General features: G+C 58.4%; 110 protein-coding genes and 6 tRNA genes (2 of these 116 only partly in view). 55 read left to right on the forward strand and 61 right to left on the reverse strand.

From position 1 onward, the window contains the following. Nucleotides 1-1,627: the 5' portion of a GGDEF domain-containing protein gene (locus J0F90_RS08570; protein ID WP_033640805.1), read on the reverse strand. Its footprint begins 74 nt before the window's first position; only the first 1,627 of its 1,701 coding nucleotides appear in the window; it begins with the start codon at nt 1,625-1,627; its stop codon lies beyond the left edge, outside the window. Between the two features lie 337 nt (nt 1,628-1,964). Here J0F90_RS08570 and pepN point away from each other — a divergent pair, with 337 nt between their 5' ends. Beyond that, entirely contained in the window at nt 1,965-4,583 is a 2,619-nt protein-coding gene (gene pepN, locus J0F90_RS08575; protein WP_033640804.1) for an aminopeptidase N, read from the forward strand. Between the two features lie 57 nt (nt 4,584-4,640). Here the strand turns inward: pepN and ssuB are convergent, their stop codons facing one another. Genes ssuB through ssuE form a run of 5 tightly spaced genes read right to left on the reverse strand, consistent with a single transcriptional unit; the run spans nt 4,641 to nt 8,953 of the window. Further along, nucleotides 4,641-5,414, reverse strand: coding sequence for an aliphatic sulfonates ABC transporter ATP-binding protein (ssuB, locus tag J0F90_RS08580; RefSeq protein WP_016928303.1), 774 nt, complete (start codon nt 5,412-5,414; stop codon nt 4,641-4,643). Continuing rightward, on the reverse strand, nt 5,411-6,205 hold the full coding sequence (gene ssuC / locus J0F90_RS08585) for an aliphatic sulfonate ABC transporter permease SsuC (RefSeq protein WP_033640803.1): 795 nt from the start codon (nt 6,203-6,205) through the stop codon (nt 5,411-5,413). Before ssuC ends, ssuB begins: the two co-directional genes overlap by 4 nt. A gap of 11 nt (nt 6,206-6,216) precedes the next feature. Then, nucleotides 6,217-7,365, reverse strand: a complete 1,149-nt coding sequence (gene ssuD, locus J0F90_RS08590; RefSeq protein ID WP_016928301.1) for an FMNH2-dependent alkanesulfonate monooxygenase — start codon at nt 7,363-7,365, stop codon at nt 6,217-6,219. A 19-nt stretch (nt 7,366-7,384) separates the two neighbouring features. Beyond that, nucleotides 7,385-8,350, reverse strand: coding sequence for a sulfonate ABC transporter substrate-binding protein (locus J0F90_RS08595; RefSeq protein ID WP_015377347.1), 966 nt, complete (start codon nt 8,348-8,350; stop codon nt 7,385-7,387). 24 nt (nt 8,351-8,374) lie between these two features. After that, the gene (gene ssuE, locus J0F90_RS08600) at nt 8,375-8,953 is read right to left on the reverse strand and encodes an NADPH-dependent FMN reductase (protein ID WP_033640802.1); all 579 of its coding nucleotides are present in this window, start codon (nt 8,951-8,953) and stop codon (nt 8,375-8,377) included. 258 nt (nt 8,954-9,211) lie between these two features. On the opposite strand from ssuE, the gene pyrD reads away from it, so the two are divergent. Next, nucleotides 9,212-10,222, forward strand: a complete 1,011-nt coding sequence (pyrD, locus tag J0F90_RS08605) for a quinone-dependent dihydroorotate dehydrogenase (RefSeq protein ID WP_019454516.1) — start codon at nt 9,212-9,214, stop codon at nt 10,220-10,222. Between the two features lie 176 nt (nt 10,223-10,398). Next, nucleotides 10,399-10,947 (forward strand): cell division protein ZapC, encoded by a 549-nt coding sequence (locus J0F90_RS08610; protein ID WP_033640801.1) that lies wholly within the window; start codon nt 10,399-10,401, stop codon nt 10,945-10,947. Nucleotides 10,948-10,953: 6 nt separating this feature from the next. Here the strand turns inward: J0F90_RS08610 and J0F90_RS08615 are convergent, their stop codons facing one another. Next, nucleotides 10,954-12,057, reverse strand: a complete 1,104-nt coding sequence (locus tag J0F90_RS08615; RefSeq protein WP_016928298.1) for a YcbX family protein — start codon at nt 12,055-12,057, stop codon at nt 10,954-10,956. A 103-nt stretch (nt 12,058-12,160) separates the two neighbouring features. Here J0F90_RS08615 and rlmKL point away from each other — a divergent pair, with 103 nt between their 5' ends. From rlmKL to rmf, 6 genes are all read left to right on the forward strand, one after another. Continuing rightward, nucleotides 12,161-14,287 (forward strand): bifunctional 23S rRNA (guanine(2069)-N(7))-methyltransferase RlmK/23S rRNA (guanine(2445)-N(2))-methyltransferase RlmL, encoded by a 2,127-nt coding sequence (gene rlmKL / locus J0F90_RS08620; protein WP_089185319.1) that lies wholly within the window; start codon nt 12,161-12,163, stop codon nt 14,285-14,287. 5 nt (nt 14,288-14,292) lie between these two features. Further along, nucleotides 14,293-16,197: an ABC transporter ATP-binding protein gene (locus J0F90_RS08625; protein WP_033640799.1), complete on the forward strand. Its 1,905-nt coding sequence runs from the start codon at nt 14,293-14,295 to the stop codon at nt 16,195-16,197. A 76-nt stretch (nt 16,198-16,273) separates the two neighbouring features. Next, nucleotides 16,274-17,587: a membrane integrity-associated transporter subunit PqiA gene (gene pqiA / locus J0F90_RS08630; protein ID WP_373978911.1), complete on the forward strand. Its 1,314-nt coding sequence runs from the start codon at nt 16,274-16,276 to the stop codon at nt 17,585-17,587. Then, the gene (gene pqiB, locus J0F90_RS08635) at nt 17,574-19,220 is read left to right on the forward strand and encodes an intermembrane transport protein PqiB (protein ID WP_033640798.1); all 1,647 of its coding nucleotides are present in this window, start codon (nt 17,574-17,576) and stop codon (nt 19,218-19,220) included. Before pqiA ends, pqiB begins: the two co-directional genes overlap by 14 nt. Continuing rightward, on the forward strand, nt 19,217-19,777 hold the full coding sequence (gene pqiC, locus J0F90_RS08640) for a membrane integrity-associated transporter subunit PqiC (RefSeq protein WP_016928294.1): 561 nt from the start codon (nt 19,217-19,219) through the stop codon (nt 19,775-19,777). Before pqiB ends, pqiC begins: the two co-directional genes overlap by 4 nt. Nucleotides 19,778-20,047: 270 nt before the next feature. Then, a complete protein-coding gene (rmf, locus tag J0F90_RS08645; RefSeq protein ID WP_004928150.1) occupies nt 20,048-20,218 on the forward strand; it encodes a ribosome modulation factor in 171 nt (56 codons plus the stop codon). Between the two features lie 63 nt (nt 20,219-20,281). Here rmf and fabF read toward each other — a convergent pair whose 3' ends face one another. The 4 genes from fabF to J0F90_RS08665 form a co-directional block, all read right to left on the reverse strand. Then, nucleotides 20,282-21,559 (reverse strand): beta-ketoacyl-ACP synthase II, encoded by a 1,278-nt coding sequence (gene fabF / locus J0F90_RS08650; RefSeq protein ID WP_016928293.1) that lies wholly within the window; start codon nt 21,557-21,559, stop codon nt 20,282-20,284. After that, on the reverse strand, nt 21,556-22,083 hold the full coding sequence (locus tag J0F90_RS08655; protein ID WP_028127999.1) for a winged helix-turn-helix transcriptional regulator: 528 nt from the start codon (nt 22,081-22,083) through the stop codon (nt 21,556-21,558). Before J0F90_RS08655 ends, fabF begins: the two co-directional genes overlap by 4 nt. Before the next feature lie 316 nt (nt 22,084-22,399). Continuing rightward, entirely contained in the window at nt 22,400-22,918 is a 519-nt protein-coding gene (gene fabA, locus J0F90_RS08660) for a bifunctional 3-hydroxydecanoyl-ACP dehydratase/trans-2-decenoyl-ACP isomerase (RefSeq protein WP_004928144.1), read from the reverse strand. A gap of 68 nt (nt 22,919-22,986) precedes the next feature. Beyond that, nucleotides 22,987-24,735, reverse strand: a complete 1,749-nt coding sequence (locus J0F90_RS08665; protein WP_033640797.1) for an AAA family ATPase — start codon at nt 24,733-24,735, stop codon at nt 22,987-22,989. Nucleotides 24,736-24,945: 210 nt separating this feature from the next. On the opposite strand from J0F90_RS08665, the gene matP reads away from it, so the two are divergent. Continuing rightward, a complete protein-coding gene (gene matP, locus J0F90_RS08670; protein WP_033640796.1) occupies nt 24,946-25,404 on the forward strand; it encodes a macrodomain Ter protein MatP in 459 nt (152 codons plus the stop codon). 102 nt (nt 25,405-25,506) lie between these two features. On the opposite strand, the gene ompA is transcribed toward matP, so the two are convergent. Both ompA and sulA read right to left on the reverse strand, forming a co-directional pair. Next, entirely contained in the window at nt 25,507-26,586 is a 1,080-nt protein-coding gene (gene ompA / locus J0F90_RS08675; protein WP_015377358.1) for a porin OmpA, read from the reverse strand. A 356-nt stretch (nt 26,587-26,942) separates the two neighbouring features. Next, nucleotides 26,943-27,449, reverse strand: a complete 507-nt coding sequence (sulA, locus tag J0F90_RS08680) for an SOS-induced cell division inhibitor SulA (protein ID WP_015377359.1) — start codon at nt 27,447-27,449, stop codon at nt 26,943-26,945. 229 nt (nt 27,450-27,678) lie between these two features. On the opposite strand from sulA, the gene J0F90_RS08685 reads away from it, so the two are divergent. After that, entirely contained in the window at nt 27,679-28,335 is a 657-nt protein-coding gene (locus J0F90_RS08685) for a TfoX/Sxy family DNA transformation protein (protein ID WP_028128001.1), read from the forward strand. Between the two features lie 4 nt (nt 28,336-28,339). Here the strand turns inward: J0F90_RS08685 and yccS are convergent, their stop codons facing one another. After that, a complete protein-coding gene (yccS, locus tag J0F90_RS08690) occupies nt 28,340-30,475 on the reverse strand; it encodes a YccS family putative transporter (protein WP_033640795.1) in 2,136 nt (711 codons plus the stop codon). A 26-nt stretch (nt 30,476-30,501) separates the two neighbouring features. Next, nucleotides 30,502-30,954, reverse strand: coding sequence for a YccF domain-containing protein (locus J0F90_RS08695; RefSeq protein ID WP_004928120.1), 453 nt, complete (start codon nt 30,952-30,954; stop codon nt 30,502-30,504). 166 nt (nt 30,955-31,120) lie between these two features. Here J0F90_RS08695 and helD point away from each other — a divergent pair, with 166 nt between their 5' ends. Next, nucleotides 31,121-33,175 carry a DNA helicase IV gene (helD, locus tag J0F90_RS08700; RefSeq protein WP_033640794.1) on the forward strand — a complete coding sequence of 685 codons (2,055 nt, stop codon included), beginning with the start codon at nt 31,121-31,123 and terminating at the stop codon, nt 33,173-33,175. A 32-nt stretch (nt 33,176-33,207) separates the two neighbouring features. On the opposite strand, the gene J0F90_RS08705 is transcribed toward helD, so the two are convergent. Then, nucleotides 33,208-33,666 carry a methylglyoxal synthase gene (locus tag J0F90_RS08705; RefSeq protein WP_016928284.1) on the reverse strand — a complete coding sequence of 153 codons (459 nt, stop codon included), beginning with the start codon at nt 33,664-33,666 and terminating at the stop codon, nt 33,208-33,210. 124 nt (nt 33,667-33,790) lie between these two features. After that, nucleotides 33,791-34,456, reverse strand: a complete 666-nt coding sequence (locus tag J0F90_RS08710) for a DUF2057 family protein (RefSeq protein ID WP_016928283.1) — start codon at nt 34,454-34,456, stop codon at nt 33,791-33,793. 255 nt (nt 34,457-34,711) lie between these two features. Here J0F90_RS08710 and J0F90_RS08715 point away from each other — a divergent pair, with 255 nt between their 5' ends. Next, nucleotides 34,712-35,125 (forward strand): CoA-binding protein, encoded by a 414-nt coding sequence (locus J0F90_RS08715; protein ID WP_033640793.1) that lies wholly within the window; start codon nt 34,712-34,714, stop codon nt 35,123-35,125. A 59-nt stretch (nt 35,126-35,184) separates the two neighbouring features. On the opposite strand, the gene hspQ is transcribed toward J0F90_RS08715, so the two are convergent. Both hspQ and rlmI read right to left on the reverse strand, forming a co-directional pair. Then, nucleotides 35,185-35,502, reverse strand: coding sequence for a heat shock protein HspQ (gene hspQ / locus J0F90_RS08720; RefSeq protein ID WP_004928104.1), 318 nt, complete (start codon nt 35,500-35,502; stop codon nt 35,185-35,187). Between the two features lie 60 nt (nt 35,503-35,562). Continuing rightward, nucleotides 35,563-36,753: a 23S rRNA (cytosine(1962)-C(5))-methyltransferase RlmI gene (rlmI, locus tag J0F90_RS08725; RefSeq protein WP_033640792.1), complete on the reverse strand. Its 1,191-nt coding sequence runs from the start codon at nt 36,751-36,753 to the stop codon at nt 35,563-35,565. 93 nt (nt 36,754-36,846) lie between these two features. Here rlmI and yccX point away from each other — a divergent pair, with 93 nt between their 5' ends. Then, the gene (gene yccX, locus J0F90_RS08730) at nt 36,847-37,125 is read left to right on the forward strand and encodes an acylphosphatase (protein ID WP_033640791.1); all 279 of its coding nucleotides are present in this window, start codon (nt 36,847-36,849) and stop codon (nt 37,123-37,125) included. A 34-nt stretch (nt 37,126-37,159) separates the two neighbouring features. Here the strand turns inward: yccX and tusE are convergent, their stop codons facing one another. After that, entirely contained in the window at nt 37,160-37,489 is a 330-nt protein-coding gene (gene tusE / locus J0F90_RS08735; protein WP_033640790.1) for a sulfurtransferase TusE, read from the reverse strand. 111 nt (nt 37,490-37,600) lie between these two features. Continuing rightward, on the reverse strand, nt 37,601-38,260 hold the full coding sequence (yccA, locus tag J0F90_RS08740) for an FtsH protease modulator YccA (protein ID WP_004928091.1): 660 nt from the start codon (nt 38,258-38,260) through the stop codon (nt 37,601-37,603). Between the two features lie 229 nt (nt 38,261-38,489). On the opposite strand from yccA, the gene J0F90_RS08745 reads away from it, so the two are divergent. Further along, a tRNA-Ser gene (locus J0F90_RS08745) sits at nt 38,490-38,577 on the forward strand. A 228-nt stretch (nt 38,578-38,805) separates the two neighbouring features. Then, nucleotides 38,806-39,021 (forward strand): hypothetical protein, encoded by a 216-nt coding sequence (locus tag J0F90_RS08750; RefSeq protein ID WP_016928277.1) that lies wholly within the window; start codon nt 38,806-38,808, stop codon nt 39,019-39,021. 96 nt (nt 39,022-39,117) lie between these two features. Here the strand turns inward: J0F90_RS08750 and J0F90_RS08755 are convergent, their stop codons facing one another. After that, nucleotides 39,118-39,600, reverse strand: a complete 483-nt coding sequence (locus J0F90_RS08755; protein WP_033640789.1) for a hypothetical protein — start codon at nt 39,598-39,600, stop codon at nt 39,118-39,120. Next, entirely contained in the window at nt 39,601-40,398 is a 798-nt protein-coding gene (locus J0F90_RS08760) for a winged helix-turn-helix domain-containing protein (RefSeq protein WP_050072188.1), read from the reverse strand. It lies immediately after the preceding gene. Between the two features lie 403 nt (nt 40,399-40,801). On the opposite strand from J0F90_RS08760, the gene J0F90_RS08765 reads away from it, so the two are divergent. The 5 genes from J0F90_RS08765 (at nt 40,802) to J0F90_RS08785 (ending at nt 46,521) form a co-directional block, all read left to right on the forward strand. Next, nucleotides 40,802-41,413: a response regulator transcription factor gene (locus J0F90_RS08765; protein ID WP_033640788.1), complete on the forward strand. Its 612-nt coding sequence runs from the start codon at nt 40,802-40,804 to the stop codon at nt 41,411-41,413. A gap of 182 nt (nt 41,414-41,595) precedes the next feature. Next, nucleotides 41,596-42,180 (forward strand): fimbrial protein, encoded by a 585-nt coding sequence (locus tag J0F90_RS08770; RefSeq protein ID WP_080286924.1) that lies wholly within the window; start codon nt 41,596-41,598, stop codon nt 42,178-42,180. Nucleotides 42,181-42,228: 48 nt separating this feature from the next. Further along, entirely contained in the window at nt 42,229-42,924 is a 696-nt protein-coding gene (locus J0F90_RS08775) for a fimbrial biogenesis chaperone (protein ID WP_033640787.1), read from the forward strand. Between the two features lie 15 nt (nt 42,925-42,939). Next, nucleotides 42,940-45,432: a fimbria/pilus outer membrane usher protein gene (locus tag J0F90_RS08780; protein ID WP_033640786.1), complete on the forward strand. Its 2,493-nt coding sequence runs from the start codon at nt 42,940-42,942 to the stop codon at nt 45,430-45,432. Nucleotides 45,433-45,450: 18 nt separating this feature from the next. Further along, nucleotides 45,451-46,521 carry a fimbrial protein gene (locus J0F90_RS08785; RefSeq protein WP_033640785.1) on the forward strand — a complete coding sequence of 357 codons (1,071 nt, stop codon included), beginning with the start codon at nt 45,451-45,453 and terminating at the stop codon, nt 46,519-46,521. Between the two features lie 35 nt (nt 46,522-46,556). On the opposite strand, the gene soxR is transcribed toward J0F90_RS08785, so the two are convergent. After that, a complete protein-coding gene (gene soxR, locus J0F90_RS08790; RefSeq protein WP_016928275.1) occupies nt 46,557-47,030 on the reverse strand; it encodes a redox-sensitive transcriptional activator SoxR in 474 nt (157 codons plus the stop codon). A gap of 145 nt (nt 47,031-47,175) precedes the next feature. Between soxR and J0F90_RS08795 the strand changes: the two genes are divergently transcribed. Both J0F90_RS08795 and J0F90_RS08800 read left to right on the forward strand, forming a co-directional pair. Then, entirely contained in the window at nt 47,176-48,261 is a 1,086-nt protein-coding gene (locus tag J0F90_RS08795) for an efflux RND transporter periplasmic adaptor subunit (RefSeq protein WP_033640784.1), read from the forward strand. Nucleotides 48,262-48,271: 10 nt separating this feature from the next. Beyond that, the gene (locus J0F90_RS08800) at nt 48,272-51,352 is read left to right on the forward strand and encodes a MexW/MexI family multidrug efflux RND transporter permease subunit (protein ID WP_033640783.1); all 3,081 of its coding nucleotides are present in this window, start codon (nt 48,272-48,274) and stop codon (nt 51,350-51,352) included. A gap of 49 nt (nt 51,353-51,401) precedes the next feature. Here J0F90_RS08800 and J0F90_RS08805 read toward each other — a convergent pair whose 3' ends face one another. The 4 genes from J0F90_RS08805 to J0F90_RS08820 all read right to left on the reverse strand — a co-directional run bounded on the left by J0F90_RS08805 (nt 51,402) and on the right by J0F90_RS08820 (nt 54,231). Continuing rightward, the gene (locus J0F90_RS08805; protein WP_015377376.1) at nt 51,402-52,202 is read right to left on the reverse strand and encodes a DNA/RNA non-specific endonuclease; all 801 of its coding nucleotides are present in this window, start codon (nt 52,200-52,202) and stop codon (nt 51,402-51,404) included. A gap of 190 nt (nt 52,203-52,392) precedes the next feature. Continuing rightward, the gene (locus J0F90_RS08810; RefSeq protein ID WP_016928271.1) at nt 52,393-52,707 is read right to left on the reverse strand and encodes a hypothetical protein; all 315 of its coding nucleotides are present in this window, start codon (nt 52,705-52,707) and stop codon (nt 52,393-52,395) included. A 236-nt stretch (nt 52,708-52,943) separates the two neighbouring features. Then, nucleotides 52,944-53,543, reverse strand: a complete 600-nt coding sequence (wrbA, locus tag J0F90_RS08815) for an NAD(P)H:quinone oxidoreductase (RefSeq protein ID WP_004928045.1) — start codon at nt 53,541-53,543, stop codon at nt 52,944-52,946. 70 nt (nt 53,544-53,613) lie between these two features. Beyond that, nucleotides 53,614-54,231, reverse strand: coding sequence for a LysE family translocator (locus J0F90_RS08820; protein ID WP_033640782.1), 618 nt, complete (start codon nt 54,229-54,231; stop codon nt 53,614-53,616). A 68-nt stretch (nt 54,232-54,299) separates the two neighbouring features. On the opposite strand from J0F90_RS08820, the gene J0F90_RS08825 reads away from it, so the two are divergent. Then, nucleotides 54,300-55,223, forward strand: a complete 924-nt coding sequence (locus J0F90_RS08825) for a LysR family transcriptional regulator (protein ID WP_033640781.1) — start codon at nt 54,300-54,302, stop codon at nt 55,221-55,223. On the opposite strand, the gene J0F90_RS08830 is transcribed toward J0F90_RS08825, so the two are convergent. Both J0F90_RS08830 and J0F90_RS08835 read right to left on the reverse strand, forming a co-directional pair. After that, nucleotides 55,207-55,674: a helix-turn-helix domain-containing protein gene (locus J0F90_RS08830; RefSeq protein WP_033640780.1), complete on the reverse strand. Its 468-nt coding sequence runs from the start codon at nt 55,672-55,674 to the stop codon at nt 55,207-55,209. The two genes, J0F90_RS08825 and J0F90_RS08830, sit on opposite strands and share 17 nt — an antisense overlap. Nucleotides 55,675-55,791: 117 nt before the next feature. Beyond that, nucleotides 55,792-56,367 (reverse strand): helix-turn-helix domain-containing protein, encoded by a 576-nt coding sequence (locus J0F90_RS08835; RefSeq protein ID WP_015377381.1) that lies wholly within the window; start codon nt 56,365-56,367, stop codon nt 55,792-55,794. Nucleotides 56,368-56,434: 67 nt separating this feature from the next. On the opposite strand from J0F90_RS08835, the gene J0F90_RS08840 reads away from it, so the two are divergent. Beyond that, nucleotides 56,435-57,358, forward strand: a complete 924-nt coding sequence (locus J0F90_RS08840; protein ID WP_033640779.1) for a DMT family transporter — start codon at nt 56,435-56,437, stop codon at nt 57,356-57,358. Between the two features lie 48 nt (nt 57,359-57,406). On the opposite strand, the gene cycA is transcribed toward J0F90_RS08840, so the two are convergent. After that, nucleotides 57,407-58,807, reverse strand: coding sequence for a D-serine/D-alanine/glycine transporter (gene cycA / locus J0F90_RS08845; RefSeq protein ID WP_028128006.1), 1,401 nt, complete (start codon nt 58,805-58,807; stop codon nt 57,407-57,409). A gap of 349 nt (nt 58,808-59,156) precedes the next feature. Here cycA and J0F90_RS08850 point away from each other — a divergent pair. Next, nucleotides 59,157-59,232, forward strand: a tRNA-Lys gene (locus J0F90_RS08850). 215 nt (nt 59,233-59,447) lie between these two features. Here J0F90_RS08850 and J0F90_RS08855 read toward each other — a convergent pair. Together J0F90_RS08855 and J0F90_RS08860 are read right to left on the reverse strand one after the other, a co-directional pair. Beyond that, nucleotides 59,448-59,957, reverse strand: a complete 510-nt coding sequence (locus tag J0F90_RS08855; RefSeq protein WP_033640778.1) for a DedA family protein — start codon at nt 59,955-59,957, stop codon at nt 59,448-59,450. Nucleotides 59,958-60,031: 74 nt separating this feature from the next. Continuing rightward, nucleotides 60,032-61,270, reverse strand: a complete 1,239-nt coding sequence (locus J0F90_RS08860) for an MFS transporter (RefSeq protein WP_261313350.1) — start codon at nt 61,268-61,270, stop codon at nt 60,032-60,034. Nucleotides 61,271-61,721: 451 nt separating this feature from the next. On the opposite strand from J0F90_RS08860, the gene J0F90_RS08865 reads away from it, so the two are divergent. Further along, nucleotides 61,722-62,024: a putative quinol monooxygenase gene (locus J0F90_RS08865; RefSeq protein ID WP_033641447.1), complete on the forward strand. Its 303-nt coding sequence runs from the start codon at nt 61,722-61,724 to the stop codon at nt 62,022-62,024. Between the two features lie 110 nt (nt 62,025-62,134). Here the strand turns inward: J0F90_RS08865 and J0F90_RS08870 are convergent, their stop codons facing one another. From J0F90_RS08870 to J0F90_RS08900, 7 genes are all read right to left on the reverse strand, one after another. Beyond that, on the reverse strand, nt 62,135-62,695 hold the full coding sequence (locus tag J0F90_RS08870; RefSeq protein ID WP_033641446.1) for a hypothetical protein: 561 nt from the start codon (nt 62,693-62,695) through the stop codon (nt 62,135-62,137). After that, nucleotides 62,679-63,245: a GNAT family N-acetyltransferase gene (locus J0F90_RS08875; RefSeq protein WP_033640776.1), complete on the reverse strand. Its 567-nt coding sequence runs from the start codon at nt 63,243-63,245 to the stop codon at nt 62,679-62,681. The genes J0F90_RS08870 and J0F90_RS08875 overlap by 17 nt, the downstream gene beginning before the upstream one ends. Nucleotides 63,246-63,368: 123 nt before the next feature. Beyond that, a complete protein-coding gene (locus J0F90_RS08880; RefSeq protein WP_033640775.1) occupies nt 63,369-64,088 on the reverse strand; it encodes an enoyl-CoA hydratase-related protein in 720 nt (239 codons plus the stop codon). After that, complete coding sequence (locus tag J0F90_RS08885) at nt 64,081-65,253, reverse strand: MFS transporter (RefSeq protein ID WP_033640774.1); 1,173 nt, start codon at nt 65,251-65,253, stop codon at nt 64,081-64,083. Before J0F90_RS08885 ends, J0F90_RS08880 begins: the two co-directional genes overlap by 8 nt. After that, a complete protein-coding gene (hemA, locus tag J0F90_RS08890; protein ID WP_015377390.1) occupies nt 65,250-66,461 on the reverse strand; it encodes a 5-aminolevulinate synthase in 1,212 nt (403 codons plus the stop codon). The genes J0F90_RS08885 and hemA overlap by 4 nt, the downstream gene beginning before the upstream one ends. A gap of 15 nt (nt 66,462-66,476) precedes the next feature. After that, complete coding sequence (locus J0F90_RS08895; protein ID WP_033640773.1) at nt 66,477-67,688, reverse strand: acetyl-CoA C-acyltransferase; 1,212 nt, start codon at nt 67,686-67,688, stop codon at nt 66,477-66,479. A gap of 9 nt (nt 67,689-67,697) precedes the next feature. Next, nucleotides 67,698-69,227, reverse strand: coding sequence for a 3-hydroxyacyl-CoA dehydrogenase NAD-binding domain-containing protein (locus J0F90_RS08900; RefSeq protein WP_028128009.1), 1,530 nt, complete (start codon nt 69,225-69,227; stop codon nt 67,698-67,700). 335 nt (nt 69,228-69,562) lie between these two features. Between J0F90_RS08900 and J0F90_RS08905 the strand changes: the two genes are divergently transcribed. The 3 genes from J0F90_RS08905 (at nt 69,563) to J0F90_RS08915 (ending at nt 71,747) form a co-directional block, all read left to right on the forward strand. Then, nucleotides 69,563-70,279 carry a LuxR family transcriptional regulator gene (locus J0F90_RS08905; protein ID WP_033640772.1) on the forward strand — a complete coding sequence of 239 codons (717 nt, stop codon included), beginning with the start codon at nt 69,563-69,565 and terminating at the stop codon, nt 70,277-70,279. A 181-nt stretch (nt 70,280-70,460) separates the two neighbouring features. Beyond that, nucleotides 70,461-70,889 carry a universal stress protein gene (locus J0F90_RS08910; protein WP_004927993.1) on the forward strand — a complete coding sequence of 143 codons (429 nt, stop codon included), beginning with the start codon at nt 70,461-70,463 and terminating at the stop codon, nt 70,887-70,889. A 177-nt stretch (nt 70,890-71,066) separates the two neighbouring features. After that, nucleotides 71,067-71,747, forward strand: coding sequence for a hypothetical protein (locus tag J0F90_RS08915; protein ID WP_033640771.1), 681 nt, complete (start codon nt 71,067-71,069; stop codon nt 71,745-71,747). Nucleotides 71,748-71,792: 45 nt separating this feature from the next. On the opposite strand, the gene J0F90_RS08920 is transcribed toward J0F90_RS08915, so the two are convergent. From J0F90_RS08920 to J0F90_RS08935, 4 genes are read right to left on the reverse strand one after another with little or no spacing between them, the layout of a single operon-like run. After that, entirely contained in the window at nt 71,793-72,806 is a 1,014-nt protein-coding gene (locus J0F90_RS08920; protein ID WP_033640770.1) for an Ldh family oxidoreductase, read from the reverse strand. A gap of 19 nt (nt 72,807-72,825) precedes the next feature. After that, on the reverse strand, nt 72,826-74,391 hold the full coding sequence (locus J0F90_RS08925) for an APC family permease (protein WP_015377394.1): 1,566 nt from the start codon (nt 74,389-74,391) through the stop codon (nt 72,826-72,828). 44 nt (nt 74,392-74,435) lie between these two features. Continuing rightward, a complete protein-coding gene (locus J0F90_RS08930) occupies nt 74,436-76,052 on the reverse strand; it encodes an aldehyde dehydrogenase (NADP(+)) (RefSeq protein WP_033640769.1) in 1,617 nt (538 codons plus the stop codon). Nucleotides 76,053-76,106: 54 nt separating this feature from the next. Then, nucleotides 76,107-77,027, reverse strand: coding sequence for a dihydrodipicolinate synthase family protein (locus tag J0F90_RS08935; RefSeq protein WP_016928251.1), 921 nt, complete (start codon nt 77,025-77,027; stop codon nt 76,107-76,109). 28 nt (nt 77,028-77,055) lie between these two features. On the opposite strand from J0F90_RS08935, the gene J0F90_RS08940 reads away from it, so the two are divergent. Then, nucleotides 77,056-77,202: a hypothetical protein gene (locus tag J0F90_RS08940; protein ID WP_154213935.1), complete on the forward strand. Its 147-nt coding sequence runs from the start codon at nt 77,056-77,058 to the stop codon at nt 77,200-77,202. Between the two features lie 31 nt (nt 77,203-77,233). Here the strand turns inward: J0F90_RS08940 and J0F90_RS08945 are convergent, their stop codons facing one another. Beyond that, the gene (locus tag J0F90_RS08945; protein WP_031300114.1) at nt 77,234-78,088 is read right to left on the reverse strand and encodes an AraC family transcriptional regulator; all 855 of its coding nucleotides are present in this window, start codon (nt 78,086-78,088) and stop codon (nt 77,234-77,236) included. 389 nt (nt 78,089-78,477) lie between these two features. Here J0F90_RS08945 and J0F90_RS08950 point away from each other — a divergent pair, with 389 nt between their 5' ends. Genes J0F90_RS08950 through J0F90_RS08965 form a run of 4 tightly spaced genes read left to right on the forward strand, consistent with a single transcriptional unit; the run spans nt 78,478 to nt 82,067 of the window. Then, entirely contained in the window at nt 78,478-79,425 is a 948-nt protein-coding gene (locus J0F90_RS08950) for a 4-hydroxyproline epimerase (protein WP_033640768.1), read from the forward strand. Further along, the gene (locus J0F90_RS08955; protein ID WP_033640767.1) at nt 79,425-80,549 is read left to right on the forward strand and encodes an NAD(P)/FAD-dependent oxidoreductase; all 1,125 of its coding nucleotides are present in this window, start codon (nt 79,425-79,427) and stop codon (nt 80,547-80,549) included. The genes J0F90_RS08950 and J0F90_RS08955 overlap by 1 nt, the downstream gene beginning before the upstream one ends. Then, a complete protein-coding gene (locus tag J0F90_RS08960; protein ID WP_071525942.1) occupies nt 80,546-80,806 on the forward strand; it encodes a (2Fe-2S)-binding protein in 261 nt (86 codons plus the stop codon). Before J0F90_RS08955 ends, J0F90_RS08960 begins: the two co-directional genes overlap by 4 nt. Next, the gene (locus J0F90_RS08965; protein ID WP_033640766.1) at nt 80,799-82,067 is read left to right on the forward strand and encodes an FAD-dependent oxidoreductase; all 1,269 of its coding nucleotides are present in this window, start codon (nt 80,799-80,801) and stop codon (nt 82,065-82,067) included. Before J0F90_RS08960 ends, J0F90_RS08965 begins: the two co-directional genes overlap by 8 nt. A gap of 41 nt (nt 82,068-82,108) precedes the next feature. On the opposite strand, the gene J0F90_RS08970 is transcribed toward J0F90_RS08965, so the two are convergent. After that, on the reverse strand, nt 82,109-82,468 hold the full coding sequence (locus J0F90_RS08970) for a hypothetical protein (RefSeq protein WP_004927961.1): 360 nt from the start codon (nt 82,466-82,468) through the stop codon (nt 82,109-82,111). 545 nt (nt 82,469-83,013) lie between these two features. Here J0F90_RS08970 and J0F90_RS08975 point away from each other — a divergent pair. After that, on the forward strand, nt 83,014-83,328 hold the full coding sequence (locus tag J0F90_RS08975; RefSeq protein WP_033633390.1) for a hypothetical protein: 315 nt from the start codon (nt 83,014-83,016) through the stop codon (nt 83,326-83,328). Nucleotides 83,329-83,499: 171 nt separating this feature from the next. Then, complete coding sequence (locus J0F90_RS08980) at nt 83,500-83,931, forward strand: hypothetical protein (protein ID WP_028128013.1); 432 nt, start codon at nt 83,500-83,502, stop codon at nt 83,929-83,931. Nucleotides 83,932-83,948: 17 nt separating this feature from the next. On the opposite strand, the gene J0F90_RS08985 is transcribed toward J0F90_RS08980, so the two are convergent. Both J0F90_RS08985 and J0F90_RS08990 read right to left on the reverse strand, forming a co-directional pair. Beyond that, nucleotides 83,949-84,290, reverse strand: a complete 342-nt coding sequence (locus J0F90_RS08985) for a GlpM family protein (protein ID WP_016928244.1) — start codon at nt 84,288-84,290, stop codon at nt 83,949-83,951. A gap of 123 nt (nt 84,291-84,413) precedes the next feature. Beyond that, nucleotides 84,414-84,638: a DUF2594 family protein gene (locus J0F90_RS08990; protein ID WP_004927950.1), complete on the reverse strand. Its 225-nt coding sequence runs from the start codon at nt 84,636-84,638 to the stop codon at nt 84,414-84,416. Between the two features lie 704 nt (nt 84,639-85,342). On the opposite strand from J0F90_RS08990, the gene uvrY reads away from it, so the two are divergent. The 6 genes from uvrY (at nt 85,343) to J0F90_RS09020 (ending at nt 89,536) form a co-directional block, all read left to right on the forward strand. Then, entirely contained in the window at nt 85,343-85,999 is a 657-nt protein-coding gene (uvrY, locus tag J0F90_RS08995) for a UvrY/SirA/GacA family response regulator transcription factor (RefSeq protein ID WP_004927947.1), read from the forward strand. Continuing rightward, nucleotides 85,992-87,824, forward strand: a complete 1,833-nt coding sequence (gene uvrC / locus J0F90_RS09000; RefSeq protein ID WP_004927940.1) for an excinuclease ABC subunit UvrC — start codon at nt 85,992-85,994, stop codon at nt 87,822-87,824. Before uvrY ends, uvrC begins: the two co-directional genes overlap by 8 nt. 58 nt (nt 87,825-87,882) lie before the next feature. Next, nucleotides 87,883-88,431, forward strand: coding sequence for a CDP-diacylglycerol--glycerol-3-phosphate 3-phosphatidyltransferase (gene pgsA, locus J0F90_RS09005; protein ID WP_004927937.1), 549 nt, complete (start codon nt 87,883-87,885; stop codon nt 88,429-88,431). Between the two features lie 144 nt (nt 88,432-88,575). Then, nucleotides 88,576-88,651 (forward strand) — tRNA-Gly (locus J0F90_RS09010). A gap of 715 nt (nt 88,652-89,366) precedes the next feature. Beyond that, nucleotides 89,367-89,440: transfer RNA gene (locus J0F90_RS09015), tRNA-Cys, on the forward strand. A 10-nt stretch (nt 89,441-89,450) separates the two neighbouring features. After that, nucleotides 89,451-89,536: transfer RNA gene (locus tag J0F90_RS09020), tRNA-Leu, on the forward strand. A gap of 178 nt (nt 89,537-89,714) precedes the next feature. Here J0F90_RS09020 and J0F90_RS09025 read toward each other — a convergent pair. Further along, nucleotides 89,715-91,055 carry an anaerobic C4-dicarboxylate transporter gene (locus J0F90_RS09025; RefSeq protein WP_033640765.1) on the reverse strand — a complete coding sequence of 447 codons (1,341 nt, stop codon included), beginning with the start codon at nt 91,053-91,055 and terminating at the stop codon, nt 89,715-89,717. Nucleotides 91,056-91,292: 237 nt separating this feature from the next. On the opposite strand from J0F90_RS09025, the gene J0F90_RS09030 reads away from it, so the two are divergent. The 3 genes from J0F90_RS09030 (at nt 91,293) to J0F90_RS09040 (ending at nt 92,685) form a co-directional block, all read left to right on the forward strand. After that, a complete protein-coding gene (locus tag J0F90_RS09030) occupies nt 91,293-91,745 on the forward strand; it encodes a PaaI family thioesterase (protein WP_016928240.1) in 453 nt (150 codons plus the stop codon). A 141-nt stretch (nt 91,746-91,886) separates the two neighbouring features. Continuing rightward, nucleotides 91,887-92,168 carry a hypothetical protein gene (locus J0F90_RS09035; RefSeq protein WP_016928239.1) on the forward strand — a complete coding sequence of 94 codons (282 nt, stop codon included), beginning with the start codon at nt 91,887-91,889 and terminating at the stop codon, nt 92,166-92,168. Beyond that, nucleotides 92,134-92,685, forward strand: coding sequence for a hypothetical protein (locus J0F90_RS09040; protein WP_033640764.1), 552 nt, complete (start codon nt 92,134-92,136; stop codon nt 92,683-92,685). Before J0F90_RS09035 ends, J0F90_RS09040 begins: the two co-directional genes overlap by 35 nt. A 57-nt stretch (nt 92,686-92,742) precedes the next feature. Here the strand turns inward: J0F90_RS09040 and J0F90_RS09045 are convergent, their stop codons facing one another. From J0F90_RS09045 to etsA, 6 genes are all read right to left on the reverse strand, one after another. After that, the gene (locus J0F90_RS09045) at nt 92,743-93,012 is read right to left on the reverse strand and encodes a hypothetical protein (RefSeq protein ID WP_016928237.1); all 270 of its coding nucleotides are present in this window, start codon (nt 93,010-93,012) and stop codon (nt 92,743-92,745) included. A gap of 96 nt (nt 93,013-93,108) precedes the next feature. Continuing rightward, the gene (locus J0F90_RS09050) at nt 93,109-93,246 is read right to left on the reverse strand and encodes a hypothetical protein (RefSeq protein ID WP_162531493.1); all 138 of its coding nucleotides are present in this window, start codon (nt 93,244-93,246) and stop codon (nt 93,109-93,111) included. A gap of 142 nt (nt 93,247-93,388) precedes the next feature. Then, nucleotides 93,389-94,891, reverse strand: a complete 1,503-nt coding sequence (proP, locus tag J0F90_RS09055) for a glycine betaine/L-proline transporter ProP (protein WP_004927916.1) — start codon at nt 94,889-94,891, stop codon at nt 93,389-93,391. A gap of 414 nt (nt 94,892-95,305) precedes the next feature. Beyond that, on the reverse strand, nt 95,306-96,673 hold the full coding sequence (gene etsC, locus J0F90_RS09060; protein ID WP_033640762.1) for a macrolide efflux RND transporter outer membrane subunit EtsC: 1,368 nt from the start codon (nt 96,671-96,673) through the stop codon (nt 95,306-95,308). Between the two features lie 3 nt (nt 96,674-96,676). Beyond that, the gene (locus J0F90_RS09065; RefSeq protein ID WP_033640761.1) at nt 96,677-98,614 is read right to left on the reverse strand and encodes a MacB family efflux pump subunit; all 1,938 of its coding nucleotides are present in this window, start codon (nt 98,612-98,614) and stop codon (nt 96,677-96,679) included. Then, nucleotides 98,611-99,801 carry a macrolide efflux RND transporter periplasmic adaptor subunit EtsA gene (gene etsA / locus J0F90_RS09070; protein WP_455908683.1) on the reverse strand — a complete coding sequence of 397 codons (1,191 nt, stop codon included), beginning with the start codon at nt 99,799-99,801 and terminating at the stop codon, nt 98,611-98,613. The genes J0F90_RS09065 and etsA overlap by 4 nt, the downstream gene beginning before the upstream one ends. A gap of 231 nt (nt 99,802-100,032) precedes the next feature. Here etsA and cho point away from each other — a divergent pair, with 231 nt between their 5' ends. The 5 genes from cho (at nt 100,033) to J0F90_RS24800 (ending at nt 102,403) form a co-directional block, all read left to right on the forward strand. Further along, nucleotides 100,033-100,881 carry an excinuclease Cho gene (gene cho / locus J0F90_RS09075; protein WP_033641444.1) on the forward strand — a complete coding sequence of 283 codons (849 nt, stop codon included), beginning with the start codon at nt 100,033-100,035 and terminating at the stop codon, nt 100,879-100,881. 112 nt (nt 100,882-100,993) lie between these two features. Then, nucleotides 100,994-101,090: transfer RNA gene (locus J0F90_RS09080), tRNA-OTHER, on the forward strand. 185 nt (nt 101,091-101,275) lie between these two features. Beyond that, entirely contained in the window at nt 101,276-101,575 is a 300-nt protein-coding gene (locus J0F90_RS09085; RefSeq protein WP_016928230.1) for a sigma-S stabilization anti-adapter protein IraP, read from the forward strand. 123 nt (nt 101,576-101,698) lie between these two features. Next, complete coding sequence (locus tag J0F90_RS09090; RefSeq protein WP_016928229.1) at nt 101,699-102,202, forward strand: YlaC family protein; 504 nt, start codon at nt 101,699-101,701, stop codon at nt 102,200-102,202. Between the two features lie 69 nt (nt 102,203-102,271). After that, nucleotides 102,272-102,403: a hypothetical protein gene (locus tag J0F90_RS24800; RefSeq protein WP_015377413.1), complete on the forward strand. Its 132-nt coding sequence runs from the start codon at nt 102,272-102,274 to the stop codon at nt 102,401-102,403. Between the two features lie 65 nt (nt 102,404-102,468). Here the strand turns inward: J0F90_RS24800 and J0F90_RS24805 are convergent, their stop codons facing one another. The 4 genes from J0F90_RS24805 to mdoC form a co-directional block, all read right to left on the reverse strand. After that, nucleotides 102,469-102,597, reverse strand: a complete 129-nt coding sequence (locus tag J0F90_RS24805; protein ID WP_016928228.1) for a hypothetical protein — start codon at nt 102,595-102,597, stop codon at nt 102,469-102,471. A gap of 246 nt (nt 102,598-102,843) precedes the next feature. Further along, complete coding sequence (locus J0F90_RS09095; protein ID WP_015377414.1) at nt 102,844-104,565, reverse strand: potassium/proton antiporter; 1,722 nt, start codon at nt 104,563-104,565, stop codon at nt 102,844-102,846. A gap of 280 nt (nt 104,566-104,845) precedes the next feature. Beyond that, on the reverse strand, nt 104,846-105,070 hold the full coding sequence (locus J0F90_RS09100) for a hypothetical protein (protein WP_016928227.1): 225 nt from the start codon (nt 105,068-105,070) through the stop codon (nt 104,846-104,848). A gap of 303 nt (nt 105,071-105,373) precedes the next feature. Next, a complete protein-coding gene (gene mdoC / locus J0F90_RS09105) occupies nt 105,374-106,504 on the reverse strand; it encodes a glucans biosynthesis protein MdoC (protein ID WP_016928225.1) in 1,131 nt (376 codons plus the stop codon). 259 nt (nt 106,505-106,763) lie between these two features. Between mdoC and mdoG the strand changes: the two genes are divergently transcribed. From mdoG to J0F90_RS09120, 3 genes are all read left to right on the forward strand, one after another. Then, complete coding sequence (gene mdoG, locus J0F90_RS09110; RefSeq protein ID WP_025302384.1) at nt 106,764-108,332, forward strand: glucans biosynthesis protein MdoG; 1,569 nt, start codon at nt 106,764-106,766, stop codon at nt 108,330-108,332. Then, on the forward strand, nt 108,325-110,883 hold the full coding sequence (gene mdoH / locus J0F90_RS09115; RefSeq protein ID WP_033640760.1) for a glucans biosynthesis glucosyltransferase MdoH: 2,559 nt from the start codon (nt 108,325-108,327) through the stop codon (nt 110,881-110,883). The genes mdoG and mdoH overlap by 8 nt, the downstream gene beginning before the upstream one ends. Nucleotides 110,884-111,094: 211 nt before the next feature. Further along, nucleotides 111,095-111,292: a YceK/YidQ family lipoprotein gene (locus J0F90_RS09120; protein ID WP_016928222.1), complete on the forward strand. Its 198-nt coding sequence runs from the start codon at nt 111,095-111,097 to the stop codon at nt 111,290-111,292. Between the two features lie 6 nt (nt 111,293-111,298). On the opposite strand, the gene J0F90_RS09125 is transcribed toward J0F90_RS09120, so the two are convergent. Next, nucleotides 111,299-111,844: a GNAT family N-acetyltransferase gene (locus tag J0F90_RS09125; RefSeq protein WP_033640759.1), complete on the reverse strand. Its 546-nt coding sequence runs from the start codon at nt 111,842-111,844 to the stop codon at nt 111,299-111,301. 33 nt (nt 111,845-111,877) lie between these two features. After that, nucleotides 111,878-112,255, reverse strand: coding sequence for a MysB family protein (locus J0F90_RS09130; RefSeq protein ID WP_004927872.1), 378 nt, complete (start codon nt 112,253-112,255; stop codon nt 111,878-111,880). 208 nt (nt 112,256-112,463) lie between these two features. Between J0F90_RS09130 and leuA the strand changes: the two genes are divergently transcribed. After that, on the forward strand, nt 112,464-112,767 hold the 5' end (the start) of the coding sequence (leuA, locus tag J0F90_RS09135) for a 2-isopropylmalate synthase (protein WP_033640758.1). It continues 1,385 nt past the right edge of the window; the window shows 304 of its 1,689 coding nt (coding positions 1-304); it begins with the start codon at nt 112,464-112,466; its stop codon lies off the right edge, out of view.

The following is a 112,767-nucleotide window of genomic DNA, read 5'->3' on the forward strand; positions in this document are numbered from 1 at the left end:
CCGCCTGTTTGATTGCCGCCTGCAGCGCGGCGAACGCGCTGACCGGCGCGATGCCGCAGCTGGTGGTGAAACGCACTTGCCGTCCGTCGGCCAGATTTAGCGTCAGGCGATGAGTACGTGCGCGCAATTGCTCCATGATGTCCCGCGCGTTGTCCAACGAACAGTTGCCCAGCAGCACCGCGAACTCTTCGCCGCCATAGCGGCAGAAGATGTCGCTGGCGCGGAACGCGCGTTGCAGCAAGTGGCCGAATGCCACCAGCGCCCGGTCACCCACGTCGTGGCCGTAGCTGTCGTTGAGTTGTTTGAAATTGTCGATGTCGATCAGGCAAAAGGCCTGCGGGTAGCTGGCGTTGCCCAGCAGTTGACATTCAAGGAAGAATTTACGGCGGTTGTAGATATTGGTGAGCGGATCGAGGAAGGAAGAGGCCTCGAGCTCTTTAATCAGCAGTTGTTTCTCGCTCTCCAGCGAGACCTTGTCCAGCTGGTATTGCCTGAGCTGCTGAATGGCGTCGCTGATGGCGATCAATTCCTGGCTGTAGAAGGCGTCGTTGCGATCGATATTCATCTCGCCGCGCGACAGCCGCACGATATTGTTGTGGGTCTTGGTCAACCAGCGGTTGATGCTGGTGCAGAACACCAACGCCGGCAAAATGAACAGCAAAACCACCAGGCCGGCGAGTGCGATCATGCCGTAAATGGTCGTCTGGCTGTCGTAAATCTTGTGGCGCGAGGCGAGGGTTTCCAATTCGAAACTGCGTTGATACAGCGCCTGCGAAAGCCCGCTCACATCGTCGACATAGCGAGAAATAAGCGCTGTGGGGTAGGGCTTATGGGTATCGATAGCGGTATACAGCCCATTGGTAATCTGCTGGAGGCGCTCAGCGGACACCTGGGCGAGCAACGCATTGACGATGTTGGTGATTTGTCCATCGTCGTAGTTGATCTTCATGAAGATCAATCGGGTGCTCAGCGCGTTCAGCACGCCGGTCAGCTGAATGGACTTCAGATAGGCGTCTTTGCGAACGAGCTGGCTGACGTTGACGTCGATAATCTGATCGCTCAATTCCGTCAATGACATATTTAACCGGTTATTGAGACGGATGGCCTCGAGAAACATAAAGGAGTCGGTATCCACCATCCGGGTATCGTAGGTGTAACGGTAATAACTCTTGCTGGTTTGCGAGATGTAATAGGCGCTGTTGATGTTGAACAGATTGGCGTTGGTGTTATTGACCTGCGAAAGCTGCAGGTTGTCATTATCCAGCAGCTGCTCCATCAACGCGATCATCGACAGCGCGGCGATTTTTTGCCGCACCCCGAGCTGTCTGGCGACCTCATCGTCCAGATGTTCGCGGATCCGGGTGATTCTCTCGCGTGCCACCCGATCGGCGGCTAAACATTGCGCACGGGTGATTTGCGGATCGATCAGGCTCAATCGTTTGAGGCGATGAGCCAGCAACGCAGCCTGAAAGGCTTCGGAAATTTCTTTGGCGCGATCGATTTTGTACAGGTTCAACTGGTTGTCGCGGTAGTCGGTATGGGCTTCGAGCAGCTCATCGACGATGAACAGAGAGAAGGAAGTCATCAGGCACAGGGTAAAAAAATAGATTGCGTATTTAATTTTCATAGTGCGAGTCATCCCTGAGCCTGATGCCGCAATTATACCACCATGCCGCCTGTGTCGCCTCAACTATGCCGGCGCGCCGCGATGGCGGCTTTTTAGCATTAAATGCTGATTTTTATTTAGCCATTGGTCACCCGCACTGCCGCCTGCCGGCCGATTTATGATTTGCCTCTGATTTCTCTCTCTTGGTCGCCCTGCGGCTCTGGGCTTTTCGGTCAGCTGTGATACAGTTTATTCACAATTCAGGCTCACCGCGCGCCGCAGGGGAACATACCGGCTGCGGTACGAAGGAGAAGCGCAGCCTGGCACCTATAACTCACTGAGACGTTTAAGGGTTTTTATGACACAACAGCCACAGGCAAAATACCGCCACGATTATCGCGCGCCCGATTACACCACGACCGATATCGATTTGGACTTCAGTCTGGATGCGGAAACCACGCGCGTGACCGCCGTCAGTAAAATCAAACGTCAGGGGGCGGCCGGTGCACCGCTGGTGCTGGATGGCGAAGATTTGACGCTGGTGAGCATTCAGGTGGACGGCCAACCGTGGAGCGCCTACCGTCAGCAGGATAACCAGCTGATCATCGAAGAGTTGCCGGCACAATTCACTCTTACCATTGTCAACGATATTCACCCGGCGAAGAACACCGCGCTGGAAGGGCTGTACCTGTCCGGCGATGCGCTGTGCACGCAATGCGAAGCCGAAGGCTTCCACCACATTACCTATTACCAGGATCGCCCGGACGTGCTGGCGCGCTTTACCACCCGCATCGTGGCCGACAAGGCGCGCTATCCGTTCCTGCTGTCAAACGGCAACCGCATTGGCCAGGGCGAATTGGCCGATGGCCGCCACTGGGTGCAATGGCAGGATCCGTTCCCGAAACCTTGCTACCTGTTCGCGCTGGTGGCGGGGGACTTCGACGTGCTGCGCGACAGCTTCACCACCCGTTCCGGCCGTAAGGTCGCACTGGAGCTGTTCGTCGATCGCGGCAACCTGGATCGCGCCGACTGGGCGATGACTTCGCTGAAGAACTCGATGAAGTGGGACGAGACCCGCTTCGGCCTGGAATACGATCTCGACATTTATATGATTGTGGCGGTCGATTTCTTCAATATGGGCGCGATGGAGAACAAAGGGTTAAATATCTTTAACTCCAAATATGTGCTGGCGAAGGCGGAAACCGCCACCGACAAGGATTACCTGAACATCGAAGCGGTGATTGGCCACGAATACTTCCACAACTGGACCGGTAACCGCGTGACCTGCCGAGACTGGTTCCAGCTCAGCCTGAAAGAGGGGCTGACGGTGTTCCGCGATCAGGAATTCAGTTCCGATCTGGGATCGCGTTCAGTCAACCGCATCGACAATGTGCGCGTGATGCGCGGCGCGCAATTTGCCGAAGACGCCAGCCCGATGGCGCACGCTATCCGCCCGGACAAAGTCATCGAGATGAACAACTTCTACACCCTCACGGTGTATGAAAAGGGTTCCGAAGTGATCCGCATGATGCATACCCTGTTGGGGGAGGAGAACTTCCAGAAAGGGATGCAGCTCTATTTCGAACGCCACGACGGCAGCGCCGCTACCTGCGACGATTTCGTTCAGGCGATGGAAGACGCGTCCAACGTGGATCTGTCGCGCTTCCGCCGTTGGTATAGCCAGTCCGGCACGCCGCTGTTGACGGTGCGCGACGAGTACGACGCGGAAACCCAACAGTATCGCCTGCATGTCAGCCAGAAGACCGCGCCGACCGCCGATCAGCCGGAGAAGTTGCCGCTGCATATTCCGCTGGATATCGAACTGTACGACAGCGAAGGCAATGTCATTCCATTGCAAAAAGGCGGCCTGCCGGTCAACAACGTGCTGAACGTCACCGAAGCGGAGCAAACTTTCGTGTTCGACGGCGTGGCGCACAAGCCGGTGCCGTCGCTGCTGCGCGAATTCTCCGCGCCGGTGAAGCTGGACTATCCGTACAGCGATCAGCAACTGACCTTCCTGATGCAGCACGCACGCAATGAATTTGCGCGTTGGGATGCGGCACAGAGCCTGCTGGCGACCTATATCAAGCTGAACGTGGCGCGGCACCAGCAGAAGCAGCCGCTGTCGCTGCCGCTGCACGTGGCCGATGCGTTCCGCGCGGTGCTGCTGGACGAAAAACTGGATCCGGCGCTGGCGGCGCAGATCCTGACGCTGCCGTCGGAGAACGAAATCGCCGAGCTGTTCGCCACTATCGATCCGGAAGCGATCGCCGCGGTGCACGAAGCGATCGTACGCTGTCTGGCGCGGGAGTTGGCCGATGAGTGGCTGGCGGTGTATCACGCCAACAAGACCGACGGCTACCGCGTGGAGCATGCCGAGATCGCCAAGCGCGCCTTGCGTAATGTGTGCCTGGGCTATCTGGCGTTCGGCGAAGATGTGGCGCTGGCGGACCAACTGGTGAGCGAACAGTATCGCCAGGCGGACAACATGACCGACTCGCTGGCGGCGCTGTCTGCTGCGGTCGCGGCCCAGCTGCCGTGCCGCGATGCGCTGCTGGCGGCGTTCGACGAGCGCTGGCATCAGGATGGCCTGGTGATGGACAAGTGGTTCGTGCTGCAGGGCAGCAGCCCGGCGGCAGATGTGTTGAGCAAGGTGCGCGCACTGTTGCATCACCGTTCGTTCAGCCTGAGCAACCCGAACCGCACCCGTTCGCTGATCGGCTGCTTCGCTTCCGGCAACCCGGCGGCGTTCCATGCCGCGGACGGCAGCGGCTATCAGTTCCTGGCGGAGATCCTCAGCGATCTCAACCAGCGCAACCCGCAGATCGCCGCGCGCCTGATTGAACCGCTGATTCGCCTGAAGCGTTACGACGCGGGCCGTCAGGCGCTGATGCGCAAGGCGTTGGAACAGCTGAAAGGGTTGGAAAACCTGTCCGGCGATCTGTATGAGAAGATCAGCAAGGCGCTCGACGCCTGATCTTTTCGCGCTGAATAGATAAGGGGGACGGCCTGCGCCGTCCCTTTTTTTATCCGTTCAGTTCACCGCCCGGCGGGTACTGTCCGCTGCAGCCGGCGGCGATAACACCCGTTCCAGCACTTCGGCCTCCAGTTCCGCCAGCCTGGCCGAGCCTTTGCGGCGCGGCCGCGGCAGATCGATGGCCAGATCCAGCCCGATATGCCCCTCTTCGATCAGGATCACCCGATCCGCCAGCGCGATGGCTTCGCTGACGTCATGTGTGACCAGCAGTACGGTAAAACCGTGTTGTTGCCACAGCGTTTCTATCAGCCCTTGCATCTCGATGCGCGTCAGGGCATCCAGCGCTCCGAGCGGTTCGTCCAGCAGCAGCAGGCGGGGACGGTGGATCAGCGCGCGCGCCAGGGCGACCCGCTGTTTTTGTCCACCGGACAGCGCCGCCGGCCAATCGTGGGCGCGATCCGCCAAACCGACCGCGTCCAGCGCCTGCAGCGCCGCGTCGCGCCACTGGCCGCGCAGCCCCAGACCTACGTTGTCGATCACCGTTTTCCACGGCAACAGGCGCGCATCCTGAAACATCAACCGGGTATCCTCTTTAGCGGCGGCAAGCGGCGCGTTGCCGCTGAGCAGCGCGCCGCTGCTGGCCTGTTCCAGGCCGGCCAACAGGCGCAGCAGGGTGCTCTTGCCGCAGCCGCTGCGGCCGACCACCGCCACGAACTGTCCGGCGGAAATGCGCAGCTGAATATTGTCCAGCACCGTGCGGTTGCCGTAACGTTTGCCGATGGACTCCAGCGTCACCGGCGTGCCTTGCGCAAGGCGAGCGGGAAGGGTCATAGCGCTTCTCCCTGTTTCAGTTGATAGGCCGGATGCCAGCGCAACCAGACGCGCTCCAACAGCTGCGCGCCCACGTCCGCCAGCTTGCCGAGCAGGGCGTACAGCACGATCGCCACCACCACCACGTCGGTTTGCAGAAATTCACGCGCGTTCATCGCCAGGTAGCCGATGCCCGAATTGGCCGAGATGGTTTCGGCGACGATCAGCGTCAGCCACATGAAGCCGAGAGCGAAACGCACGCCGACCATAATCGACGGCAGCGCGCCCGGCAGCACCACCTGTGTAAACAGGCGGAAACCGCTCAGGCCGTAGCTGCGGGCCATCTCCAACAGGCCGCGATCGATGTTTTTGATGCCGTGATAGGTGTTGAGATAAATCGGAAACAGCGTACCGAGCGCCACCAGAAAGATCTTGGCGGATTCATCGATGCCGAACCACAGGATCACCAACGGGATCAGCGCCAGATGCGGCACGTTGCGGATCATTTGCACCGAGCTGTCCAGCAGGCGTTCACCCCAGCGCGACAGCCCGGTAATAAAGCCGAGTATCAGTCCGATGCTGCCGCCGATGCCAAAGCCGATCAACGCGCGCTGGCTGCTGATGCTCAGGTGCTGCCACAGTTCGCCGCTTTGGCTCAGGCGCCAGAAGGCGGCCAGCACCGCACTCGGCGCCGGCAAAATGCGGTTGGACAGCCAGCCGGTTTCGACGGCGATCTGCCAGATGATCACCAGCGCCAACGGCAGCGCCCAGGGAGCCAGCCGATACAGGATGCGTTGTACGTTATTTGCCATCGGGGTGCTCCTCAGCTCTGCGATACTTTTTGCGGAACATAGATGTTGGCCACCACTTCGCCCTGCGGGCGCACCGGTTGAAGGCGAGCGGGCGTTTCCTCCTGCGCCAGATCGAGGTGCGGGAACAGCAGTTCGCCGACGCGGTAGGCCTCTTCCAGATGCGGATAGCCGGAGAGAATAAAGGTGTCGATGCCCAGATCGGCATATTCCTGCATGCGCGCCGCGACCGTCGGGCCATCGCCCACCAGCGCGGTGCCGGCGCCGCCGCGCACCAGGCCGATGCCGGCCCACAGGTTCGGGCTGATCTCCAGGTTATCCTTTTTGCCGCCGTGCAGCGCCGCCATGCGCCGTTGGCCGACGGAGTCGAAGCGCGCAAAGGCCTGCTGCGCGTTGGCGATGGTTTCCTCATCGAGGTGCGCGATCAGCCGATCGGCGGCGCGCCAGGCCTCTTCGGTGGTTTCCCGCACGATGACGTGCAGACGGATGCCGAAACGCACCTGGCGGCCCTTCGCCGCCGCTTTGGCGCGTACTTCCTCGATCTTCTCTTTGACCTGCGCCGGCGGCTCTCCCCAGGTGAGGTACATTTCTACCTGTTCAGCGGCCAGATCCTGCGCGGCGGCGGAGGATCCGCCGAAATAGAGCGGCGGGCGCGGCTGCTGCACCGGCGGGAACAGCAGCTTGGCACCTTTCACCTGAATATGCTTGCCGTGGAAATCGACGGTTTCCCCTTCCAGCACCCGGCGCCAGATATGAGTGAACTCGGTCGAGGCCTCGTAACGCTCTTCATGACTGAGATGTAACCCCTCCGCCGCCAGCTCTTCCGGATCGCCGCCGGTGACCAGATTGAACAGCGCGCGCCCGTTGGACAGGCGATCCAGCGTCGCCGCCTGACGCGCCGCCAGCGTAGGAGAGATGATGCCCGGCCGCAACGCGACCAAAAATTTCAGCCGCTGGGTGACCGGGATCAGCGAGGCGGCCACCAGCCAGGAGTCTTCGCAAGAGCGACCGGTGGGGATCAGCACGCCGCCGAATCCCAGCCGATCCGCCGCCTGGGCGATCTGCTGCAAGTAACCGTGATCGACGCTGCGAGCGCCCTGCGCGCTGCCAAGATAGTGGCCGTCGCCATGGGTGGGTAAAAACCAGAAAACGTTCAGGCTCATCGTCAATGTTCCCCCGTATTTATTGTGCGCTTGGGCGCCAGATGCGTTGCGAGATGTCGACCTTCACCGGCACCAACCGGTTGGCGTAAAACAGGTCGGCGGTTTGCTGCTGTGCGGCGATCGTATGCGCATCGAGCGGTGTGATGGCGGTCGGAGGGCGGTGATCCAGATAGCTGGCGATCACCGGTTCCGGCAGCCCCATGGCGTTGGCCAGCAGGGTCACGCTTTGCGCCCTGTCGCTGCGGGTGAGCGCATCGGCCTGGGTCAGCACCGTCAAGACCTGGCTGATAAAGGCGCCATTAGCTTCGACATAGGGGCGCGCCGCCAGATAGAAGGAACCGGTCTGATTCAGATCGGTGCCGTCGCCGAGCACCCGCACGCCGCCCTGCAGCAGCGCGGCGGAATAATAAGGATCCCAGATCGCCCAGGCATCGACGTTGCCCTGCTGGAATGCAGCGCGCGCATCGGCGGGCGTTAAATAGGCGGGCTGGATATCCGTAAATTTCAGTCCGGCTTTTTGCAGCGATCGCAGCAGCAGGTTATGTGAGCTGGATCCTTTCTGGAACGCGACCTTATGGCCTTTCAGATCGGCGACGGTTTTGATCGGGCTGTTTTCCGGCACCAGGATCACTTCCGCCTTCGGTTTGGGCGGCTCAACGCCGACATACAGCAGATCCGCCCCGGCGGCCTGCGCGAAGATCGGCGGAATATCGCCGGTGCTGCCCAGATCGATGCTGCCGACGTTCAAGGCCTCCAGCATCTGCGGGCCGGCGGGAAACTCGATCCAACTGATGCGGGTAGCGGGGAAACGTTCCTCCAGCAGCCGGTGGCTCTTCGCCAGCACCAGACTGACCGATCCTTTTTGGTAGCCGATGCGGAATTGCGCCGGATCCTGAGCGACGGCGGCGTTGGCCCAAACCAGCGACAGCAGGCCGGTGAAGGCGGCGGCGCTCAGCCAACGCCGCAAAGCGATGCGTTGTTTCATTCAGGCTCTCCTTTTCCAGGCGTTTCAGGCGGTTTGACGCGCCGCCAGTGGCGAGGCGACGCGCAGCGCAGGCGGTTTGCGGCGGCCAAGCGCCAGATAGAAACTGGCCAGTGCCTCTTCCAGCCGGGCGGCCACGGCGTCGGTGAGCGTGGCGCCTTCGTCGGTCAACTGGATCTGGCTGTCGTCGGCGAACACGCCGTGCAGCACCTCTTGCGCTTTCAGCGCCGCCAGCACCGGTTTCAACGCATAGTCCACCGCCAGCATGTGGCCGACAGACCCCCCGGTCGCCAGCGGCAACACCACCTTATGATCCAGAGCGCGTTCCGGCAGCAGATCCAGCAGGGTTTTCAGCGCGCCGGAGAACGACGCTTTATAAACCGGCGTGGAAATCAGCAGGCCGTCGGCCTGCGCCAGCTGCTCGGCAAACGCCTTGATCGCCGGACTGTTGAAGTTGGCGTACAGCAGATCTTCGGCGTCAAAGTCGTGCAGGGTATAGGCCGTCACTTCCACCCCTTGCTGCCGCAGCCAGTTCTGACTCAGCGAGAGCAGCGCGGCGGAACGTGATGGGATGCGTGGGCTACCGGCCAGTGATATAACGCGCATTGCCACTCCTTATAACTAAAAGTTAGGTTTAATTAGAAAATCAATGGGAAGTGTTTTAAACCTACCAGCAACCGGGCGCGTTTTTTAAATCTCATTTTTTGATTTGGATATGCGCAAAAGCGGATTGGCAGCGATTTGGCGGCGAAGAGGGAAAACGATTGCGTAAAAACGGCTTTTTTTGCCTTTAATCAATTCCAATTAGGCGGGGGATACCGGATAATACGCCCCCGGTTTGCAACCGGGAAATCAGGAGAGTCCATGTACTACCCCCTCATCAGGAAAGCGTTGTTCCAGCTCGATCCGGAGCGCGCGCACGAAGTGACCTTTCGTCAGCTCAGCCGTATTACCGGCACCCCATTAGCGTTTCTTGTCCGTCAGTCCGTGCCGACCAAACCGGTCAGCTGCATGGGGCTGTCGTTTAAAAACCCGCTGGGATTGGCCGCCGGTCTGGATAAAAACGGCGAATGCATCGATGCGTTCGGCGCGATGGGCTTCGGCCATGTGGAGGTCGGCACCGTGACGCCGCGTCCGCAACCGGGCAACGACAAGCCGCGCTTGTTCCGCGTGGTTGAGGCGGAAGGCCTGATTAACCGCATGGGGTTCAATAACCATGGCGTGGACAATCTGGTTGAAAACGTTAAGAAATCCCATTTCGGCGGCATTCTTGGGATCAATATCGGCAAGAATAAAGACACGCCGGTCGAGCAGGGCAAAGACGATTATTTGATCTGCATGGATAAAGTTTATCCGTATGCCGGATATATCGCGATTAACATCTCTTCACCGAATACGCCGGGGTTACGATCCTTACAGTATGGCGAAGCGCTGGACGATCTTTTGGCTGCGATTAAAAATAAGCAGCAGGAATTACATGCGCGTCATCACAAATATGTGCCGGTGGCGGTAAAGATCGCGCCGGATCTTTCAGAAGAAGAATTGATCCAAATTGCCGATAGCCTGGTGCGGCATAATATCGATGGCGTGATCGCCACCAATACCACGTTGGATCGAAAATTGATCCAGGGGTTGAATTATTGCGAACAAGCGGGCGGGTTAAGCGGGCGTCCGTTGCAATCACGCAGCACCGAAGTGATCCGTCGTCTCTCCACCGAACTGCAGGGGCGCCTGCCGATTATCGGCGTAGGCGGCATCGATTCGCTGACGGCGGCGCGCGAAAAAATGGAGGCCGGCGCGAGCCTGCTGCAAATTTATTCCGGATTTATCTATCACGGCCCGCGTTTGATTAAAGATATCGTTACCCATATCTAATATTTTTCCTCTCATTTTATTCCGGGGGTTTATTTCTGCCCCCGGCTCGTCTATATTTTGTTCGTTAGCATAAATATCGTTCGCGGAATTATCCGATGTTTAAGCTATTTTATCGGTGATAAAATCGCCTTTTAGGGTGAGTGCGGCGTTGGCATAGGCAGCGAGAAGGATACGAAATGAAGATAAAACCTGACGATAATTGGCGTTGGTATTTTGATGCCGAACACGATCGGCTAATGCTGGATTTAGCTAATGGTATGATCTTTCGTTCACGTTTCCCGGCCAAAATGTTAACGCCGGACGCCTTTGATGAATGCGCTTTTTGCGTGGATGACGCTGCCCTTTATTTCACCTATGAAGAACAGTGCAAGCAGGTCAAGCTGAGCCATGAACAGCGCGCCGAGCTGGTGTTGAATGCGCTGGTCGCCTATCGCTTCCTGAAACCGCTGATGCCAAAGAGCTGGCATTTCTCGCAGCAGCATTACCCGCTGCAGCCGAAAAACGGCGAGCTGGCGGCGGTGAAAGTGATGGAGAGCGGCGCGGAAGCGCGCTTGCTGGTGGTGGAGGCCGGGGATAACGCCAGCCTGTGCCTGCTGGCGCAAAATCAGCTGACGGTCGCCGGCCGTACCATGGTATTGGGCGACGCCATCAAGGTGATGCACGATCGGCTGAAACCCTGCGTGCAGGATGAAAGCGCCGCCCCGGCTTACGACAGGGCGGTATAAGGCGGATTACGCCAGGGTCAAATCACTTTTCGGGATGCAGCTGCAGCACAGGATGGTGCCGTTGTCGCCCAGCGCGCTTTTCTTCAGGGGCGCGACTTCACCGCTCAGCAACGTAATGCGGCAACTGCCGCAAATCCCGGCGCGGCACGAGTAAGGCACGCGGATGCCTTGCTGCTCCAGCTGTTCGAGCAAAATCTGCTGGTTGTTGCCGGTAAACACCTTTCCTTCATATTCGATCGTGACGCTGTGCGCGCTGTCTTGCGGCGCTTGCACGCTCTCCACCACTTTGCCTGCGCCATAAGGGCGCGGCGGCTTGGTCGACAGCACTTCCACCGTATCGCCCACGCGGATGATGCCGCTGTTGCGCGCGATCATATTCTGGCCGAAATCGATATCGCCGTTGTCGGCGGAGCGGAATTTTTGCAGCGTGCTGAGCGGTTCGCCGCTCGGGTGCTTGCGGCCACGCTCGGTGCTGACGGTGGTGAGCACGCAGCGGCTGCAGGGTTTCACCAGATCGAACATGACGTCGCCGACGCGGATCACCTGCCAGCCGTCTTCAGCCCAGGCGGTAGCGCCGCTCACCACCAGATTGGGGCGGAACTGTTCCAGCTTGATGCTGCCGGGGCAACGCTGCTGCAGATCGTTGAACGAAGCCTGGTTAATCAGCAGATAAGGGTAGCCGTCGGCAAACGTCAGCGGGATTTCAGGGTGCTTCTTGACCCGGCGGGTCAGCTCCGGCCCCAGCCAGCGCAGCTGCACGTCGCGCTGGAAATAGCCGCTCAGCCAACGGTTGATCTCATCTGGCGCAGTCAGCGCGGTGAAATGGTTGCCCCATACCTCGGTCGGCTGCGGCGCGGCGGCGAAGTCGCTGAAGCGAATGGCGGCGCTTTCGCCGTCCGGCGCGGTCAGGAACAGCCCGTCCGGCAGCAGCGCCGGCGTGAACAGCACCATCTGCGGATATTGGCGCGCGGTAATAAAGGTGCCGTCCGGCTCGGTGATCATAAAGTTGCGGTCGAAGGCCAGACCGCTGCTGCCGACCTGGGCGTAAGAAAGCTGCAGGCCGCGCAGTGATTTAACCGGATGGACGTAGAGTTTGGAAAGCGTGATCACCCTTATCTCCGTGCGATGATTAAATAGAAGGGAGCAACTTTATGACAAGCGGTGCGGATTAGCTATAATGCGCAACAATTTTCTTTTTGGTGATAAGTACGATATGAACTCTCTGTTTGCCAGCACGGCGCGTGGATTGGAAGAACTGTTAAAAAGCGAGCTGGAAGCGCTTGGCGCTCACGACTGCAAAGTGGTGCAGGGCGGGGTACATTTTCAGGGTGACGATCGTCTTCTGTACCAAAGCTTGCTGTGGAGCCGCCTGGCTTCGCGCATTCTGTTGCCGCTGAACGAATTCCGCGTGCACAGCGATCTGGATCTGTACCTCGGGGTGCAGGCGATCGACTGGCCGAGCATTTTTGGCGTGGATAAAACCTTTGCCGTGCATTTCAGCGGCGTGAACGAAGAGATCCGCAACAGCCAATATGGCGCGCTGAAGGTGAAAGACGCCATCGTCGACAGCTTCACCCGCAAACTCGACCAACGCCCGACGGTCGCCAAACAGCAGCCGGACATTCGCGTTAACGTCTTCCTGCAGCGCGATATGGCCAGCGTGGCGCTCGATCTGAGCGGCGAAGGTCTGCATCAGCGCGGCTACCGCGATCTCACCGGCCAGGCGCCGCTGAAGGAAAACCTGGCGGCCGCCATCGTGCTGCGTTCCGGCTGGCAGCCGGGCACGCCGATGCTTGATCCGATGTGCGGCTCCGGCACGCTGTTGATCGAAGCGGCGATGATCGCTGCCGATCGCGCGCCAGGCCTGCACCGTCAACACTGGGGCTTCAGCGCCTGGAATGGCCACAACGCCGAACTGTGGCGTGAAGTCACCACCGAAGCGCAGGTGCGTGCGCGCCGTGGCCTGCAGGAAACCGCCTCTCGCTTCTTCGGTTCCGATATCGATCGCCGGGTGATTGAAATGGCGCGCGGCAACGCCCGCCGCGCCGGCGTCGCCGAGCTGATCACCTTCAACGTCGGCGACGTCGCGCGCTTGACCAACCCGCTGCCGGAAGGCCCGCACGGCACGGTGATCAGCAACCCGCCGTACGGCGAACGCCTGGAAAGCGAACCGGCGCTGATCGCGCTGCACAACATGCTGGGCCGCGTGATGAAAAGCGCCTTCGGCGGTTGGCAACTGTCGCTGTTCAGCGCCTCGCCGGAGCTGTTGAGCTGCCTGCAGCTGCGCGCCGAGCGCCAGTTCAAGGCGAAGAACGGCCCGCTGGAGTGCGTGCAGAAAAATTATCAACTGGCGGCAAGCCCGGCCGGTAGCGCCACCGGCGGCGTGCAGGTGGCGGAAGATTTCGCCAACCGTCTGCGCAAGAATTTGAAGAAGCTCGACAAGTGGGCGAAACAGCAGGGCATTGAATGCTACCGCCTGTACGATGCCGATCTGCCAGAATACAACGTTGCGGTGGATCGCTATGGCAGCAAGGTGGTGGTGCAGGAATATGCGCCGCCGAAAACCGTCGATGCGCAGAAAGCACGTCAGCGTCTGTTCGATGTGATCAACGCGACGCTGGCGGTGCTGGAGCTGCCGTCGAATCAGCTGATCCTGAAAACCCGCGAGCGGCAGAAGGGCAAAAACCAGTACGAGAAGCTGGCGCAGAAGGGCGAGTTCCTGCTGGTGGAAGAGTATAACGCCAAACTGTGGGTCAACCTGACCGACTATCTCGATACCGGTCTGTTCCTCGATCACCGCATCGCGCGCCGTATGCTGGGCGAGATGAGCGGCGGCAAGGATTTCCTCAACCTGTTCGCCTACACCGGCACCGCCAGCGTGCACGCCGGGCTGGGCGGCGCGCGCAGCACCACCACGGTGGACATGTCGCGTACTTACCTGGAATGGGCGGAGAAGAACCTGCGCGCCAACGGCCTGACCGGCCGTCAGCATCGGCTGATCCAGGCCGATTGCCTGTCTTGGCTGAGCAATGCCAATGAACAGTTCGACGTGATCTTCATCGATCCGCCGACGTTCTCTAACTCCAAGCGGATGGAGAACACCTTTGACGTGCAGCGCGATCACCTGGCGCTGATGAAAGATTTGAAACGGTTGCTGCGCCGCAACGGGACCATTATGTTCTCGAACAACAAGCGCGGTTTCCAAATGGATATGGCAGGGCTGAGCGCGTTGGGTCTGGAGGCGAAAGAGATCACCGCCAAGACGCTGTCGCAGGATTTTGCCCGTAACCGTCAGATCCACAACTGCTGGCTGGTGACTCACGCCGGCGAAGGAAAATAATTACTATGTCGTTAATCAGCATGTCCGGCGCCTGGCTCTCTTTCAGCGATGCGCCATTGTTAGACAACACCGAAATTCATATCGAAGACAACGAGCGCGTGTGTCTGGTCGGGCGCAACGGCGCCGGCAAATCCACGCTGCTGAAGATCCTCGGCAAAGAGATCCCGCTGGACGACGGCCGGGTGATCTACGAACAGGATCTGATCGTGGCGCGTCTGCAACAGGATCCGCCGCGCAATATCGGCGGCAGCGTGTTCGACTTTGTAGCGGAAGGCGTCGCGGAGCAGGCGGAACACCTGAAGGCGTATCATGCGATTTCCCACCTGGTGGAGAGCGATCCGAGCGAGAAAAATCTGGCGCGCATGGCGCAAATCATGGAGATCCTCGATCACCAGGGGCTGTGGCAGCTCGACAGCCGCATCAGCGAAGTGCTGATGCAGCTGGGGCTGAACGGCGACGCAGAACTTTCCTCGCTGTCCGGCGGCTGGCTGCGTAAAGCGGCGCTGGGCCGCGCGCTGGTGAGCTCGCCGCGCGTGCTGCTGCTCGACGAACCGACCAACCACCTGGATATCGAAACTATCGACTGGCTGGAAGGTTTCCTGAAAGAGTTCGACGGCAGCATCGTCTTCATCTCGCACGACCGTTCGTTTATCCGCAACATGGCGACGCGCATCGTCGATCTGGATCGCGGCAAGCTGGTTTCCTGGCCGGGCAACTACGATCTGTATCTGCAGAGCAAAGAAGAAGCGCTGCGGGTGGAAGAGCTGCAAAACGCCGAGTTCGACCGCAAGCTGGCGCAGGAAGAGGTCTGGATCCGTCAGGGCATAAAGGCGCGCCGCACCCGCAATGAGGGCCGCGTGCGCGCGCTGAAGGCGCTGCGCGTCGAGCGCTCGCAGCGCCGCGAAGTGATGGGCACCGCCAAGATGCAAGTGGAAGAGGCGACCCGCTCCGGCAAAATCGTATTCGAGCTGGAAGACGTCAATTATCAGGTTGGCGAAAAAGTGCTGGTGCGCGGTTTCTCCGCCCAGGTGCAGCGCGGCGACAAGATTGCGCTGGTGGGGCCGAACGGCTGCGGCAAAACCACGCTGCTGAAACTGATGCTCGGTCAGCTGAAAGCCGACAGCGGCCGTGTGCACTGCGGCACCAAGCTGGAAGTGGCCTATTTCGACCAGCATCGCGCCGATCTCGATCCGGAACGCACGGTGATGGACAATCTGGCGGAAGGCAAGCAGGAAGTGATGGTCAACGGCCGTCCTCGCCACGTATTGGGCTATCTGCAGGACTTCCTGTTCCACCCGAAACGCGCGATGACGCCGGTGAAGGCGCTGTCGGGCGGTGAGCGTAACCGCCTGCTGTTGGCTAAGCTGTTTCTTAAACCGAGCAATCTGCTGATCCTCGATGAACCAACCAACGATCTCGACGTCGAAACGCTGGAGTTGCTGGAAGAGCTGATCGACGGCTATCAGGGCACCGTACTGCTGGTCAGCCACGATCGTCAGTTCGTCGACAACTCGGTGACCGAGTGCTGGATCTTCGAAGGCAACGGCGTGATCAATGCCTTCGTCGGCGGTTACTACGATGCGCATCACCAGCGCGCGACGGCGAAACCGATTCGTCAGGCGGCGCCGAGCGCGAGCAAACCGGCGGCGGAGAAAAAGGCCGAACAGCCGAAGAAAACGGCGGCCAAGCTGAGTTACAACCTGCTGCGTGAGCTGGAACAGTTGCCGCAGCGGCTCGAACAGCTGGAAGCGGAAATCGAAGCGCTGCAGGCGCAGATGAGTGACGCGGATTTCTTCACGCGGCCGCACAGCGAAACGCAAGAAGTGCTGACGGCGCTGGCTGATGCCGAGCAAGCGCTGGAACAGGCTTTCGCCCGTTGGGAAGAGCTGGAAGCGATGAAAAACGGCTGACCGTTGCGATGCCGCCCGCGCGCTGCTGCGGGCGGCATCGACGTGCCGGTGAGCAACGTTATTTAGGAGGAATATGGTGTGTTCCCACAACAATCATCAGCAGCATAGTCATTCCGCACCCTCGGCGGCGCAACAGGATAACCTGATGCTGTGTCCGCAGTGCGACATGCTGGTGGCGCTGCCGCCGCTGGCCTATGGCAGCAAAGCGGTATGCCCGCGCTGCAAAACCACGCTCAGCGCCCGCTGGGACGAGCCGCGCAAGCGGCCGATCGGTTACGCGCTCAGCGCCTTGTTCATGCTGGTGCTGGCCAACATTTTCCCGTTTATCAACATGCGCGTCGCCGGCCTCGGCAACGAAATCCGGCTGATCCAAATCCCGGAAGTCATGGTGGCGGAAGACTACGCCAGCATGGCCACCTTGTTTATGGTGTTCGTGCAGCTGATCCCGGCGTTTTGCATGGTGGCGATCATCCTGCTGTGCGCCAGAGTGCATTTGCCGCTGGGCCTCAAAGAATGGATGGCCCGGGTGCTGTTCCAGTTCAAGACCTGGTGCATGGTGGAGATTTTCCTCGCCGGGGTGCTGGTCAGCTTCGTCAAGCTGATGGCCTACGGCGATATCGGCATCGGCAGCAGCTTCGTGCCTTACTGCCTGTTCTGCCTGCTGCAGGTGCGCGCCTTCCAGTGCGTGGATCGGCGCTGGTTGTGGCAGGATATCGAACCGGCGCCGCGACTTAATCGCCCGCTGACGGTGGGGCGCACCGGCATGCGCCAGGGCGTGCGCTCTTGCGCGTGCTGCACGGCGATCTTGCCGGCCGATCAGGTGCGCTGTCCGCGCTGCCACACCAAGGGCTACGTGCGGCGTCGTCACAGCCTGCAGTGGACGCTGGCGCTGCTGGTGACCTCTGTCATGCTGTATATTCCGGCCAACCTGATGCCGATCATGGTGACCGAGGCGTTGGGCAACAAGATGAACTCCACCATCATGGCGGGGGTGATCCTGCTGTGGGGGGACGGCTCTTATCCGGTGGCGATGGTGATTTTCATCGCCAGTATCATGGTGCCGTCGCTGAAAATGTTGGCGATCGGCTGGCTGTGCTGGGATGCGAACGGCAGGAAGAAACCGCGCGCCGACAGCGAGCGTATGCATCTGATTTATGAAGTGGTCGAATTCGTTGGCCGTTGGTCAATGATCGACGTGTTTGTGATCGCCGTGTTGTCGGCGCTGGTGCGAATGGGGCAGTTGATGAGCATTTATCCCGCGACGGGCGCCGTGCTGTTCGCGCTGGTGGTGATCCTCACCATGTTCGCCGCCATGACATTTGATCCCCGGCTGACCTGGGATCGCGCAAGTGAAACAATCAACAAGGAGCCGCAAGGTGACGGAAAATAATCATAGCGTCGCGGACGTCGAGAAGATCAAACGCTGGTCGCCGGTGTGGATCATTCCCATCGTGACCGCGCTGATCGGCGCCTGGATCCTGTTTTACCACTTCAGCCATCAGGGGCCGGTGGTGACGCTGGTGACCTCGACGGCGGAAGGGCTGGAAGCGGGTAAAACCAAAATCAAAAGCCGCAGCGTTGACGTCGGCGTGGTGGAAACCGTCACGTTGAGCGATGACCTGAGCAAGGTGATGGTGCAGGCTCGCCTCAATTCCGGCATGGAAAAATTGCTGCGCCAGGATTCCGCTTTCTGGGTGGTGAAGCCGCAGATCGGCCGTGAAGGCGTCTCCGGGCTGGGCACGTTGCTCTCCGGCGCCTATATCGAACTGCAGCCGGGCAACAAAGGCAAAGACGGCAAAGACAACTATCAGCTGCTCGATGCGCCGCCGCTGGCCTCCCCGGATGCCAAAGGGTTGCGCATCGTGCTGGACAGCGAGAAGTCAGGCCAGCTCAACGCCGGCGATCCGGTGCTGTTCCGCGGTTATCGCGTCGGGTCGGTGGAAACCAGCTACTTCGATCCTAAAGAACGCTCTATGCGCTATCAGCTGTTCATCACCGCGCCTTACGATCAGTTGGTCACCACCAACGTGCGTTTCTGGAAAGACAGCGGCGTGGCGTTTGACATGTCGGCGCAGGGCATGCGGGTGGAGATGGGCTCGTTGACCACGCTGTTCAGCGGCGGGGTCAGTTTTGACGTGCCGGACGGCTGGGATCGTGGCGAACAGGCGAAAGAGAAGGCGGAGTACCAGCTGTTCGACAACCAGCGCAGCACGCAGGATTCACTGTATACCGTGCATAAGGATTACCTGCTGTTCTTCTCCGACTCGGTACGCGGCCTGCAGCCGGGCGCGCCGGTCGAGTTCCGCGGCATCCGTCTGGGTACGGTGGCGCAGGTGCCGTTCTATAAAGACGGCATGGCGCAGCGTCTGGATAACGATTACCGCATTCCGGTGCTGATCCGCATCGAGCCGGATCGCTTCCAGAAACAGCTGGGCGGCAACTTCGATATTGAAGGGCACCTGAAAGATGCGGAGTCTCGCGGCATGCGCGCCTCGATGAAGTCCGCCAATCTGCTGACCGGTTCGCTGTACATCGATCTTGACTTCTATCCGCAGGAAAAACCGTGGAAAGGGCCGCGCGAGCTGTTCGGTTATCCGCTGATGCCGACCACCAGCGGCGGTCTGGCGCAGATCCAGCAGAAACTGATGCAGACGTTGGATAAGATTAATTCGATGCCGATCAATCCGATGATCAACGAAGCGACCAAGACGCTGGCAGAAAGTCAGAAAACCATGAAGTCGACGCAGCAGACCATGAAGTCGCTGAACGACATCATCGCCAGCAAAGAGATGCAGGCGCTGCCGCAGGACATGCAGAAAACGCTGCTGGAGCTGAACCGCAGCATGAAAGGGCTCCAGCCTGGTTCACCGGCTTACAACAAGATGGTGGGCGACATGCAGCGCCTCGATCAGGTATTGCGTGAGCTGCAACCGGTGCTGCGCACCCTGAATGAGAAGAGCAACGCGCTGGTGTTTGAAGCCGCCGGCAGCACTGACCCTCAGCCGAAGAAGGCCACGAAATGATGAAATGGATCCCGGTAGCCCTGGCGCTGTTACTCAGCGCCTGCAGCAGTTCGCCACAGAAGACTTACTATCAGTTGCCGGCGCTGGGTGCGCCTGCTGCAGCCAGCAGCAGCGGCGCTTCCACGCGCCAGCTGTGGCTGGAACACGTGAGCGTGGCGGATTATCTGGCGCAGAACGGCGTGGTGTATCAGACCAACGACGTACAGTATGTGATAGCCCAGAACAACCTGTGGGCCAGCCCGCTCGACCAGCAGCTGCAGCAAACGCTGGTCACCAACCTGAGCAGCGCGCTGCCGGGCTGGGTGGTCTCTTCGCAGCCGATGAGCAGCGATCAGGATGTACTGAACGTGACCATCAGCGGCTTCCACGGCCGTTTTGACGGCAAGGCGATCATTCGCGGCGAGTGGGTGCTGAATCGCCAGGGGCGCTTGATCAAACGGCCTTTCAGCCTGGAATTGAAACAGGGTGAAGACGGCTATGATGCCCTGGTGCGCACCCTGGCGCAGGGATGGCAGCAGGAAGCTCAGGCTATCGCAGCACAGATGGGCGGCATTTAGTCATAATTTGGTCTAAAATCGTCTAATCCCTGTCGGCGTGAAAATCCGTTTTTTCTCGTTGGCAGGGATTTATATTTTATTTCAAACAGTTAAACCCTTTCCCGGCAGATCAGCCACTTAGCATTTTCCTCGGGCGTAGCTCACAAATATGACATTGGCGTGAATTTTGCGCATTGATCTTCTCTTCTTTTAGCGCTATTGATTACTCGTGGCTGCGCAAAAAGCAGCCATTGTTTTCTTTCCACCAGACCAAAATGAGGGAAACGAGGCATGAAGAGACAGAAACGCGATCGTCTGGAAAGGGCGCATTCGAGAGGGTATCAGGCAGGTATTTTAGGGCGTTCCAGGGAACATTGTCCCTACCAATCATCGGTGGACGCCCGGTCTCAATGGCTGGGAGGTTGGCGAGAAGCCATGGAAGACAGGGCTGTGACCGCTTAAGCGGCTCCCTGTCAAATAAAAGGAATAACCTCCGCCCTTGGCGGAGGTTTTTGTTTGTGCCGTTTATTCGTCCTGCCAGCGTTTCAGTAGAATACTCGCATTCACGCCGCCAAAGCCGAAGCCGTTCGATAAGGCGTAGGTTATGCTCATCGATTCAGCCCGTTTCGCGACCAGGTGCAAACCTGCCGCCGCCGGATCGGGATTGTCCAGATTCAGCGTCGCCGGGGCGATCTGGTCGCGCAGAGCCAAGGCGGTAAAGATGGTTTCCAGCCCGCCGGCGGCGCCGAGCAGGTGCCCGGTGGCGGATTTTGTCGAGGTTACCGCGACGCTCCCTGTCGTGCCAAACAGGTGTTTGATGGCATTGATTTCACCCAGATCGCCCACGGGCGTTGAGGTCGCGTGCGCGTTTAAATGCTGAACCTCTTCTGGGGCGACGTTCGCCTGCTTCAACGCGGTTTTCATCGCCCGATAAGCACCGTTGCCGTCTTCGGCACCGGAGGTCATGTGGTAGGCGTCGGCGCTGGTGCCATAACCGACGATTTCCGCGAGCGGTGTGGCGCCGCGCGCCCGCGCGTGTTCCAGCGTTTCAATCACCAGCATGCCGGCGCCTTCCCCCATGACAAATCCGTCTCGCGCGCTGTCAAAAGGCCGAGAAGCCTGCCTTGCCAACTCGGCCGGTGCGGTGGACATAGCGCGCGCGGCGGCGAATCCGCCCAGGCTGACGGTGTCGATAGCGGCTTCGGTACCGCCGCACAGCGCGATATCGGCCTCATCATTGCGGATCAGACGCACGGCGTCGCCAATGGCTTGCACGCCGGCCGCACAGGCGGTGACCGGTGCGCCAATCGGGCCTTTGAAGTGATGCTTGATGGAAACATGGCCGGCCGCCAGATTGACCAGGAAAGAGGGGATGGTGAAGGGCGACAGGCGCTTGGCGCCGCGGTTGTCGGTGGTGCGTACCGCCTGGGCAATCGCCGGAAAGCCGCCAATGCCCGAGGCGATGACGGTGGCGGTGCGCTCTTGTTTTTCCTCCGTATCGGCTATCCAGCCGGCCTGACGAACGGCTTCATCCGCCGCCGCCATGGCAAACAGGATAAAGCGATCCATTTTCTTTTGGTCTTTGGGGGCGACGGAAGCGTCGGGGTTGAAGCCCGCTTCAGCATCCTGCGCCAGCGCCGGAACCTGACCTCCGACCTTGATCGGTAAATCTGCAACGATCTCGTCAGGTAAAGCCCGAATGCCGGACTCTCCTTTTAACAAACGTTGCCAGATGGTCTCCACGCCGCACCCTAACGGTGAAACGGCACCCATGCCGGTAATAACGATACGACGATTGCTCATGACGACTCCTTGGTAAGTTCGGATAAATCGGCGAGGCGCCGTTGCCGCATCAGTGCGGCGCGTTGATGTATGCCTTCATTTGCCGCAGGCCCTGGCGCCAGCGTAATAAACTGCGGCGGCACCGGTTGTTGGCTATCGATATTGACCAACTGGACCTGGATCGGCCGATCGGTGCGGCTGTCGACTAACAAGGCGCTAATGTCACCGTCGATCAAATGGCGATTGCCCCATTCTGAGAGAGCTGCCAGCACGGGGAGAAAATCGTTGCCGCGTTCGGTGAGCAGATACTGATAGCGGACCGGCCGCGTTTGATAACGTTGCTTATGCAGAATGCCGTGGGCCACCAAATCCTTCAGGCGTCGGGCCAGGAGAGTCGGTGACATCCCCAGGCTTTGTTGGAATTCGTCGAATTTGGACAACCCCTGAAAGGCATCACGCAGGATCAGGATGCTCCACCATTCTCCGACACGATCTAATGAACGTGCGACGGGGCAAGGTGCATCGCTAAAGCGGGTTTTTTGCATATCGGCCCTTTGTCGGTACATTTATTGTAGTTACGTGGATGGTTATACTAGGTGATTTTAAGGGGCAAGAAAATAACCGGACGCAAAAACCGCTATCGTGTCGATAGCTGGCTGTGGGGAGGGGGCGCTCAACCGGCCTGTGGCTTTGTCCGTTTCGGTAGAGACATGCGGGATAAACCGGTTCGGTAGCGGGCGATTAAAGGAGGTGGGTAGTCTTTAAACGGTAAGAGAAAGAAATGCCATCACGCTGGGCGTGATGGCATGCATGCGAAGAGCATTAGCAAAGAAGACGATGGCCGCCCTCTTGTCTGCGTGATTAGAACGCTGTGGTATCCTTGAACAGACCCACTTTCAGATCGGTGGCGGTATAGATCACTTCACCGTCAACCAGCACTTCGCCATCGGCGACGCCCATGATCAGCTTACGGGTGATGACGCGTTTGAAGTTAATACGGTAGGTCACTTTTTTCGCGGTTGGCAGCACCTGGCCGGTAAACTTGACTTCACCAACGCCCAGCGCGCGGCCTTTGCCTTCGCCACCCAGCCAACCGAGGTAGAAACCGACCAACTGCCACATTGCATCCAGGCCCAGACAGCCTGGCATGACCGGATCGCCGATAAAGTGGCAACCGAAGAACCATAGGTCCGGATTAATATCCAGCTCCGCTTCCACATAACCTTTGTTGTGAGTCCCGCCGTCTTCGGTCATCTTGACCACGCGGTCCATCATCAACATGTTACCTGCCGGCAACGGTGGGCCACCGGCGCCGAACAGCTCGCCACGGCCGGATGCTTCGAGGTCTTCTTTCGTATAGGAATCGCGTTTATCTACCATGTTCTCAGTAAGCCTTATTTTAATGAAGGACGCAGGTTAGCTAACACGTGTACGCTGAACAAGTCCGATCAGCCGTGGTTGAACCAGTTGAGCCAGCGCAGCGGCCACGGACGACGGCGTTCCTGCAGGCTCACCTGCGCAATCCGTTCCTGAATGGCCGCCAACAAATTCGGCTGTTGTTCGTCAGAGTAGAGGCAACCTGTGAGCAAAGGCAAGGCTTCCGCCGCGCTCTCTACCGCCCACAGATGGAATTGCCCTTCGCGTACCGCGTCGACGATATCCTGGCGCAGGCACAGGTGGCGCACGTTGGTCGCGGGCAATACGACGCCCTGTTTGCCCGTCAGACCGCGGCGTACACAAACCTCGAAGAAACCTTCGATCTTTTCGTTAACGCCACCTATCGGCTGTACGTTGCCGAATTGGTCGACGGAGCCGGTGACGGCGATCTGCTGGGTGATCGGTTGCTGTGACAGGGCGCTGATCAATGCGCACAGCTCAGCCAGCGAGGCGCTGTCACCGTCCACTTCACCATAAGATTGCTCAAAGACGATGGAAGCGGAGAAGGGCAGTTGCTGATCAAGATCCAGTTCGGCGATCAGGAACGCCTGCATGATCATCATGCCTTTAGCATGCAGGTTGCCGCCCAGTTCAGCTTTGCGCTCGACGTCGGTGAACTCGCCGTCGCCGAGATGCACAACGCAACTGATGCGCGACGGTTCGCCAAAGCTGCGTGGATGACCGGGATAATCCAGGACTGACAGACCGTTGATCTGTCCGACCACTTCACCCTCGGTCTCAATCAGGATCTGACCCAACTCAATCTCATCCTGCATACGCTCGGCCAGATAGCTTTCACGCCATTCTCGGGCATTTAACGCCGCCTCGAACGCTTTGGCCGTAATGCGATCTTCTTCGGCATACAGTGCGGCTTCGGATAGCTGCTGGCCAATCCAAACCGGCGAGAGTGGCAGTATGCCCTGATCGCCACTGTAACGCACAGCCTGGACGATCAGCGGCGGCCAGGCGTCGGTCGCCAGCATCGGCAACTGCTGGTCGGCAATCACGCCGTTGACGTAACCGCACCACTGCGCCATATCATCAACTTCAGTCAGCTGCAGATCGTCTTCGAATTCACCGTAGATCGCTTGTTCGCTCAGTTCCGGCTCGATATCGTGAAAATCGGCCAGGCCGTGACGGTCGCCGACTACAATCAGCCGCAGATCCAGCGGCATCGGTGGAATGGCTACCGGCAGCGGGCGGGTTTCGTCTGGCGATACCCAGTGGAACTGACGCTGGCCGATCATCTGTTTCAGCCGCAGCCACAGCAACGGCTGAGCAAGCAGCGCCCGCGCCGACAGAATCAGAATGCCGCCGTTGGCCTGGTGCACCAGACCCGGTTGCAGGGTAATGTCGCCATTGTGGATCCGTACGCAGCCAAACAGCTGTTCCGGCTCAATCCACTCCTGGAACAGACAAGCGCCGCCGGCGGCAAAAGGTTCATCGCCACGGCTGGCAGGCTCGACGCTGACCTTGCCATCCTGAATGACATAGTGGCTGCCGCGGCATGCCGTATTTTTCGGCAGCAGTGGTTTGACGGCGTGAGCGATCAGTTCCAGATACTCACGCGTTTCTTGCGCTTTCAACAGCATGAAACGCGGTGGCGATTGGGGGTGGCAAAATAGCGTCAGGGCATTTTCCAGCCGAGGCTGAATGGCGGAAAAGGGCACGGGTGCCAACTGAGCGGCGGTATCAAATATCGCCTGATAAGGCGTTACGTCCGGCAATAAAGATTGCCATTCAAGTCGGTTATTGGTCAAAGTGTTAGATGCAATCGTTAAAAAGGGAAAGGGCGATTATACAAGAATAACGGCGGCTTGATACATGCGGAGTGCCAGTTGGCATCAGGGAGTTTGACATCGCGCGGTGACTGTGCAAAAAACAGTCTAAAAGACGGTTTAATTGCCGGGGAAATTCGGCGCAAAGCTGTTATGCTTATTTGAAGTTACGCGGTCACTGAAGAGCTCAAGATGAAATATCAGCAACTGGAAAATCTGGAGAGCGGTTGGAAATGGAAGTACCTGGTGAAGAAGCACCGGGAAGGGGAACTCATTACCCGCTACATTGAAAACAGCGCTGCTCAGGAGGCGGTTAACGAGCTGCTGAAGCTGGAAAATGAGCCGGTCAAGGTACTTGCATGGATTGCCGCTCATATGAATCCGGAACTGGATAACCGGATGAAACAAACGATCCGCGCCCGCCGCAAACGTCATTTTAACGCAGAACATCAGCATACGCGTAAAAAATCTATCGATCTGGAGTTTTTGGTTTGGCAACGATTGGCTGCCCTGGCGCGCCGCCGTGGCGTTACGCTGTCGGAAACCGTTGTGCAGCTTATCGAAGACGCTGAACGCAAAGAAAAGTATGCGAACCAGATGTCGTCGTTGAAAGAAGACTTGAAGGCGATTCTGGGCAAAGATTCCAAGTAAGCGCGTGAGAACGCCTCTATGGCGCCAGGCATTGAATGTTCTGGCAACAAGAGGACGAAAAAAAACCCCGCATTGGCGGGGTTTTTTATTAGGCGAGTAAACTTAGCCCTGAGGCTGAGTTACAACGTCTTTGATACCTTTAACTTCGATCTCTACGCGACGATCTGGTGCCAGGCAAGCGATCTGAGCTTTGGTAGCGCGGCCAGATTTGTAGCCACAGGTGTTGCCTGTAACTGCATCTGCTTCACCCATACCACGTGCAGAGATTTTGTCTGACGGGATGCCTTTGGAGACCAGGTAGTCAACAACGCTCTGTGCGCGTTGTTCAGACAGTTTCTGGTTGTACTGGTCAGAACCAACGGCGTCGGTGTAACCCAGAACAACTACGGAGCCGTCTTTAGGATCCATGGAGCTCAGCTGGGTGTACAGCTGATCCAGAGCCTGCTGGCCTTCTGCTTTCAGAGTAGATTTGTTGAAGTTGAACAGCACGTCAGACTTCAGAGTGAAACGCTTGGTTTCAACAACTGGAGCTGGAGCCGGAGCTGGTGCTGGAGCAACTACGTCATCCTGACCGAAGCGGTAAGAAACGCCCAGGCTCAGCATGGTGTTGTCTGGACGTGCGCCAACGGTACCTGCGTCACCGATGTTGCTTACGAACTGGTAATCCAGACGGGTAGCCCAGTTTTTGGTCAGTGCGTATTCAACACCAACAGCAGCCAGCGGAGAAACGCCGGTGTCGTGGTCGCTCAGACGCTGACCAGTACGGCCGTAGTTAGCTTTGGAGTCTGCACGCCATACCATACCACCCAGACGAGTGTAGATGTCCAGATCGTCAGCAATTGGGTAGCTCAGTTTAGCGGCCAGTTGAACGCCCTGCGCTTTGAAAGCACCGTTGTTCACGCTGCCTTTGTAAGGCATGCGGCCGAGCCAGTCATAGCCCAGCTCGAAGCCCAGGTATTGGTTTGCCTGGTAGCCCAGGAACGCGCCGGCACCCAGCTGATCTTTATGGGTTGGGCCGTTGCCGATACCGTTCTGGTAACCGTTGCCGTAGAAACCAGTGTCATGGTACTGGGACCAGCCCAGTTTAGCACCGGTGTACCAGGTGTTATCTTTTGGAGCGGCTTGCGCTACGGTAGCGAAACCTGCCAGTGCCACTGCTAATGCGATAGCTGTCTTTTTCATTTTGCGCCTCGTTATCATCCAAATAGGCAATGAGCTTTAAAGCTGTTTAAGCCCTTGGTTAAATTCCTTCGCCAAGGTTTAAGCCCTCGTTTGTTACTCGCCAGTTTTTCTGACGTTATAGAGCAACCTTGGCGATGTAAAGTCTACAACGTGGCGCGAAAGTTACAAGTGTGATGTGATAAGGCTCTAAAAAAAAACGCGGAATCGTACATATTTGCTAACATTCTCAGCCTAAAAAAACGGCGATTCATCGCGCGTTTTTGCCTGCCAAACCGCAGCCGGACTAGCTTTTTGCCTTCCCCCGCAAAGGTTCCGCTTAGGGGGTGCGAAAATGATGGGAAAAATCCTAAATTTACTTAATGATACAAAGAAGAGTGAATTTTTAGGGTGGAACAATGTCCGTGAGTCGGGCTAATGTCACGTTGAGGGCGCATGATAAACCCATAGGCATTACCCAATTCTGCCGCACGTCTTAATTTTAGACGATCCTCCTCCGTTAGCTCGGGCAACCAGCCGAGAACCACGCTGTAATTTCCCGTTTGCAGCGCTTTTTCCATCGCCTCAACCGTATTCACCGGGCTGATTTGGCTCAATTGCACCATTTTATCGACAGGCAGGCCGGATTGCTGCAGCCATTGCTTGCTTAATTTTTGCTGCGGCGTCAGCCACAGAAGCCAGCGAGACTGCTTGCCCAATTGCAGCAGCAGGGGCAACAGTAATTGAGCCACTGCGGGCTGGCGCTCGTTGTAAACAAGTTCACTGATCAAGCCATTCTCTTTGCCGATATCCGTGTTCTTCGCAACATTGCGCGTTGTATAAGAGCCATGGCCGAAATGAGGTTGGTAGAGTGATTGAGTACGCATAAAGTTCCCGCCCGTCGTGTTACTGTATGTTTATACAGTATCCCTGATTTAGGATAAGATCAACCCAAATTTTCGTAGCGGCTCGCATAATTGCGATCATTTTTTGTACCGACGATTTTTGTGATTGGCAGGCGGGCGGATAGTGCGTATTTTTCTAATTAGTTGTTCACGTTACTTTTTTCATTGATGAGAGAAATAATACGGCCAGAACCTAAAAAGGAGGAACGCTATGAAAAGGATGTCGACGAGAAGAATCGCGCAGGCTAAAAATTGCTTTGCGGCGCTGGGCGCCATCACCACACGATCACAGTTTGGCGGCTATGGGCTGCTGGCTGAAGGAGTAATGTTTGCGGTGGTAGCGGAAGGTGAATTGTACTTGCGGGCTACGGCGAGCATGGAACCGGCCTTTCGCGCCCGGGGCATGGTCAATATGGTCTATTCCAAGCGCGGTGTGCCCATCACCTTGCGCTATTACTGGGTTGACGAGTCGCTGTGGCGGGAACGCAACGAGCTGGTAGGGCTGGCCTGGCAGGCTATCAGGGAAGCGCGCCGAGAACAGCGGCTCAAGGCCGGCGATCACGGCAGATTGAAGGCATTGCCGAATATAGATGTCAACATGGAGCGCTTGCTATGGCGAGCGGGTATTCGCAATGCCTATGACCTGCGGCTGCATGGCGCTAAACGTAGCTATCTTCGCCTGCTGCAACAGCAGACCAATCTGGGTCTGCGCGTGCTGCTGTCGCTGGGCGGCGCGATAGCCGGTTATCATCAGGCGGCGTTGCCGACCGAATTGCGCAACGAACTGGTGCGCTGGTTCGATCATACGATGGCTATGCGTCGCCATGGCCATGAGCCAGTAGTTCAGGGCCCATCAAGCGGGCCCTGAATAATTAGGTTGCCTTATTGATTTGGGTATGGAGTGCGGTGAGTTCCGGCAGCAGCTCGAGCATTAGCCCCACCTGCTGCAAGACCAACTGTTCTTTGCTTTCAGGTTCTGGAACGGCTTTGCGAATACGCTCCGCCAGCTGTTCCAGCGCTTGCGCAATGCGCTGGCTGTTCCGTTCTTCCTGATGCAAGGCGCCGTCCACGTAACACACGGCATCATTGAGCAGATCGAGTGTGGCAGGGGTATTCAACCGCTCGCGGTGCGCCCCCAACGCCGAGATATAACTCAGGAGAGTATGGTTCAGGCAGAGCAGACGGAAGGCGGCTTCCTGCAACGCCTTGTCGGCCTTGGGATCGGCGGACATGTTGGAGATGACCGAAGCCAGTTCGGCATCGCTGTTGTGGGCATCTCGCCGCGCGATGCGGTAAGCGAGCCCGTTATCCTTACCCTGATGATATTGCACCAGAATGGCGTCCAGATAGCGACAGTTGGCATTCAGCGTTTTATCCACCACCGCCGGCAGTTGGCGGAACTTCCAGTCCGGCCAGATAAAGCTGACCGCCGCCCAGGCGATGGCGCAACCCAATAAGGTATCGTAAACGCGCGGGGCTGCTACTTCGAAACCTTCACCCAACAGGTTAAAGCACAGCAACACAAGCAGCGTGATGAACATCGTTGCATGGGCATACTGTACGGTGCGAAAAGCGAAGAACAAGACACCGGTGATGACGATCAACACCAGTTGTCCTTCCACTGAAGGCACGAAATAGAGGATTGGCAGGCCGATCAGGATACCGGCCAGGGTGCCGATGATGCGCAGCGCCAGGCGCCGGCGGGTCGCGTTGTAGTTCGGTTGGCAGACAAACAGGCTGGTCAACAGGATCCAGTAACCGTGCTGCATGCCGGTGAGCTGGATGAAGGCGTAACCCACGCACAGCACTGCCGACATGCGGATCGCATGGCGGAACAGGGCCGACTGCGGCGTCAAATGGCGGCTGATGCGCAGTCGGATGTCGCTCCAGCCGGTTAAGCGATCGTCGGCCAGGCTGTTCTCTTCCGCCTGCCCGCTGGCCAGCGTCTGCTCTGACTCGATATTGGCCAGCTGCGCATCGATCGCATGCAGGTTTTTCAGCAGGTGCGCCAGCGCTTTGGTTTGCTCTGAATTGCCCTGGGTTTCGGCTATGCGCGCCAAGGCCTCCTGAATGCGGCTGAAGGCTGGCTCAAAACGCGGGTTGTGCTGGTATTTTTGCCGCAGCAGGATCGATTGTGCCAACTGGCGGCAGGCGCGCGCCTGCATGCTCAGCAAACGCTGGAAGCGGAATAAAATATCGCTGTGACGGAATTGCCGGCTGAGCGCGTGGTACTGAACGTGGGAAGAGCTGGCGCGTTCGTGGATATCCTGCGCGACAAAATAGTAGTGCAAGGTGCGGCGGGTGCCGCGCTGGCCGCGATCGCCTTTCAGGCGCGTCAGCAGCGAGGCTTTGGTCTGGTTCAGCAACGCGACCAACGCGCTGTTGGCCATCGCGACATCCATCCATGGCAGGTCGGCGGCGCGTTCGGCGTCGGGATCGAACAGATTGGCCTTGGCATCCAGATAGTTGGCCAGTTGATCGTAACAGCGCGCCAAGTTCTCTTGCAGCGGCCGGATAGGGAACAGCAGGTGGCCCGCCAGCGTCAGCAGGTTATACCACAGCGCGCCGATCACCAGCAGCAGCGGTTGCTGATACCAGGCATCGTACATCGAGGTGCCGAGCATGGTGTAAACCGCGATCAGCAGTGCGCCGAAGGCGATGGTGGCGTAACGCTGCCCTAAGGCGCCCAGCAAGATAAAACCGCAGGTCGACGTGGTTAAGCCAAGGGCGAACAACCAGGGATAGGGGAACAGCAGCTCGATCGACGCGGAGGCAACAAAGAAGCACACCAGCGTGATCAGCAGGTTGCGTAACCTGCCGGCCAGGCGGTCGTCCAAATCGGTCAGTGCCGCTGCCACCACGCCCAGCGTCAGCGGGATAGTCAGCTTGGGAATGCCCAGCCACCAGGGAACGGCGGTGGTGCCGATCAGCGCAATAAGGATGCGCAGGTGATACAGCAGGTTGCTGTTGTAGGTATAACGACGAACTGCGGGTGCAAAAGAGCGCACGAAAAACTCCTCAAACGGAGAAAAAATTAACGCTGATGATAGTGGCGGCGAGCATTCTCAATACGCGCTTGCTGAGCCATTTCTACCGAGACGACGCGGCGCCCCACCGGCCACAGCGCGATGGCGGCTATTTTGAAATTGGCGATACCGACCGGAATGCCGATGATTGAAACGCATTGCACGATACCGGCGGCGATGTGTGACAGGCACAGCCACCAGCCGAACAGCACTAGCCAAATAATGTTGAGCAGCGAGCCGCCGGCGGAGAGCAGCGCATTGCTTTTTTCCGGATACAGTTCATCGACGTGTATCGCTTCGTTGCCGAACGGCACCAGCGACAGCTTGGTGATTTCCCAACAGGAGCGGGTAAGCGGCAGTGTGATGACCAGCAGCACGCTGAACACCGTAGCAATAAGCCAGCCTAGCGTGGTGAAGAAACCGCCCAACACAAAATTAAGAATATTCAGTACAGTACGCATAGACGTCATTCTGCTCTAATGATAGCCAAACCGCGATGCGGGCGTATTCACGATAAAAACGCAAAATCTATTCTACCCTTTTTTTAGCGCTAGAGTGCCACTGCTTATCGCAGGTAAACTGGCAGATATCCGTTATTTACTCTCAACATAGTCATGGCGCGACGATATGGAACTTAAAGCGACATCGCTGGGGAAACACCTGGCTCAGCACCCTTATAACCGCGTGCGGTTGCTGCACGCCGGCGTTGAGGTGAGCGGGGAAAAACATGAATACCTGATCCCCTTCAATCAACTGATTCAGGTCAGGTGCAAGCGCGGCATCGTCTGGGGCGAGCTGGAATTTGAATTGCCGGACGAAAAAGTGGTGCGGCTGCACGGCACCGAATGGCAGGAAACGCAGCGTTTTTATCACTATCTGCAGCAGGCGTGGCAGCAGTGGAGCGCCGAAATGAGTGAGGTCAGCGCCGGCGTGTTGCAACAGCAGGTGGCACAGATTCAGCGCATAGAGCAGCAAGATAAATGGTTCAAAAAGTCTGAGCTGGGCAAGCTGCAACAGCAAATCCGTGAGGCTTTCTCCGTGCTGCCGATGCCGGTAGCGCGCCTGGATGAATTCGATAACTGCCGGGCCGATTACCATCTGTGTCTGCAATGGCTGCAGCAGGGGCAACGCAGCGTTGAACAACGCAACCGGCAGTGGACCGATCGCATGCTGGAGCAACATCACGACTTCTTCCAGACCGTCGAAAGCTCACCGCTCAATGACTCCCAGAGCCGCGCGGTGGTCAATGGCGAGGATTCCGTGCTGGTGTTGGCCGGCGCCGGCAGTGGCAAAACGTCGGTGCTGGTGGCGCGCGCCGGCTGGCTGCTGCGCCGTCAGGAGGCGGAACCGGGGCAAATCTTGCTGTTGGCGTTCGGCCGTCAGGCTGCCGGCGAGATGAACGACCGCATCAAAGAACGTTTGGGCGATGTCGGCATTCAGGCCAAGACCTTCCATGCCTTGGCGCTGCAAATCATTCAGCAAGGCAGCCGCAAAGCGCCGGCCATCAGCCGGTTGGAAACCGATGCCAAAGCGCGCAAAGAGCTGCTGATTACCCATTGGCGCCAACAGTGCGCGGAGAAGAAAGCGCAGGCCAAGGGGTGGCGTCAATGGTTGACCGAAGAGCTGGAATGGGAAGTGCCGGAAGGCGACTTCTGGCAGGATAAGCGCCTGGCGGATCGCCTGGCAAGCCGGTTGGAACGCTGGTTGGGGCTGATGCGCATGCACGGCGGCAGCCAGGCGGAAATGATTGAGCAGGCGGATGAAGAAATCCGCGATCTGTTTTCAAAACGCATCCGGCTGATGGCGCCGCTGCTGAAAGCCTGGAAAAGCGCCTTGAAAGAGGAAGGGGCGGTGGACTTCTCCGGCCTGATCCATCAGGCAGTCAACATTCTCGACAAGGGGCGCTTCGTCAGTCCGTGGAAACATATTCTGGTCGACGAGTTTCAGGATATCTCACCGCAGCGTGCACTGTTGCTGGCGGCATTGCGCCGACAGAACAAGCAGACCTGCCTGTTTGCGGTGGGGGATGACTGGCAGGCGATTTATCGCTTCAGCGGCGCAGAATTGACGTTAACCACGGCCTTCGCCACGAACTTCGGCGAAGGCGCGCAGTGCGCGCTGGATACCACCTATCGCTTCAATGAACGTATCGGCGAGGTGGCCAACCGGTTTGTGCAGCAAAACCCGCACCAGCTGAAAAAACCGCTCAACAGCCTGAGCAAGGGCAATAAAAAGTCGGTGGCGATCCTGCCGCACGAACAACTGGAGCCCTTGCTGGATAAACTGAGCGGCTATGCCAAGCCGGATGAGCGCATCTTGGTGCTGGCGCGTTACCACCATCTGCAACCGGAAGCGCTGGCGAAAGCGGCCACCCGTTGGCCTAAACTGAATCTGGAGTTTATGACCATCCATGCCAGCAAGGGGCAGCAGGCGGAATACGTCATCATTGCCGGTTTGCATGAGGGGCGTGACGGCTTCCCCGCCGTGGCGCGCGAGTCGGTGTTGGAAGAGGTGCTACTGCCGCGGCCGGAGGATTTCCCGGATGCCGAAGAACGCCGTCTGCTGTATGTCGCGTTAACTCGAGCTAAACATCAGGTATGGCTGTTGCAGGATCGTGAACGCCCTTCGGTATTCGTTGAACACCTGCAGGATCTTGGCGTACCGGTGCAGAAAAAACCGTAAGCTCGGGCCTGGCGGCAGCCAGGCCGGGAGGACTATTTCAGGCGGTCTTGCAGGTAGCGCTGATAGTCGGGAATAGCGATCTCCACCTCGTTTTTGAACAGCGGAGAGTCGATCAGAAAGTCTGCGGTCGAGCGGTTGGTGGCCACCGGAATATTCCATACGGTCGCCAGCCGTAGCAGCGCCTTCACGTCCGGATCGTGCGGCACCGCGTTCAGCGGATCCCAGAAGAAGATCAGCATGTCTATCTTGCCTTCCGCAATCAGTGCGCCAACCTGCTGATCGCCGCCCATCGGGCCACTCAGCATGCTGGTGACGGGAATGCCGCTGGCGCGCTGGATCAGATTACCGGTCGTGCCGGTGGCGTAAAGCTGATGCTGCGCAAGAATGGTCTTGTGGCTTTCTACCCACTCCAACAGGGCCTGTTTGCGGTGATCGTGCGCCACCAGCGCAATATGTTTGCGCGCGGCGATAGTGCGGGTAGTCAATTCCATCTCGGTGTCCTTCGCTAATCAGGGGGATGTGCGACAGATTACTGAAACTGTTTTTCACTGCCTAGCGTTTGCGCCTGAAAATGCGAAGAAAAGGCGCCTTTGCGGGGAAAGACGCCGGGAGGGATCAGCGAATCGGTTGTTTATTGGCCCAGCGTAGAAAACGCTTCTGTGTTTCCTTGTCGGCCTGTTGGAACCAGTATTGCAACATCTGTTCCGACACGTTCTCACCTTTCAACGTCACCGTCGGGGCATTCAGCGGCGCGCCGGCCAACGCGAGGGTTGAGGGATTGCCTGCGTTCGCCTGCACAAAGGCCGGAACGGAGGCCGGGCGGTTCTGGCGGTTGTAATCGGTCATCACCTTTTCCAAATCGGTATTGAAGGTGACGCTGTCGGGATGCAGCGCATCATGCCGGAATGGCAAGGCGTTGCCGTCTTTATCGACCACCAGATAATTTAACGTTCTGTCAAAGCGTTGCGCATCACGATCGTTCTCGATACGCGGCAGTTCGATCGCCACTTGGCTGATCTTTTGCGTATTGAAGGTGGCAACCAGCGGCAGGGACGTATAGGCCTGTGTATGCTGGCCGGAGCGTACGGTTTTGGTCACTTTAAACAGCAACTGGTGCTGCCCGCCGTCCAGTTCAAGGCTGTCGGCACCTTTTAACAACGAACCTGTCATTTTCTTGCCGTCGACCACCAGCAGGTCGATGTCCGGGGAGAGTTTCAGGGTCGTAGCCGCGGCAGGCATACTGATGCTGAGCAACGCCGCAACCACCAGACCAAATTTCATCATTATCTCCTTATAAAGTGACGTAGCTCTAAGTGTTGAACACGGCATAGGTTGTGTCAAAATTTTTCAATCTGGCATTTTGTTTACATTTTTACATATTTTATCGCGATTAGACACGACCGTGCGTAGCTGAACCGCGACAGCCTCTGACCATAAGATTGCGGTGAAGTTTCCCTCGCGTTACGTTTAACTGAGCGAATGCCGATCGGTTACACTCGAAATGGAAAGTGACGCAGTGATAAACGGGAGTTGAAGATGCAAGATCAAGAGATTGTTGAGCTGTTGCAGCAAGTGAAAACTATCGCGCTGGTCGGCGCCAGCGATAACCCGTCGCGGCCCAGCTATGGGGTGATGGCGTATCTGTTGGCACAAGGGTATCAGGTGATACCGGTCAGCCCAAAACTGGCGGGGCAGACGCTGCTGGGGCAGCCGGTTTACCCTACGCTGGCCGCTATCCCACAGCCGGTGGATATGGTTGACGTGTTTCGCAATTCGGAGGCGGCTTACGGCGTGGCGCAAGAGGCGATAGCGATCGGCGCCAGGGCGCTGTGGCTGCAGATAGGGGTGATTAACGATCAGGCGGCGGCGCTGGCGCAACAGGCTGGGCTGCGCGTGGTGATGGATCGCTGCCCGAAAATAGAAATACCGCGTTTAGGGCTGGAGCGCTAAATAAAAAAGGGCCTGGCGCGATGCCGGGCCCTCTCGGGGTTTCTCAGGTCTTGGCGCGGTCAATTGCGCAAACGTGGCGCCTGTAACTGGTGACGGATGGATTCCGCCAGTTCATCCAGCGATGGTTGCTCGGGGTGCGCTTCCTGGGGCTCGCCATCCAGCTGCGCTTCCGCCAGATAGGTGTGCACCGGTTGGCCTTCCTCGTCTTCCATCACCACGTGGTACCAAGGGGCGGAACGCAGTTCGTCGTTCGCCGCTATCTCGTCAGCTTTGGGTTGTTCTAAAGAGTATTCCGGGTCGATATCGATCACGACGCCTAAATACCCCAGCAGTTTATGCCTAACCTGTTGTCCGATACCGAATTTGCTGGCAATCATGATGACCTCCTGAGAAACAATGCCTTGCTCATATATGGGGGCAAGGCAGCGCATTTCAAGTTACATCACCCGACAAGCGAAGCCTTTCAGATACAGCCCCTCAGGATACGTGGCGATCACCGGGTGATCGGCAGCCTGGCGGAACTGCTCTATAAATTGTACATCACGTCCGGCATCTACAGCGGCATCGGCCAAAATTTTCTGGAACAGGTCGGTCGGCATCAGGCCGGAGCAGGAGAAGCTGAGCAGAATGCCGCCTGGATTCAGCAACTGCAGCGCCAGCATGTTGATGTCTTTGTAGCCGCGGCAGGCGCTGGCCAACTGATTCTTGTTCTCGACGAACTTAGGCGGATCCATGATGATCAGATCGAATTTTTCGCCTTGAGCGCGGTAGTTGCGCAGCAGTTGGAACACGTCATCGCGGACGAACTCCGCCTTGCTCAGGTCCAGCTTGTTGAGCTCGACATTCTGTTTTGCGATGTCCAGCGCCGCCTGTGAGGTATCCACGCTGATCACTTGCTCGCAGCCGCCCATCAGAGCGGAAACGGCGAAGGCGCCGGTGTAGGAGAAGCAGTTCAGCACCCGGCGGCCGGCAGAGTAGTTCCGCGCCGCCAGGCGACTGTCGCGCTGGTCGAGGTAGAAACCGGTCTTGTGCCCTTGCTGAATGTCCACCAGCAGCTTCATGCCGTGCTCGGTAATAGGCAGCAGTTCCGGCGGCAGATCGCCCAGCACCGGGCCCTGCGCCAGCGGCAGGCCTTCTTTTTTACGCACCGCAACGTCGGAGCGATCGTAAATCGAACATTCCGGGTAGCAATGCTGCAGGGCGGAAAGCAGGGCCGGGCGCTGGTATTCGGCACCGGCGGACAGCAGCTGCAGCACCAGGAAATTCTGGAAGCGATCGATAGTGATGCCCGGCAGGCCGTCGGACTCGCCGGCGATCAGGCGGTATCCGTCCAGACCGTCACGCTGCGCGACCCAATCACGCCAGCTTTGCGCTTGCTGCAGGCGGCGAATGAAGAAATCGATGTTAATCTCTTCATCCTGTTGGAAAGTCCAGACGCGTGCGCGGATCTGCGACTCGGGCGAATAGGCGCCGCGCGCCAGCCACTTGCCCTGGCTGTCGAGGATATCGATGGTTTCACCGGAGAGGGCTTTACCCTCAACGCGTTGAACGGCGCCGGAGAACACCCAAGGGTGGCGACGGAGTAAGGACTTTTCACGTCCTTTGGCGAGAAACAGGCGTACGGTCATAATTAATAATGCTGCCAGCTAGGATAGAAAGAGTGACACGGCGGTGCAAAGGCACGGCAATGCCATAATGAAAACTGAATTAAGGGGGCGATTATGACACAAGTTTGCATTGCTGCGTATGTGTATGGCGTGGTGCAGGGGGTAGGGTTCCGCTATTCCACTCAGCGGCAGGCCGAGGCGTTGGGGGTGACCGGCTATGCGCGCAATCTCGATGACGGCAGCGTTCAGGTGGTGGCCTGCGGCACACAGGCGCAGGTGGATAAGCTGGTGGAGTGGTTGAAACAGGGCGGCCCGCGCAGCGCGCGCGTCGAACGCGTGCTGGTGGAGCCGCAGGGGGTGGCCGATTACGCCGAGTTTGGCATTCGCTACTGAATGCTCGCCTGCAGCGGCGCTGCGGGCTGAGCGGTCAGATGCATTTCACCGGTTTCGGCAAGCCGGCGATTTTGGTGGCTTGTTTGGCCGGCCCTTTCGGAAACAGGCGATACAGATAGCGGCTGTTGCCTTTTTCTTCGCCGTATTTCTGCGCTATGGCTTTGACCAGCATGCGAATAGCCGGCGAAGTATTGAATTCCTGATAGAAGTCGCGCACGAAGCGCACCACTTCCCAGTGTGCTTCGGTGAGCACGATCTCTTCCTGCGCGGCCAGCAGCGGCGCCAGGCCCTCATGCCAGTCGGCGCTGTTTTTCAGATAGCCCTGCGCGTCAGTGTCGATAACCTGACCTTCAAACTCCAACATACTGCCTCGATAACGGATAATTCGGAACGGCCGCCAGTTTAGCAAATTTTTTCGGCCGCAAAAAACAAAGCCCCGCCGGAGCGGGGCCTGGAAGGCATGCGTAACGCGCGATCAGTTGCTGCGGGCGAAGCCCAGAATGCTCAACAGGCTGATGAACATGTTGTAGAGCGACACGTACAGGCTAACGGTGGCGCGAATGTAGTTGGTCTCGCCGCCGTGAATGATGTTGCTGGTTTCCCACAGGATCGCGCCGGCGGAGAACAGGATGAACAGCGCGCTGATAGCCAGGTGCAGAGCAGGGATTTGCAGGAACAGGTTGGCGATCACCGCCACCAGCAGCACCACAAAACCGGCCATCATCATGCCGGACAGGAACGACATGTCTTTACGGGTGGTCAGCACATACGCCGAGCAGCAGAAGAACACCGCGGCGGTGCCGCCCAGCGCCAGCATGATCAGATCGCCCGCGCCGGCGTTCAGGAACGAACTGAGGATTGGGCCGAGGGCGTATCCCATGAAACCGGTCAGCGCGAAAGCCGCCAGAATGCCCGCCGGGCTGTTGGCCAGTTTATGGGTCAGGAACATCAGGCCGTAGAAACCGACCAGCATCAGCAGCAAGCCTGGCGCAGGCAGACCCAACATCGTACTGGCGGTCGCGGTCAGGGCTGAGAAAGCCAGGGTCAGGGATAACAGGAAATAGGTGTTGCGCAGGACTTTATGCGTGCTGAGCAGCGAGTCGCGCGAAGAAGATGAGACGACAATGCGGTCCATAATGATGCTCTCTCTTATCAGGCCATCACAAAATAATCCCGATGATAGGCAGCGCAAGCGCTTGATTAAAGTTTGTTTACCAATCTTTACCCTTAGTTATCATTATGGCAACAGCGGGGGAAGATGTTCGTTTGATCGCCGCTTGCTTTGCCTGCGGCGATTTTTCGCGCGGTTGAACGCGTTTGGGCTTTACAAGCGAATAAGGTCTGTTTATAGTGCGCGTCGTTGCGGAGGGGTGGCCGAGTGGCTGAAGGCAACGGTCTTGAAAACCGTCGACGGGAAACCGTTCCAGAGTTCGAATCTCTGCTCCTCCGCCATACATTCTGACCCCGTGCTCTCTGAGCACGGGGTTTTTTGCTTTTGCGTGCGGATAAACCGGGGCGCTTCTGTAGGAAACGCGATCGGCTATTGATAAGGGCCATGCGTCGGTGAGATTATGCACCCATCAAGGTCGGCCGCTCGGATGCCTGCTGTTGCCAGGCGTTACCGGTGCGACAAGCAACGCCGCCTTATCAATTTCGCTTAATGCTCTTATGGAGACAGAGATGAACTGGTATCAAGTCGCCTTATGGACGATGATCTTTTTGAAGTCCGGCGCTTTTCTGGTGTTCGTATGGTGGTGGATGTTCAAACGCGCGACCAAACCTTATGTCCGCCCGCAAGACGTCGTGGTGGATGATACGCCGTACGATGAGAACCTCACCATGGAAGAGGTGATGAAAAACCATGGCATCGTCCGCACGGATATGTCGGTAAAATAATCCTCCCGCCTCCCCAACCGCTATCTGGGGCGTGTTTGCCAAGAGCACGCCCCCTTGTGTTTCTTCGCTGTCGCTTTATGGCATTCTGCTTTCACGTTAACGGCATAACGTGACCGGGAAAAGCACGCCATGAACGATGTACGCATCCTGTCGAACTTTACGCATCGAAAAAACGCCGTTCTTAATGCCGAGAGAGATCATGGGGATTTCTTTGGTCAACTCATCCGGCGCGTTATCGTCGGGGGCTTTGCTGATTTCTCGGTGGGTGGTCATGTAAAATCCGTGATCCAACCTCTTTATATCAAAGTTTATTTTCCTATCCAGGCTGTAGGTTTTTCCTCCCACGCTAATGTCCCCACGTTGAACGATCATGGCGCGATGCTCGTCATAGATGAATAAACTGCCCGTCACTTTTAGTTCCAGGTCATCGCCTGAAGCTAATCGTTTTTTTGTGATCGTATCGGCTTGGCAATTCATATGTACAGGTGCGGCGGGTGTTAAAACGCGAAGCAGGACAATGAAGAGAATCACTGCCAAAAATCCGATAATCAGTGTTTTTGGGTTGCGCAATGCGGCCATTTATTTTCCATTGAGAATTTTGTAGGTAACACACTGGGTGTATCGATCTTGCGAGCCGAGATAACACACTCCGAGGAAGGTGTTATAAATCAACGTATGTTTTTCGGAGGAAAAATAGATATCCGCCTTATTGGCTAGACAATCCACACCGCTGCCTTCTAATGCCTGGTTGACCATGCGTTTTTCCAGTTCGTCATCAATATGTTTATCTGCATCCAGAGAATATAGGGTGCAATTTTCTTTTTTTCCTAACGCAACTAAATTCTCCCGAGGTTGATCAGCCGGTTCGATAGGATAAAGCGTCGCTGCGATCAATAGAGGAATAAATACGCAGCAGACAGTAGCAACAGAGCTAACCTTTACCTTATTCTGCGGCGGCACGTTGTGTGGTTCGGCAACAGGAGCCAGGGACGAAAGCGACTCTGAAGCATAAGAAGGCGGCGTTTCGCTGACGGTTACCTGCGGTGGCGGATAAATTTCAATCATAGCGGTGAAACAAAAACCGACTTTTGCCAGGGTCTTTATTGGGGAGGTTTCTCTGCCCAGAAGTTTGAATGCTTTCCTTATTTCACTGACGGCCACATTTAGACTGATCGATGAGCCTGAAAAACCATACTCTTCCCATACCTTTTTTATCAACATCTCGCGTTTCAATGGGATATTGGGATGAGTCAGCATTTCAATTAGCAGGCGCGAAGCCGGGTTGGATATCCGTATCGATGACTCATCATTATCAATGAGTTGGAGACGACACGCGTTTGCGTCATAGATGACGCAGAGGTCGATAATATATTTCATGTGTTCAGGTTTTTATAATGATATAGGCTTCCAGTTCACGGCTAGTATCTAGTGAAACTTCGGGTAGGTCAAGGTTCTGGGCGGGAAACATAAATAATTAAGGGCGTTTTTTTATTTTGTCGGCGAACGGAAAACGCAGTTCGTTGCCGTTTTTTATGTCATTTTTGGTGTTAAATTCTAAAAAAGTTAGTTTTCATAGATTATAATAATTAAAGTTTAGGTTAATAAAAATAATGTTCCTGCCGTTAATGATTTGATGCAGAATTATCTTAGTGTTTACGGCGCTTGTTTATGTGCCAATCGCTTATTGTTTGCTCCCGAACGGCAATGTGAGTTTTCCAAGGAAAAGACAGGTATTTAGTGCAAGGTATCGACGTTGTCTTTGACCATGGATGGAGGAAGTATGCTCAGTATCGGTATCGTATCTGAAAACATTTTCTTCAGAGAGGCGATAAAAAGAATATTGATGCCAAGGATTTTTCATAAAGATCACGTTATTGCCTACTATGACGATCTGCCTTTGGCTATGGGGCGAAATTGCCACGATATTCTGATCGTCGATGATGCGGTAAAAAGCATGTTGCGTTTCAGTATGGCTGTGGCGTTATTGGCTGCTATTCATGGTGTAAAGATTTTTCTGACGACGGAAGAGAAGCGCCGTCTGTTATTTCGCTCTGTCTCGCATGATATCGTCGTGCTCGATAAAAAAGGCAGTGTCCCCGGCATCAGTAAAGAGTTGTCTTTTCTGATGGATAATATCTCGCAGCATCCTGCATTGAATGGAAGCGTTGAGAGAGGAGTGGGCCGCCATACGAAAAGTTGTCTGACGGAAAGTGAAGTGGAAACACTCCATTTGCTTTCCTTCGGCTATACGGTGACTCAGGTTTCCAAGATTCTTGATAAAAGCGTAAAAACGGTCAGTACGCAGAAATGCAGTGCATTACGCAAAATGGGATTGAAGAATCGGGTGCACAACTTACTGGAAATATCATCCGGTTTCTCGGAGGTTTCCTAGATATTCGTTATTTTCATCGTTTCTATTGTCGGGTGATTAATAACGTCATTGCTTGATTTTATAAAAACAGGAATGTGTTAATCCTTTTGCCTCTGTATTACGGGGAGGGATTGTTTTATCCCGCCGGCAGCGGCTGATTTTTATTTATTCTCTTAAACCAAACTGTTATGGAGTTTTATCTCATGATGAAGAAGATGTTTTCTGTTGCAATCATGGCGGCTGCGGTCGCTGCCCCTACGGCTTTTGCTGAAGACAATTCCGCCGGTGGCATCATTAACTTTACCGGCGCCATTACCGACACCACCTGTACGATTAACGGCGGAAAAAGCGCGGATTTCACCGTTGCGCTGAGCCCGATCTCGGTGACCGACGCGGGTAACACCGTTGGACCAATTACCAAGAACAAGAAGTCCTTCTCGCTGACCTTCTCCGGCTGTTCGCCGGCGGCCGGCACTGCAGGCACCCCGCTGAAAATCTACTTCTCCTCCGCGGATAACATCTCCACCGACGGCAAATATTTGCTGAACAACTCGGTCAACGAGAACGACGCTTCCGTCGCGAAGAACGTGGGCTTCTCTCTGGCTGAAACCGGTTCTTCCACCCCGATCCAGCTGAACGTGCCTTATGTCACCGACATCATGGGCGATAAAGCGGCACCGGATTCAGAAACCCTGACGCTGGACGCGTACTACTACAAAACCAACGCCGAAGCGGCAAAAGTGGGCGCTCTGAGCTCCAACGTGACTTACACCATTTCTTACCTGTAATCGCGCTGAAAGCCAGGCCCTTGATGGGCCTGGCCACCCGGGGGAACGATGAAAAAATATATGATGATAGCGGCGCTGTTGCTCGGTTCCGTTGGCGCGCAGGCCAATGTGGTGGTTAACGGTACGCGGGTGATCTACCCGGCAAACAACAAGGATGTGATTGTCCAGCTGCTAAATAACGGTGCCGATCCCTCACTGGTTCAGGCCTGGATCGACGACGGCGACATCAATTCCACCCCGGAAACCGCCAACGTACCGTTTTTGCTATCGCCACCGGTGGTGAAAGTGAACGGCAACAGCGGGCAGCAGCTACGCATTCAGAAAATCGGCGCCGCGTTGGCGGCGGATCGCGAATCGGTGTTCTATCTCAACGTGCTGGATATCCCGCCGACGCCGGAAAACCTGCAGGGTACCAATACGCTGCAGTTGGCGATCAAATCGCGCATCAAGCTGTTCTACCGCCCGCAGGCCTTAACCCGCGGCGTAGAAAACGCGTTGGAAACACTGACGCTGCAAGCCAATGGCAAGGGATTCAACGTCATCAACAACAGCCCGTATTTCATCACGGTAGCGAATATCGGCCAGGGTGAGGACAAGCATCTGCTGGTTGATTCGCTGATGGTTGCGCCGTTTTCCACCCAGTTTGCTGCCAGCAAACGATCGGTCAGTAAGAACGCGCGTTATGACCTGATGTATATCGACGATCTGGGGGCTTACAAGTCTAAAGCCATCACCGCACACTAACCTGAAAGAACAACAATGAAGCTGAATAAAAAAGTCCTCTCGCTGCTGACCGCCTCTTCATTCTTGTTGCCGGATACGGCCTGGGCGGTGACGTTCGATACTTCGCTGTTGGCCGGCGAATCGCGCGATTCCGATCTTTCGCGTTTTTACCTCAACAATGACATGCCTGCCGGCCGGCAGGAGATCGATGTGTATGTCAATCATGACTGGAAAGGGCGCTACGCGCTGCTGTTTGGCACGCAACGCGACGATATTCAAATTGGCTACCAGGATGCGCAGCGGTTGGGCATCGATCTGAGTCAATTGCCGACACCTCAGGCGCCCCAGACGACGCTGTCGATCGCCTCGCTGGTACAGGGCGGGCGGTTCGATATGGACGTCGGCGCGCTGAGCCTGCGGTTGACGGTACCGCAGGCGCGGATCAACCGATCGGAAGCAGGATACGTGGATCCGGCTTTCTGGAATCGTGGCATCTCCGCGTTGACGCTGGCCTACAACGCGACTTACTACCACGCCGAGGCGCGCGGCGAAGGCAATCGCAGCAACAATGACGATTTTTATACCGGGCTGGAATCCGGGATCAATCTGGCCGGCTGGCAATTTCGCGACAGCAGCAGCTTTCGCCACGGCAGCGGGCGGGGGAGCCATTGGCAAAACAACACGCGTTATCTGCAGCGCGGCTTCGCCGACATCAAATCCAACCTGACCGCCGGTGATTTTTATTCGCCGGGGGAGCTGTTCGACTCGGTACGCATTCGCGGGGTGGCGCTGGCGTCGGATATCAGCATGCGGCCCAACTCGCAGCAGGGTTTTTCACCGATCGTGCGTGGCGTGGCGCAATCCAACGCCTTGGTGAAAGTGGTGCAGAACGGCAACGTGATCTACCAGGAAAACGTGCCGCCGGGCGCCTTTACCCTCGACAGCATTCAGCCGACCGGTTCGGCGGGCGATCTGTGGGTGACGGTCAAAGAGGCTGACGGGCGCGAGCAGTCGTTCAGCGTGCCGTTTTCAGCCGTACCCAACATGTTGAAACAGGGTGTCAGCCAATACAGCGTACTGGCCGGCAAGGTAAACGAAAACAATACCGATTACGACCCCGGCTTTGTACAGGGCACCCTGCAGTACGGTTTCAACAATCTGGTAACGGGTTATGCCGGCAGCATTTTAAGCGACGATTATCAGGCCTGGCTGCTCGGCAGCGGCTGGAACCTGCCGATAGGGGCAGTGTCCATTGACCTGACGCATGCCGATACTCGCCTGAAAAACCGCCGTGAAAGCGGGCAGAGCTTCCGTATCGCCTACAGTAAATTTCTCGATGTCACCGCGACCAACTTCACGCTGGCTGCCTATCGCTACTCCACCCGCGGTTACTACAGCTTTACCGACGCCATTTACTCCAATGACGGCTATCGCCAGCTGGAGCGTCAGGTTGATCGCTGGCGCGACGAGGAGGGCGTGTCCGAACTGGATATGAACACCTGGGATGCGCTGCGTTCGGCTCGGCCGAAAAATACCTTTACGCTCAACCTGAACCAGCGTCTTAACGAAGGGTGGGGCACGCTGTTCTTCTCCGGCTCCCAGCGTGATTACTGGACGGCCAATGCGAAAAGCCGCGAATACCAACTGGGGTACTCCAACAATCTGGGGCGCGTCAGCTACTCCGTTTCCGCCAGCCGGGTGCGCAACAGCCAGCGTGAGGAAGAGACGCGCTATTACCTGTCGTTCAGCCTGCCGCTGTCGGTGTTCGATAACAACGCCTACCTCAGCACTGGTCTGTCTGCGACGGACTCTCACTATCAGCAAAGCACGGTCAGCCTGAGCGGCAATGCGCTGGAATCCAACCGCCTGAGCTACTCGCTGAGCGGCAGCAATCGCAGCGGCGGCGACAATATGGCCAGCGTCAATGCGGCCTATCGCGCGCGCGCCTCGACGCTGGGCGTCTCCTACAGCGAAGGCGATGATTATCGTCAGAGCGGCCTCAGCGCGCGCGGCAGCCTGGTGGCGATCCCCTGGCATCTGCTGGCGTCGAACGAGATCGGCAACACCATGACGGTGGTCGAGGCGCCGCAGGCCGAAGGGCTGATGGTCAACGGCGACGAAAGCATCGTGACCAATGCGCAGGGGTTGGCGCTGGTGCCTTACGCCACGCCGTACCGGCAAAACTCGGTCACGTTATCGGATACCGGCCACAGCAGCGGGGCGGAAATCAGCGGCAACGTCGCCAACCATGTACCTTACTACGGCGCGGTCAGCTACCTGAAATTCGAGACCGACCAACGCCGGCCATTCCAGCTGCGGGCGCTGCGCGCCGATGGTGCACCGCTGCCGTTCGGCGCCGAAGTGATGGATGAAAACGCTCGGCCGGTAGGTTTTGTCGGCCAGGCCAGCGTGTTGTACCTGCGCGCTGAACAGCCGCCAACGGCGTTGACGGTGCAATTGCGCGACGGCAGTTGCCGCATCGCCAAACCGACTCTGGCGCTGGATGCGTCGCCCGGCGTTTGCCGCTAATACAGGATAACCGAATCTATGATCAGGCTGATTTTTTTGCTGCTGCTGTCCGGGCTGTTCAGCGGCTATAGCCATGCTTCCTGCTATGGCAAAGGAGCGGAGTTTGCGCCCCCGATTTTTGTTGATCTCTCCGATAAGCTGAGCGCCAATATGCCGGTCTGGGAGGCGCAATATAATACCCAGTACACCGGCACATTTAACTGCAGCAAGTCCAAAAGCAACTTTTCCTACACCATCAAGCTTTCGCCGAAAGATTCGCAGGCCGCGATTTTCGGTTTTAACAACGGTCAACAGTGGATCCGGGCGGAAATCACCAACAAGATAAGCGACAGAACGTTGAGGGGGCGCGGGGAACACTCCGCGTCAGAGTTAAACTCGCCGATGACCATTCGTTATTCGCTGGTGCAAAAACCCAAGGATGGGCGGGTGGTGCCGGGCGATACCTTGATGCTCGATGACGTTTTACTGGTGAGCGATGTGACCGGCATTGGCATTCTGGAATTGCCGTTCTGGCTGTTGGAGCAAGTGGGGAAATTGCTCACCTGGTTGCTTACCGGCAACTGGCCTTATGACGATCGCGACATGTACGGCCAGCCGATGAACATCAAATACGCGCCGAAAACCACCACCTGTCGTTTCGACAACGCCGGCCTGACGGTTAGGTTGCCCAAAATGGGCATGGCGCAGGTGCTGAATAACAATCAACCCGGCTACACGCCGTTCTCGCTGAACATCAGCTGCCAGAACATGCAGCAGGAAGGCATCGCCGATCGCGCCGTTGAGATGTTCCTGTCCAGCAATAACCTGCTGGCCTCCGACGCCAGCGTGTTGACCAATGCCAATGCGGGCGGCGCGCAAGGAGTGGGGCTGCGCCTGGTCAAGCGCGACATGCCGAGCTCGCCGGTGGTATTGTCGCCTTCCAACGTCGATCGCGGCAGCGCCACCTCACTGTTTCATGTCGCCGCCGGCGGCAGCCTGAACAGTCACTTCATCATCGGCATGGGCGCTTATTATTACCCTTATCAGCGCGACGGCGTGCCGCAGGGGGAAATCAACACCTCGGCCACGTTGAACATCATCTATCCCTGAGAGGCCCGGGAGAACCGGTGCGCAACCTGTTTCGCTCACCGGTGTTCCGTCGGGTGTTCGAAAATATGCGCGCCGGCGCCCTGTTGGCCCAAAATATCGTTTGGGTTGCGCAGCGGGCAGTCGGCGAGCGACAGGCAGCCGCAGCCGATGCAGCTGTCGAGATGGTCGCGCAGCACCGTTAGCCGTTGAATACGTTCATCCAGCGTTTTGCGCCAGGCGGAGGACAAAAGCCCCCATTGTTCTGAGGTCAGTTTGCTGCCGCTGGGAAAGCGGCCCAGCGTGGCGCGGATCTCCTCCAGTGGAATGCCCGCGCTTTGCGCGATCTTGATCACCGCGATGTAGCGCAACACCACCGGCGTGTAGCGGCGCTGGTTACCGGCGTTGCGCGTTGCCTGAATCAGCCCCTTGCTTTCGTAAAAGTGCAACGCGGATACCGCTACGCCGCTGCGCTTCGCCACTTCTCCAACGGTCAATAGCCGATAGGTGTTAATCGGTTCATTTCTTGCCATTCCACGTTCCTCAGCTTGACCTCAAGTTAACCTGAGGTTTTATAGTGCAGCCAGCCGGGCTTGGCAACCGGCATCTTTCGTCACCTGCCTGCGCTGCGTCGGGGGAAGGATGGCTTTGGCTGTAAAATCAGGAAGAAACCGTTACATGATGAAACGATACCTCATTATTGCCGCGCTGCTGGCGGCGCTCGCCGTCGCTGCGGTAGCGATGCGATCCACCGCGCGGCAAAGCGAAGGCGCGCCGGCCTATCCGCCGGTGAAAGTGGCGCTGGCGCCCGCACTGCGTGAACAGGCGGCGCGCAGTTACGCCGGCGTGGGCGAGCTGGAGGCGGCCAGCCAGGTGGAAGTGGCGGCAGAGACCAGCGGCCGCATCACGCGCATCCTGTTCGAATCCGGCCAAACGGTGCGGCAGGGGCAACTGCTGGTGCAGCTCAACGATGCGGTCGAGCAGGCTGAGCTGGTGCGCCTGCAGGCGCAATTGCGCAATGCCGATCTGCTGTTGGCGCGCATGCGCAAGCTGATGAACCTCAACGCCACCGCGCGACAACAGCTGGACGATGCGCTGGCCGAACGGGATATGGCGTTCGGGGCGGTGCAGGAAACGCAGGCCAAAATCGCACAAAAGGCGATCCGCGCGCCGTTCTCCGGCACCATCGGCATTCGCCGCGTGCATGAAGGGCAATACCTCAACGCCGCCGAGGCGGTGGCGAACCTGGTGGACGCCGATACGCTGCGCGTCAACTTCTCGCTGGACGAACAAAGCAGCGCCGGGCTGGCGTTGGGGCAGGCGGTGTCGGTGCAGGTCGGGGCCTATCCCGAGCGCGCTTTCCCCGCCGCCATTACCGCTATCGACCCGATGATCGGCAAATCCCGCACCGTGCAGGTGCAGGCGACGTTGGCCAACCGTCAAGGATTGCTGAGAGCCGGTATGTACGCGGGCATTCGCGTCACGCAGCAACAGCGCGTGGCGGTGCTGACGGTGCCGGAAACGGCGCTGACCTATACGGCGTACGGCGATACCGTGTTTCTGGCCCAGCAGGGTGAAAAGGGCATGACGGTCAAGCGCGCCTCGGTCACCGTGGGTGAGCGCAACGACGGGCGCGTCGAGATAGTCAGCGGCCTGCAGGAAGGCGATCGGGTGGTGACTTCGGGCCAGCTCAAGCTGAGCGACGGCATGGCGGCCGAGCCGGTGGCGCAGGATACCCTGAACGCCGCTCCGGCCGGTTCCTGAGGAGAGGCCGATGACATTTACCGATCTGTTCGTGCGCCGGCCGGTGCTGGCGCTGGTGGTCAGCACCCTGATCCTGCTGTTCGGCGCGCTGGCGCTCAGCAAACTGCCGATCCGCCAATACCCGCTGCTGGAAAACTCTACCATCACCATCAGCACCGACTATCCCGGCGCGTCGTCCGAGCTGATGCAGGGCTTTGTCACGCAGCCGATCGCCCAGGCAGTGTCCTCCGTCGAGGGCGTTGACTACCTTTCTTCCTCCTCGGTGCAGGGGCGCAGCGTGGTGACGGTGCGCATGGCGCTGAACCGCGACTCCACCCAGGCGCTGACCGAAGTGATGGCCAAGGTCAACCAGGTGCGCTATAAGCTGCCGGAACAGGCTTACGATCCGGTGATTGAGCGCTCATCCGGTGAAGCCACCGCTGTGGCCTATGTCGGTTTCTCCAGTAAAACGCTGTCCACACCGGCGCTGAGCGAATACCTGACGCGGGTGGTGGAGCCGATGTTCACCACCATCGACGGCGTCGCCAAGGTGGAAGTGTTTGGCGGGCAAAAAATGGCGATGCGCCTGTGGCTGGACAGCGATCGGCTGGCCGGCCGCGGCCTGACCGCTGCCGATGTGGCCGACGCGGTGCGGCGCAACAACTACCAGGCGGCGCCGGGCAAGGTAAAAGGGCAGTACGTGGTTGCCAACGTGCGGGTGAATACCGATCTCACCAGCGTGGAAGAGTTCCGCAATCTGGTGGTGCGCAATGACGGCAACGGTCTGGTGCGCCTGAAAGACGTCGGCACCGTGGAGCTGGGCGCCGCAGCTACGGAAACCAGCGCCTTGATGGATGGCGAACCGGCGGTGTTCCTCGGCGTCTTCCCTACGCCGACCGGCAACCCGCTGGTGATCGTCGACGGCATTCGCCACCTGATGCCGGCGATCGACAAGATGCAGCCGCCGGGCGTGAAGATGGCGCTGGCGTTCGAAACCGCGCGCTTTATTCAGGCCTCGATCGATGAAGTGGTGCATACCCTGCTCGAAGCGCTGGCGATCGTGGTGGCGGTGATCTACCTGTGTCTGGGGTCTCTGCGCACCGTGTTGATCCCGGTGGTGACCATTCCGCTGTCGATACTTGGCGCTGCCGGGCTGATGTTGGCCTTTGGCTTCAGCGTCAATTTGCTGACGCTGCTGGCGATGGTCCTGGCGATCGGTTTGGTGGTGGACGACGCCATCGTGGTGGTGGAGAACGTACATCGCCATATCGAAGAGGGGAAAACGCCGCTGGCGGCGGCGATGATCGGCGCACGTGAGGTGGCCGGGCCAGTGATCGCCATGACTCTGACGCTGGCCGCGGTCTATGCGCCGATCGGCCTGATGGGCGGGCTGACCGGCGCGCTGTTTCGCGAATTCGCACTGACGCTGGCCGGGGCGGTAGTGGTGTCCGGCGTGGTGGCGCTGACGCTGTCGCCGGTGATGAGCTCGCTCCTGCTGCCGGCCAAACAGAGCGAAGGGCGCGTGGCGCACGCCGCCGAGTGGTTCTTCGGCGGCCTGACGCGGCGCTATGCGCGCGCGCTGGATTTCTCGCTGCACCACCGTTGGGTGACCGGCATGCTGGCGTTGCTGGTGATGATCAGTCTGCCGCTATTGTACCTGATGCCGCAGCGCGAGCTGGCGCCGACCGAGGATCAGGCCATCGTACTGACCGCCATCAAGGCGCCGCAGCACGCCAACCTGAACTATGTCGAACGCTTTGCCTACAAGCTGGATGAGGTTTACAACCGCATGCCGGAAACCGAAAGCCGCTGGATCATCAACGGCAGCGACGGCACGGCGTCCGGCATCGGCGGCATCAACCTGACGCTGTGGCAGGCGCGCCAGCGCTCGGCGTCGGCGGTGCAGGCCGACCTGCAACGGGCGGTGAACGATGTTGAAGGCACCAGCATTTTCGCCTTCCAGCTGCCCGCCTTGCCAGGCTCCACCGGGGGGCTGCCGGTGCAGATGGTGCTGCGTACGCCGCAGGACTACCCGCAGCTGTACCGCACCCTGGAGGAGGTGAAGCAGAACGCCAGAAACAGCGGCCTGTTTATGGTGGTGGACAGCGATTTGGACTACAACAACCCGCTGGCGGAGGTGCGCATCGATCGCGCCAAGGCCAACAGTCTGGGGATACGCATGAGCGACATCGGTGAATCGTTGGCGGTGCTGGTGGGAGAGAACTACCTCAACCGCTTCGGCATGGACGGGCGCGCTTATGACGTCATCCCGCAAAGCCTGCGCGAACAACGGCTGACGCCGCAGGCGCTGGCGCGGCAATATGTCCGCACCCAGGACAATACGCTGGTGCCGCTCTCCACCGTGGTATCGGTGGCCGTTAAGGTCGAACCGAACAAGCTGACCCAGTTCAACCAGCAGAACGCCGCCACCCTGCAGGCCATTCCCGCGCCCGGCGTTTCGATGGGCGAAGCGGTGGCTTTCCTCGAACGGCAGGCCAATGCGCTGCCGGCCGAATTTAGCCACGACTGGCAGGGGGATTCGCGCCAATACACCCAAGAGGGCAGCGCGCTGGCGTTCGCATTCCTGGCGGCGTTGGTGATCATTTACCTGGTGCTGGCGGCGCAGTACGAGAGCCTGAAAGATCCGCTGATTATCCTCATCACCGTGCCGCTGTCGATCTGCGGCGCCTTGCTGCCGCTGGCGCTGGGCTACGCCACGATGAATATCTACACCCAGGTCGGGCTGGTGACCCTGATCGGGCTCATCAGCAAGCACGGCATTCTGATGGTGGAGTTCGCCAATGAGCTGCAGATGCATCAGGGGCTGACGCGGCGCGGCGCGATTTTGCAGGCGGCGCAAATTCGTCTGCGGCCGGTGCTGATGACCACTGGGGCGATGGTGTTCGGTTTGATCCCGCTGCTGTTCGCCAGCGGCGCCGGGGCTGCCAGCCGCTTCGGCCTGGGGCTGGTGATCGTCTCCGGCATGCTGGTGGGCACGCTGTTTACCCTGTTCGTGCTGCCGACGGTGTACACGCTGTTGGCGCGCGATCACGCGGTAGCCTCACCCCGTCAGCGTGAGTTGGCCGCCGCGCAAAAGGCGCTGACGGAATAAACCGCCGGCGCCCGCGTGAAAAATAAACCCGCTTCGGCGGGTTTTTTCGTCAGTTTTTGCAGCCCATCAACTCCGGCAGGACGCCGGGTTTGCTCTTCAGCGAAGCCTGCACGTCGTCCGGCAGACCGGCCCAGATGATCAGGCCGGTGCGTTTCTCGATCTCGTCCACCGTCACGCGGAATTGGCAGAAATCGGCGCCCTTCGGCGTGTTTTGATCGAACAGGAAAGCGGCATAGTGGTTCACCGCCGGGCTGTTGTTGATGAAAATCACCTTCCAGTAGGCGCTGGGGATGGTGTGCGCTTTCTGGGTGCCCGGCAGTTTGCCCATATCGCGTTCATACAGCGGCCCGGTCACGGTATAGACCGAGGAGATATCGGCGCGATCGATCAGCTTGCGTTCCTGATCTTCCAGCCGCGCCCAGGCGCCCTGGTTAAGATCGGACTTTTGCGGCGTGATGTTGGACAGGTAATTCAGCGATTCCCAGTCGGAGACGCCCGCCAGCGAGGCCAGCGGCGCCTGATGACCGCGATCGACCTTCAGCGCCGCGTTGGCGCCAGTGTAATCGGCGGGCGCCAACGTGTCCGCCGGGTTGAGCGCCGGATCGGTTTTCCAGTTGCGCGTCTTGCCGCTGGCCGGTGTGTCTTTGGTGATGTGATAAGCCACCCAGTTGGCGAACTTGGTGGTGCTGTTGTTGTTCAACGTATAAGCATGACGCACGATAGACACGTTGCTGCTGCCGCCGGTCGGGCAGCCGACCGCGCAGTTGTCGATAGATTCGAGCGTGTCGGCCGACGCCTGTGCGGCGAACAGCAGGGCGGCCAGGGCCAACATCTTGTTGTTAAAGCGCATATTCATATCCTCAATAAGTCAAAAAAAATACTGTATATATTTACAGTAAATTAAACTTATCGCAGTGAAACGAATACAACAATGCAACATATTCATGTTGTGAATGTGTCAGTCATGGTACAGCCACGCCGCACGTGAAATGCGGCGGAAATAAAAACGGCGTCCAACAGACGCCGTTTCAAAGGGGGGATTATTCCAGCAGGTCGTTGACCGTGCGGCGAACGTAATGCGTCATCTGCGCCAGATCGTCCGGTGATACCGGGCCGCCGCCGGCGCGCACCACCTGCTGTTCGATCTGGGCGATTTCCTGCTCGACCTTGTTGGCGATCTGCACTTTGACTATTTTGTCCACCGAAGACAGCAGCACCTTCAAGACGACTTTCAGCGCGATGTTTTCGCAGAACGAGTCGTAGTGATGAACCGGCGGCGGCGGGGCCGGAGCCGGCTCGGGCGCGCGCGGAGCCAGAGCCTTGAAGCTGTCTACATTTTCAATAATAAGATCCATGTCTCTTATTAGTTCATCAAAATCTTTAGACACTGACTTATTCCCTTCGCTGTGCGCAAAAAACAGAACGCCCGTCCTCGGGCTGAAAGCGGATGAGCGACGGGCAGAACGAATTCGGGCCTGGCCTTCAGACGCTGAATGGCCGGGGGAGGGGCATTCTAACCTTGCGGCAGGTCGGCAACAAGATGGGGGCCGTGCGAATGCGCGGCCCTTTGGATCACGAGGCTGGAGGGCGCTTAACTTTTCAGCTTGGCGGTGATTTTGGCCACGTGTTCGCCCTGATAACGGGCAATGGTCAGCTCTTCGTTGCTCGGCTGCCGCGAGCCGTCGGCGCCGGCGATGGTGGTGGCGCCATACGGAGTACCGCCGCGCACCTGTGAAACGTCAAACAGCTCCTGCGTCGCATAGCCGATCGGCACGATGATGAAACCGTGGTGCGCCAGCGTGGTCCAGGTCGAACTGATGGTCTGTTCCTGGCCACCGCCGGTGCCGGTGGAGGAGAAGACGCTGCCTACCTTGCCATACAGCGCGCCGGAAGCCCACAGGCCGCCGGTCTGATCGAGGAAGGTGCGCATTTGCCCGGCCATATTGCCGAAGCGGGTCGGCGTACCGAAGATGATGCCGTCATAGTCCGCCAGCTCTTGCGGGGTGGCGACCGGCGCCTGTTGATGTTGTTTGCCCCCGGCCTTGGCGAAGGCCTCCGGCGTCATGGTTTCCGGCACGCGTTTAATCGTCACGTCCACGTTATCGACCCGATTCGCCCCTTCGGCCACCGCCTGCGCCAAGCGTTCGATGTGGCCGTACATTGAGTAATAAAGCACCAACAGTTTCGTCATGTTCCGTACTCCCGCTCAGATGATTAACAAAAACCCCTGATAAGCATAGAAGCGAATGGCGAACTTGGCGTTACTTGATGCCGGCGATCGCCAGCAGGGCGCCAAAGGCGATCAGCAGCCCACCAAAGGTGCGGTCGATGCCGCGGCGCAAACGCAAAAAGCGCGCATTGACGCCCGGTGCGGAAAATAGCAGCGCGACGGCGGCAAACCAGAAGATATGGACGGCGGCGATAAAAAGACCATAGCCGATTTGCACGCCGAGCGGGGTGTGCGGAGAAACCACCTGCATGAACAGGCTGACGATGAAGATAGTGGTTTTCGGGTTTAACGCGTTGGTGAAAAAACCGGTTTTCAAGGCGGCGAAATCGCTGATGGCGGCCGGCGCTGTGCTGGGGGCTGCGTCATGATGCGCCGCGTTGCGCAGCAGCGTAACGCCGAGGTAGATCAGGTAGGCGGCGCCGATGGCTTTAAGCAGGTTAAACAACCAGGGCGACTGTTGAATCAATACGCCGACGCCAATCAGCGTATAGCTGACATGGACCAGCACCCCGGCGCCAATGCCGCAGGCGGTCAAGACGCCGGCGCGGCGCGAAAGCAACAGGCTATTGCGTGAGACCATGGCAAAGTCCGGCCCCGGGCTTATCACGGCGAGTAAAGTAATGGTGACGACAGCGATGAGTTCAGTCATAGTTATCCTTGCGGTGTTTATCAATAGAGTGACTGATTTATAAGAGTAATTTTTCTCGGTGACAAACGATGAATAGTGACAATATCGGTGAGAAAAACTCACGCAAAACCGGCAGGCCGTTGCCGTTGGGCGGGCTGCGCTGCTTCGAGGCCGCCGCGCGGCTGGAAAGTTTTACGCAGGCGGCGCAGGGGCTGAATTTGACGCATGGCGCCGTCAGCCGGGCGGTGCGGGCGCTGGAAGAGGAACTGGGCGTGGCGTTGTTTGAGCGCCGCCATCGGCGGGTACTGCTCACGGCGGCGGGCCGCAAGCTGTTTCAGGCGACGCAGCAGGCCTTCGGCATTCTGGATCATACCGCGCTGGAACTGCGTCAGCAGGCGCTCGACGCGCCGCTGGTCTTGTCCTGCGAACCGACCTTATTGATGCGTTGGCTGATCCCGCGCCTGCCGGCTTTTCAGCAGGCGCACCCGGATATCAACTTACAACTGGTGGCCGGTGGCGGGCCGTTTTCGTTCCATGACGGCATTACGGCGGCGATCAGGCGCAATGACTTCGATTGGGGAAAGCAGGTGCATAGCCTGGCGCTGTTCAGTGAAAAGGTTGGGCCGGTGTGCCAACCCGAGGCATTGGCAAGGATGACGATCGCCAAGGGCAGCCTGCGGAGTTTGCGGCCCGGCACTAAACTGCTGCATTCTGCCACCCGGCCGGATGCCTGGCGGCACTGGGCGCAGCAGCAGGGGATGACGTTGGCAGGGCATTCGGAGCAGCGCTTTGATCATTTCTATTTCAGCCTGCAGGCGGCGGTCGCCGGTCTTGGCATCGCGATCGGCCCGTGGTTGCAAGTGCGAGACGATCTGGCCGCCGGTTTGTTGAGCGCGCCGTTCGGTTTTACGCCCGACGGCAGCGGCTATTACCTGCTGTCGCCGCAGGCGATCGTGCCGGGCAGCGCGTTGGCCCGGCTGGCCGAGTGGCTAACGCTCACGGCAGACGCCTGAGTTTTTGCGCCAGCCGCTGTTCCTGCCAGCGGCTGAAGACGTTGCGCAGCAGCAGAGTGCGCACCGCCCGCATGACCAGCGCGAGGCTCATGCCGCCGATCGCCCACAGCGACCAGAGATAGTGCGGGTGGGTAAACCAATTGATGGCGAACAACATCACGCCAATCACGGCGAAACGCACCGCCATGCTCAGCAGTTTGCCTTCTGCCGCGACCTGGCGACGAAGGCGCTGTTCGTCAGGCGCCTCCTCTATTGTCTGTTGCGGCTGTGCGTTGAGATCGCGGACCTGCACGCCCAGCGCGGCGGCGATCGCGGTCAAGGTTTCCAGGCTGGCCTGTTCGCCGTTTTCAATCCGCTGTACGGTGCGGGTGCTGAGGCCGGCGATGGTCGCCAACTGTTCCTGCGACCAGCCTTTCTCCAGACGTAACGGCCTGATGCGGTACTTTTGCATGATGCACTCCCGAGTTCGCTGTCACTGTCATCCAGTGTAGGAGGCGCGGGGAGGCGGCGCCACGACAGCGGCACGACAGCGACATGACATCCGCCGCCGGCGCGGGCCGGCGGGCAGTCAGAAGGCGACGTTGCGGATAAAGCGCAGCGGGAGGTCACCGTGGTTGGCGTAAGCGTAACGTTGATCGCTGTTGAAGGTTTGCGCGGCGCCGGCGCTGAGCGTCAGCGTGCCTTGTTCCAGTTCCAACGTCAGGGTGCCGGCAATCACGTAGATCATTTCACTCCAGCCTTCGGCGTCCGGCGCCGAGTCATAGCGCTCACCCGGCATCAGCGTCCATTCCCACAGCTCGGCCCGTTGGCGCGCCGGCACGCTGGCGGCGAACAGCGCCTGGCTGCCCGGCTGTGCGCCTTGCCAGGCCAACTCGCCCACCAGATGGCTGCCGCGAGCCTCCGGCGCCTGAATCAGATCGGTAAAGGAAATCGCCAGGGCGGCGGCGATCTTGTCGAGCACCGCCAGGCTGACGTTGCGATCGCCGGCCTCGATGCCCGCCAGCATGCGGCGGCTGACGCCGGAAAGCTCGGCCAGCGCCATCTGGCTCAGGCCCGCCTGTTGGCGGTAGCCGCGCAGATTGCTGCTCAGGTACTGCAGCACTTTGGGGGGATCGGTTTTCGCGTTATGCGCCGTATTGCTCATCGCCGGACTTTATCTCATACTGGCAGGATCTGTGCATTATATTGCACTCAGCAGGAAGGGCAAGCCGGTGTCAGCAGCAAAAAAATCCTTTATTTCCGCCGTGGTTCCGCAGATCAGGCTGCCGGAAGCGGTGTTGATTTTCATCACGATGATCTGGGGCGGCACCTTTTTGGCGGTGCATCACGCGATGCAAGTCAGCGGGCCGTTCTTTTTTGTCGGCCTGCGTTTCGCCACCGCCACGCTGGCGTTGACGTTGTTTTCGCTGCGCGTGCTGCGCGGCCTGACCCTGTATGAACTGAAGGCGGGCGTCCTGATCGGGCTGGCGATCATGTTCGGCTACAGCATGCAAACCGTCGGTCTGCAGACGATTAGCAGCAGCCAATCGGCGTTCATCACCGCCATGTACGTGCCGATCGTGCCGCTGTTGCAATGGCTGGTGCTGGGGCGCTTCCCCGGCATCATGTCGTGGATCGGCATTCTGCTGGCCTTTACCGGCCTGATGCTGCTGGCGGCGCCGAGCAGCACCGACATGACGCTGAGCCTCGGCGAAATGCTGACGCTGGCCGGCACGCTGGGCATGGCGGCAGAGATCATCCTCATCGGCGCTTTCGCCGGCAAGGTGAATATCCGCCGCGTGACCATAGTACAGCTGGCGACCGCCTCGCTGGCCTCGTTTTTGATGATGGTGCCGACCGGCGAGCCGCCGCCGCCGTATTCGGATTACCTGCTGTACAGCGCCATAGGGCTGGGGCTGGCCAGCGCGTTGATTCAGCTGACCATGAACTGGGCGCAGCGCAGCGTTTCACCCACGCGCGCTACGGTGATCTACGCCGGTGAACCGGTCTGGGCGGGCATCGTCGGGCGGCTCGCCGGTGAGCGTTTACCGGGCGTGGCGTTATTGGGGGGCGCGTTGATCGTGATTGGGGTGGTGGTCAGCGAGCTGCGCGTGCGGCGCAAGGATAAAGCGGCGGTGGCGACGGAAGCGGATTAGCGCAGAGGCATAAAAAGAAAGGGGCGGAGAGATCCGCCCCTTTTTGCATCACGCGGTTTTCTTCTTGCGCAGGAACACGTAAGACAGGCCGAGCACGATGAACCACAGCGGGGTGACGATCAACGCCTGGCGGGTGTCTTCGCGCAGCGACAGCAGCACCAGCACGAACACGAAGAACGCCATGCACACCCAGCACATCAGTTTGCCGGCAGGCATCTTGTAGATCGATTTCTGGTGCAGCGCCGGGCGCCGTTTACGGTAGACCAGGTACGAGCACAGGATGATGGTCCAGACGAACATGAACAGAATCGCCGATACGGTGGTCACCAGAGTGAAGACCGTCATCACGTTCGGGATCAGGTAAATCAACACCACGCCGCCCAGCAGGCAGATGCAGGAGAAGGTGAGGCCGTTGGCCGGCACCGCGCGCTTGGACAGGTTAGCGAACGATTTTGGCGCGTCGCCTTCCTGCGCCAGCCCGAACAGCATGCGGCTGGTGGAGAACACGCCGCTGTTGGCGGAAGAGGCGGCGGAGGTCAGCACCACGAAGTTGATTACGCTGGCCGCGGCCGGCAGGCCGATCAGCACGAACAGCTCAACGAACGGGCTCTTGTCAGGCACCACGGAGTTCCACGGCGTTACCGACATGATGACGATCAGGGCGAACACGTAGAACATGATGATGCGGATCGGAATCGAGTTGATGGCGCGCGGCAGCGACTTCTCCGGATCCTTGGTTTCCGCGGCGGTGGTGCCCACCAGCTCAATGCCGACGAAGGCGAATACCGCGATCTGGAAGCCGGCGAAGAAGCCGCTGATGCCTTTCGGGAACATGCCGCCGTCATTCCACAGATGGGTGAATGAGGCCACGGTGCCGGTCGGCGACTGGAACTGCATGGCGATCATCACCAGCCCGGCGACAATCAGCCCGACGATGGCGACGATTTTAATCATCGCAAACCAAAACTCCATTTCGCCGAACATTTTCACCGTCGCCAGATTAAGGCCGAGCAGCAACAGCACGCACAGCAGTGAAGCGATCCACTGCGACAGCTCGGGGAACCAGAACTGGGCGTAGGCGGTGATCGCCACGACGTCGGCGATGCCGGTGACCACCCAGCAGAACCAGTAGGTCCAGCCGGTGAAGAAACCGGCCCACGGGCCGAGCAGATCCGCGGCGAAATCGCTGAACGATTTGTATTCCAGATTGGACAGCAGCAGCTCGCCCATGGCGCGCATCACGAAGAACAGCATAAAGCCGATGATCATGTACACGAAGATGATCGAAGGGCCGGCCAGGCTGATGGTTTTACCGGAGCCCATAAACAGACCGGTGCCGATGGCGCCGCCGATGGCGATCAGTTGAATATGTCGGTTAGTGAGGTTTCGCCGTAGATGATCTTCTGAAGCGGGCGTCGCGTCAGTCGCTATTTTAGAGTGATCTACCATCTGATGATGTCCTGTTTTACCTGTCATTAGTGAAGTCGTGAGCTCTGAAGTGGCTCTTTTTTATACATTTATCCGGTTGGTCCGGCTTTAGTAAGGTAGTGCAATAACGCCACCTTTGTGCAACATGTTTACAACATTTATACGTGGGATAAAAGTCGATCAATCTTTACACGGAGGAGGCAAATCGGACGTTCAGGGAGCGGAAGATTACTCTTCAAAAGATGGGATTAACAGACCTTATGCGGCTTATCTCGTTGATTAAACAAAGGGTTGTAAAATTCGCATGAGAAAAAGTAATGAGTGGAAGCGTTTGACAGCGGCACTGACGAGGAGGGCAACTTACCGCGTTGGGTCATTAGCTCAGTCGGTAGAGCAGTTGACGCTTAATCAATGAGGCACAGGTTCGAACCCTGTACCACCCACCAACCAAATCAGCGTGTTACGCTCAGGCTTTTCTTTGCTTGTTCCCTCATTGCGCCGTTTTAAGCGCGCTTTTTGCAAAAAAATTCGCATTTTTCGACTGATGTTCAGAAAGGTGATCTGGCGCAAATTGCGGTGTCGCACCGCAGTTTATACGGCAAGAGAGGCTGTGCGCTGGCGCAATGTCGGCGTAGGGGCGAGCCATTTGCCCAAGAATCTTTCAGGTCAAGAAGCGGGGGAATAAATGCGCCGCCGACATCAAAAGCAGCGCCCAGACGGCGGCCGAGAGCGCGGCGGTGGTATAGACGCGCCGCGCCGGCAGTTGCAGCATGCCGGCCATCAGCGGCACGGTGTAACGCATCACCGCCAGAAAACGCGAGGCGAACAGCAGCGGTAGTCCGCGCTTTTGCAAGGAACGTTGCGCTTTGCGCAGCGGGGCGTGAAAGCGTGCCGGCAGCCGGCAGCCAAGATCGCGGCCGTGCAGCCGTGCGCCACAGTGGAAAGACAGGATCGAGCCCAACGCGGCGCCGAGGGCGATGGCAGCCCAAACCGCGCCGAAGGGCAGCGCGTGCTTGCCTGCAACGATGCCCATCAGCAGCGTCACCGAGGCGGGCGGCAGGGCGGAAGACACCACGATCACGGATTTTCCCAGCGCGAACAGGAAAATCAGCAGCAGCAACATCCCCGGTTCCGGACTGTATTTGGCGATAATGTGCGTCAATTCATCCATTTAACACCTGCGGGCGAGAGGGCTGAGAGCCAGTGTCCCATCCGCAGGTTCAATAAGGGTTAAATAACGCGCCGCTATCCGGCAATCTCCGCGTCTTGCTTGCTCACGTCGGCGCGCCGGTTTCTGAGCGCCCACAACAGCGTGGCGCACAGCAGCGAAAAGGCGGCCAGCACCAATGGCCCGGCATGCGGGCTGTGAAAACGCTGTTCCGCCTCCGTGCGGATCAGCGGGGCTAAAAAGCTGAATGCGGCGCCGAGCGTGGTGCAAAAACCGATGCCGGCCGCCAGCGCCGGGCCGGTGAGCACCTGCGCGGGAAACGTCCAGAAAATCGGCTGCACCGCCAGGAAACTGACTGCGCAGCAGCTCAGGGCGACGATGGCGAGCAGAGGGCCGGCATAGGAAGACACCACCAACCCCAGCGCCGCGGCGACCATGCACCCGACGGCGATCGGTAATCTTCTGGCGGTGTTTCTGTCGGCATAGCGCGGCAGGAAATAGACGCCCAGTGCGGAGAACGCCCAGGGGATGGCGGCCACCAGCGAGGCCTTGAAGCCGAGATGGGTGCCCATCAGTGAAGCGACCTGCGACGGCAGGAAAAACATCAGGCCGTATACGCCAATCTGCAGGGTGCCGTAGATCAACGCCAGATGCCAAACGGTGCCGCTGCTCATCGCCGCTTTGACGCTGCTGGTTTCGGTCTGCTGCTGTTCATCGGCCAATTGTGTCACCAGCGCCGTGCGTTCTTCCTCGGTCAGAAAGCGGGCCTGCCGTGGGTTATCGTCGAGATAGAAAAAGGCGAAGACGCCGAGGGCGACGGCCGGCAGCCCTTCCAGCACGAACATCCAGAACCAGCCGGGTTTACCCAACACGCCGTGCATCTCCAGCAATGCCCCCGACAGCGGTGAGCCGAGCGTCAGGGCCGCCGGCACGCCAAGCACGAAAATGCCAATAACCGAGGCGCGCACCTTATTGGGAAAATAGATCGACGCCAGCAGCAGGATGCCGGGGTAAAAGCCGGCTTCGGCGATCCCCAGCAGAAACCGCAGAACGATAAATTGCTGTTCATTGGTCACCAGCCCGGTGCAGGCTGACAGCGCCCCCCACAGCGCGGTGGTGGCGCTGAGCCAGCGTTTGGCCCCCCAGCGGTTCATCAGCAGGTTGGCCGGGATGCCAAACAGCGCATAGGCGGCAAAAAATATTCCGGCGCCCAGTGCAAAGGCGGATTGCGACAGTGCGATATCGATGGCCATCGCGTCCTTGGCAAAGCCGACGTTAACCCTATCGATAAACGCGATGAAGTACATGGCGAACATCAAGGGCACCAGTCTGCGCCAGGTTTTGCGAATGGCGGCGTTGAGCGCAGGAACGGCATAGGTGGCGTGATTCACTGGCGGTAACCTCTCTTCTGAGAATGACAAGCGTCGGTCATAAGGACCGTCCTGGCGCCGTTGCCCTCAACACGACGGTAACAGCGGACTTTCTTCGTGAGCCTTAAAGGTCTAATGGTCAGGCCTTTAAGGATGAAAAAAATGCCGCATATCGGGTCGGCAGGTTAATGCAGACATCACCATGGTGAATGGTGTGTTGCTTTTTTGTTAATCAGACGTTCACACAGGGCCAGGGCGCGTTCAAGCGCTTTGATCGAGATCTGTGTGCGCTATCACCGAATTGGCAACCCGGCGATAGACCTGGAGTATGGCGCTTTCATCTCGGGAGTGAGGGCGATAAGGTGAGGCACGGCAAAACAGAATGCAGGAGCGCAACATGCTGAAGGTCATCGCTGAAGATTTTATCCACCCGGAACACGTTGACACCGTTATGCCGTGGTATCGCGAGCTGGTGGAGAAAACCCGTCAAGAGCCGCTGAACATCAGTTATGAACTGTGCATCGACCAGCAGGATCCCGGGCATTTTATTTTTATCGAAAGCTGGCCGGATCGCGCCGCCCTGGACGCGCATTGTCAGACCGAGCATTTCACCCGGCTGGTGCCGCAGATCAATCAGTATCAACGCAAGCCTTGCACCTTCCTGTTTATGCAGGCATTTCCTGAAACAGGTGATAAATAGGCGAAAAAATCCCCGCAGGGGGCGGGGTTAATGGCTTCTCACACTATCTTGTTGTGATTAAAAAATAGGCTGATAATGATTTTCATTCTCTAAGAATGCTCTTAAATTAATCAATCCGGTGAATGATTCACCGCCTGCTTTTCGCTGGCGGTTTTAATGGCGCGCAACATACGGCGCCGTATCAACCCGCTCACCAGGCGAATAGCATACCAATAGGGGGTAAACCGCCGCCGGCTGGCGTCGTCGGGGCAGAAGATGCGCGTTTCCGTCACCAGACGACAACGCCCGCCCTCTGGGGGACTCACGATATAACCCAGCGCCAGTTTGGCGACGCCGGGCTGCGCGAAAGCCAGAAACCCCGCCCCGTCGGCGACCTGCTCCAGGCCGTATTCAGCCTGCCAAAATCGGCCGATCAGGCCATAGACCAACGCGCTGTCATCCTGCTCAAGCAGGCAAAAGTTATGCAGGCCAAACGGCGGCGGGGTGGGCGTTCGGCGCGGCATTAGCCGCGCAGGCAATTCGCGCAGCGCTATCATGCTGCGGAAGAAACGATCGTGCTTGGGATCGTAGGCGGCCACGGCCGCCAGGATCCTCGCCTGCGGCGCGGCGATGGCGATCGCATGCCGTTCCGAGAACTGGTATTGCCCAAGGTATTTATTCAGCAACGTCATGCCTTGCATTCTCCCGCCATTCACTTTGCAGCAGGGCGAAACCGAATTCGTCGCCCCATGCGCCTTTGAAAAACACGTTTTGCCGCCAATAGGCCTCGCGCCGAAAACCCAGTTTGCTGAACAGCGTGGCGGCGGCAAGATTACGCGCGTCCACCACCGCAGTAATACGGTGCTTCGCCAGCGGCCCGAACAGCAGAGCGATGACGGCGGTCATCGCTTCGCGCGCCAGTCCTTGACGCTGGTGACTGGGCGCGAAGGTCACGCCCAGTTCAGCCTGGCGCCCCTCATCGAAGAAATGCACCGCGATATCGCCGAGCAACGCGCCGTCCTCGCGGCGTTCGACCGCCAGTTGAAACCAGCTGTCGTCACGGTTGAATTCGAGCCGCCGTTGCTGTGCGAAAAAGGCCTGTGCCTCGGCGGCGCTGTAGTCGCTCCAGCTTTGATAGCGCGCCACGTCAGGGTGGCTGCGGTAGGCGGTAAAGTGGGGCAGATCGTTGGCGGTGAACGGGCGCAGGATCAGTCTGGGGGTCAGCAGAGGCAAGTGGCGCATTGTTTTTCCTTATCAGCGCATTAGGGCTACCGGCAGTGTAGCCCAGCGCCGAGAGGCAGGCTGTGTAAAATGAGCGGTGGAGGACAAACGGGAAATGCCGGTTCAGGCGAACCGGCAGGGGCATTATCGACGGGCGGCAGCCTGACGCAGGCGCTCGACCGGGCCTTGTTGAAAATCGAATGAGGGGGCTTCTTGCCGCGCCAGCCCCTGGCGCACAATGGCCTTAACCGCCTGGCTGGCGGCAAGATCTTTTCCGGCGATCTGTTCGGCGATGCGCAGCGCCTCTTCCCGGGCCGCCCCCTCGCTGATGCGAGAAATGGCGCCGTGTGACAACGCTTCCTGTGCGCCGACGGTTCTGCCGGTCAGCAGCCAGTCGAGCGCGACATAGGGGGAAATACGCGCCGGCAAGCGCGCGCACCCGCCTTGTGCGGCGACTAACCCGAGCCCGGTTTCGGGGAAGCTGAAGCGCGCGTCCTGGCCGGCGACGATCAGATCGCACGCCAGGGCCAGCTCAAATCCGCCCCCGTACGCGATGCCGTCAACGGCGGCGATGATCACCTTGGCGATCTGTGCATGGATCAGCCCGCCAAACCCCTCCGGCGTGACGATGGGCAGTTCACCCTGATGAAAGGCGTTGATATCCATGCCGGCGGAAAATACCGCCGGTTGACCGGCCAGGACGATCGCTCGCACCGAGTCATCGTTATCCGCCTGCCGCAGGTAGGTGCGGATCAGCTCGGCCATCTGCAGGTTGATGGCGTTCTTTTTTTCCGGCCGATTGAGGGTGATGACCGCAACCTGCGCGCCATAACGTTCGTAAAGCACCGGCGGTGATTCACTCATCGCTGGCCTCCCCGCGGAAAAACAGCAGCGTCAGCAGCAGGGCGATGGCGCCGAGCGGCAGCGAAAACAGCGGCAGGTAATAGGCCGGCAGCGCGTAGATCGTCAGGCCGCCCAGCATGCCGCCCGCCGCGATGCCGGCGTACAGCACCGAGCTGTTGAGCGATACGGTCAGCGCGCCAAAGCGTTTCGATAGCGACAACAGGTGATGCTGGATCGGCACCAGATACATCCAGCCGGTGATGCCCCAGACCAGAAAGATGGCCAGCACCCACCAGGGGGAAGTGACATAGAAGGCCAGCAGAAACAGGGACAGCGTCTGGATCGCCACGGAAAACAGCAGCACGAACTTGCTGCCGAGGGCATCGGTTAACGCGCCGGAGGCAAAATTGCCGATCACCGCGCCAATGCCGAACACCAGCAGCGCGAGGGGCAGGATCGCCTGCGGGCCGAACTGGGTGTTTTTCAGCAACACGCTGACGTAGCTATAGACGATGTGTTCCGAGCAAACGGCAAAAAAGGTGATCAGCAGCGTGGTCAGCACCGCCTTTTGTCTCAGCGGGGCGAGCCGCTCTTTCAGCGAATGCTTGCCCGGAGGCGCAATGGCCCGCAGCGCCAGCGACAGGCCCAGCAGCGCAATCGCCCCCAGCAGGGCGATGAACAGGAAGATTTCACGCCAGCCGATCAGTTTGGCGAGAAAGGTGCCGAACGGAATACCGAGCGCAATAGCCAACGTCATGCCCCCATAGACGATGGAAATGGCCAGGCCGCGGCGTTTTTCCGCCACCAGCCCCACCGCGGCGGCGGCGGCCTGCGGCGTGTAACAGGCCGCCCCCAATGCCGCCAGCACTCTGCCGAACGAGATCTGCAGGTAGCTGGTGGCCCAGGCGCAGGCCAGGTTGCCGGCGATGAACAGCACCAGCGCCAACTGCAGGATATGCTTGCGGTTGACGTTGCCCAGCAGCCAGGCGGTGAGGGGGGCGAACAACATATAAGCCAGCGCGAATACCGATATCAATTGCCCCGCTTGCGCGGGGCTGACGGCAAAGGTATCGGAAATGTCGCTGAGCACGCCGGCGACGATAAAGGCGTCGGTGCCGATGGCGAAGGTACCGGTCGCCATCAGACAGAGCGTGATCAGATGGCCGTTATAATCCGCTAACTTCATCCCGCCCTCCGCAGATCGTTCGCCGCCCAGACTCGTCCCAGCGCCGCCAGGAAGGTCTCCACGTCGGCATGGGAGTGCGCCGAGGTCGGCGTCACCCGCAGCCGCTCGCTGCCTGCGGGCACCGTCGGGGCATTGACCGGTTGCACGTAAATATCGTGCTCATCGAGCAGCACTTTACTGATGTGTTTGTTGCGGTGCGGATCGCCGACCAGCAGCGGCAGGATATGGCTGTCAGCCGACACCAGCGGGATGCCGGCGGCGCGCAGGCCGGTTTTCAGGTGATCGACGATCGCCAGCAGGTGTTTGCGTTGGGTGTCATGCTCGAGGTTGTATTTAAAACTGGCCAGTGCGGCGGCCACCACCGGCGCCGGCGACGAGGTGCTGAAGACGAATGCCGGAGCCCAACTGCGCACGGCCTCCACCACTGAGCGGGGCGCGGCGATATAGCCGCCCGCCGCACCGTAAGATTTGCCGAACCCGCCCTGAATAATGGTGATTTTATCCAGCAGGCCCAGTTGTTCGGCGTAGCCCAGCCCCCGTTCGCCATAGACGCCGGCGGAGTGGATCTCGTCGAGATAGGTCAGCGCCTGATACTGCTCCGCCAGCGCCACGATCTGCGCCAGGGGGGCGAAGTCACCGTCCATGGAATACAGCGACTCGAAAGCGATCAGCTTTGGCCGCGCCGGATCGGCGGCCTGCAGCAGCTCGGCGAGGTGCGCCACGTCGTTATGGCGGAAGATTTTTTTCTCCGCCTTGCTGTAGCGTATCCCGTAAATCATCGAGGCGTGATTCAGCTCGTCGGAGAACACGATCAGATCGGGAATGGCGTCGCACAGGGTGGACAAGGTGGCGTCGTTGGCGCCGAAACCGGTGGTGAACAGCAGCGCCGACTCTTTGCCGTAGGCGCTGGCCAGCAGCGTTTCCAGCTCGCTGTGGTAGACCGAGGTGCCGGAAATGCTGCGGGCGCCGCAGGTGCCCAGCCCGACCCGGTTAACCGCGTCGGTGGTGGCCAGCAGCACTTTGGGGTGGTGGCTCATCGCCAGATAGTCGTTCGAGCACCAGACGTTGAGACGGCGCTCACCGTGATGGCCGTGGCTGGTGGCCCAGGGTTTGTCCTGCACGCCGCGTTCAAGGTTGAGGAACTCGCGAAAACGCCCCTGTTTTTTGGTTTCCGCCAGCTTTTCTTCAAGAATGTTCAGTACGCTCATCGTATGTTCCTTGTGTTAAACGGCTTTAAGGTTTAATGACAGCCCCTGACCGACGCCGACGCACATCGTCACCAATGCGTTGTTCGCCTGTTGGTCGCGTAATTCCAGCGCCGCCGACAGCACCAGGCGCGCGCCGGACATCCCCAGCGGATGACCGAGTGCGATGGCGCCGCCGTTCGGGTTGACCCGCGCGTCGTTGGCGCCGATACGCCAGTGTTTCAGCGCCGCCAGAACCTGTGAGGCGAACGCTTCGTTAATCTCGATGATGTCGAAGTCGTTCAAGGTGAAGCCGCCGCGCTGCAGCAAGCGCTCGGTGGAGGCGATCGGCCCCAGCCCCATCAGCGCCGGTTCAACGCCGGCGGCCGCGCTGTCGCCGATCTCCGCCAGCGGTTGCCACCCCTGGCGTTTCACGTAGCGGCCGGAGGCTAATAGCAGCGCGGCGGCGCCGTCGTTGATGCCGGAAGCGTTGCCTGCGGTGACCGAACCGCCGACGGAGAACGCCGGTTTCAGCGCCTGCAGCTGTTGCAGCGTGCTGAGCCGGGGGAATTCGTCCTGCGCGAATGTGCGGGTAGTTTTACGATCCGCCGGCACGTCCACGGGCGTGATTTCCCGCGCCAGCCGGCCGCTGTCGATCGCCCGGCGGGCTTTTTGCTGCGAGCCCAGCGCGAACAGATCCTGTTCCTCGCGTGAGATATGTTGCCGTTGGGCCACGTTTTCCGCCGTGATGCCCAGCGGATCGCTGCCGTAGCGCTGCGCCAGCCGCGGGTTAACAAAGCGCCACCCCAACGTGGTGTCGTACAGCTTTACCCCCTTGTCGAACGGCGTTTCGCCTTTGCTCAGCACATAGGGCGCGCGGCTCATGCTTTCCACACCGCCGGCCAGAATCAGTTCGCTGAGGCCGCTGCGGATTTTCGCCGCGGCGTAGATCACCGCATCCAACCCGGAGGCGCAAAGGCGGTTGAGGGTGATGGCCGGCACCGACGGATCCAACCCGGAAAGCAGCGTCGCCATGCGGGCGACGTTGCGGTTGTCTTCGCCGGACTGGTTGGCGCAGCCCAGAACCACTTCGTCCAGATCTGCTTCCGCCGCGGGATGGCGCTGCAGCAGGCCGCGAATGATCGTCGCCGCCATGTCGTCGGGACGGGTATGCGCCAGGCTGCCGCCATAGGCGCCGATCGCCGTGCGCGTGCCGTCGATCAGATAAACGCCGTCATCGTTAATGCTCATCATGGATCCTTAAGGCGTGGTCGTCAGCGCCGGTTGCGCGGCGTGCAGAAGGGTGTAATGCGGCGCATAGCGCGCCGCGTGCAGCAGCTGAGCCAGATTGCTCAGCGTTGTCCTGACGTTTTTCTCCCCCAGTTTGCCGAGCCAGTCGAAAATGCCGCCGGCGTAGTTAACGCCCGCGACGGCGGCGACATCGATGTCTTCCCGGCTGCAGACGCCGCTTTCCACCATGATCACCGACTCATTGATCAGGCTGCTGAGGACGCGGGCGACGATAAGCGCCGGAGAGTCCTTGATAAATTCAACCTGCGGGATTGCCGTGTGCAGCAGGCGTAAAAACAGCGCCTTATTGGCCGCAGAGGCGTGGCGGCTGTGCGCCGCCGCCAGATACGTCGTGTCGGCGTAGTTCAGGGCGACATCGACCACAAAGGCATCCGCTGCCGTCTGCTCGGCCAGTTGGCTCGCCGTGCGGCCATCGGTGATGCTGACGGTGAAAGCGTCATTGATCTGGACGGCCGACCCCAGCCCCGGTAATGCCGGCCGTTGTTCCACGCGCAGCTGTGGCCACTGAAGCGCGGCTCGCTGCTGTAACAGGGTAAAAAAAGGGTGCTCGCCGTAAACGCGCAGCGTCTCGACGTCTGCATTGCTGGCGGCCGTCACCGGCGGGGCGGTTTCTTCGGCGGCAAAATAGGAGCGGCCGTTCTTTTTCCCCAACAGACCGGCATCGACCAGTGAACGCTGCAGATGACCGGGGGTATAGCGCGGGTCGTATTGCATATCCTGCCAGATTTGCCGACTGACCTGATAGTTGATGTCTTGGCCGATAAAATCGGTCAGCTCGAGCGGCCCCATGCGGAAGCGCCCGCCGGCCTTGAGGGCGCGGTCGATCTGAGCCGCGCGCGCCACGTGTTCTTCCAACAGGCGGAACCCTTCCAGGTAGTAGGGGCGGGCCATGCGATTGACGATGAACCCCGGCGTGGCCTGGCAGACGACATCGTGTTTCCCCAACGCCGCCACCAGTTGGCGGCAGCGTTCGGTGGTGGCGTGCGCGGTAAAGTAGGCCGGAATGATTTCAATCAGCTTCATCAGCGGCGCGGGGTTGAAAAAATGCAAACCGATAAAGCGTTCGCTGTGCGTCACCGCAGTAGCCAGCTTGTTAAGCGACAGTGAGGAGGTATTGGTGGCGATCAGCGTGTCGGGCTTGACCACCGCGGCGATGGCCGCCAGCACCTCAAGTTTGGTTTGTTCTTGCTCGGCGATGGTTTCTATCACCAGCTCGCTGTCGGCGATGGCCTCAAACACTGAAGTGAACATTAGATTGGCCAGCACCGCGCCTTTATCCTGCAGCGCGATCTTGCCCTGTTCGACTTTCTTGTTCAGGTCTTGCGCGATATATTCGCGAGCCTGATTGAGGGTATTGCCGTTGCGATTATAAAGCACCGTGCGAATGCCTTTTTGCGCGAAAAGATAAGCGATGCCTCTGCCCATCGTTCCCGCGCCGATAATCGCAGCCGATTGAATTGCCGCATTACTTTCTGCCATAGAAAATCCCCGTCACTGTATGCCATGCGAAATTCGCAAATGCTTATTATCTCTTTGGATTTACGGCGGCACTGGGTGCCTGTCTGGAAAGTAATTGGTGGTGTCCTGGCTGTCTAACGGTAGAAATGACAGGTTTACGTGCCGAGGAGAGTATGCTATTCGCGTAGTTTTCCTGTTCGGCGCAATAAAAAGGCTTATTTTAAGGGGAATAGCTGTTTTCGTTATAGCGTTGGTATTTTTTATTATATGAAACGGCTACTGGCGCCGGGCGGCGATATTCTATAGTGAACCTGACCTATCGATAAATCGACATCGCTATCTGGAGAACCTGCGTTATGGATACCCGCACTCAACGGCTCATGGCGGAGGTGATTGGCAGCCTGGCCGATCGCGAATGCTTTCTGACGCAGCTGGGGCCCTGCGCCGAGGCGTTGGGGTTTGATTATTTCTCTTACATCGTGTTTTCCTGTTATCCGGCCAGCAGCCCCAAGATGCTGATCGAAGGGAATATTTCAACGAACTATCTCGAAGATTATCGGCGGCAGCGGGTGTATTTGCAGGATCCGGTTATTGAGCGTGCTCACCATTCCACGCTGCAGTTCCAGTGGGACGAAAGCTTTTATCATGAGCGGCCGACGCTTTGGCGGCGTATGGCGCAATTCGGCCTGTGCGCCGGTTGGTCGCAGTCGGTCAAGGATTGCTATGGCAGGTTGGGGATCCTGACGTTTGCCGGTAGAGCGCTACCCGAGCAAACGCCGCAAGTGCGTGCGGCAAATGAAACTTTTTTCCTTTGGCTGGCGCAAACCGCCCATAAAACGCTGCGGGAGGCCTTGATATCGGTGAATGATGACGCGATAAAAGATGTGCTGACGCTGCGCGAAAAAGACATTTTACGCTGGTGCAGCGAAGGGAAAACGGCGGAAGAGATCGCGTTGTTGATGGGGGTGAGCGAGCGCACGGTCAATTTCCACATCGGCAACTCGATTAAAAAACTTTCTGTCGCCAATAAGACCGCCGCTACCGCCAAAGCGGTTTATTTACAGCTGATTTAATCTCGAGTAATAAATAATTAAGCGCCTATCCGTTATCGGTGTAATGTTTATATTTTGTTAAATTAAAAACTATCCTTATCAGTATTATACCCCCCGATCACAAAAGCGTGATAAAGCGATTCACCGCGCCCGTGCGCGGCAGTATTCTGTTGGCACCCGGTTTACATAGAAAGGACGTGATATGTACAAGACTATTTTAGTGCCGATCGATATTGAAGAGGACCTGTTGACCGAGCATGCGCTGAAGCATGTGGAATATTTGGCGAAGATGTCCGGCGCTAAAGTGCATTTCTTCCATGCGCTGCCGGATGCTTCGGCGTTTGTTACTGCCTATTCGTTTGGTCTCAAGGAGTTTGAGAATCAGGCGGAGGTGAAGGCGGTGGATAGACTGAAGAAAATCATGTCGGAAATCGATCTGCCGTTGGATCGCCTCAATTACACCGTCAGCTTCGGTTCTGCACGCGATCAGGTGTTGGAACTGGCGGAAGAGATCGACGCCGATCTGATCATCATCGGTTCGCGTCGCCCGAGCGTGAAAACCTATCTGCTGGGGTCCAACGCCGCCGCTATCGTTCGCCATGCCAATATTTCGGTGATGGTGGTCAGATAATCCATCTTAAACTCACCATTTTCGGGCACGTTCTGCGGTTACCGGCCGGCTGCAGAGCGTGCTTTGCGTTTTATTGCCATCCCAGTCTGAACTGCTACGATTTTAGCTGACGTTTTTATGCCAACCGGGCCACCGGCCTTGCGCATATTTTTCATTTCAGCCAGAAGAGGGGCAGCTATGCCATTAGAAGTCGATGGGATTATCAGAGGCGATCGGGGCAGTGAACCGAGCCGTTGGCAACATGCGTCAACCAAACCGCTTATCACGCTGACCTGGCATCACACCATTCCCTGGAACTGTTTGCGTAATGTCTGGAATGGTCTGGTGGCGGGGCAGCATTGGAACGCGCTGGACGAGTTTATGAATCTGATCGGTGTGCCAAACCGTGCCGCGGTGCTCAAACAGATCCAGAATAAGAACCTGCAGGATCGCGATGGATTACACACTCTGGTGACCTGGCAAGGATGGAATATCGTCGAGGGGCCAGGTAATGAGTATCGCGCGCAGGGGGACGATCCCGGTGAAAACTTCGACGGTTGGTCGGGTAAGGGCATGAGCACTAATCAGCAAGCGACGCTGCAGCAGGTCAACGTGTTGTATCAGGTGATGGCGCCGCTGGGAAGCCGTGCGCTGGACGCCGCCAGACAGGCGCCGCCCATTACTGCGGAAGAAGCAGACGTCTTGCAACGGACGATTAAACAGACCCGCCCAACGTTGCGAGGAAAGGAACCGATCCGGTGGCAAGAAGACATGTGGCATCAGGTGCAGCCGGGTAAAGAGGCGAAACACTTCGCCCGCTGGGACACCAAACCGGTGTGGCGCAAACGCCTGCACAGCGACCTGGCTCAGGCTGGATAAGCTTCTCCCCGCGCCGGGTTGCCGGCGCGGGGCATTAATCCAGCGTTAATCGCACAGCGCCACTATGTCGTCGTACAACGCCTTGGGGATTTCCACGCCGTATTGCTCGCTCTGGCGCCGTTGCCGATAACGGCGTTCGCCGGGGATGCGGGCGCCTTGCGCCTGCATATCGGCAAACATCGCCTCCGCTCCGGCGAAATATTTCGCCTTATCCGCACCGAGAAAACGCTCGGGATCCAACGCGATGACCAGCTCACCGCCGTAAGGCGACGAACCGGTGCCATCGTCATAGGCCAGCGATTCCTTGCTGGTCATATCGCCGATCAGCGGCCCTGCCAGCAATTCAACCATCGCCGCCAGCGCCGAGCCCTTATGCCCGCCGAAGGTCAGCATCGCGCCCTCCAACACGCTGGCGGCATCGGTGGACGGATTGCCTGCCTTATCAATGCCCCAGCCTTCAGGCAGCGGGGTGCCAGCGCGGCGGTGTAATTCGATTTCGCCGCGCGCCGCCGCGCTGGTGGCCATGTCGAACAAAAATGGCGGCCGATCCGGACGCGGCCAGCCGAAGGCGATGGGGTTGGTGCCGAAGAGCGGTCGCGAACCGCCGGCCGGCGTCACCCAGGCGTGGCTGGGCGTGCAGGCCAAGGCCACCAACCCCTGCTCGGTCAGCGGTTCGATATCGGCCCACAACGCGGAGAAATGCACGCAGCGGTTGATCGCCAGCGCGGCGAGGCCGTTGGCGCGCACTTTCTCGATAAAGGCCGGCAGGGCGGTGCGGTAGGCCAGCAGGGAGAACGCGCCGCCGGCGTCGGCGCGCAAGATGGCCGGCGCCTGGTCGAGCAACCTGGGCATCGCATCGGCAGAAACCTTGCCTGCCCGCAGCGATCGCACGCAGCCCAACAGCCGGTACAGCCCGTGAGAAGCGCAGCCGTCGCGTTCGCCCTGAGTGACATTTTGCGCCACCGCTTCGGCGTGCGCCTGATTGAAACCGTTGTTGCGCAGCGTACGCAACGCCAGTTGATAAGCCTGTTCCAGCGACAGCACATGCATGGATGTCATTTCGATGTCCTCCCTGGGGTCATTCTTCTTCATCGCCGATAAAATTGGCCTGGGGTAAACAGGTATAGGCGCCCCAGTAGTAAATCGCCAGCGCAATCACCGCCATGGTGAGGGTGTCCCATGGATGAGCAATAGCGCCGATGCCGCCGAAGCTGCTGAGGTAGGAAAGCCCGATCACCAGCGCATAGAAGACGATCAGCCACAGCGAGGACCAAATTTGCTGTCGGAGGCTAACGGCGTGGGTCGGCACCTGATTCTTGAACAGGATGTAGATGAAGAACATCAGGATCTGCAAGCCGAGCAGCCAGGAGACGGTATCCCAGCCGGACCAGAAGACGATCAGCGCCGAAATGATAAACGACAGCGGGCCGAGCACGCAGAAACCGCGGACCCGGAACGGACGCGGCATATCGGGCGCATTGCGCCGCAGCCCGGCGGCGGTCACCGGGGCGATGGCGTAGCTCAGCACCAGTGCGGCGGATACCACGCCGATCAGTTTTTCCCAGGATGGGAACGGCAGCGTCCAGAATACCGAGAGAGCGAAGGTCAGCCACAGCGCCGGGCGGGGAATACCTGACTCGCCATCGACCCGGGTGAACAGTTTGAAGAAGGTGCCGGCGCGCGCCCAACCGTAGATCACGCGAGGCGTGGCGTTCATATAGATATTGCCGGTGCCGCTCGGCGAAACGATCGCGTCGCTGACCACCAGAAACGCCAGCCACCCCATGCCCAGCGTGATGGCGATGTCGCGGAACGGCAGGGAGAACTGTTGGCTGATGCCGGCCCAGCCGCCGCTCAGCATCTCGCTGGGGATACTGCCGAGAAACGCTATCTGCAGCAGCACATAGATGATGGTGGACAGCACTACCGACAGGATCAGCGCGATGGGAATGGTGCGCTGCGGCCGTTGCACCTCGCTGGCGACCGAAATGATCGGTGTCAAGCCGAGGTAGGCGAAGATGATGCCGCCGGCGGAAATGGCGGCCTCAACGCCGGCGGAACCGAAGGGAGCAAAGCCCTGGCTGTGCAGGTTTTCCGGTTTGAAAAAGCTGAACAACACCACGATCACCAACAGCGGCACCAGAAACTTCAGCACGCTGATCAGGTTATTGGATTTGGCGAAGGTTTTGACGCTGTAATAGTTGAGCGCGAAGAAAAAGCACAGCAGCGCCAGCTGCACCAGCCAGCCGATCGCTGTTGGATCGCCGGAACCCGGCTGGCTGAGGAACGGGAACCAGGCGGCGGCGTACTGCCGGGCGGCGACGACTTCGATGGCGATCAGGCTGGAGAAGGCGATCAGCGTGATAAACCCCAGCAGATAACCCATCAGTTCGCCGTGCGAGAATACCGGATAGCGAATGATGCCGCCGGCGCGCGGCAGGGCGGCGCCCAGCTCGCAGTAGACGATGCCGAGCAGCAGCACCGCCAGGCCGCCGATCAGCCAGGAATAAATGCCGGCCGGGCCGGCGATGGAGGAGACATGGCTGGCGGCGAACAGCCAACCGGAGCCGAAGATGGCGCCCAGACCGATGAACGTCAGATCGGTGAGCGTAAGCTGCTTCTTGAATTTGCCTTGGGTTGTCATGGTATTACCCTTTTGTTATTGAGTGGCAGGCAGATGCGGCCGGGCTAATGTTGGGCAGGTGAAACCAGGGGATCTCGGGTGTAAACGCCGTTAACCAGTCGCAGCAGGTTGAGCGGGTTGGCGTCCTGCAGCGCCGGCGGCAACAGCGCCGCAGGAGTGTTTTGCAAACAGACCGGCCGCAGGAAACGCTCGATGGCCAGCGTGCCTACCGAGGTGCCGCGTGCGTCGCTGGTCGCCGGGTAAGGGCCGCCGTGCACCATGGCGTCGCACACTTCCACCCCGGTCGGATACCCGTTGAACAGCACCCGACCGGCTTTGCGCGCCAACAGTGTCGTCAAACCGGCGGCCACATCGAGATCGTCGTCGTCCGCCAGCAGCGTGGCGGTCAACTGGCCTTGCAATGCCGTTAGCGCCGCATGCAGCTGCATTTCATTATCCACCGCCACCAGGATGCTGACCGGGCCGAAGACCTCTTGTTGCAGCAGCGGGTCAGCCTGCAGCAACAGCGCCTCCTCCGCCTGATAAAGCTGCGCCGCCGCCCGAAGAGCGGGCGTTTCGCTTCGGCCTGCCAGCCGCCGCATACCCGGGTGGGCATCAAGGGCCGCCAGCCCGTGACGGTAGTGCTCCAGGGTGCCGGCATTCAGCATCGGCTGCGGCTCGGCGGCGTTGACCAGGGCACTCATCGTTTCGGTTAACCGATCCAAGGCGGCGCCGCGCAGCGCGACGATCACGCCGGGCTTAGTGCAGAACTGACCGCAGCCGAGTGTGAAGGAAGAGACCAGCTCCTGCGCAATGTGCTGCCCGCGCCGCGCCAACGCCTTGGGCAGGATCACTACCGGATTGATGCTCGACATTTCTGCAAAGACCGGGATAGGTTGAGGGCGTTGCATCGCCAGATCGAACAGCGCTCGGCCGCCTTGCAGCGAGCCGGTGAATCCCACTGCCTGAATCGCCGGATGTTGTACCAAATCAGCCCCCACGCGGTTGCCGAAGATCATGTTGAAGACGCCGGCGGGCATCCTTGTGCGTTCCCGAGCGCGCTCGATCGCCTGAGCGGTCAGCTCGGCGGTGATCATATGGCCGCTGTGCGCCTTGAACACGACCGGGCAGCCGGCGGCGAGCGCGGCGGCGGTATCACCGCCCGCGGTGGAAAACGCCAGCGGGAAGTTGCTGGCGCCGAATACCGCCACCGGGCCGAGCGCCGTGCGGTATTGACGCAGATCGGGGCGCGGCAGGGGGGAACGCTGCGGCAGCGCGCAGTCGATGCGCACACCCTCGACGTCGCCGCGCCGCAGCAGCGTGGCGAACAGCCGCATCTGGCCGCTGGTTCTGGCGCGTTCGCCGCTCAAGCGCGTCGGCGGCAGGGCCGTTTCCTGTGTGGCGAGGGCGAAGAAGGTTTCGTCCAAGGCATCTAGCTCCTCGGCGATGGTGTCCAAAAAGTTCGCGCGTTGCTCGGCGCTGAGTTGCGAATAGGGCGCAAAGGCCGTGGCAGCGGCTTCTGCGGCGGCGGCGGTTTCTGCCGCCGTGGCCTGGTGGAAGCGGTAGCCGGTTGGCTGACCGTCGTCGGCGCGCAGGCTAAACAGCGACGCTTCCCCTTCGGCGTGGCGCTGGCCGCCGATAAATTGTTGGCCGCTGATGGCGGCGTAGCGATCGTTGGGCATCGTTTCCCCCGGTAGATAAAGCATGACGCCCGGCATGGCCGGGCGATGAAGGCGTCACAGGCCGACGTTCGGCAGCGCAGGGCGGGTGGCCAGCGCTTTATCGATCACGGCGTTGATCTCGGTGAGCGTTTCTCCCTGCAGCGCCAGGCGCGGAGGGCGAGTGACAGCGCTGCCGCGGCCGACCCGCTGTTCGCAGAGTTTGATGCACTGCACCAGATCGGGGCGGGCATCGAGGTGCAGTAGCGGCATAAACCAGCTGTATAGCGCCAACGCTTCCTCATAGCGTTTTTCCTTCGCCAGCCGGAACAGGGTTTCCCCTTCGCGCGGGAAGGCATTGGACATGCCGGAGATCCAGCCTTGCGCGCCGACGGCGATGCTTTCCAGCACCACATCGTCCAACCCGGCGAACAGCACGAAGCGATCGCCGACTTCATTGCGCAGGTCGATAAAGCGGCGGGTATCGCCCGACGAGTCTTTGAAGCACACGATGTTCTCGCAGTCGACCAGCGAGGTCAGAATGTCGGGCGTGACGTCATTTTTGTAAATGGGAGGGTTGTTGTAGACCATTATCGGCAGATCGGTCGCGCCAGCGACGCTGCGGAAGTGCGCGGCGGTTTCGTGCGGTTTGGCGGAGTAGACCAGCGCCGGCATCACCATAATCCCGTCGACGCCAGCCTTTTGCGCTTCGCGCGCCATGTTCTGCGCGAAGGCGGTGGTGAACTCGGCGATGCCGGCGATCACCGGCACTTTACCGTCGGCGGCGTCTTTCGCCACTTCGATCACCGCCAGTTTTTCCTGCACCGTCATCGAAGTATTTTCACCGACGGTGCCGCACACCACCAGGCCGGAGACGCCGTCGCGCACCAGGTTTTTGATCACCGTATGGGTGGCGTCGAGGTCCAGAGAGAAATCGTTGCGAAATTGGGTCGTCACCGCCGGGAATACGCCGCTCCAGCTTATGGTTTTATGGCTCATCGTGTTGTCCTGTCGTCCGAAAGTGTTAATGAAAAGTGAATCTTTGGTAAGGCTCACCGACAGATTGACCGGTATTGCGCAGGGAGGCTTGACGCTTTTCGCCGATTGCCGCGACGAAATTGGCACAATAGCGGCGGAAAGCGGGCGTGAAAAATCGGGCGCCGGTACGCCGTGAGAAGAGAGGGGTAATGGGGTAAATCAGCGCGTTAAGCGGAAAGCGTCAGGCGAAAATCGCGCGGCGTGGAGCCGGTCATCGCTTTGAACTGACGGCTGAAGGCGCTGTGATCGGTATAGCCGCACTGCAGCGCGATGTCCGTGATCGGCAGATCGCCGGCCAGGAGTTCCGTGGCCTTTTCCAGCCGCACTTTGTGGATCATCTGGCGCGGGGTGAGGTGGAAGATACGTTTGCAGTAGCGTTCGATCTGCGCCACCGATAACCCGGTCAGCGCCGTCAGCTCTTCAAGCGCGATCGGTCGGGCGTAGTGGCGGCGGATATGCACGTCGATCGCCGCCAGCCGCTGGTAGGCCGGGTGATTGGCTCTGGCCTCCTGCAGATCGTGAGAAATACCTGCCATACCGATGATTTTTCCCTGCGCGTCATACAGCGCCAGCTTTTGCGTCAGACACCAGCCGGTTTCTCGGCCGTTGTACAGGTGCATTTCCAGCTGATCCTGGATCAGCACGCCGTGGCGCAATACCCGCAGATCCTGCTCGGTATAGCCGGATCCGAGCTGAGCGGGAAAAACGTCGGCGGAGGTTTTACCCAGCAGCGGCGTGACGGTTTTGAAACCGCAGCGCCTGGCCAGCGTCAGGTTGGCCAGCAGGTAGCGCGCCTGGGCGTCTTTGATAAAGAACACGACGTTGGGAATCGCGTTCAGCAACGGCGCGATCAGCGCCAGCGTATTCAGCAGATCGCGCAGGTTGTTCGGGCGCTGCTGCGCCAGTCCGTCGCACAGGCGTGACAGATGTTCGACGGCAAAAACGTCCTCCTGCTCTGGCAGCCCCACTAGCGAAGGCGGCGAGAGAGAAACCGGAGGCGGGTAGTCTGAAGTGGATCGCATAGCAGTCCCTTTTCGGTCGTTAGCCGGAAAAACAGGCGGGCCAGGTTGGCGCTTTCGCATCAATATTAACTTTTTTGTAACGAAGCAAGCGCTATTTCCGGCGGGCTGCCAAATATGCGGATTGCCGCATACTTTTGCCGGACGGTGTTTGGCGGTTGCTTGAAAACTGCGGCGTTTCTCGCTAGGCAAGGGTTTAGCATGGAAATAACAATATGATAAATAAGTTATTATTATGACAATCGTTAAGTTCATTCCCGCGGCGCGTCAGTCCCGACTTTTGTCACTGTGCTGATTTCTTCATTCGCTGCGCCGAAACGCATCAAGCCGTCATGCTCACATTCGTTCAGGCTAATGCCATTGGTAACATCTCATTAACCCAGGAGACGCCGATGGCACTTTCTGCGCATATCACCGCTTTGCGGGCGATCGATTCTCATACCGGCGGAGAGCCGACCCGCCTGATCGTGGAAGGTTTTCCCGATCTTGGCGAGGGCAGCATGGCGGAACGGCGGGCGCGTTTCGCACAACATTATGACGATTGGCGCTGCGCGGTGATGCTCGAACCGCGTGGCAATGACGTGCTGGTGGGGGCGTTGCTGTGCCGCCCCTGCTCGCCACAGGCCACCGCCGGGGTGATATTCTTTAACAACAGCGGCTATCTGGGCATGTGCGGGCACGGCACCATCGGGCTGATCGCTTCGCTGGCTCATCTGGGGCGCATCCACGCCGGGCGCCATCTGATCGAGACCCCGGTCGGCCCGGTAAGCGCCACGCTGCATGATGACGGCAGCGTCACGGTGGAGAATGTGGCGGCTTATCGTTACCGCCGCCAGGTGCGGATTGAGGTTGCCGGTCACGGGCCGGTGACGGGCGACATCGCCTGGGGGGGCAACTGGTTCTTCCTGATCGGCGAGTCACCGTTGCTCATCGATAAACACAATCTGGAGGCGTTGACCGCATTCACCTGGGCGGTGCGGCAGACGTTGGAACAGGCGGGCATCCGCGGTGAAGACGGCGGCGCGATAGACCATATCGAACTGTTCGGTGACGATCCGCAGGCCGACAGCCGCAGCTTCGTGCTGTGTCCCGGCAAAGCCTATGACCGTTCCCCGTGCGGTACCGGCACCAGCGCCAAACTAGCGTGTCTGGCGGCGGACGGCAAACTGCCGCCGGACACGCAGTGGCGGCAGGCCAGCGTGATCGGCAGCGAATTCCAGGCCTATTATCGTTGGAACGGCGATCGCATTGCCCCCTTTATTCGCGGGCAGGCCTATGTGTGCGCCGATAGCCAACTGTTGCTCGACGAACGCGATCCCTTCGTCTGGGGAATACGCTGATGGGCGCCGAGCGGGGAGCCGATGTCATCGTGGTCGGCGCCGGTATCATCGGCGCCGCTTGCGCCTGGCGGCTGGCGCGGGAAGGGTATCGTGTCTCGGTGGTGGACGACCGCCGCGCCGGCGCCACCGCAGCCGGTATGGGGCACCTGGTTTGCATGGACGATAATCCTGCCGAGCTGGCGTTAAGCGCTTATTCGCTGCGGTTGTGGCGCGAAGTGACGGGGCGCATGCCGGAAGCCTGCGCCTGGCGCGGCTGCGGTACGCTGTGGTTGGCGGATCAAGCGGATGAAATGGCCATCGCCGAGCAAAAGCGGGCGCGGCTGGCGGAGCAGGGCGTGGCCGCGGAACTGCTGGCGGCGGAGCAGATCGCCGTCATGGAGCCGATGCTGCGGCATGGCCTGGCTGGCGGACTGCGGGTGCCGGGCGACGGCATTGTGTATGCGCCGCTCGCGGCTCGCTGGCTGTTGGCCGACGGTGGTGCGGCAATTGACGTGGTGCATGGTGAAGCGACAGCGTTGGAGGAGGAAGCTGTGCGGCTGGCGGACGGCAGACGTCTGGTCGCGCCGGTGGTGGTCCTGGCCTGCGGCCTTAGGGCCAATAACCTATTGCCACAGACTTTGCTTCACGCCAAGAAGGGCCAACTGGCGATCACCGATCGCTACCCGCCGCGGGTGCGGCATCAACTGGTGGAGCTGGGGTATGGCGCCAGCGCGCATGCCAGCAACGGCACGTCGGTGGCTTTCAATGTGCAGGCGCGGCCCACCGGACAATGGCTGATCGGCTCTTCCCGCCAGTTCGACGCCATCGATTCGGCGTTGGACATGCCGCTGTTGGCGGCAATGCTTACGCGTGCGCAGCATTTCTTGCCCGCACTGGCGCAGATGAACATCATTCGCTGCTGGACAGGGTTGCGCGCCGCCTCTGCCGACGGGCTGCCGCTGTTGGGCGTGCATCCGCGGCATTCCTGGCTGTGGCTGGCTCTGGGGCATGAGGGATTGGGCGTCACGACTGCACTCGGCAGCGCTGCGCTGATTACTGCGCAGATTGGCCGGCAAACGCCGGAGATTGACGATTCCCCGTATTTGGCTGCGCGGGCGTTTGCCGCCGAGGAGTTGCCTGTATGAATGAAAGACAAAATACGATCGCGTTGAGCATCGATGGAGAACACCGACAGGTGCCGGTTGGTCTCAGCGTTGCTGCGGCGCTCAGCCTGTGCGGCGACGATCGTTGTCGGTTATCTGTTTCACACCAACCGCGCGCTCCCTTTTGCGGCATGGGCGTTTGTCAGGAGTGCCGGGTGACCATTAACGGTCTACGTCGCCTGGCGTGCCAAACGCTGTGCCAAGCCGGCATGCGCATAGAGAGGAGCGATGATGAGTAACTTCGACTGTGAGGTGCTGATCGTCGGCGCTGGGCCGGCCGGCATGGCGGCGGCGCTGGCCGCTGCGGAAAGTGGTGGCCAGGTGCGAATGATTGATGATAATCCGCATCCCGGCGGGCAAATCTGGCGCGATGGACCGCAGGCGACGTTGCCTGAAACGGCGAACCGCTATCGGCAGGCGGTGGCGGCGCGGGAAAATATTGCACGGCAGTCCGGCTGCAAGCTGGTGGCGCAGTGTGGCGCTAACCGATTGGCATATGAAGACGCCGAAGGCTGCGGCGTGATTCGCTATCAAAAGCTGATTTTATGCAATGGCGCGCGTGAACTGTTGTTGCCGTTTCCCGGCTGGACGCTGCCGGGGGTGACCGGTGCCGGTGGGCTACAGGCGCAAATCAAGCAGGGATTGGCGATCCGCGGCGAGCGAGTGGTGATAGCCGGCAGTGGTCCGCTGCTGTTGGCGGTGGCCGACAGCGTGAAACAGGCCGGCGGAGAGGTGGTCATGTTGGCGGAGCAGGCGCCGCTTTGGCGGTTGGCGGCGTTTGCCGGCGGCTTGTGGCGCTGGCCGGCCAAACTGCGTCAGGCGTTTTCTCTGATGCCGCATCGTTATCGTGCCGACAGCCGGGTGCTGGCGGCGTTGGGGCAAGACCGTTTAACCTCGGTGCGTGTCAATAACGGCGGGCGGGAAAGAACGATCGCCTGCGACAGGTTGGCCTGCGGTTTTGGTCTGGTGGCGAACATTGAGTTGGCGATGCTGCTGGGGTGTCGGATAGAACACGACGCCGTGGCGGTGAATCATTGGCAGCAAACCTGCCAAGCGCAAATTTATGCCGCCGGGGAGTGTACCGGCGTCGGCGGCAGTGAATTGGCGCTCACCGAAGGCGCCATTGCCGGTTATGCCGCCACCGGGCAGCGGGAAAAGGCAGAGCGCCTGGCGGCGCAGCGGCGGCGGTGGCGGCGTTTCGCCACGGCGACAGCGGCCGCTTTTGCGCTCGATGAGCGCTTGAATTCGCTGGCCAATCCGCAAACGTTACTGTGCCGCTGCGAAGACGTTACGTTGGAACAGGTACGCCATCAGCCGGATTGGAACACGGCGAAGATGAGCAGCCGCTGTGGCATGGGGGCATGCCAGGGTAAAGTCTGCGCAACGGCGGCGAGGCAGCTTTTGAGCTGGCCTTTACCGTCGCCGCGTGTGCCTTTAACGCCGGTCAGGACGGAAACGCTGGTTGCGCTGGGGCTGAGCCGATGTGATGACGACGGTTGAATGGGTTTGCGGGCATTTCGCCCCAGGCAAACGCCGCCACATCACCATTGCGGCCAATAGTAGGTTTTCTCCCGCCAGCCTTTGCCGTACATACAGGCTTCGATGGTGGCGTCTCGGGCGGACTGATTGCGATCGGTCTGCACTGTTTTAATCGACGGTTCCTTGTCATAGCGGTATCCCGATGGACAGTCTTTCTTATTCTTCTCGCAAGGAATGTATTTGTTTTCGTAGCTGAACTCCACGTCCCGCACCACGTCCGGGGGGAAGCGATCGTATCCGCGGCTGCGGCATTCGGCATATTCGGCGTTCCGGGTACTCTCAACCGCGCCAGGCCTCTCCCATTGGGTGCAGGCGGTCAACATCAATAACGGCAAAACAATCAAACAACGGCAATTCTTCATGGTGTCCCTAACTCTTTCTCTATCCTGAGGCTCGCAGCCTAGGAATGTTCCTAACTGACGAGGTAGGAAAGTGTAATAAACTGGTGGAACAATTGGAAATGATAATGGTTATTGTTTAGGTGTGATTGAGGAAGTGCCGCGTTGAGAGAGGATGTGGTGCATTGAGGGCAGTCTGTAAGGATCCGCGACATCACGACGAGGGCTGGACGATGTGGCACTGATTTTATTCATTCTCTTTATGCCGCAATGAGCCGACCGCAATTGCATCGTTTTGATGAGGGAAATAATATGCAAGCTAAGTATTTTCTTATCGGGTATGAATATTATTTTTATTTAGGATATTTACCCATGCCAAGGATTTAATGCTCGGTATTAATACCGTATTTTTTTATTTCTGTTTTTTTATTGGGGTTTTGTTTTCAGGTTTTTTCTGGGGAAGGATTTTTAGTTACAGGGAATTCATTTGCATTTTAAAATTGGATTTTTTAAATTCATTTTAGAGGAAGGATAACCGTAGGCGACAGAGTCAAAAAAAGGAGTTTATTTTGTCTGGGATAAAGAAAACGCCTGAAAGTCATGACGGTTTACCTTCACCATCAGAGGATTATGATACTTTTAAGCACCTCTCCGATGTTGGCGCCGTGTTGGGATATGGGCGAACCCGCTTTTATCAGTGGTGCCGTGGGCGCGGATTTCTAACCCCGATGAACGTTCCGTCCCATGAAATGATAAGCCTGGGATATATGGTGGCGGTGTTATCAGAGACCGGTCATACCCGGGTTTATGTCACGCAGGATGGTTTCAGTTACGTCAGTGGTGCTTTTGCGGCAGATATCCAACGTGGCATGATCAAGTTTTAAATCTGCAAGAATCGCCTTTATTTCAATGGCTTTAATGCAGAATCTTCTTATCCCTGCAGGTTCGTGAGAGGAGTGGGAAGTTATCCGATTTTTTCGTCTCTGCGGTATGAATGCTACTGGAGATAGCTATTCTCTTGTTACGATAAGCATTATTTTCTTCAGGAGCCAAGGATGAAGCATTACGCCGCGTTGTTATTTGCCTCTGCACTGCTGACGGGGTGTGCGACTCAAGCCGTACCGCCGCAACAGGCTGAGTTGCCCCCCCCAAGCCGTCTGATGCTCTATCAGAATATCCCGGATACGCCTTACGCTACGGTGGTCGTGGTGCGCGACAGCGGCATGCTGGCGGGCAGCTGCCGTACCGGCGTCTATGTGAATGGGGAGTTTGCCGCTTCACTCGAGGCGAAAGAAAAAGCAGAGTTTCGCGTGCCGCCAGGCAATATTTCGGTCAGTATCGGGCAAGATATGATCGAGAACTCTCTATGTATTTGGCGTGAAACCAGCGGCAGCGTGCCGATGACGCTGCGCGCCGGTGAAAGCCGCTATCTGCGCATCGCCGGCGATCGGCAGCGAGGCTTCGTATTGCAGGCAGGGCGGCCGTAACAGCTCAGGCAAGGGCGTTAATGCCCTTGCCACCATCCCCACAGCGTAATTAATAGCCACGCCGCCGCAATCCAGCACAGTACCGCCGCACCCAGCGCTAACGACAGCCGCAGACTGTTAATCAGGAAATACAGCGAAATCAAATACACCAGATAGGGCAATACCGCCCACATGCCGAAAATCAGCGTTGTTTTCAGTGCCGCAATTGAACGTTCGCTGCCGACAATGTAATGCGCAATCAGGGCGAAAGTGGGAAAGAGCGGGACTAAACCGGCGATATAATAGTTGCGCGTTTTGGCCAACAGGCCGATCAGAACCACGACCAGCGCGCCGATCAGCGCTTTGACAAGGATGCCCATAACGGTCTCGGGTGTGGGGGAGAAAGTCAACACACTGCCCGAAAGCACGTGCAAGATCAATGGGGTGTGGCGTAGCGTGGTGAAAAGCAGACCCACAAGAAGTGCGGGTCTGGGGCGCAACGCTTACTGACGGTAAGCGTGCTTGATTTGCTGAATGCTGTTCTTGAAGATTTCTGCCTGGGTCGGATCTTCAATCTGTGCGATGAAACGTTCCATGTTGATGATGACTTTCCCGGCGTCGGCCTGGCCGATCGACTTCAAGATCAGCGTCAGCGTAGCTTTGAGGCAGGCAACTTCGGTCGCCAAGATTTCCGGGTTTGCAGACGTAGTGAAATCAACGTTGCTCATTTTCTCTCCTGATTTTTTGAGGCCGTAGCCTGATACAAGCTGCTTTGGCGCACCGCGCGCGGGCTAAAAATTAGCCCCTGGCGCGGCGGCGAATTTAACTGGGCGCGGAGTATAGCATAGCATGAGTCTGCCATCTGCACCGGGCTTGCTCAGGTCACGCAAGTGGGCAACGTTCGCTCATTGCCTGTCTGAATCATCTACTCTCGGCAAGTTATTTCGAGGTGGTTAACAAGTATTTTTCCGGTACGTTATTGTTGAACAATCGAGGTTATTATAATTATTGGGGGCGGAGGCGCCGATTTTACCGGCGTTTGCCGGGAATAATAGTTTCCACCGTGGGTTGCCAGACCCGCGTTAGCCGCGGATTTTGTTACGCCTTTAAATATCAAATGATTACAAACAGCCAACAGCCGTGTTAATATTATTCATGTCGTGATTGCTTACACAGATTTCTCCCTCGCGGCATGATTGTCGCGCTATCCTGTGTCAGACGCAGCGCGACGAAATTATTTTCGTCGCCCGATCTTTTACGACGTGACGATTTATCGGCGGCATAGACGGCTAAAATTGAAAAATCAGCTCTGCTCCGCAAAGTTATTCGGAAGTATGTATTAATCTGTGTTCATTCTTGTCTGAAAAACAAGTAATATCTCTGGCGAAAACAGAGGCCGATTGCGTTACTCCCTTTTTTTGGAGATTTTTCCTTGATTAGCGTTCTTCTTGTTGATGACCACGAACTGGTGCGCGCAGGGATACGACGCATTCTTGAAGATATCAAAGGTATAAAAGTTGTCGGTGAGGCTCAGTGCGGTGAAGACGCCGTAAAATGGTGCCGTGGCAACGCTGTCGATATCGTGCTGATGGACATGAATATGCCGGGCATTGGCGGGCTGGAAGCCACGCGCAAGATTGTGCGTTATGCACCCGACGTCAAAGTCATCATGTTGACCATCCATACTGAAAATCCTTTGCCCGCGAAGGTGATGCAGGCGGGTGCCGCCGGTTACCTGAGCAAGGGCGCCGCGCCGCAGGAAGTGATTAACGCCTTGCGTTCCGTGCATGCCGGGCAGCGCTATATCGCGTCTGATATCGCCCAGCAGATGGCCCTGAGTCAGTTGGAACCGCAGGCTGAAACGCCGTTCAGCTGCTTGTCTGAACGCGAGTTACAGATCATGTTGATGATCACCAAAGGCAAAAAAGTGAATGAGATCTCGGAGCAACTGAGTCTCAGCCCGAAAACGGTGAACAGCTACCGTTACCGCATGTTCAGCAAACTGAATATCAGCGGCGACGTCGAATTGACTCACCTGGCCATCCGACATGGATTGTTCAATGCGGAGACGTTGTTAAGCAGTGAATGACCGTTTTGATGCCAAAGCCTTCCTGAGTACCGTCACCAGCCAGCCCGGCGTCTACCGTATGTACGACGCCACGGGTACGGTGATCTACGTCGGTAAAGCCAAAGACCTGAAAAAGCGTCTCGCCAGCTATTTTCGGCAGCAGGTCAGCAGCCGTAAAACCGAGACGCTGGTTAAAAATATCGCGCAAATAGACGTAACGGTTACCCATACTGAGACAGAAGCGCTGTTGTTGGAACATAACTACATTAAATTGTACCAACCGCGATATAATGTTCTTTTGCGAGACGATAAATCTTATCCGCTGATTTTTCTCAGTGCGGATACCCATCCCCGTTTGGCGGTGCATCGCGGCGCCAAACACGCCAAAGGCGAATACTTCGGGCCTTTCCCCAACTCTTACGCCGTGCGCGAAACGCTGGCGCTGCTGCAGAAGCTGTTCCCAATCCGCCAGTGCGAAAACAGCGTGTATCGCAACCGTTCGCGTCCGTGCCTGCAGTATCAGATCGGCCGCTGTCTGGGGCCTTGTGTTGCCGGCCTGGTGAGCGAAGAAGAGTACCGGCAGCAGGTGGACTACGTGCGGCTGTTTCTTTCTGGCAAAGATCAGCAGGTATTGCACCAGCTGATTGAGCGTATGGAAGAAGCCAGCAAACTGCTTAATTTCGAAGAGGCGGCGCGCATTCGCGATCAAATTCAGGCCGTGCGCCGCGTCACTGAACGGCAGTTCGTGTCGGGCGACAGCGACGATCTGGACGTGATCGGCGTGGCGTTCGATGCCGGTATGGCGTGCCTGCATGTGCTGTTCATCCGTCAGGGCAAGGTGCTGGGCAGCCGCAGCTATTTCCCTAAAGTGCCGGGCGGCACGGATATGGGCGAGGTGGTGCAGACCTTTGTCGGCCAGTTCTATCTGCAAGGCAGCCAGGCGCGTACGCTGCCCGGCGAGATCCTGCTGGATTTCAGCCTGCCGGAAAAAGACCTGCTTGCGGAATCACTTTCCGAGTTGGCGGGGCGCAAGATCCAAATCCAAAGCAAACCGCGCGGCGATCGCGCCCGTTATCTGAAACTGGCGCGCACCAACGCGGCAACGGCGTTGACCACCAAGCTGTCGCAACAGTCGACGATCCATCAGCGGCTGGCGGAGTTGGCCAAAGTGCTGAACCTGACGGAAATCAACCGTATGGAGTGCTTCGATATCAGCCATACCATGGGTGAGCAGACCGTGGCTTCGTGCGTGGTGTTCGACGGAAACGGCCCCGTGCGAGCGGAGTATCGGCGTTACAATATCAGCGGCATCACTCCTGGCGATGACTACGCGGCGATGACGCAAGTGCTGAAGCGCCGTTACGGCAAAGCGCTGGAAGAGAAAAAGATCCCGGATGTCATCTTTATCGACGGCGGTAAAGGGCAGCTCGGCATGGCGATCGACGTATTCAAATCGCTGAATGTTACCTGGGACAAGAATAAGCCGCTGCTGATCGGCATCGCCAAAGGTGCCGACCGCAAGGCAGGGTTGGAAACGTTGTTCTTCGTCCCGGAAGGTGAAGGGATTTCTCTGCCGCCGGATTCGCCGGCGCTGCATGTGATCCAACACATCCGCGACGATTCGCACAATCATGCCATTACCGGTCACCGGCAGAGAAGGGCGAAAGTCAGAAATACCAGCGCATTGGAGCTGATTGAAGGCGTAGGGCCGAAACGGCGCCAGGTGCTGTTGAAGTATATGGGCGGACTGCAACCTTTGTTGAACGCCAGCGTGGAGGAAATTGCAAAAGTGCCGGGTATTTCACAAGCATTGGCAGAAAAGATCTACAATGCATTGAAACACTGAGGGCAATGTAGCAACATACTCTTAATTTCCACTCTAGCCAGATAGTTACCGTAGCATTATGCAATTGAATATACCGACTTGGCTTACCCTGTTTCGCGTAGTTCTGATCCCATTCTTTGTGCTGGCGTTTTATCTGCCGTTCAACTGGGCTCCGATGGTTTGCGCCGTTATCTTTGTGTTTGCCGCCGTCACCGACTGGTTTGACGGCTTCCTGGCACGTCGCTGGAAACAAACGACACGCTTCGGAGCGTTTTTGGATCCGGTCGCGGATAAAGTGATGGTGGCGGTGGCGCTGGTGCTGGTGGCGGAACACTACCACAGCTGGTGGATCACGCTGCCGGCGGCCACCATGATCGCCCGTGAAATCATCATTTCGTCGCTGCGCGAGTGGATGGCGGAAATTGGCAAACGCAGCAGCGTGGCGGTGTCGTGGATAGGCAAAGTGAAAACCATGGCGCAGATGATGTCACTGGTGGGCTTGCTGTGGCGGCCGGATCGCTCCGTAGAGTATGTGGCGATTGGCTTATTGTATATCGCAGCGGTGCTGACTTTCTGGTCGATGTTCCAATATTTGAACGCGGCACGCAACGATCTGCTGGAACCGTGATCGATACGCTGCAAAAATCGGCAAACGATCGTGGTGAGCCAACAATTTTATTGACTCATCACGTCAGGTAAGTAGAATGCATCGCATCAGACGACAACGATGAATTGCCGAAAGATGGCAAAGAAATCAGTCAGTTCTGGTAATGCGGGAATAGCTCAGTTGGTAGAGCGCAACCTTGCCAAGGTTGAGGTCGCGAGTTCGAGCCTCGTTTCCCGCTCCAAATATTGGCCTGTTGAATCCCCGCGATTCGGCAGGTAAGAGAAAGGGGCTTCGGCCCCTTTTTCGTTTTCTATTCCTTTGCCGTCCGGCGAAACCTGTCTGCATCTTCCTGCATCGACTATTGTCCCTATCTCTCCTGTCGTTTTCCTGCCGTAGGATGCCCCGTTGAGCAGCGAAAACAGGCACATTTGATTGGGCGTCTGCCGGTGCTTTGTGGGGGATTGATGCCGACCCATCGTGCGCTGGAAAACCTGACGTCAGTCTCCAGCTTTGCAGTTACGTTGGCCGTTCAGGGCGGTGGAGATTGCGCGATGTCTCCCATGATGATGTTTTGCATGATATCCCATCATCTATAAGCGGGTGAAAAGCCGGAGAGAGGTGCGTAAGCGATTCATGCCGAGAAAAAAGATCCGATTTGCCCGTGAATCCTCGAGCCGATGCATATAAAATCAACATTCCGCTTGCCTTTCCGTTGGCATTGTGAACAGTGCGCCCACAAAATAAGCAGTTGAAAGCGTTAGAGAACTTTTTGCTATTTCGGGGGGTTGCCAAGGTGGGGGGTTTAGTCCATAATGCAGTCCATCGATTCGGCGGTAACGAAATAAATTACTTAAGAATCAGATGATTAAGATATGCGATTTCAAGATCGCGGTTAAAAAGAACAAAACGAAGTGGGTGAATCACCGGCTTTGGCCTGAAAAGGCAAACAGAATAAAGGCGCGTTAACAAAGCGGTTATGTAGCGGATTGCAAATCCGTCCAGTCCGGTTCGACTCCGGAACGCGCCTCCAATTTTCCCGAGCCCGGGTGGTGAAATCGGTAGACACAAGGGATTTAAAATCCCTCGGCTTATGGCTGTGCGGGTTCAAGTCCCGCCCCGGGTACCAGGGAACGAAAATACCGAATAATCAAAGCAATAAGTAGTAATGTCGTAGACCGCCGAGAGGCGGTTTTTTTGTTTCTGTCATTCGCATTACACCTGCATTCCTCCCTGTCTTGTCATGTCTTATACCCATGGATTGTCATCCTGCTTGCAGGGAGCCCCGCAGGGCTCCGAAGTACAACTCATAAGAAACCGAACGCCGCAGCGAGGATCCAGCCGAAGACGCAGGAGACGCTGACGCCGATCAGGCCGGGCAGAATAAAGCTGTGGTTGATCACGAAGCGGCCGATGCGGGTGGTGCCGGAGCGATCGAACTGGATTGCCGCCAGATCGCTGGGGTAGGTTGGCAGAATGTAATAACCGTAACAGGCCGGCGCCGAAGCGACGATATAGGCAGGGTTAACCCCGATCGCCAGCGCCACCGGCACCAGCGCCGCCAGTGCGGCGGCCTGCGAGTTGACGAATTTCGACACCAGCAGCAGGATCAGCGCATAGGCCCAAGGGTACTCTTTCACCAACACACCCAGTGTGGCCTCGATCTGCGCCAGGTGCGCGCCGAACATGGTTTCCGCCATCCAGGCAACACCATACACCGCCACGATGGCGATCATGCCGGAACGGAATACCTCGTTTTTAGAGATAGACGCCGGGTTGGTGCGGGTGATGATAACGATCAACGCCCCGGCCATCAGCATGCACATCTGGATCACCAGAACCATGGAAAGTGGCTTGCCGCCGAAGCTGGGCCGCATGCCGGAAAAGGCTCCCAGCACCGCCACCAGGGCGATGGTGGCGAGGAAAATCCACATGGCGATCCAGTTGCTGCGCGGCAATACCCGGTCCAGCAGGGTAGCGGCGTCGCCGTAGACGTAGCGATGGTTTTCCGGCACCGAGATGAACTTCTGGAACTCCGGGTCTTTGTCCAGGTCTTTGCCGCGGAACCAGCTGAAGATGCCGATCGCCAGAATGCCGCACAGCGTCGAAGGGATGGTGATAGACAGCAGATCGAGGAATTCCAGATGGCGGCCATTGAAGGTGTAGCTGCTGAGCATCGCCACCAGTGACACCACCGCCACCGACACCGGGCTGGCGATAATGCCCATCTGCGCGCCGATCGAACTGGCCGCCATCGGCCGTTCCGGGCGGATATTGTTTTTGATCGCCACGTCATAGATGATCGGCAAGATGGTGTACACCACATGGCCGGTGCCGCACAGGATAGTGAGAATGCAGGTGACGAAGGGGGCGATGATCGAGACATAACGCGGGTTGCGCCGCAGCATCCGCTCGGCGATCTGCAGCATGACGTCCAACCCGCCTGAAGCCTGCAGGGTGGCGGAGGCCGCCACCACCGCGATGATCACCAGCATCACGTCTACCGGCGGTTTGCCGGGCTGCAGGTGAAAGCCAAACACCAGGATCATCAAACCGATGCCGCCCAGTAACCCCAGCGCAATGCCGCCCTTACGCGCCCCATACAGCAGGCATGCCAATATAACCGCTAATTGCAGAAAGAAATCCATGATAGATACGCCTTAATAATGTTGAACTTAACTGCGTTCAGTTTCCGGCGGTGTTTACAGTAGAAAGTTGTTTTAAATCTAAAGGCGCTAAAAAATTGTGGTTATTAGCTCTAAAGAGTGATGACGGTCACGTTCAGAGAATCTGAAGAGCAGGCGGCTGACGACATCAGCACGAAAAAGCAAGTCAAGAGGTCAGACCTCTCCTATATAACCGGTTTGCCACCAGAGGAGAGAGCAATGGATCCGACAAAAATGACCGGGCTGGCGTTATTACAGGCTGCGATGGCTGGCAAGATCCCGCCGGCCTCGATCGCTGAAACCGTGCCCATGAAACCGGTCGCGGTGGAAGAGGGGTATATCCGCATCGCGGCGCGGGCCGACGGGCGCCATCTGAATCCACTGGGGGGCGTACATGGCGGTTTCGCCGCCACGGTTTTGGACTCGGTGACCGGTTGCGCGGTGCACAGTACGCTGGGCGCGGGGATTGGCTATGGCACCGTCGATCTGCAGGTTAAAATGTTGCGCCCTGTGCCTAAGGAAACTGATCTGATCGCCGAGGGGCGTCTGGTCTATGCAGCGAAGAACGTCGCTTTCGCTGAAGGCACGCTCAAAACGGCGGAAGGGAAGCTGCTGGCTTCAGCAACCGCCACTTGTTTTATTATTCGCCCCGCCGAACAAGCACCGCAATAACCTGCTCTTTATCGGGCTTCGGGCTATCAACCCGGAGCCTGATGCATTTATCTTTGGCTGCATACCTTGCTGCGCTACGATGGCAGGCGCGATACGCCATTGTGGTCTAGTATTCTTGGGTGAAAATTTATCGGGGTGATTATGCAGCCGTATAAAGAGGTTGAGTTTGATCATGAGCTTTGTCTGGCGATCGGCAAAGCCGTATTAGACGTGGTGGCGCAGGGGGAAGAAACCAGCGCTCCGGCGGTGATGAACGCGATTGAGCGGTCGGTGGAGCAGGGGCTGGATGATGACGAAACCGCCATCGCCGACGACGCCCTGGATTTGATGGCTCGTCTCATCCACGGCTTCAGATTCATTAATCTCGCGGGTGAAGAGGATACTTCCCATGCATTGGTTGAATTTCAAGCGCTACAAGAGTGACGTTGCCAAACAGGCTGTGCCGCCGCATTTGAATGCGGCTGAGTTTGCGCGGCATTACGCTGACAAGCCGCAAGCCGATACGGAAGAGTACCTTTCGTTGAGCGGGGAGATGTGCTGGGATGCGGTGGTGCTTTGCGCTCATCGTTCAGGCGCGCTCAGCAAGGCGAAATACAAGCAGCTGTGGCTGACGGTGTTCGATAAGCAATACAAACATTTCGTCAGCCCTGATGATACCGAGATCCGCACCATGGCGGATATGCTGCGCGCGCCGCAGGGATGTTTTATCGGTATATTTTCCCTGCGCGACGCGGCGGCGCCCCGTTTACTGCATGCCATGATCGGCACCGGCGCGGGATTTGCCGCGGGCAATAAAAATCTTTGCATCGGCGTGGGGGGCGCGGTCGGTTGGGAAAATCTCAATCTGGCGCGCGATTTGCGCTGGCAGCCGGAAGGCGGTTTTTTACGCCAGGGCGACAACGAAGTGCTGCGCATTTTTTATCGCCCTTTCCCCGCTTGAACCACCGGTCCGCAGGCTTTTTAGGATAAAAAACCGCCGCCCGGCGGTTTTTTTTGCTTACTTAAACCCGCCGTTGCGCATGAACTCAAGACCGGCGGTGGTGATCCGCGTTTGGTGCGGATCGATATCATAGTTGTTCTCGTCGATGTCGCTCATCACGTAGGCTTGTATCAGCCCCTTGGTTTTGAGATAGGCGAAGGGATCGGCGAAGGCGTGCGGGCTGGTGGCGTCCTGCTTCCACAGTTCGTAGGTTTTTTCATCCAGCGTGCCGGGGTGATTGGCGGCCAGCCGGGTCAGGATCTGATTGTAGAACTCATAGTCGGTCATGATGCAGTCCTCTTTATCGCGAGCGACAGTCTCGGAAAATAGCGTAACGTCTATCAATCATAGCCGAAGTTTTCCACCGCCTGCGGCGGCGTCGGGTTAGCCGCGTTGGCTTTCAATCCAGTGAAACAGACGTGAAATGCTGCAGGTGATATCGCCAATGTTGAAGAGCGCGCCGAGCCACAGGGCCAGCATCACCAGGATGCCGATGATGATGGGAAGGTCCATTTTGCTCATGATTATGTTCTTCATCAATAAAGAGTGTGCGGCAAAGCGTACCACCAATCCTGATTGTCATAAAAATGCGCTGCACATTATTTCTTTTGAAATCAAAGTAAAAAAGCCACCCAAACGGGTGGCTTTTGTCTTTCAGCGGCGATCAGTCCAGCTTGGGGTGCTGGTCTATCAGGATCTGCTTTTTCTTTTCCAGCTCGGCGATCTGCGCGTTGATGTCCTCGACTTTCTGTTCGATATTGTCGTAGGTCTCCTGCAGCAGTTCTTTCGCTTCTGTACGGTCAGAAGCGGCCGGCGTCGCGCCGCGCAGCGGCTTGTTGGCGGTCTCTTTCATGTACAGACCGGTGATAAGACCGATCACCGCCACAACCATCAGGTAGTAGGCCGGCATATACAGGTTGCCGGTCGCTTCGACCAGCCAGGCAGCGGCGGTCGGTGTCGCACCGGCGATCAGTACCGAAATGTTGAACGAAATCGCCAGCGCGCTGTAGCGAATGTGCGTCGGGAACATTGCCGGCAGAATCGAGGCCATCACCCCGGTGAAGGAGTTGAGCAGCACCGCCAGCACCAGCAGACCGACGAAGATCAGGCCGATGACGTTGCTGTTGATCAAAATGAAGCACGGGATCGCCAGCGCCAACAGGCCGATGCTGCCGCCGATGATGAACGGCTTACGGCCGATACGGTCGCTGGTCAGGCCGATCACCGGCTGCACGAACAGCATGCCGATCATGATGGCGATGATGATCAGAACGCCGTGATCCTCCGAGTAGTGCAGGTTATGCGACAGGTAACTCGGCATGTAGGTCAACAGCATGTAATAGGTCACGTTGGTGGAAATCACGATACCGACGCACACCAGCAAACTTTTCCAGTGTTTGGCCGCGATCTCTTTGAACGAGGTTTTCGGCGGATTTTCGATGGCGTTGCGGTCCTCTTTCTCCATCTTATCCACGTGCTGCTGGAACGCCGGGGTTTCTTCCAGCGCATGGCGCAAATAGAGACCGATCAGGCCCAGCGGCGCGGCGATGAAGAACGGAATGCGCCAGCCCCAGTCGAGGAAGTTGGCTTCGCCGACGATGCTGGAGATCAGCACCACTACGCCTGCACCCATCACAAAGCCGGCAATGGAGCCGAAATCCAGCCAGCTCCCCATAAAGCCGCGTTTGCGGTCCGGCGAGTATTCGGCGACGAAGATCGCCGCGCCGGAATATTCACCGCCGACGGAGAAGCCCTGCGCCAGTTTGGCCAGCAGCAGCAGGATCGGAGCCCAGATGCCTATCGACGCATAGGACGGGATCAGGCCGATACAGAAGGTGCTGACCGCCATGATGATAATGGTGACCGAGAGGACTTTTTGCCGGCCGAACTTGTCGCCCATGGCGCCGAAGAACAGGCCGCCGAGCGGACGCACCAGGAAGGGCACGGAGAAGGTCGCCAGCGCGGCGATCATTTGTACGCCGGGCGAGGCGCCGGGGAAGAAGACCTGGCCAAGTGCGTAGGCGACAAAGCCGTATACGCCGAAGTCGAACCACTCCATCGCATTGCCCAGGGCCGCTGCGGTGATCGCCTTCTTGAGTTTGCTGTCATCGATGATGGTGATGTCGTTAATGTGCATCGGTTTATGTCGTTTTTTTCTTAACTTCATATAATCATCCCTTAATGAATTATTCGTTGTTCGTGAAAGCGTAATCTCCGTTCACTGTTGTTTTCGAGTTATCAAATAGGCTAATCGAATCGCGGTTCAAGACGATTCATTATCCACATTTAAGTTGGGATGTGGATCACAAAATACCGTCATTTATGCCAAGGTTATGTCATTTAGGTGACTAATTATTTTGCATCTATAGCTTAACGTTATATCTTGCGGCGATCAAATCCAGCAGTTTAACTTAAGTATTTGCACCGATTTGGTGCGAGAATGGTCTAATAAATGTGCTATTTGGCGATTTTTCGTCTAATTGGTGATGTTTCAAGTATAGAGAGTGCGGGAGATAAAACCGGAAAAATTGATGTGTTCGCCGCTAAAAAAACGCCTGACCCACTGGCCAGGCAGTTTGGATTAGGGCGCCGACGAACCGCCGAACTCCAGATAGATTTTCGCCAGGTTCTGGTACTGCGCGAAGCGATTTTCGTCCACCGCCAGTTCCGCCTGACGGCGTTGCTCCTGCGCGTTTAACCAGTCGGTTATGGTGACGGCGCCCTGCCGGTAACGCACTTCGTTCAGCCGTTCCGATTTGCGCGCCAGCGCCAGCGAGGCCTGCAGCTGTGTCTCTTGCGCCAGCAGTTGCGCGCGCAGCGACAGAGCGTTGTTCACATCGCCCATCGCCTTGTACAGCGCCTGCCTGAACTCCAGCACCAGCTGTTCATAGTCATTGCGGGCGATCTTGATCTCCACGCCCATTTGTCGCCATTGCAGGAACGGCATCGTCAGGCCGGCGCCGAGGCTGCCCGTCGGGTTGCGCAGGAATTCCAGCAGCGCGCTGCTGCTGGCGCCCAGTGAACCGGTCAGGCTGAACGCGGGATAGTATTGCAGACGTTTCTCGTCGACGTTGGCCAGGGCGGCGCGCAACCGCAGTTCTTGAGCGTTGAGATCTGGACGACGGCTCAAGACGCTGGCGGGAATGCCGGTGTTGATCTGCGGCATCGCCGTCGTCGGCAGACGCGCGGGCGCGATAGTGGCCTGGCCTGATGGCGCGCCCCGCAGCACCGCCTGTTCATTCAGCGCCTGTTGACGATCGTGTTGCAGCGTCAACAGCCGGCTTTCCTGCGTCAACAGGTTTTGTTCCGCGTTCACCACGTCCAGCGCCGAGATGCTGCCGGCCTGATAACGGGCGTTGGCCAGCCGCAGCGTCGTTTTGGCATACGCGATGCTCGCCTGGCTGACGCCGATCTGCTGATTGAGAAAACCGATGCGCCAGTAGTTGGTGGCGGCGTCGGCCAGCAGCGTCAGCCGCGCCGTTCGCAGATCTTGCTCGGAAGCCTGGCTGGCCCACTCGGCGGCGTCGCGCTGGCGAGCCAGTTTGCCCCACAGATCGACTTCATAGCTCGTAGAGAGAGTCGCGCCGCTGGTTTTATTCCAGGCGGAGGACTCGGACAACGGGCGATTGATGCCGCTGCTTAACGAGGCGCTGACGTCAGGCGCGGTGCTGATGCCGACGCGTTCCGCCTCGAGCCGCGCGCGGTAGACGCGCAGCACGGCGACGGCCAGATCGTTGTTGCTCGCCATCACCTGTTGCAGCCAGCGATCGAGCTCAGGATCGTGGAAATCACGCCAGTCGAACGGCGTCGGCGCGGCGTTTTCGGCGGCGTATTGCCACCCCGCAGGATAGTTGACCTGCGGCGCCCGGTAGTCGCTTTTCAGGGCGTTGCCGCAGCCGGCGGTGAGCAGGGCGGCGAGGCTTAACGCCAGGGGAGAGAGAATTTTCATGGGTTACTCGCTGGCCAATGAAACGACCGGATCCATCCTTGCCGCTTTACGGGCGGGGAGATAACCGAAGATCATGCCGATTAAGGTTGAACAGAAAAACGCCGTCGCGGCGGCTTGCCAGGAATAGATGGCGGTGAACATGCCGCCCGCTAGCGAGGTGAATAGCGAACCGGCGGCGAACGACAGCGCGATGCCCAAAATGCCGCCGATCAGACAGACCAGCACCGCCTCGATCATGAACTGTTGCATGATATCGCCGCGCCGCGCGCCGACCGCCATGCGCACGCCGATCTCGTGGGTGCGCTCGGTTACCGAGACCAGCATGATGTTCATCACGCCCAGGCTGCCGATCACCAGCGAGATCGAGGCCACCATCAGGATCAGCAGGCTGAGCGTCATCGAGGTGTGCTCGATCGATTTACGGAACTGATCGCGGTTGAACGTCATGAAATCCTTGACGCCATGGCGTTGGGTCAGCAACTGCGTGATGGCGCTGACGGCGGCTTCGCTGGCGACGTCGTCCTTCAGGCGCACGGTGATGCCGCTGAGCGTGGTCTTGCCGACCATACGGTACATCACCGTGCTGTAGGGCATCCAGACGCTGATGCGGTTAGGCGCATAGTTGCGTTCGCTTTTGGCGACGCCGACCACCCGCGCCGGCACCGAGCCGAGAAATACGATCTGGCCGAGCGGCTCGACGCCAAAATCGCCGAACAGCGCCTGGCGCGCGTTATCGTCGATGATCACTTCCTGCAGCGCGTTGCGATCGTCGCGGAAGGTGGCGCCTTGCACCAGCGTGATGCCGTTGACGCGGAAATAGTCGCGCCCGACGCCGATGATCGAGGCGGTGGCGGATTTGCTGCGAAAACGGATGCTGTCGGACGCGCTGACTTCAGGGCTGACGCTGTCGACGAAGCTTTGCTGCGCCAGCGCGTCGGCGTCGGCCGGCACCAGGGTGCGGATGCTGTCGATGGCGTCGTCGAAGAAGTCGCGCCCCGGATAGATGCTCACCACGTTGGTGCCGAGCCCCTTGATATTCTCCAGCGTGCGCTGCTTGGCGCCTTCGCCCAGCGCCACCACCGTCACCACGGCGGCGATGCCGAAGATAATGCCGGTCATGGTCAGCGCGGTGCGCAGGCGATGGGCGTTCATCGCTTTCAGCGCCATATGTAGCGATTCGCGGGTGCGGTCAATCAGGCTTTGCCAGCCGCTTTGCCGACTGCGGTTCGGCGGCGGCAGCGATGGGCCGGACGCCGACTTGCGGCCGCTGTCAGCGATGATCACGCCGTCTCGCAGCTCGATGACGCGGTGTGCATGCTGCGCCACGTTCATATCGTGGGTCACGATCACCACGGTGTGGCCGCGCTGATTCAATTCGCTCAGGATCGCCAGCACTTCCTGGCCGGATTGGGTGTCCAGTGCGCCGGTCGGTTCGTCCGCCAGGATAATTTCGCCGCCGTTGATCAGCGAGCGGGCGATGCTGACGCGCTGCTGCTGGCCGCCGGAAAGCTGGCCGGGCTTGTGGTCTTCGCGTCCCTCAAGGCCCAACCGCGCCAGCAGTTGCGCCGCTCGCCGCCGCCGCTGATCGCGCCGGGCGTTGGCGTAGATAGCCGGAATTTCGACGTTGCCCAGCGCGCTGAGATCGGGCATCAGGTGGTAACGCTGGAAGATAAAGCCGATATGCTCGCGGCGCAGGCGGGCCAGTTCGTCCGGCGACAGGTGGGCGGCGTTCTGGCCGCTGATGTAGTAGTCGCCGCGATCCGGCACGTCGAGGCAGCCCATGATGTTCATCAGCGTCGATTTGCCGGAACCGGAGGCGCCGATGATCGCCACCAGCTCGCCGGCGGCGATGGTCAAATCGATGTCTTTCAACACCGTCAGCGTCTGACCGCCGTTGGTGTAGGTTCGACTGATGCCTTTTAGCTCGATGATCGCGTTCACAGGAAAATGCCATCCTCAGCCGACTTGGCGGCGGGCTGCGACAGCACCACGGTTTCACCGGCTTTCAGGCCGCTGAGGATCTGAATATCGACGTTGTTGGTGATGCCTGTGGTCACTTCGCGCGTTTCCAGCCGCTGATCCTGAGTCAGCACCTGCACCTGCTGCACTTTTCCTTCGGTTTTATGCACCGCCTGGATCGGCACCAGCAGGGTGTTCTTCGCGTCGCCGAGCAGTAAGGAAACCTGCGCGGTCATGGCGATGCGCAGGCGGTTCTCCGGGTTGGGCACGTCCAGCAGCGCGTTGTAATAGACCGAGGCGTTCGAGGTGCCGGAACCGGACGCGGAGCTGGTGCCGGCGAGCGAGTCGTCTTTCATCACCGATTCCGGCGCCAGCTCGATGGTGCGCAGCGTGGCGTCGTACCGTTTATCCGGATCGGAAAAAATAGTGAAGTACGCCTTTTGCCCCGGTGAAATGCGGGTGATGTCGGCTTCGGAGATCTGCGCCTTGATGGTCATCATATCCAACCGCGCCAGCTTGACGATGGTCGGCGCGCTTTGGCTGGAGTTGACCGTTTGCCCCTGCTGCGTCACCACGGCGATGACGATGCCGTCCATCGGCGCGACCACGCGGGTATAGCCCAGATCGATTTTTTTCTTGTCGACTTCAATCTGCGCCTGTACCAGGCGCGCATTGAGCGAAAGCTGTTCGGCGCGGGTGGTGGCCAGCGTGGCCTCGGCGGTCTCGAAGTCTTCACGCGAGCTGGCTTCGTCGCTCAGCATGCGGCGCTGGCGTTTGAAACGCGATTCCGCCTGCTTCAACTGCGCCTGTTTGGCCTGCAATTCGGCCTTGATGACGTTCAGCGCCGCCTCGGCGTTGCGCAGATCGTTGCGCTGTTGCAGATCGTCGATGTCGGCGATCGGCTGCCCTTTGGTGACGCGATCGCCCAGTTTGACCTTCAGCGATTTGACTTCACCGGAGACCCGCGCACCGACGTTAACGCGCTCGACGGCATCCAGTCGCCCGGTGGCCAGCACGGCGTTCTCGATATCGCCCAGGCGGGCCGGCGCGGTAACGTAATCCTGCTGCGGCGGGCGTTGCCAGTAGATGGCCAGCGCGACAGCGACGGCGATGAAAACGATGGCGGCGATCAACGCCAGACGGCGGGAGGGGAGTTTCAGTGGTGACATACCCAGGTTTTCCATAACGATAAAAGCGGCGGTTCCAGTCTGCCATCATGGCAGCGCCAGCTTGAACTGGCGCTAAACGTGAGGCGCTTTCCCGCTGGAAAGGGGATGGTAAAGGCTTTCCCGCCAAAGATCACGGCGAGTTATTATCCTTCGGGTGTGCAACCGGCTGCAGGGCACGTTATACTGGCTAAAAAACCAGTGTTCATTCATCAGCAGGACAATACCGCCGCCATGATGCCAAACCGCCTCGAGCCGGAACTCGACATTTATCAATACCCGGAGCACCTGCGCGCCTGCCTGGCGCCGTTGCCCAAAGGGCCGGGTGTGTATATGTTTCACGGTCAAAGCGAGAGCCTGCCGCTTTACATCGGTAAAAGCGTCAATATACGCAGCCGGGTGATGGCGCATTTCCGCGCGCAGGACGAGGCTAAAATGCTGCGGCAAACCCGACGCATCAGCTTTATCGAGACCGCCGGCGAGTTGGGGGCACTGCTGCTGGAGGCGCAATTGATCAAACAACAACAGCCGCTGTTCAACAAGCGCCTGCGGCGCTCGAAGCAGCTGTGCGCGCTGCGCGTGCAGGCAGACACGGTGACGATTGCTCACGCCAAAGAGATCGATTTCGCCGTTACGCCCCATCTCTACGGGCTGTTTGCCAATCGCCACGCCGCGCTGGAAAAGCTGCGCGCCATCGCCGACGAGCATCGTTTATGTTACGGCAAGCTGGGGATCGACAAGCTGCCGGCAGGGCGAGCCTGTTTCCGCTACAGCCTGCGCAAGTGCGCGGGCGCCTGCTGCGGCGTGGAGTCGGCGCAGGAGCATGCGCTGCGGCTCGGCGCGGCGCTTGAACAGCTACGCATCGCCTGTTGGCCGTTCGCCGGGCGAGTGGCGTTGGAAGAACAGGGCGAGACGCTGTGTCAGTACCATGTGATTCACAATTGGTTTTATCTGGGTTCGGTCAACAGCCTGGCGCAGGCGCAGCGGCTCCAGAGTGCGGCCAGCCATTTTGATAGCGATGGCTACAAGATTTTGTGCAAGCCACTCATGGCCGGCGATTATCGGATTATTGAGCTGCCGTAATGCCATAACGCTATCGATAACCTAAGACTTATCCGTAAATTCAGGGCATTATGCTAAAAAAGCTTGAGTCCATAATGTTGTTATGGATAATGACACCCCGAAGCGAAGGAATGCGCTATTAACTCAGTTGGCAGAGTGATTGGTTTTATAATGGCTTGTTTTGGCTTGAAAATTGATAGACGCGGGTTCGAGTCCTGCATAGCGCGCCAGCTTTCTTTCCTTCATCTCACCGCGCTTATCGTAAAGCGCACCCGGGTTGATTTGCACTATCGGCTCCTCGTTGGGATTTTCGGGTGTGCTTTACCGTAACCGCTGGCTTTCCTTCCTCTTTCTCTTTCGATCCTTTGCTAAACTGTAATCAGGCAGGCTTGCTGCCCGGCAACAGGAGGTCGATATGTCTCACTCCGAGCAACTGCAGGAACTCTTGCAACGCGTCGCCGCCCTCGAGGCGAGAGAGAAAGCGCTGAGCGCCGCGTCCAACGCTTATCAGGCGATTATCACCACCATGTTGGGCAATATGGAGAAGACCGAACGTGACCGGATCATCGCGATGATCGATCAGGCTCATGAAATCGCTTACGCCCGCGCCATTCAACGCAGCAACGAACCGCAAAAGCAGAAGATCAAACAGGCCGACGATGTGGCGCAGCGTATGTTCATGTTTGCACAAGGCAAGGCCGCCCAGCCGCGCTGAAGTCGAACTATAACAGTTGCCGCCATTAAGTTGGCTAACTGATCTACCCGGCGAAACTGTACTTGTGTTACTTTTAGCGGTGAGATTTGATGGCAATGCTGTTTCCAGCATAAGGTTGTAACGATGGACGCGATTAAAAGCATCTTGGTTAAAGAGATTGAACAGATCAATCGGCGTGAAGGGCGGGACGGCAAGCCGCGCTTCAACAGCGAATTCGCCCGCACTCACCGCTATCTGTGCCTTGCCATGTTCGCCGGTTATTTCGCGGTGATCGCCGTGATGTATCAGGTGCCGTACATGGGGATATATGCCTTCCTGGGCTTCACCGCTTTCGTGCTGTTCATGTTCGCCATGCTGCTGATCGAGATCCGGCCGGTGTACCGCTTCGAGGACATCGGGGTGTTGGATCTGCGAGTTTGCTACAACGGCGAGTGGTACTTCACCCGCGCGCTGTCGCCTTATGCGGTGCAGCAGCTGCTGGATGAGCCATCTATCGGCGCCGCGCTGAAACAGAAGATGCGCGTGATCATCGGCAACAAGGGCGAAATCGACTTCTACGACGTGTACGACATGGCCTACGGAAAAAAGCCGCAGGATGAGACACCTCAGTTGGCGGCGGCAAACTGAAAGGTTTCCGGCCGGCGGCTTGTCGATTATACTCAGCGTTTGAACGCGAAGCAGAATGAGGACCAAGCGATGAGTGATGATATTTTCGATTTTGATATCGATGCCGAACTGGCGAAAGCCGAAGAAAAAGCGGCGCAGAAGGTAAAAGAGGTCCCCGAGTTCCTCGAAGACGAAGCGGACTGCGAAGGTTGCAAGATCTGATCGCCTGCCCCATAAAAAAAACCGCCGCGGCGGTTTTTTTTATGTCTGAGCGTCGCTGGGTATTATCAATCCAGCACGAATCCCCAGATCAGGAACGCCGCCACCAGAATCAGGCAAAGCGCGGACACCGTCACCAGTATTTTCCCCAGAATGTCTTTTTCTTGTTCCTGCTGCGTCACGTTGAAATTATCCAATTAAAAGTCTATGGACCAAACCGGCGATGCTGAGATCGGCTGCCGCTACGCCCAGCGCCATGAGCATCATCACCGAAAGAAATCGAGTCTTGCCGTTCACATCCTTAATCCCTGTGGACGCCGCTGCTAGTTTTTATATCAAAGGGATATCATTCAGCGACGCTCTATTTCATGCATCTTGATAGTGATTAAGAACGTTCTTAAGGCCAGAAGTTCCCTCATCGGGTAACGCCGCCCGCGGTAGCGTCAGTCGGTTACGATTCGGACGCCTATCTTGCTGACTTGATTGCCGTCCATTTCGGCTATGGTCCAGGTCAGGCCGTCCCATTCCACCTGGTCGCCGATCACCGGTTCACCGCCGATCAGCTGAATGACGAACTGCCCCAGCGTCTGCTGCTCGTCGACGTCGTCTTGCAGATTGAGGCCATAAACCTGCGAGATGTCGCTTAAACGGGCGTCGGATTGCAGGATAAAGTCGCCGAAGAAGCGTTCGTCGAGCGTCACGGCCGGCGCCTGGCTGAACAGCTTGCCGAGGATCGGCAGATCGTGCTCATGGCCGATGACGCACAGAATATCGTTCTCCCGCAGCCGGGTACTGCCGCTAGGATGCAGCAGCTCTTTGCCGCGGAACAGGGCGGCGATGCGGGTATTGGGCGGCATTTTCAGCTCACGCAGCGCCGCGCCGACGCACCAGTTTTCCGCCGAAAGCTGATACACGAACTGTTCCCACTGGTTTTCCGGGTGTACATCCAGCCCAACGCGGGAGATCGGCGTCAGCGCCGGCGGTACGATCACCTTGGCTTTTTTAGCGGCGAACGACAGTGTGGTGCCCTGCAGCAGCAGGGAGACCAGCACCACGAAGAACGCCACGTTGAAGAACAGCTGTGCGTTGGGCAACCCGGCCATCATCGGGAATACCGCCAGAATCACCGGCACCGCGCCGCGCAGGCCGACCCAGGAAATAAAGCCGCGTTCGCGCAGGGTAAAGCTGCGGAACGGCAGCAGGCCGATAAACACCGACAGCGGGCGGGCGAACAGGATCATCCACAGCGACAGCAGCAGAGCAGGGATGGCGATCGGCAGCAGCTCGTGCGGGTTGAGCAGCAGCCCGAGCACCAGGAACATGCCGATCTGGCTGAGCCAGGCCAGGCCATCGAAGGTTTGTACGATGCCGTGACGGTTGCGGATCGGCCGGTTGCCCAGCAGCAGGCCGCACAAATACACCGCCAGAATGCCGCTGCCGTCCAGCGCGGTGGTCAGTGCGAAAATAAGAATACCGCCGCTTACCGCCAGCAGCGGATAGAGGCCGTCCGCCAGTTTGATGTGGTTGATCAGCGTCAGCAGCAGCCAGCCGCCGCCCAGACCGAAGACGATGCCCATGCCGAACTGCTGCATCAGATGCAGCGGGAAGGTCCAGCTCAGTGCGGTTTCCCCGGCGGCGATCATCGCAATCAGCGTGATGGTGAGAAACACCGCCATCGGATCGTTGCTGCCGGATTCGATCTCCAGCGTGGCGCTGACGCGTTCGTTCAAACCTTTGCCCCCCAAAAGGGAGAAGACCGCGGCGGCGTCGGTGGAACCGATGATGGCGCCGATCAGCAGCCCCTGCAGCAGATCGAGATTGAACAGCCAGGCGGCGGCCATGCCGGTCAGACCGGCGGTGATCACTACACCGACGGTGGCGAGAGAGAGTGCCGGCCACAGGGCGACGCGGAAAGAGCTGACCCGGGTACGCATGCCGCCGTCGAGCAGGATCACTGCCAACGCGAGGTTGCTGACCAGATAAGCGACCGGGTAATTGCTGAAGACGATGCCGCCGGGGCCATCGACGCCGGCCAGCATGCCGATCGCCAGGAAGATCACTAGGATCGGAATGCCGAGCCGGGAAGAAAATGAGCTGAGCAGAATGCTTGCCCCCACCAGCACGGCACCGATGACGAACAAACTGTTAATGGTGCTGGCATCCAAAATATTGCTCTCCTGAGGCTGGGAATAGGGGGCACTGCGCGTGTGCCGATGATAACGTGTTTAGTGGGTAAAACGCCAAGGCTGATTGTGAAAAAAACCGATCAATTATTGCCTGTTGGCACGTTTGAACTACGAAAGTGAGGAGAAGAGGGGAAATTCTGCCTTTTATCTAACATTATCAGGCTGCTGTATTTCTGTTTCGGCAATAATGTCCCATTCGGCGGAGGAAAAACCATTAAGCCCGCGCAGGCAGGCTTAATGGTTTGCAGGCGCGGTAGGATTAATGATCGAGCGATTCCAGCGCCCGTTTGATCAGTTCGGTGGCCAGCTTGCTTTCCGCTTCAGAAATACCGTCGAGATTGAAGTTGGAAAGCTCAGCGACCAAAACGCTGCGTTCTTTGCCGCTGATCGAAGCGTCCAGCGCGGACAGCAACCTGCCGAGGATCTTCAGCAGGGTGGCGTTTTCCGCTATGGCTTCTTGAGCCGGGGGGGTCTTATCGGTCATTCAAAATCCTCTCTGTCGTGACGGAAGGGAGATGCAGCTAACGCCATCGAATAAATTAAACGATCGCGCAGCCCTTCGGGGGTGTTGAGCCCAATCACTACCGTAAGGCAGGGATCCGGATTTCTACTTATGCATTGCAGTTATAACGGCTAGGTTATCTATGCAGCCGTATCACTTTGCCCTAACGGGCGACGTCAGGCTGAGCAATGTGTGCTCTGCATGCAAACGACCAGTATAGGCTTTTTGCGCGCCGGTAATATGACAGAAAACCCCTGCAAACATTCGGGTTTACAGGGGGTAGGTTTATTGCGGCTTGCCGGAGAACAGGAAGCGCAGCACCGGAATGCGCTTGTGCAGTTCATATAGCGCGAAGGCCAGAGAGAACACAAACAGCAGGCCCAGCAAGAATCCCAACAGGTTGTTGCCGATATACGGCGTCACGAAAGCGCCATATATCAGGGTCAACGGATGGTGCACCAGATATATAAACAGCGAGGCGTTGACCAGATAGGTGATGCGCGGCGAGTGATAATTCAGCAGGTTATGCCCGAAAGAGAACACTACGTTGGTCATCAGGATCCCCATTAGGGTTTTGATCACCACTTCCAGCTCGAACATATAGCTGCTGTGCGCCAACATCTTTTGGTTCAGCATATATGCGATAAACAGCAGCAGCGAGCCGAGCAGCGCCAGCGGCGAGCGGCGCAGAAAAATCTCCTTAAGCCACACGTACTTAAACGCATAGGCGCCGAGGAGGAAGAACGGCAGGTAGAACATCGTCTCCATCACCACGAAATTGAACAGGCCGTTGGATAATAGCTGTGGGGCGAAAATTAAAATAATACGGTGTGCGGCCGAATAGCATACCGCATAAATAAAGAAATACAGTGAGATGTTTCCTAATCCGCGCATTCTGTTTATTAACGTTGGAATATGTTCACGGGGTTGACGCTTGATTTTACGGAACAGATAAAAACAGGCGCAGGTTAACAATGACAGCGTCAATAAGAACCACAGATGAGAAACCAATTCCCAAACTGTTACATTTATTTTCTGATAGAGAGAAAATTCATCCCAGCCGTTTAATTTATCGGTGAAATATTTCAGCATGAAAAACTGCGGCACCGTGATCAGCGGGATGGAGCTCAACAGCGGGATCGCCACTCGCTCCAGCCTGACCTTCAGCCACTGGTGGCGCTCGTAGCGCTCGTAAAGCATGTAGGAGAAGTAGCCGGATATCACGAAGAACACCTGCATGCGGAAGGCGTGGATAAAGTCGTTCAGCACCGTGAGCGAGAAGGAGGGCGACGCGCTGTTCACCGCCCAGGCGTGGCTGGAATAAATCAGGGAGAGGTGAAACGGAATGCCGAGCAACATCAAATAGGCTCTGATGGAGTCGAGGAAAAACTCGCGCTGTTTGCTGCCTTTAGTCATAGATTACCGCTGGTGATTTAATCGAGAGTTCATTAACACGCTTAATAAGTCGTCAAACGTTAAATTGTTATCCGGAACCCTACTATAGCCCCCCGCATTTTTCCATAGCGTCTTGTTGCGCGGCTTGCTACGCTGGTGTTCCATCAGCTGCTTAAACAATGAGCCGTAAACATGAACCATCCATTTATCATGTTGTCGGAAAGCTGAGTAATCCATTAATATGGATTTAAATGATTTGAGCACACGAATAGGGGGGGATGTGCTAGTTAATATATTATCCGGACAACCACGCGCCGCGAGCGTTCGTTGGTTAGGTGCGACCGTATTGTTCACGCTGTTCAGTTCGCCGGCTTGGGCCTTTTCTATTGATGATGTCGCCAAGCAGGCGCAGGATCTGGCGGCGAAAGGTTTCGAAGCCCCGAAGAGCAACCTTCCTTCTCAGTTCCGCGAGATGAAGTTCGCAGACTATCAGCAGATTCAGTTCAATCACGATAAAGCCTATTGGAGCAAGCTGAAAACCCCTTTCAAGCTTGAGTTTTATCATCAGGGGATGTACTTCGACACGCCGGTGAAAATCAACGAAGTCACCTCCACCAGCGTAAAACAGATCAAGTACAGCCCGGATTACTTCAACTTCGGTTCGGTCAAACACGACCCTGAATCGGTGAAAAATCTCGGTTTTGCCGGCTTCAAAGTGCTCTACCCGATCAACAGCGCCGACAAAAACGATGAGATCATGAGCCTGCTGGGCGCGAGCTATTTCCGCGTGGTGGGTAAAGGGCAGGTTTACGGGCTTTCCGCTCGCGGCCTGGCTATCGATACCGCTTTGCCGTCCGGCGAAGAGTTCCCGCGTTTCCGCGAATTCTGGGTTGAGCGTCCGAAGCAGGGCGACAAGCACCTGGTGATCTATGCGCTGCTGGATTCCCCGCGCGCCACCGGCGCTTACCGTTTTACGGTGATCCCGGGCCGCGACACCACCGTGGACGTCGAGTCCAAAGTGTTCCTGCGCGACAAGGTGGGCAAACTGGGCCTGGCGCCGTTGACCAGCATGTACCTGTTCGGGCCGAACCAGCCGTCGCCGACGCTGAACTACCGCCCGGCGTTGCACGATTCCAACGGTCTGTCTATCCATGCCGGCAACGGCGAGTGGATTTGGCGTCCGCTGAACAATCCTAAACACCTGTCCGTCAGCACCTATACCGTCGAGAATCCGAAAGGCTTCGGTCTGCTGCAGCGCGGTCGCAACTTCAAAGAATATGAAGATCTGGACGATCGTTACGATCTGCGTCCGAGCGCCTGGATCGAACCGAAGGGCGACTGGGGCAAAGGCAAGGTCGAGCTGGTGGAGATCCCGACGGCGGATGAAACCAACGACAACATCGTCGCGTTCTGGACGCCGGATACCTTGCCGGAGGCCAAAAAGCCGCTGACGCTGAGCTACCGTTTGAACTTCACCCGCGATGAAGACAAACTGCATTCGCAAGATATCGCCTATGTGGCTCGTACCATGCGTTCGACCGGCGACGTGAAGCAGTCCAACCTGATTCGCGAGCCAGACGGCAGCGTGGCCTTCCTGGTCGACTTCGTTGGCCCGGTGCTGAAAGGGCTGGATGCCAATACTCCGGTCGCCTCTCAGATCAGCATCGGCGACAACGGTGAGATGGTAGAAAACAACGTCCGCTATAACCCAGTGACCAAAGGCTGGCGCCTGACGGTGCGTCTGAAAGTGAAAGACGACAAGAAGCCGGTAGAAATGCGTGCGGCACTGGTCAATGGCGATAAGACTCTGTCGGAAACCTGGAGCTATCAGCTACCTGCCAATGAATAAGCCTACTCAACCCGCCCAGGATTATCTTGCGGCGCTGCCTCTGACCGCCGAGCGGTCGGAGGCGCTCAACCCTCAAACGGCGGATGACGCTCAGGCACTGGAGGCGCTCCATCGGCAGATGGGCGCCGCTGACGCCAACGTCAATAGCCTGTCGGCGGATGACGTGGCGCTGGCCTCGGTCAAACCGCGTATCGAAAACGCCTGGCCGGATGCGGTCAGCGATGACGACTTCGACACCGACGCCGAAGGGCGCGCCATTCTGAAGGCGACGCCGCCGATCAAACGAACCACCATGTTCCCGGAAGCCTGGCGCACCAACCCGGTGGCGCGCTTCTGGGATTCTCTGCTGGGGCGTTCGCCGCACAATCGGCACGCCACCAAAGAGGAGGCCGAGGCTGAAAACCGCTGGCGTACCGTCGGCTCCATGCGCCGCTATGTGCTGCTGGTGCTGATGCTGGTGCAAACCGGCATCGCTACCTGGTATATGAAAACCATCTTGCCTTATCAGGGCTGGGCGCTGATCGATCCTATCGCCATGCTGGATCAGGATCTGATGCAGTCGGTGCTGCAGCTGCTGCCGTATGTGCTGCAAACCGGCATTCTGATCCTGTTCGCCGTGCTGTTCTGCTGGGTCTCGGCCGGTTTTTGGACCGCGCTGATGGGCTTCCTGCAGCTGCTGATCGGCAAGGACAAATACAGCATTTCCTCCACCATCAAGGGCGATGAGCCGATCAACCCGGCGCACCGCACTGCGCTGATCATGCCGATCTGCAACGAAGACGTCGAACGCGTGTTCGCCGGCCTGCGTGCGACCTATGAGTCCATCGCCGCGACCGGTCAGCTGGAACACTTCGATATCTACGTGCTGAGCGACAGCTACGATCCGGACATCTGCGTGGCGGAGCAAAAGGCGTGGATGGAGCTGTGCCGCGATGTCGACGGCCACGGCCGCATCTTCTATCGCCGCCGCCGCCGTCGCGTAAAACGCAAGAGCGGCAACATCGACGACTTCTGCCGTCGCTGGGGCGGTGAGTACAGCTACATGGTGATCCTGGATGCCGACAGCGTGATGAGCGGCGAATGCCTCACCGGGCTGGTGCGTCTGATGGAAGCCAACCCGAACGCCGGCATCATCCAGTCGGCGCCGAAGGCGTCCGGTATGGATACCCTGTATGCGCGCGTGCAGCAGTTCGCCACCCGCGTTTACGGGCCGTTGTTCACCGCCGGCCTGCATTTCTGGCAACTGGGCGAGTCGCACTACTGGGGGCACAACGCTATCATCCGCGTGAAGCCGTTTATCGAGCACTGTGCGCTGGCGCCGCTGCCGGGCGAGGGCTCTTTCGCCGGGTCTATCCTGTCGCACGACTTCGTTGAAGCGGCGCTGATGCGCCGCGCCGGCTGGGGCGTGTGGATCGCTTACGATCTGCCGGGCAGTTATGAAGAGCTGCCGCCAAACCTGCTGGACGAGCTGAAGCGCGACCGTCGCTGGTGTCACGGCAACCTGATGAACTTCCGCCTGTTCCTGGTGAAAGGTATGCACCCGGTGCACCGCGCGGTGTTCCTGACCGGCGTCATGTCCTACCTGTCGGCGCCGCTGTGGTTCATGTTCCTTGCGCTCTCCACCGCCTTGCAGGTGGTGCATACCCTGATGGAACCGCAATACTTCCTGCAGCCACGGCAGCTGTTCCCGGTCTGGCCGCAGTGGCGGCCCGAGCTGGCGATAGCGCTGTTCTCCACCACGCTGGTGCTGCTGTTCCTGCCGAAGTTGCTCAGTATTGTGCTGATCTGGGCCAAGGGCGCGAAAGAGTACGGCGGGGCGTTCCGTCTGTTCATTTCGATGCTGATGGAAATGCTGTTCTCGGTGCTGCTGGCGCCGGTGCGCATGCTGTTCCATACCGTATTCGTGGTGAGCGCCTTCCTCGGTTGGGAAGTGGTGTGGAATTCGCCGCAGCGTGACGATGACGATACGCCGTGGGGGGAAGCGTTCCGCCGCCATGGCTCGCAGATGTTGCTGGGCCTGGTGTGGGCCGGCGGCATGGCGTGGCTGGATCTGCGCTTCCTGTGGTGGTTGGCGCCGATCGTGTTTTCGCTGATCCTGTCGCCGTTCGTGTCGGTGCTGTCGAGCCGCGCAACGCTGGGCATGAAAAGCAAACGCGCCAAGCTGTTCCTGATCCCGGAAGAGTACAATCCGCCGCGTGAGCTGTTGGCGACGGAAGAATATCTGCATCTCAATCGTAACCGCGCGCTGACCAACGGCTTTATGCATGCGGTGGTCAACCCATCCTTCAACGCACTGGCGACGGCGTTGGCGACGGCGCGTCACCATCTGCGCGCGACGCTCGATCGCAACCGTGAGGAGCGGGTGAACGAAGCGCTGCAGTTGGGACCGGAGAAGCTGGTGAAGGGCAAACGTCTGGAGCTGCTGAGCGATCCGGTCACGCTGGCTCGTTTGCATCAGCGCGTCTGGCTGTTGCCGGAAGGCGCCGCCTGGCGTGAGCACTATCAGCAGTTGCCGCACAACCCGCTGGCGCACCCTACGGGCCGGCGTTAATCGCTTAACGGCAACGCTCAGACGGGGAATGCGCATGGCGCATTCCCCGTTTTTTTTACCTTTTGCTTACGTGCGCCGACGCCGGTGGATAACGGGAACTGTGATAGACTGCGGCCGATGCGTTGTTCACTCGCGAAACAACCCCTTGCTCAGAGTCAATGTCGTGAAGCTCTCTTCCTACCTTCGGCTGGCCTGCGTGGCGGCCGGTGTGATGGCACTCACCGGCTGCGGCAGCATTATCAGCCGCACCGTGCCCGGCGCCGGGCATGGTCACCAGTATTATCCCGGCGTGCAGTGGGATCTGCGCGATACGCCCTGGCGCTATGTCACGGTGATAGACGTGCCGCTGTCGATGGTGGTGGACACCTTTATGCTGCCGTTTGATGCGCAGCATGGCCCCTACGAGTAATTTCGTTCAGCGGGTGGCGAACACCACCAGCTGATAGCCTTTCTGCCCGCAATGGAAAGGCGCCAGCGCCGTCATCCCCAGCCCTTGCACGTGAGCGGCCAACGAATGCGGATTGTCGTCGTCGATAAACAACGCGCCCAGGTCGTAATCATCGCGGGTGTGCGCTTTGACCGCGGCGTAGAGGCGCTTCAGCACGCCTTTGCCGCGCCAGGCGGCGGCGAGGCAGACGGGGCCGTAGAGAAACACCCGCTGCTCACGCAGCGGCCGTCCGGCGAAGGATTGCGTGGCGAGCGTCGCCAGCATCGCATCCACCACCGGCGGCCGCGGTTGCGCGTCGGCGGGCATCAGGCAAACAAACCCCGCCAGTTGGTTCTCCTGTTCGGCCACCCATATGCCGATGCCGCGGTTGATCGTCGCCAGCTGCACCTCATTCATGCGTGATACGATAAATCCCTGCCGTTTTTGGCTCTCGTCGAGCGCTTCCGGCACGTTTTCCCCCTGTAGCTGCAAAATGGCGGGGTAGTCGGTAGGGCGGGCCCGGCGAATAATCATGCGGCCTCCTTGGCGATGAAAGCGCGGCGCAGGTTAACGTTCATCCCACTCATCGGCTGCGGCCTGGCCTTCTTCGGTATCCAGCGGCGGTTCGAGCTGAAAGTCGCCTTCTTCCCATTCGTACAGGGTGTTTTCATCTATCCACTCGGCGGTAATTTCCACCTCGTCGTAGTCACCGTCGAAGATCGCCTGCGCCGCCGCACCGCTGCGCAGCGTCAGGCATTCCACCGCCTCTCCTTCTTCTTCGAAGAACTCCGCCTGCCACATCGTGTCGCCATCCTGCATCACGTACTTTTGCAGATTGAACTGCTGGGGCACCGGCGGCTCGTCACCGCTGCCGCCTTCGGCGGTGTCGATAAACTCTTCGCGTGCGGCCTCGATGGCTTCTTCCAGGGTTGCATACAGGCTCATGTTCGCCTCCGTTGACAATGAGAGTAAAGCGTCCGGCGCACTGCCGGTGCGGTGGGGGAAACGTCAAAACTAATTGTTGTCTCACTGGCGCAGGATGCAAATTTTTTTGTTGTCCGCTTTGCGACGATGGTTGTCCGCAAAGCGGGAGAAGAGGAGGCGATGGCGGGAAATAATGACGCATCGTTCACTCTGGCGTCAGGAGAAGCCCATGTTAATCGACCCTTCAAGCAAATACCGACCGTTCCCGCCAGTGGCGTTGCCGGACCGCCAATGGCCTGCGCGTACGCTGCGGCAGGCGCCGCGCTGGTGCTCCAGCGATCTGCGCGACGGCAACCAGGCGCTGGCGGAGCCGATGGATAACGCGCGCAAGCGCGAATTCTATCAATTGTTGTTGCAGTGCGGTTTCAAGGAGATCGAGGTGGCTTTCCCTTCGGCGTCGCAAACGGATTTCGATTTTGTACGCGCGCTGATCGACGAGCGGCTGATCCCGGACGACGTCACGATCCAGGTGC

The organism is Serratia marcescens subsp. marcescens ATCC 13880 (genome assembly GCF_017299535.1).
Taxonomy (GTDB): Bacteria; Pseudomonadota; Gammaproteobacteria; order Enterobacterales; family Enterobacteriaceae; genus Serratia; species Serratia marcescens.

Coding starts and splice junctions, on each gene's coding strand:
- J0F90_RS08970 (WP_004927961.1), bottom strand. CDS start 82,468: ATGAAGAATTGCCGTTGTTTGATTGTTTTGCCGTTATTGATGTTGACC.
- J0F90_RS08930 (WP_033640769.1), bottom strand. CDS start 76,052: ATGCCCAACGATCGCTACGCCGCCATCAGCGGCCAACAATTTATCGGC.
- J0F90_RS08775 (WP_033640787.1), top strand. CDS start 42,229: ATGAAAAAATATATGATGATAGCGGCGCTGTTGCTCGGTTCCGTTGGC.
- matP (WP_033640796.1), top strand. CDS start 24,946: ATGAAATATCAGCAACTGGAAAATCTGGAGAGCGGTTGGAAATGGAAG.
- J0F90_RS08980 (WP_028128013.1), top strand. CDS start 83,500: ATGAAGCATTACGCCGCGTTGTTATTTGCCTCTGCACTGCTGACGGGG.
- J0F90_RS08885 (WP_033640774.1), bottom strand. CDS start 65,253: ATGAAGTTAGCGGATTATAACGGCCATCTGATCACGCTCTGTCTGATG.
- J0F90_RS08920 (WP_033640770.1), bottom strand. CDS start 72,806: ATGACATCCATGCATGTGCTGTCGCTGGAACAGGCTTATCAACTGGCG.
- J0F90_RS08820 (WP_033640782.1), bottom strand. CDS start 54,231: ATGACTGAACTCATCGCTGTCGTCACCATTACTTTACTCGCCGTGATA.
- ssuD (WP_016928301.1), bottom strand. CDS start 7,365: ATGAGCCTGAACGTTTTCTGGTTTTTACCCACCCATGGCGACGGCCAC.
- J0F90_RS09100 (WP_016928227.1), bottom strand. CDS start 105,070: ATGACCGATAAGACCCCCCCGGCTCAAGAAGCCATAGCGGAAAACGCC.
- J0F90_RS08900 (WP_028128009.1), bottom strand. CDS start 69,227: ATGGCAGAAAGTAATGCGGCAATTCAATCGGCTGCGATTATCGGCGCG.
- yccX (WP_033640791.1), top strand. CDS start 36,847: ATGACACAAGTTTGCATTGCTGCGTATGTGTATGGCGTGGTGCAGGGG.
- J0F90_RS08855 (WP_033640778.1), bottom strand. CDS start 59,957: ATGGATGAATTGACGCACATTATCGCCAAATACAGTCCGGAACCGGGG.
- cycA (WP_028128006.1), bottom strand. CDS start 58,807: ATGGTAGATCACTCTAAAATAGCGACTGACGCGACGCCCGCTTCAGAA.
- J0F90_RS09040 (WP_033640764.1), top strand. CDS start 92,134: ATGCATTGGTTGAATTTCAAGCGCTACAAGAGTGACGTTGCCAAACAG.
- ssuC (WP_033640803.1), bottom strand. CDS start 6,205: ATGGCAAATAACGTACAACGCATCCTGTATCGGCTGGCTCCCTGGGCG.
- ssuE (WP_033640802.1), bottom strand. CDS start 8,953: ATGCGCGTTATATCACTGGCCGGTAGCCCACGCATCCCATCACGTTCC.
- J0F90_RS08870 (WP_033641446.1), bottom strand. CDS start 62,695: ATGACGTTGCTGAATAAATACCTTGGGCAATACCAGTTCTCGGAACGG.
- J0F90_RS08685 (WP_028128001.1), top strand. CDS start 27,679: ATGAAAAGGATGTCGACGAGAAGAATCGCGCAGGCTAAAAATTGCTTT.
- etsA (WP_455908683.1), bottom strand. CDS start 99,801: ATGTCACCACTGAAACTCCCCTCCCGCCGTCTGGCGTTGATCGCCGCC.
- yccA (WP_004928091.1), bottom strand. CDS start 38,260: ATGGACCGCATTGTCGTCTCATCTTCTTCGCGCGACTCGCTGCTCAGC.
- ompA (WP_015377358.1), bottom strand. CDS start 26,586: ATGAAAAAGACAGCTATCGCATTAGCAGTGGCACTGGCAGGTTTCGCT.
- rlmKL (WP_089185319.1), top strand. CDS start 12,161: ATGAACTCTCTGTTTGCCAGCACGGCGCGTGGATTGGAAGAACTGTTA.
- J0F90_RS08715 (WP_033640793.1), top strand. CDS start 34,712: ATGCAAGATCAAGAGATTGTTGAGCTGTTGCAGCAAGTGAAAACTATC.
- hspQ (WP_004928104.1), bottom strand. CDS start 35,502: ATGATTGCCAGCAAATTCGGTATCGGACAACAGGTTAGGCATAAACTG.
- sulA (WP_015377359.1), bottom strand. CDS start 27,449: ATGCGTACTCAATCACTCTACCAACCTCATTTCGGCCATGGCTCTTAT.
- J0F90_RS08960 (WP_071525942.1), top strand. CDS start 80,546: ATGAATGAAAGACAAAATACGATCGCGTTGAGCATCGATGGAGAACAC.
- J0F90_RS08965 (WP_033640766.1), top strand. CDS start 80,799: ATGAGTAACTTCGACTGTGAGGTGCTGATCGTCGGCGCTGGGCCGGCC.
- J0F90_RS09030 (WP_016928240.1), top strand. CDS start 91,293: ATGGATCCGACAAAAATGACCGGGCTGGCGTTATTACAGGCTGCGATG.
- J0F90_RS08710 (WP_016928283.1), bottom strand. CDS start 34,456: ATGAAATTTGGTCTGGTGGTTGCGGCGTTGCTCAGCATCAGTATGCCT.
- J0F90_RS08755 (WP_033640789.1), bottom strand. CDS start 39,600: ATGGCCGCATTGCGCAACCCAAAAACACTGATTATCGGATTTTTGGCA.
- J0F90_RS09125 (WP_033640759.1), bottom strand. CDS start 111,844: ATGATTATTCGCCGGGCCCGCCCTACCGACTACCCCGCCATTTTGCAG.
- J0F90_RS08705 (WP_016928284.1), bottom strand. CDS start 33,666: ATGGAATTGACTACCCGCACTATCGCCGCGCGCAAACATATTGCGCTG.
- J0F90_RS09090 (WP_016928229.1), top strand. CDS start 101,699: ATGGACGCGATTAAAAGCATCTTGGTTAAAGAGATTGAACAGATCAAT.
- cho (WP_033641444.1), top strand. CDS start 100,033: ATGATGCCAAACCGCCTCGAGCCGGAACTCGACATTTATCAATACCCG.
- J0F90_RS08925 (WP_015377394.1), bottom strand. CDS start 74,391: ATGACAACCCAAGGCAAATTCAAGAAGCAGCTTACGCTCACCGATCTG.
- J0F90_RS08880 (WP_033640775.1), bottom strand. CDS start 64,088: ATGAGTGAATCACCGCCGGTGCTTTACGAACGTTATGGCGCGCAGGTT.
- J0F90_RS08760 (WP_050072188.1), bottom strand. CDS start 40,398: ATGAAATATATTATCGACCTCTGCGTCATCTATGACGCAAACGCGTGT.
- tusE (WP_033640790.1), bottom strand. CDS start 37,489: ATGTTGGAGTTTGAAGGTCAGGTTATCGACACTGACGCGCAGGGCTAT.
- J0F90_RS08945 (WP_031300114.1), bottom strand. CDS start 78,088: ATGCGATCCACTTCAGACTACCCGCCTCCGGTTTCTCTCTCGCCGCCT.
- J0F90_RS08695 (WP_004928120.1), bottom strand. CDS start 30,954: ATGCGTACTGTACTGAATATTCTTAATTTTGTGTTGGGCGGTTTCTTC.
- hemA (WP_015377390.1), bottom strand. CDS start 66,461: ATGAGCGTACTGAACATTCTTGAAGAAAAGCTGGCGGAAACCAAAAAA.
- J0F90_RS08780 (WP_033640786.1), top strand. CDS start 42,940: ATGAAGCTGAATAAAAAAGTCCTCTCGCTGCTGACCGCCTCTTCATTC.
- J0F90_RS08950 (WP_033640768.1), top strand. CDS start 78,478: ATGGCACTTTCTGCGCATATCACCGCTTTGCGGGCGATCGATTCTCAT.
- J0F90_RS09130 (WP_004927872.1), bottom strand. CDS start 112,255: ATGAGCCTGTATGCAACCCTGGAAGAAGCCATCGAGGCCGCACGCGAA.
- wrbA (WP_004928045.1), bottom strand. CDS start 53,543: ATGACGAAACTGTTGGTGCTTTATTACTCAATGTACGGCCACATCGAA.
- J0F90_RS08610 (WP_033640801.1), top strand. CDS start 10,399: ATGAAGATAAAACCTGACGATAATTGGCGTTGGTATTTTGATGCCGAA.
- J0F90_RS08805 (WP_015377376.1), bottom strand. CDS start 52,202: ATGCGCTTTAACAACAAGATGTTGGCCCTGGCCGCCCTGCTGTTCGCC.
- J0F90_RS08795 (WP_033640784.1), top strand. CDS start 47,176: ATGATGAAACGATACCTCATTATTGCCGCGCTGCTGGCGGCGCTCGCC.
- rmf (WP_004928150.1), top strand. CDS start 20,048: ATGAAGAGACAGAAACGCGATCGTCTGGAAAGGGCGCATTCGAGAGGG.
- J0F90_RS08625 (WP_033640799.1), top strand. CDS start 14,293: ATGTCGTTAATCAGCATGTCCGGCGCCTGGCTCTCTTTCAGCGATGCG.
- J0F90_RS08595 (WP_015377347.1), bottom strand. CDS start 8,350: ATGAAACAACGCATCGCTTTGCGGCGTTGGCTGAGCGCCGCCGCCTTC.
- rlmI (WP_033640792.1), bottom strand. CDS start 36,753: ATGACCGTACGCCTGTTTCTCGCCAAAGGACGTGAAAAGTCCTTACTC.
- J0F90_RS09120 (WP_016928222.1), top strand. CDS start 111,095: ATGGCACTCACCGGCTGCGGCAGCATTATCAGCCGCACCGTGCCCGGC.
- J0F90_RS08940 (WP_154213935.1), top strand. CDS start 77,056: ATGAAAAGTGAATCTTTGGTAAGGCTCACCGACAGATTGACCGGTATT.
- J0F90_RS08810 (WP_016928271.1), bottom strand. CDS start 52,707: ATGGATCTTATTATTGAAAATGTAGACAGCTTCAAGGCTCTGGCTCCG.
- pyrD (WP_019454516.1), top strand. CDS start 9,212: ATGTACTACCCCCTCATCAGGAAAGCGTTGTTCCAGCTCGATCCGGAG.
- J0F90_RS08865 (WP_033641447.1), top strand. CDS start 61,722: ATGCTGAAGGTCATCGCTGAAGATTTTATCCACCCGGAACACGTTGAC.
- J0F90_RS08955 (WP_033640767.1), top strand. CDS start 79,425: ATGGGCGCCGAGCGGGGAGCCGATGTCATCGTGGTCGGCGCCGGTATC.
- pepN (WP_033640804.1), top strand. CDS start 1,965: ATGACACAACAGCCACAGGCAAAATACCGCCACGATTATCGCGCGCCC.
- mdoH (WP_033640760.1), top strand. CDS start 108,325: ATGAATAAGCCTACTCAACCCGCCCAGGATTATCTTGCGGCGCTGCCT.
- J0F90_RS08770 (WP_080286924.1), top strand. CDS start 41,596: ATGATGAAGAAGATGTTTTCTGTTGCAATCATGGCGGCTGCGGTCGCT.
- J0F90_RS08990 (WP_004927950.1), bottom strand. CDS start 84,638: ATGAGCAACGTTGATTTCACTACGTCTGCAAACCCGGAAATCTTGGCG.
- J0F90_RS09085 (WP_016928230.1), top strand. CDS start 101,276: ATGTCTCACTCCGAGCAACTGCAGGAACTCTTGCAACGCGTCGCCGCC.
- J0F90_RS09035 (WP_016928239.1), top strand. CDS start 91,887: ATGCAGCCGTATAAAGAGGTTGAGTTTGATCATGAGCTTTGTCTGGCG.
- J0F90_RS08910 (WP_004927993.1), top strand. CDS start 70,461: ATGTACAAGACTATTTTAGTGCCGATCGATATTGAAGAGGACCTGTTG.
- J0F90_RS08765 (WP_033640788.1), top strand. CDS start 40,802: ATGCTCAGTATCGGTATCGTATCTGAAAACATTTTCTTCAGAGAGGCG.
- J0F90_RS08915 (WP_033640771.1), top strand. CDS start 71,067: ATGCCATTAGAAGTCGATGGGATTATCAGAGGCGATCGGGGCAGTGAA.
- J0F90_RS08875 (WP_033640776.1), bottom strand. CDS start 63,245: ATGCGCCACTTGCCTCTGCTGACCCCCAGACTGATCCTGCGCCCGTTC.
- J0F90_RS08895 (WP_033640773.1), bottom strand. CDS start 67,688: ATGAGCATTAACGATGACGGCGTTTATCTGATCGACGGCACGCGCACG.
- pgsA (WP_004927937.1), top strand. CDS start 87,883: ATGCAATTGAATATACCGACTTGGCTTACCCTGTTTCGCGTAGTTCTG.
- pqiC (WP_016928294.1), top strand. CDS start 19,217: ATGATGAAATGGATCCCGGTAGCCCTGGCGCTGTTACTCAGCGCCTGC.
- etsC (WP_033640762.1), bottom strand. CDS start 96,673: ATGAAAATTCTCTCTCCCCTGGCGTTAAGCCTCGCCGCCCTGCTCACC.
- J0F90_RS08905 (WP_033640772.1), top strand. CDS start 69,563: ATGGATACCCGCACTCAACGGCTCATGGCGGAGGTGATTGGCAGCCTG.
- J0F90_RS08785 (WP_033640785.1), top strand. CDS start 45,451: ATGATCAGGCTGATTTTTTTGCTGCTGCTGTCCGGGCTGTTCAGCGGC.
- helD (WP_033640794.1), top strand. CDS start 31,121: ATGGAACTTAAAGCGACATCGCTGGGGAAACACCTGGCTCAGCACCCT.
- J0F90_RS08830 (WP_033640780.1), bottom strand. CDS start 55,674: ATGCAAAAGTACCGCATCAGGCCGTTACGTCTGGAGAAAGGCTGGTCG.
- J0F90_RS24800 (WP_015377413.1), top strand. CDS start 102,272: ATGAGTGATGATATTTTCGATTTTGATATCGATGCCGAACTGGCGAAA.
- ssuB (WP_016928303.1), bottom strand. CDS start 5,414: ATGACCCTTCCCGCTCGCCTTGCGCAAGGCACGCCGGTGACGCTGGAG.
- J0F90_RS08985 (WP_016928244.1), bottom strand. CDS start 84,290: ATGGGCATCCTTGTCAAAGCGCTGATCGGCGCGCTGGTCGTGGTTCTG.
- J0F90_RS08655 (WP_028127999.1), bottom strand. CDS start 22,083: ATGCAAAAAACCCGCTTTAGCGATGCACCTTGCCCCGTCGCACGTTCA.
- J0F90_RS09050 (WP_162531493.1), bottom strand. CDS start 93,246: ATGAGCAAAATGGACCTTCCCATCATCATCGGCATCCTGGTGATGCTG.
- mdoC (WP_016928225.1), bottom strand. CDS start 106,504: ATGACTAAAGGCAGCAAACAGCGCGAGTTTTTCCTCGACTCCATCAGA.
- proP (WP_004927916.1), bottom strand. CDS start 94,891: ATGAAGTTAAGAAAAAAACGACATAAACCGATGCACATTAACGACATC.
- J0F90_RS08825 (WP_033640781.1), top strand. CDS start 54,300: ATGAATAGTGACAATATCGGTGAGAAAAACTCACGCAAAACCGGCAGG.
- soxR (WP_016928275.1), bottom strand. CDS start 47,030: ATGGCAAGAAATGAACCGATTAACACCTATCGGCTATTGACCGTTGGA.
- J0F90_RS08860 (WP_261313350.1), bottom strand. CDS start 61,270: ATGTTCGCCATGTACTTCATCGCGTTTATCGATAGGGTTAACGTCGGC.
- fabA (WP_004928144.1), bottom strand. CDS start 22,918: ATGGTAGATAAACGCGATTCCTATACGAAAGAAGACCTCGAAGCATCC.
- J0F90_RS08750 (WP_016928277.1), top strand. CDS start 38,806: ATGAACTGGTATCAAGTCGCCTTATGGACGATGATCTTTTTGAAGTCC.
- J0F90_RS08835 (WP_015377381.1), bottom strand. CDS start 56,367: ATGAGCAATACGGCGCATAACGCGAAAACCGATCCCCCCAAAGTGCTG.
- J0F90_RS08800 (WP_033640783.1), top strand. CDS start 48,272: ATGACATTTACCGATCTGTTCGTGCGCCGGCCGGTGCTGGCGCTGGTG.
- J0F90_RS09045 (WP_016928237.1), bottom strand. CDS start 93,012: ATGACCGACTATGAGTTCTACAATCAGATCCTGACCCGGCTGGCCGCC.
- J0F90_RS08935 (WP_016928251.1), bottom strand. CDS start 77,027: ATGAGCCATAAAACCATAAGCTGGAGCGGCGTATTCCCGGCGGTGACG.
- J0F90_RS09025 (WP_033640765.1), bottom strand. CDS start 91,055: ATGGATTTCTTTCTGCAATTAGCGGTTATATTGGCATGCCTGCTGTAT.
- fabF (WP_016928293.1), bottom strand. CDS start 21,559: ATGAGCAATCGTCGTATCGTTATTACCGGCATGGGTGCCGTTTCACCG.